Genomic DNA, 113667 nt, shown 5'->3' with positions numbered 1-113667 from the left:
CGAGGTTCCGGGCGCCTGGGTGTTCGTCGCCGAGCACGTGCCGGAGCGGCAGATCGGCTTCGCCTGCGGCACCCTGACTTCGGGCCTGACCGCCGGCATCCTGCTGGGCTCGCTGGTCGCGACCCTGATCAACAGCCTCTACAGCCCGCTGGAAGTGAGCGATTACGCCTGGCGTATCCCGTTCCTGCTGGGCGGCGTGTTCGGCCTGTTCTCGGTGTACCTGCGCCGCTGGCTGCACGAGACCCCGGTGTTCGCCGAGCTGCAGCAGCGCAAGGCATTGTCCGACGGCATTCCCCTCGGCGCGGTGCTGCGTGACCACCGTGGCGCGATCATCATCTCGATGCTGCTGACCTGGCTGCTCTCGGCTGGCGTGGTGGTGGTGATCCTGATGACCCCGACCGTACTGCAGACCGTCTTTCACTTCACTCCGACGGTGTCGCTGCAGGCCAACAGCCTGGCGATCGTGTGCCTGACCCTGGGCTGCATCGCTTCCGGCGCCCTGGCCGACCGCTTCGGTGCGGGGCGGGTGTTCGTCATCGGCAGCCTGGCGCTGATGGCCACTTTCTGGACCTTCTACAGCACCGTGGCGGCCCATCCCGAGTGGCTGTTCCCGCTGTACGCCCTGAGCGGTCTGTTCGTCGGCACCATCGGTGCGGTGCCTTACGTGATGGTCAAGGCGTTCCCGGCGGTGGTGCGTTTCAGCGGCCTGTCGTTCTCCTACAACCTGGCGTACGCGATCTTCGGCGGCCTGACGCCGATGGTGGTGACCCTGCTGCTCAAGGACAGCCCGATGGGGCCTGCGTATTATGTTGCAATCATTTGCAGCGTCGGCGTGCTGGTGGGCGGCTACCTCTGGTCCAAGTCCCGCTGACCCCGAGGGGTGAGGACGGGTCGACCTCCTCGCCACGCACTGATTCGGCTATGGCACTCGCGCTCGGGCAGTCGTGCCCCGCGAGCTGTCATGGTTTCCAGTGAGTTGGCTGCTTGTGCAGGAGGGATGATGGCATGTTCCACCATCAGATCCAGAAGCCAGAGCGCGCCGTGCACCTTTAATCCGTCACGTAGCGCCTGGCGTCTGAGCCGGCCATCCCCGGTAAGGAGTGGGCGTCCTGTTTCCTGTGCCAGCAAGTAACATGAAACGTCGGCCAGAGAGCTGTTGTGGTGCTCGATCTTGAGCGTGAAAAGCCGCTTTACCCCGTCACCGTCGAAGGACTCCACCTTAAGCCCTTGAGACAGCAGTGCCTCACAGGGAAAATCCCTCAGTTCTTCCAGCACGAAATCGGTGCAGCACAAGGAGAACGGCAGCCTGAACAGTTGCTCCAGCAGTCCGGCATTTCTGAAGTCGATCCAGATATTCGTATCGCTGATGTAGATCAGGTTCATGCACTCTCCAGTGCCCCCAGGAAATCTGGATCCAGGGCCGTTACCGGTTTGCGCAGAAACTCGGCGGCTCGGGACTGGGTGATCAATCCTTCCGCATACCCCCGGAATACCAGGGACTCAAAGCGATGTGGCGCCTTGCAGAGAAGGGGTTCTGGCTCCGACTTGCGCCAGCCATTGGTGCTGAATCGAATGGTGAGGGATTTGTAGCCACTTTCGCTGAGCAGATTCAGATCCTTGAGCCGGCGCAGGACTGCTTGCATCGAGAGTCCATATTGACGCTTGGCGATCAGCAACTCACGGGGGTGCACTTTCGACCTGGGATGATGGCCGAAATCGCCAGTCACGCATTTGGCTGGGTAAAGGAAGGCCCCGGCGAAACGATGACAGCAGTTTTCCCGGTCCCGTTCGGACATTTCTTCGGGCAGCCGCATGGTCCAGTGCCCGAGTTCATGAGCGGCGGTGAACCTGATGCGCTCACCGGGGCGTTCTGCGTTCAGAGCAATCAGCACATGGTGCCCATCGCGAGTGGCGGCACAGGCTCCGTCGAAATCATTCGGTCCCTCAAGCATTACCACCTTGATGCCGTGTTCCTCCAGTTGCTCACTCAGGTGGAAAATCGGGTCGCTACCAATGCCCCATAGCTCGCGCAGTTTTTCTGCGGCCCGTTCGGCGTCGTCCGCGCCGCTCACTTCAATTATCTGGGCGGGAGTAGTGGTGGTGAGAATATCCAGTGGGTCGAAACACATTTCCAGGGAAATGTAGCGCTCAAGGTATTCGCGCATCCGTTCTTCAACCTGGAGCTGGCGATACCTGGGCATCTTCGCCAGCTTGCGAAACTCCAGGGGCGCCAGCACGACCGCTTCTGCGCGGAAGAAATATTCGGGACTCACATCCAGGGCTCTGGCGAGTTGCAGCAGCCGCGCAGAGCCTGGGATCACCGCTCCTTTTTCATACTTACTGAGGGCTTGTTTCGTGATATCGCCCATCTGAAGAGCCAAAGCCTCAAGGGTGATGCCTTTCAGTTGGCGGGCCCGGCGGATTCGGTCGTTGATCATGAAACCCCCTTTCAGTTGACAAAATTGTATTTTATCTGTGTTTTGTCAACTGGGTGAAAAGTTTCAAATGTAGCGTGCTATCAGGAGCGTGCCTGGGCCGGGCGGCAAAGTTGAGAGAGTGTTTCTAAATGATGCGGCCGATGATATGGAGATCAGGGTAGGTGAGGCAGACCGTGGCTTTGCGCTTGTGCAGGAGGGTGTCGATCGCTTCGCTCCATGCTGGCCTTTCATCTAATTGTCACATACCAGTCATAGAGTGTTCATGCGGCCTGCCGATACTTGGCCCCGACTTAACATAACCTCTCTGCTAGGAGTAAGGCATGAAACTGAAACGTTTGATGGCGGCAATGACCTTTGTCGCTGCTGGCGTCGCGACTGCCCACGCGGTGGCCGCTGGTGTAGATCCGTCCATTCCCGCCTATACCAAAGTCCAAGGCGTGTCGGGCAACCTGTCCAGCGTCGGTTCCGATACCCTGGCAAACCTCATGACCCTGTGGGCTGAGGGCTACAAGAAAGAATATCCGAACGTGAACATTCAGATTCAGGCCGCCGGTTCCGCTACCGCACCGCCCGCACTGACTGAAGGTACCTCGAACCTCGGCCCCATGAGCCGCAAGATGAAGGACACCGAACTGGCGGCCTTCGAGCAGAAGTACGGCTACAAGCCGACCGCCATCCCGGTCGCTGTCGATGCCCTGGCGGTATTCGTGCACAAGGACAACCCAATCCAGCACCTGACCATGGAACAGGTTGACGCGATCTTCTCCTCGACCCGTCTGTGCGGCGCCAAGGCCGACGTCAAGACCTGGGGCGACCTGGGCGTGACCGGCGACCTGGCCAACAAGCCGGTCCAACTGTTCGGCCGCAACTCGGTATCCGGCACCTACGGCTACTTCAAGGAAGAAGCCCTGTGCAAGGGCGACTACAAGCCTAACGTGAACGAGCAGCCGGGTTCGGCTTCCGTGGTGCAGTCCATCAGCTCCTCGCTGAACGGCATCGGCTACTCGGGTATCGGCTACAAGACCGCCAGCGTGAAGACCGTGGCCCTGGCCAAGAAAGGCAGCACCGACTTCATCGAAGACAGCGAAGAAAACGCCCTGAACGGCAAATACCCGCTGTCGCGCTTCCTGTACGTCTACGTCAACAAGGCTCCGAACAAGCCTCTGGCCCCGCTGGAAGCCGAGTTCGTGAAGCTGGTTCTGTCCAAGCAGGGCCAGGAAGTCGTAGTCAAGGACGGTTACATCCCGCTGCCAGCCAAGGTTGCCGCCAAGGCGCTGGCTGACCTGGGCCTGAGCGAAGGCGCCAAGAAGTAAGCACCGGGCCGGCGTCTGGTGGCCTGTGTGGCTGATCGCACACCCAACTCCAAGTCCCTGAACCTGGATTTGAGTATCCGAATCAACCGTACAGGCCACTGGCCCCGGTATGTGGGAGCGGGCTTGCCCGCGAAAGCGATCCTGGAAGGACGCTTCGCAGGCAACCGGCAACCCGCGCACTAAATTTCCGAATCCGCTGCCAGCCATGCTGGGCGGCGGCTTCCGTGCGTCACTGCACTGTCATCTTTCTGTCATACAGGATCGCTAGGGTGTGCGCATGAACGATCTGGCCAATTCCACCATGACTACGACTTCTCCCCCCAAGCGCATTGACTTCAATACGCCTGAACTCAAGCGCAAGCGCCAAATTCGTGCGCTCAAGGACCGCCTGACCCGCTGGTATGTATTCGTTGGCGGCCTGGCCGTCCTGGCGGCGATCACGTTGATCTTCTTCTTCCTCGGCTATGTGGTCATGCCGCTGTTCCAGGGTGCCTCGCTGACGGCGGAAAAAGCCATCAGTCCGGCCTGGATGCGCGATGCCGGCAACCCGCTGATGATCTCCCTGGAAGAACAGAACCAGGTCGGCATGCGGGTTTCCGACCAGGGGCAGGTGCTGTTCTTCGCTGTCGAAGGCGCTGCCGAGCTGTCGCGGGTGAACCTGCCGATTCCGGCCGGTACCAAAGTCACCGCCATCAGCAAGGACCAGCCGGGCGTCCCGCTGGTTATCGTCGGCCTGTCCAACGGCCAGGCGCTGGTGTTCCGCCACAGCTACAAGGTGACCTACCCGGATGGCAAGAAGACCATCACCCCGACGATCGAATACCCGTACGGGGAGACGCCGATCACCCTGGATGAGCAAGGGCATGCCCTCGAGCACGTGAACCTCAACGCCAGCGACTCGACGCTGATCGCCGTGGGTTCCAATGGTGCGCAACTGCACGTGCTGGCGCTGACCAAGGAAGAAAACATGATGACCGGCGAGGTCACCAGCGAGCAGAAGAGCATCGATCTGCCGCAGATGACCGAGCCGGTGAAGGCGATCTACATCGATCCACGCCAGCAGTGGTTGTATGTGATCAACGGGCGTGCCCAGGCCGACGTGTTCAGCCTGCGCGACAAGAGCCTGAATGGCCGCTACAAGCTGCTTGAGGACGCCAACGCCGAAGTGACCGCCAGTGCACAGCTGGTCGGTGGCATCTCGCTGATCATCGGTGACTCCAAGGGCGGCCTCGGCCAGTGGTTCATGGCCCGTGACACCGATGGCGAACTGCGCCTGAAGCCGATCCGCAGCTTCCAGATGGGCAACGCGCCGATCGTCGAGATCAGCGCCGAAGAGCGTCGCAAGGGCTTCGTCGTCCTGGATGCCGCCGGCAAGCTCGGCGTGTTCCACAGTACTGCGCACCGTACCCTGCTGGTCGAGCAGGTGGTCGACGGTCCGGGCCTGTTCGGCCTGTCGCCGCGGGCCAACCGGGTGATCGTCGAACAGGGTGGCAAGATCCAGCCGCTGCTGCTCGACAACCCGCATCCGGAAGTGTCCTGGAGCGCGCTGTGGAGCAAGGTCTGGTACGAGAACTACGACGCACCCAAGTACGTCTGGCAATCGACCGCCGCCAACACCGACTTCGAGCCCAAGCTGAGCCTGTCGCCGCTGACCTTCGGTACCCTGAAGGCCGCGTTCTACGCCATGCTGCTGGCGGCGCCGCTGGCCGTCGCCGCAGCGATCTACACCGCCTACTTCATGGCCCCGGGCATGCGCCGCAAGGTCAAGCCGGTGATCGAGCTGATGGAGGCGCTGCCAACGGTGATTCTCGGCTTCTTCGCCGGCCTGTTCCTGGCGCCGTATGTCGAAGGCCACCTGCCGGGGATCTTCAGCCTGCTGCTGTTGTTGCCGATCGGCATCCTGGTGGCCGGCTTCGCCTGGAGCCGCCTGCCCGAATCGCTGCGCCTGCGGGTGCCGGACGGCTGGGAAAGCGCGATCCTGATCCCGGTGATCCTGTTCGTCGGCTGGCTCTCGCTGTTCATGAGCCCGCACCTGGAGTCGTGGTTCTTCGGCGGCGACATGCGCCTGTGGATCTCCCACGACCTGGGCATCACCTACGACCAGCGCAACGCCCTGGTGGTCGGCCTGGCCATGGGCTTCGCGGTGATTCCGAACATCTACTCGATCGCCGAAGACGCCGTGTTCAGCGTGCCGCGCAGCCTGACCCTGGGCTCCCTGGCCCTGGGCGCCACGCCCTGGCAGACCATGACGCGGGTGGTGATCCTCACCGCCAGCCCGGGCATCTTCTCGGCGCTGATGATCGGCCTGGGCCGCGCCGTCGGCGAGACCATGATCGTGCTGATGGCCACCGGCAACACCCCGGTCATGGAGATGAACCTGTTCGAGGGCCTGCGCACCCTGGCGGCGAACGTCGCGGTGGAGATGCCGGAGTCGGAGGTGGGTGGTAGCCATTACCGCGTGCTGTTCCTCTCGGCACTGGTGCTGCTGCTGTTCACGTTCATCATGAACACCCTCGCGGAACTGATTCGTCAGCGTCTGCGCAAGAAATACTCGTCGCTTTAATAAAGGTAGAAGTCTGTGAAACAGAACTCCCTGAATGGCTGGTTCAAGAGCGGCGCCCCTGGCGTCTGGATCAGCGGTGGTGCGGTGTCCATCGCGGTCATCATGACCATCGGCTTGCTGGCGGTGATCGCGGTGCGTGGGCTGGGGCATTTCTGGCCGGCGGATGTGATCCACGCCGAGTACAGCATTCCCGGCCAGGCCCCGCAGGTCGTGGTCGGCGAGGTGGTGCAGAAGGAAGAAGTGCCGCGGGCGCGCCTGAAGACGGCGGGCCTGCCGGTGCCGGACAACGGCCCCGAGTTCATGACCCGCGAGCTGGTCAAGGTCGGTAACCGCGACCTGAACGGCAACGATTTCACCTGGGTCGTCGGTGAGTGGCTGACCAACCTGAGTACGCCGGTCGAGTTGATGGCCATCGAGCGTCGCGAGTGGGGCAACTTCTACGGCACCCTGGTCAACGTCAAGGAAAACGGCAAGGTCGTCGCCGAAGGCGAGGCCGCCTGGCCTGAGCTGCAGGCGCGGATCGACCGTGTGAACGGTCTGGCCAGGCAGCTCAAGACCCTGGAAAAGAGCGACATCGGCGCGATCAACGCAGGCCTGGAGCGTATTCGCCTGCATGGCCGCAAGCTGGAACTCGAAGGCAAGCTGGACGCTGCCGCCCAGGCCGACATGGAAGCCGAAAAGGCCGAGCTGCATGCCCGCTACCAGGCGATCGAAGCGCGCCTGAGCGAGCTGCACACCGAGTTCAATCGCGACAGCCTCACGGCCCGCGATGGCAACGGCAAGGAACTGGAAATCGGCATCAGCAAGGTGGTCCACGCCTACCAGCCGAACGCCATGGGCACCTTCACCAAGCTGGGTTTCTACTTCAGCAAGGTCTGGGAGTTCCTCAGCGACGACCCGCGGGAAGCCAACACCGAGGGCGGGATTTTCCCGGCGATCTTCGGCACCGTGATGATGACCCTGATCATGGCGATGATCGTCACTCCGTTCGGCGTGCTGGCGGCGGTCTACCTGCGTGAGTATGCCAAGCAGAACACCCTGACCCGGGTGATCCGCATCGCGGTGAACAACCTGGCCGGCGTCCCGGCGATCGTCTACGGCGTGTTCGGCCTGGGCTTCTTCGTCTATGTGCTGGGCGGCTCGCTCGACCGGCTGTTCTTCCCCGAGGCCCTGCCGGCGCCGACCTTCGGCACCCCGGGCCTGCTCTGGGCCTCGCTGACCCTGGCGCTGCTGGCGGTGCCGGTGGTGATCGTGGCCACCGAGGAAGGCCTGGCGCGTATTCCGCGCACCGTCCGCGAAGGTTCGCTGGCACTGGGGGCGACCAAGGCCGAGACGCTGTGGAAGATCGTCCTGCCGATGGCCAGCCCGGCGATGATGACCGGCATGATCCTCGCCGTGGCCCGTGCCGCCGGTGAAGTGGCGCCGCTGATGCTGGTGGGCGTGGTGAAGCTGGCGCCGTCGCTGCCGGTGGATGGCAACTACCCGTACCTGCACCTGGACCAGAAGATCATGCACCTGGGCTTCCACATCTACGACGTCGGCTTCCAGAGCCCCAACGTCGAGGCGGCGCGCCCGCTGGTGTACGCCACCGCGTTGCTGCTGGTGCTGGTGATCGCCACGCTGAACCTCTCGGCCGTGTGGATCCGTAACCACCTGCGCGAGAAGTACAAGGCGCTGGATAGCTGATGACGCATTACCTGTAGGAGCAAGGCTTGCCCGCGAAGCTTTTGGCGGCCTCCGAGGCCCTTCGCAGGCAAGCCTTGCTCCTGCAAGGTCCCTTATTGCACACGCCGCCCAGCGGCGTACCGAAACGAATTTGTTAGCGCAGGGAGTTTACCCATGCAGCATGAAACCCAACCCCACGGCATCAACATGTCCGCCCTGGGTCGCAGCAAGCAGAGCCTGGACCTGGCCAGCGAGACCGTGGCCATCGAAGTGCCGAAACTGAGCCTGTTCTACGGCGAGAAGCAGGCACTGTTCGACGTCAGCATGAACATCCCCAAGCAACGCGTGACCGCCTTCATCGGCCCGTCCGGTTGCGGCAAGTCGACCCTGCTGCGCACCTTCAACCGGATGAACGATCTGGTCGACGGCTGCCGCGTACAGGGCGAGATCAACCTTTACGGCAACAACATCTACCGCAAGGGCGAGGACGTGGCCGAGCTGCGTCGCAAGGTCGGCATGGTGTTCCAGAAGCCGAACCCGTTCCCCAAGACCATCTACGAGAACGTCGTCTACGGCCTGCGCATCCAGGGCATCAACAAGAAGCGCGTGCTCGACGAGGCCGTGGAATGGGCCCTCAAGGGCGCGGCCCTGTGGGATGAAGTGAAGGACCGCCTGCACGACTCCGCACTCGGCCTCTCCGGCGGCCAGCAGCAGCGTCTGGTGATCGCCCGTACCATCGCCGTGGAACCGGAAGTGCTGTTGCTCGACGAGCCGTGCTCGGCACTCGACCCGATCTCGACCCTCAAGGTCGAGGAACTGATCTATGAACTGAAATCCAAGTTCACCATCGTGATCGTGACCCACAACATGCAGCAGGCGGCCCGGGTTTCCGACTACACCGCGTTCATGTACATGGGCAAGTTGGTGGAATTCGGCGATACCGATACCCTGTTCACCAATCCCGCGAAGAAGCAGACCGAGGACTACATCACCGGTCGTTATGGCTAGGAGCGGCTGTGTGCCGCAGGCCGGAGGCGGCAAGGCAGATGCTGTGCGAACCCCGGATCACCCTATCACTGCTTGAAACGCGCGGCTTGAAGCCTGCAAGTTTCGCGGAGCTAAACCAATGATTGATAAAGAAGGTCTTACCCATCACATCTCCGCGCAGTTCAACGCGGAGCTGGAAGAAGTTCGCAGCCACCTGCTGGCCATGGGCGGGCTGGTGGAGAAGCAGGTCAACGACGCGGTGACCGCACTGATCGAGGCCGATTCCGGCCTGGCCCAGCAGGTGCGCGAGATCGATGAACAGATCAACCAGATGGAGCGCAACATCGACGAGGAGTGCCTGCGCATCCTCGCCCGTCGCCAGCCGGCGGCCTCCGACCTGCGGTTGATCATCAGCATCTCCAAGTCGGTGATCGATCTCGAGCGTATCGGCGATGAAGCCACCAAGATCGCCCGTCGTGCCATCCAGCTGTGCGAAGAAGGCGAAGCGCCGCGCGGTTATGTCGAAGTTCGTCACATCGGCGACCAGGTGCGCAACATGGTCCGCGACGCACTGGATGCCTTCGCCCGTTTCGACGCGGAGCTGGCGCTGTCCGTGGCGCAGTACGACAAGATCATCGATCGCGAGTACAAGACCGCCTTGCGCGAGCTGGCCACCTACATGATGGAAGATCCACGCTCTATCTCGCGGGTGTTGAGCATCATCTGGGTGTTGCGTTCGCTGGAGCGGATCGGTGACCACGCACGCAATATCTCCGAGCTGGTAATCTACCTGGTACGTGGAACCGACGTACGGCACATGGGCCTCAAGCGCATGCGTCAGGAAGTTGAGGGAGTGGCCCCCGAAACTGCTAATGTTCCGGACAAAGCTGACGATAACTAAGATTGCCCGAGAGAAACGCCCGGCCAATGGTCGGGCGTTTTTGTTTGTGGCGTACGAATTTTATGCGCCTTGCGAGCGATAAAATCCCGGCGTGACTGATCAGTTTTGCAAATGGCCATTAGCCAGTATGCTGGCCGGGATTTTTAGAGGAATGGTCAATGAGCAAAGTCAGTGTGTTGGTGGTGGATGACGCATCGTTCATCCGCGACCTGGTGAAAAAGTGCCTGCGCAACTACTTCCCGGGTGTGCGGACCGAAGACGCCGTCAACGGACGCAAGGCCCAGGCGATCCTGGCGCGCGAGGCGTTCGACCTGGTGCTGTGCGACTGGGAAATGCCTGAGATGTCCGGCCTGGAGCTGCTGACGTGGTGCCGTTCGCAGGAGGCTCTCAAGACCATGCCGTTCGTGATGGTCACCAGCCGCGGCGACAAGGAGAACGTGGTGCAGGCGATCCAGGCCGGGGTTTCCGGCTACGTCAGCAAGCCGTTCACCAACGAACAACTGCTGACCAAGGTCAAGCAGGCACTGCACAAGGTCGGCAAGCTCGACGCGCTGATGAGCAGCGCTCCGAAGTCGAACGCGGGGTTTGGCAACGACTCGCTGAGCGCGCTGACCGGCGGCAAGCCGGCGGTGGTGTCGCCTGCGGCTCCAGCAGCCCCCGCAGCGGCGCCCGCTGCGTCCAAGGGCATCCTCAACAGCCCGCCGGTACGTCCGGCGGCTGCGGCTGCGGCCGCGAGCCCGGCGACCGGCGGTCGTGGCCAGGGCCAACTGCGCCTGGCCAGCGGCACCCAGCAATGTGTGATCAAGGCCCTGAGCATCAAGGAGGCCCTGCTGGTGGTGCGTCGCGGCGAGGCCCTGCCACAGATCCTGGAAAGCGCCGTGCTCGACCTGGAGCAGGGTGACAATGCCGAGGTCGCCCGCCTGAACGGCTACCTGCACGCGATCGTCGCCCATGAGCCCAAGCCGGACAGCGACTGGCTGCAACTGACCTTCCGGTTCATCGACCAGGATGCGCAGAAGCTCGACTACATCTCCCGCCTGATCGCCCGCGGCACCGCCCAGAAGCACTTCGTTCCTGGCGCCTGATGCCCGTCTGACAACCCGGTGCGGCTGGCGCCGGGTTGTTTCTCTTCGTTCCTACGTTACGTATCGAAAGACCTTTCGTCCGAATATCCGCTCGTCCGATTTCTTTATATCTGTTTTGATATAGATTGATCAGCAAGGCATGGCTGCCGGCCAAGTCTTGCAACAACCTCGTGCCACGAACGTTTCGCCCGTTGCTTACGCTTTTCCTGGCAAGCACGGGAGGTATCGCGATGGCAAGGCACAAGGACGTGGTATTCGTAGGGAGTTCGCTCAGGGATTTGCGAGCCTTCCCGCTGGAGGCGCGAAGAGCGGCGGGTTTTCAGCTGGATCTCCTGCAGCAGGGTGAAGCACCCTGTGACTGGAAGCCCATGATGACGGTGGGCAGGGGGGTCTACGAAATTCGGATCAATGATGAGAGCGGGGCATTCCGGGTGTTTTATGTGGCTAACAGGGTTGATGCCTTGTATGTGCTTCACGCCTTCAGGAAGACGACGCAGAGGACCCAGGCCCGGGATATCGAGCTGGCCAGGGCTAGATATGAGGAAATAGGAGCAAAACCATGAGCGATCATGTCCATATCGAACGTTTTTCCTCCGTCTGGGATGCCCTGGAGGAGACTCCCCGGGAGGCGGCCAACATGCGTCTGCGCTCCCGGCTCATGCTGGAACTGATCCGTAGGATCAGCGCCTGGGAGTTGTCCCAGAAGGCCGCGGCCAAGCGCCTGGGGATCAGCCAGCCCAGGCTCAACGACCTGCTCAATGGCAAGATCGACAAGTTCTCCCTGGACGCGCTGGTGAACCTCTCGGAGCCGGCGCAACTGGACGTCGACCTGTGCTTCGGCCAGGGTGCGACTCAGCTCGCCTGAGTCACACAAACATCTTGGCGGCCTGCTAATCTGCTCGCCACGTTTGGTTTGGCGGCTTGCCCTATGTTGTTCCTGCGCCTGTTGTTTTCCTGTGGCCTGCTGATGGTTGCCACCTCGGCTGCGGCCATGACGGTCTACAAGTACGTGGACGCCAATGGCGTGGTCACCTACAGCGACCGCCCGGCGCCGGGGGCCCAGGTGTTCGTGTTTCGCGATCGGATGGTCGAGCACCTGGAGCGCCAGGTGCGCCTGGACATTCGCAGGCAGAAGGGTGGCGACGAGGTGTTCGTGCGTAACGACCTGTATGCGCCGGTGGAAATCGAGTTGAGTTTCGCCGCGCTGAAGAACGTCAGCGGAGCGCCCGTGCAGCCGATTCGCAAGGTGTTGCCGGCGCGCAGTCACCAGCGTCTGGCGCTGCTCAGCGCGAGCCAGGCCGGGCAACCGTTCCTGTATACCCCCAAATTCCGCTATTCCCTTGGTGACCCTTCAGGCCAGGCTCAGGGCTATCGTTATCCGTTTCCCTGGCGCGGCGGGCCCTTTCGCCTGACCCAGGGGCCGAACGGCGAATACAGCCATCATGGCGCCAAGAGCCGCTATGCGATGGATATCGCCATGCCGGTCGGTACGCCGATCATCGCCGCGCGGGGTGGGGTCGTGGTCAAGACCGAGAACGACCAGTCCGGGCGTGGCAAGAACCCTGCGGGCAACTTCGTGCGGATCCTGCATGACGACGGCACCATGGGTGTCTACCTGCATCTCAAGCAGGGCTCGGTGACCGTGCGCGAGGGGCAGCGGGTGGCGGTGGGGAGCCCGCTGGGGCTGTCGGGCAACACCGGCAACAGCACGGGGCCGCACCTGCATTTCGTGGTGCAGCGCAATACCGGGCTGGGCCTGGTGTCGATTCCGTATCAGTTCAGCCAGCCGATGGAGGCGTTGCCGAACTTCGCCGTGGGCGGGCAGTGAGACCACGGGTTGGACGCTGACCTGTAGGAGCGTGCCTTGTCGGAACGCCGCACCGCCGCGAACAGGCCGGCAAGCCTGGAGCCTCCCACAGGCCTGGCATCCGTTCGCCCGGGGCGTCAGTCGAGCTTGAGGACCTTGGCCAGGATGATCTTCGGCCCCTTCATCTTCTTGATGATGATGCGCAGGCCTTCGACTTCCATCACCTCTTCCTCCTCGGGCACCCGCTTCAGGCTCTCGTAGACCAGGCCGGCGAGGGTTTCGGCCTCGATATGGTCCAGGTCGATACCCAGCAGGCGCTCGACCTTGAACAGCGGCGTGTCACCGCGCACCAGCAACTTGCCCGGCTGGTAGGCGAGGATGCCGCGTTCGGCCTTGCGGTGTTCGTCCTGGATGTCGCCGACCAGCACTTCGAGCACGTCTTCCATGGTCAGGTAGCCGATCACCTTGCTGTCGGCTTCCTCGACCAGGGCGAAGTGCGAGCCGCCCTGGCGGAACTGCTCGAGCAGGCGCGACAGCGGCATGTGCTTGGACACGCGCTCCAGCGGGCGGGTCAGTTCGGCCAGGTTGAACGACTCGGGGATGTGGTCCAGGGCCGCCAGTTCCAGCAACAGGTCCTTGATGTGCAGCAGGCCGACGAACACATTGCGCTCGGCGTCGTATACCGGGTAGCGGCTGAACTTGTGGCGACGGAACAGCGCCAGGATTTCCTTGAGCGGGGCGTTGCAGTCCAGGGTCACCAGGTCTTCGCGGGAGTTGGCCCAGTCGACCACCTCCAACTCGCCCATTTCCACGGCCGAGGCCAGTACGCGCATGCCCTGGTCGCTGGGGTCCTGGCCGCGGCTGGAGTGCAGGATCAGCTTGAGCTCTTCACGGCTGTAGTGGTGTTCGTGATGCGGGCCGGGCTCGCCCTGGCCGGCGATACGCAGGATGGCGTTGGCGCTGGCGTTGAGCAGGTAGATGGCCGGGTACATCAGCCAGTAGAACAGGTACAGCGGCACCGCCGTCCACAGCGACAGCAGCTCCGGCTTGCGGATGGCCCAGGACTTGGGTGCCAGCTCGCCGACCACGATGTGCAGGTAGGAAATGATGAAGAAGGCGGTGAAGAACGACACGCCCTTGATCACTTCGGGAGAGTTTACGCCGATGGCGCCGAGCACCGGTTCCAGCAGGTGGGCGAAGGCCGGCTCACCGACCCAGCCCAGGCCCAGCGAGGCCAGGGTGATACCCAGCTGGCAGGCGGACAGGTAGGCGTCCAGCTGGCTGTGCACGGTGCGCAGGATCTGCCCGCGCCAGCCGTTCTGCTGGGCGATGGTTTCGACGCGGGTCGAGCGCAGCTTGACCATGGCGAACTCGGCCGCAACGAAGAAACCGTTGAGCAATACCAGCAGCAGAGCAAAGAGAATCATGCCGAAATCGGCGAATATCGAGAAGAGGGTCAAGCTACTAGGGGAAGGGTCCATGATGGGGTTTTACGGGTTCCATATTTCAATTTGAAGTTGTGTTTCGCGGCCTGAAAGGCAGGCCCAAGCCTTCCAATGTAGCGGCACACGGGCCCCTTGCCTAGTGGCCTGTGTGGCTAATTCGCATGCTCCACTCCGAGCCCATGGCTTCGCCAGACAGCGTTGCCATTCCTCGCCGTAGCCCTGCTACGACTCGTCATGGCGCCTTGCCTGGCAAACCCCTGGGCCCGAATTTGAGTATTCGAATTAACCGTACAGGCCACTAGTGGCCCGTGTGCCTGATCCCGATGGGACCGCGCATTCAGACGGAGAGTTCGTTCTTTTGCGAACGCACGACCTGGGCCGGCGCGAAATGACAGGTGAAGGTGCTGCCGTGGCCCGGCACGCTGCTGATCTCCAGGCGCGCCCGATGGCGCAGGAGCACGTGCTTGACGATGGCCAGGCCCAGGCCGGTGCCGCCGGTGTTGGAGTTGCGGCTGGAGTCGACGCGGTAGAAGCGCTCGGTCAGGCGCGGCAGGTGCTTGTTGTCGATGCCGATCCCCGAGTCCTGGACGCTGAGGTGCGCGCCCTGTTCGTCGCCCCACCAGCGTACGCGAATGGTGCCCTCGGCCGGAGTGTACTTGACGGCGTTGAACACCAGGTTGGAGAAGGCACTGCGCAGTTCACCCTCGCTGCCCTTGAGACGGATGCCCGGATCGGCTTCGACGGTGATGGTCTGGTTGAGTTGCCCGGACAGCGCCTGGGCATCGTTGCGGATCGTCTGCAGCAGGCTATCGACCTGCACCGGATGGTTGTCCGATGGGTAGTCGGTGGCCTCCAGCTTGGCCAGCAACAGCAGGTCGTTGAGCAGCGTCTGCATGCGACCGCCTTGCTGCTGCATCTGCTGCAGGGCGCGCAACCAGCGCGGGTTCACGTCCTCGACGTTGTCCAGCAGGGTCTCCAGGTAGCCGCAGATCACCGTCAGCGGGGTGCGCAACTCGTGGGAGACGTTGGCGATGAAGTCCTTGCGCATCTGCTCCAACTGGTGGATGCGGGTGACATCACGGACCAGCATCAGATGCTCGTTGTTGCCGTAGCGGGTGATGTGCAGCTGGATGCGCAGGCGGTCGTTGGTGGGCGAGGGGATTTCCAGCGGTTCGGCGTAGTTGTCCTGCTCGAAGTATTCCTTGAAGCGCGGGTGGCGTACCAGGTTGGTCACCGGCTGGCCGCTGTCCTGCGGGGTCTTGAGGCCGAGCAGGGTTTCGGCGGCGCGGTTCCACCATTCCAGGTTGCCGTCGCTGTCGAGCATGACCACCGCGTCCTTGAGCGCCGCGGTGGACTCCTGGACCCGGTCGATCACCGCCTGCAGGCGGCCGCGCACGCGTTGGTCGCGGCGTTGCAGGTGGTAGATGCTGTCGAACACGTCGCCCCACAGGCCGTAGCCATCGGGCGGTGCCTCGTCGGGTTTGTGCAGACGCAGCCACTCATGCAGGCGCAGCAGTTGCTTGAGGGTCCAGACGAGGTAAATCCCCAGGCCCACGGCAAGGGCCCAGCTGTAATAGCCGCTGATCAGGCCGACCAGCAGGCAGCCGGTCACGAGCAACAACAGATGGCGGATCAGGGTGCCATGCCAGTTCTGATTCACTTCAACATGCGTCCTTGTCAGCGGTCAGTGCGCGTAAGGCGGCTCAGCCCTTGGTGGAAAACCGGTAGCCGGTGCCGCGCACGGTTTGTACCAGATTTTCGTAGGCATCGCCGAGGGCCTTGCGCAGGCGGCGGATATGCACATCGACGGTACGCTCTTCGACATAGACGTTGCCGCCCCAGACCTGGTCCAGCAACTGCCCGCGGGTGTAGGCGCGTTCCTGATGGGTCATGAAGAACTGCAACAGGCGATATTCGGTGGGACCCATCTCGGCCGGCTTGCCGTCGATGGTCACGCGGTGGCTGATGGGGTCGAGCAGCAGGCCACCGACTTCGATCGGCGCTTCGCCGTCGGTCGGGCCGGCGCGACGGAGCACGGCCTTCAGGCGGGCCACCAGTTCCCGGGGGGAAAACGGTTTGGTGATGTAGTCGTCGGCACCGACTTCCAGCCCCTGGATCTTGTTGTCTTCCTCGCCCTTGGCGGTGAGCATGATGATCGGGATGTCGCCGGTCAGCTCGTCGCGCTTGAGGCGGCGGGCCAGTTCGATGCCCGAGGTGCCGGGCAGCATCCAGTCGAGCAGGATCAGGTCAGGCTTGCGGTCGACGATGATCGCATGGGCCTGCTGGGAGTTTTCCGCTTCCATGCAGTCATAGCCGGCCATTTCCAGGGCGACAGCGATCATCTCCCGAATCGGGGCTTCGTCATCGACGATCAGAATGCTCCTGCCAACCATGTCCCTTAATCCTCTTGTCATTGAACTGTCTTGCGCCGCATTAGATAACGAAATTATTGCAGTCATGTGACAGCTTTTCCGCGTTGCCGACGATAGCCAGTTTCATGAACTAAGCTGGGGGTTCGAATCTACAACCACAAAAGGAAGGTTCTGATGACTAACTCTTCGTTTTCGCTCAAGGCCCTGATGGTTGCCGCCGTGCTGGCCCTGCCGGCGCTGGCCTCTGCCGCCGAACCTGCCATGGCCAAGGGTGGAATGCTGGTCGACCATCATGGCATGACGCTCTATACCTTCGACAAGGACGCCGCGGGCAAGTCGATGTGCAACGGCGACCCCTGCGAGACCAACTGGCCGCCGCTGGCCGCCACCGCCACGGACAAGGCCTCGGGCAAGTGGAGCGTGATCAAGCGCGATGACGGCAAGCTGCAGTGGGCCTATGACGGCAAGCCGCTGTACACCTTCAAGGCCGACAAGAAGGACGGCGACATGACCGGCGACGGCAAGGGCGGCGTCTGGCACGTGGCCAAGCCCTGAGGACCCGTGAACCAGGGTTTTCGCGACCCTTGTAGGAGCCGGGCTTGCCGCGAAGCCTTTAGCCAATTCGAGGGCCCATTCGCGGACAAGCCCTGCTCCTACAGTCTGCGGTGTATTGGGTTGCTGTGGATTGGGAATAGGCTCAGCGCAGCGCGTAATCCAGCACCACGCCGATGAAGATCGCCAGCCCCGCCCAATGGTTGTGCAGGAACATCCTGAAGCAGCGCTGCGGATCGCGATCGCGGGTCATCCAGAATTCCCAGGCGAAACACGCCGCCGCCACCAGCAACCCGACATGGAACCAGGCGCCCAGTTCGAAGCGCGAGCCGGCCAGCAGCAGGCAGCCGAGCATCAGTCCCTGCAGGGTGAGGATGATCACCCGGTCGGCATCGCCGAACAGGATCGCGGTGGATTTCACTCCGATCTTCAGGTCGTCCTCGCGGTCGGTCATCGCGTAGTAGGTGTCGAAGGCCACCGTCCACATCAGGTTGGCGATGTACAACAGCCACGCCGTCGCCGGCAGGTTGCCGTCCTGGGCGGTGAAGGCCATCGGAATGCCCCATGAGTAGGCGGCACCCAGCACCACCTGCGGGTAGTAGGTGTAGCGTTTCATGAAGGGATAGCAGGCTGCCAGGGCCAGGGCACCGAAGGACAACCACACGGTGGTGGCGTTGGTGCACAGCACCAGCACGAAACTGATGCCCATCAGCAGGGCGAACACCGCCACCGCCTCCTTGCCGCTGATCCTGCCCGCTGCCAACGGCCGTTGTTCGGTGCGCTTGACGTGGCCGTCGACCTTGCGGTCGGCGAAATCGTTGATCGCGCAGCCGCCGGCGCGGGTCAACACCACGCCGAGGCCGAAGATCAGCAGATGGCTCAGCGAGGGCACGCCCTTGGCGGCGATCCACAGCGCGCTCAGGGTCGGCCACATCAGCAGGTAGATGCCGATCGGCTTGTCCATCCGCGTCAGTTGCAGGAAGTCCCAGGCCCGTGGATGCAGGCGGTTCAGGGATTTGAGCAGGTTGAGGTACATCAGCAGGTCTCCTCGATGGCATCGACGGCCTGCCACAGACTCGGCAGGAAGATCTCCGCCACCAGCAGGCTCAAAGGCCCACGGTTGAAACGCGAGCGGCGACCCCAGAGGTTGTCGGTACGGTGTTCGGCCGGCAACCATTGTGCCGGGTAATGGCAGACCTCGATCGCCTGGCGTTCGAAGGCCTGGTCGCAGAACAGCAGTTCGCCCAGCGAGCGGCTGCCCAGTTCATCCAGGTTCAGCCCGCCCTGTTGCAGCACGCTCTGCGCCGCCACGCTGCGGGCGAACACCCAGGGCTGGCCATGACCGCGCAGATAGACCTCGCGCACCCAACCGAGGCTCCCCGGCGGCAATTCGAGGGCGGTGCACTCGTCGTCGCGCAACGCTTGCCAGCCCTCGAACAGTGGCGTGACGCTGAAGGCATTGTCGCAAAGCCTGGTCAGGCGTCGGGTCAGTGACCCTTCGTCGAACAGCCAGTCGAGGGTCCGAGTGCTGGGTTGGGGCGCCAGTCGACTCTGCGTGAGCCAGGCGGGAGAGGCCGGAATAGGGGCGTTGTGCGACACGATGGGCAGTTGATCGGCAGCCAGTGAGGCCGCGAGCTTACCACAGGGTATCCGGCCAATTAGAGCGCCTGGGCGGTCATGGCTGGCGATCGTGCTTGCATCTGCCGGCTTCGGTCAGTACAAAACGCCCTGAGCCGGACGACAACGCCGTACCCATCGATCGTCCGTGCCGAACATGCCTGGGAATCGAGGAAGTAACGCATGAAGAAGTGGCAGTGTGTGGTCTGTGGCCTGATCTACAACGAAGCCGAGGGCTGGCCGGATGACGGCATCGCCCCGGGTACCCGCTGGGAAGATGTGCCTGAGGATTGGCTGTGCCCGGACTGCGGCGTCGGCAAGTTGGATTTCGAGATGTTCGAAATCGCCTGATCGAGCAAATTTCAAACAATCATGGATGTGGAGAAGGGAATGAACGCACCTGTCGTGATCGTCGGTACCGGGTTGGCCGGTTACAACCTGGCCCGGGAGTTTCGCAAGCTCGACGGCGAAACCCCGCTGTTGCTGATTACCGCCGATGACGGGCGTTCCTACTCCAAGCCCATGTTGTCCACCGGCTTTGCCAAGAACAAGGACGCCGACGGCCTGAGCATGGCCGAACCCGGTGCCATGGCCGAACAGCTCAAGGCCGAAGTGCGCACCCATACCCGCATCAGCGGCATCGACCCGGGCCACAAGCGCCTGTGGATCGGCGAGGAAGCGGTGCCCTATCGCGACCTGATCCTGGCCTGGGGCGCGGAAACCGTGCGGGTACCGGTCGAGGGCGATGCGCCCGAGGCGATCTTCCCGATCAACGATCTGGAGGACTACGCCCGTTTCCGCGCTGCTGTCGCCGGCAAGCAGCGCGTGCTGCTGCTGGGCGCGGGGCTGATCGGCTGCGAGTTCGCCAACGACCTGATCCTGGGCGGCTACGAGGTCGACCTGGTGGCGCCTTGCGAGCAGGTCATGCCGACCCTGCTACATCCGGCCGCCGCCGCCGCGGTACAGGCCGGCCTGGAGAGCCTGGGCGCGCGTTTCCACCTGGGGCCGGTGCTGACCCGTCTGCAACGGGTCGGCGATCACCTGCAGGCGCACCTGTCCGACGGCAAGACCCTGGACTGTGACGTCGTGGTCTCGGCCATCGGCTTGCGCCCGCGCATCGACCTGGCCGCGGCTGCGGGCCTGCAGGTCAACCGCGGGGTGGTGGTCGACCGCCATCTGCGCACGTCCCACGCCAATATCTACGCGCTGGGCGATTGCGCCGAGGTCGATGGCCTGAACCTGCTCTACGTCATGCCGTTGATGAACTGTGCCCGTGCCCTGGCCCAGACCCTGGCCGGCAACCCCACGGCGGTGAGCTATGGCGCCATGCCGGTGACGGTGAAGACGCCGGTCTGCCCGCTGGTGGTATCGCCGCCGCCACGGGGCCTGGAGGGCGCCTGGACGGTCGAGGGGCAGGGGGCCGACATCAAGGCGCTGTGCCGTGATGCCAGTGGTCGCCTGCTCGGTTATGCCCTGACCGGCGGCGCGGTCGCGGAAAAACTGGCCTTGAACAAGGAACTGCCGGCGCTGCTGGCGTAAATAACGCTCCTTCTGTCGTAAACACCCTGCTTTTGCCTCTACAAAGGTCGCAGGCAGACTGGCGCGGGGCTCGACGCCGTGCCATTCTCCTCCCGTCTGTCGCAGCGTAGAGCCTGCGGCGCTTTGGGCGCTGTTCCGGAAGAACAGCACGGACATAACAACAAAAAACCGTCAAAGAGGCTTCACTATGCGTAAACCAGAACTCGCCGCTGCAATCGCTGAAAAAGCGGATCTCACCAAAGAACAAGCCAACCGTGTACTCAACGCGGTTCTCGAAGAAATCACCGGCGCGCTGCACCGCAAAGACAGCGTGACCCTGGTGGGCTTCGGCACCTTCCTGCAGCGTCATCGTGGCGCCCGTACCGGCAAGAACCCGCAAACCGGCGAGCCAGTGAAAATCAAGGCCAGCAACACCGTGGCGTTCAAGCCGGGCAAGTCGCTCAAAGACAGCGTCAACCCGTAAGCCTCATGGCAGTACTCCCGGAGCAAGGGGAGTGTTGGGGAAGAATGGGCACGCCGATCGGATCGGGTGCCCATTTTCATTGCCGGCCCGGTTGGGCGGCGGACAAAAATGAGAGCGGCGTCATGGCTCGGTGAATGGTTGCGCCGGGCGCCTTGATTGTTACCAGTTATTGCCTGAAGATTCGCGGCTCATCGAGTCATCCACCTGCATGGAAAGCGTCTTCGACCATGACTGCATACCGCCTCCAGGAAGCCGAGCTGGACATTCCTGAGACCTGGCAGGACCAGAGCCTCAACATCTTCAAGCTGCCCGCCGTCGGTGGTGCGCGCGAAGCCAGTTTCGTCATCAGCCGCGACCCGAGCCGCGCTGACACGCCGTTTGCCGACTACGTCGAGGCCCAACTGAAAAGCGCCGGGCAGCAGTTGCCCGGTTTCAACCTGATCAAGCGCTGGGACTTCGTGCTGAGCGAGCACGCCGCCGTGCTGCTCGACTACAGCTGGCAGCGCGAAGGGCGCGAGCTGATGCTGCGCCAGGTGTTCATCGATCGCCAGCCGGTGGGCCTGATCGCCACCCTGACCACCACGCCGAACGACCTCGTGCACCACGAGCCGGCCTGGAAGGCGGCTCTGCAGACGCTCAAGCTGCAGCCCCGGACCTGATCGGCGGCAATCGTCAATATGGACATGTTGGCCGCCGCCCGCCTCGGCGATGAGATAGCCCACGGTTTCGGCGTGGCCGCGATGGTCGCCGGTGCCGTGGCCGGTGCCCTGATCGGCGCTGCGGTGGTGGCCGCCACCGTAGCCACCGGCGGCGCGGCGCTGGCGATCATGGCCGGTTCGATCGCTGCTGGCGGGCTGTCGATGTTCCAGATCGTCAAGGGCCTGAACACCATTTTCGATTTACCGGAGCCGACGACCGGAACGTTGATACTCGGCAGCCAGAATGTCTTCATCAACAGTCGCAACGCCATGCGCGCCGGCGTCGATGCGGCGGACTCCTGCTCGGGCCTGCCGCTGAACCATCCGTACTGGCCGTTCAACGTCGAGATAGCCGAAGGCAGTGCCACGGTCTATATCAACGGCCAGCCGGCGGCGCGCCTGAAGAGCAAGATGAGCTGCGGCGCGCACATCAAGACCGGCAGCCCGAATACCTTCATCGGCGGGCCGACGGTGGCCGTGGCGTTCGTCCTGGATATCGAGGGCTGGATGCACACCGGCCTGGAAGCACTGGGCCTGGCGGCGCTGGGTGGTGCGGCGATACTGGCGGCCATGACCGGGCTGGCCGCCCTGGGTGGCTTCGTCGTGATCGGCGGGGCGATGATGGGGGGTATGGAACTGCTGGGCCAACTGGGCGATCGCCTGGGGCCGGGCTACCGCGACCTGCTACAGGGCGTTGCTGGCATGGCCCTGCTGGGCATGGGGCCGAAGATGGCGCGCCTCGCCGAGACGCCGACGCCGCGGGCGGCGGCCTACAAGGCCGGGATGACCGAAGCCGATATCATGGCGATTCCCAAGGGCAGTCGGCCACCGCCGAGCGACTACCTCGAGGGCTCGTACATCGACAGGCACCTGCAGACCTTCAAGGACGAGGGCGGCGGCTTCCTGTTCACCGCCGACGACATTTCCAACCCCAAGTACGGCTCGTTCAACCCGAACAAGTTCGTCATGGCAAAGTCCGACCTGCAAGGCGTGGTGGCCGAGTACCAGAAGGCCGGCGATGTCTCGGTGCTGGAGTCTGCCCTGGGCTACGATCCCGGCTCGCTGGTGGGCAAGGACATCTACATGGTGAGCCTGGACAACCCCAAGGTACTGATGCCCACCGGCAACGAAGGGGGCGTCAACTCGCTCTGGCGCCCGGGCGGCCTGACCTATCCGGGCGGCATGCGCGAGGCGGTGCTGGACAATGTGCCGATTTCCCACGGTAATGACGTCAATGTGCTGATGTCGACCCACGATGTAGTGAAAATCCAATGAGCAACCCGTTCGACAATGTGCTGCAACTGGCCCTGGCCAACGATGAGCTGGACAAGTTCCTGGTGGGCGAGCCGTTCTACTTCCTCGAAGCCAAGGTCGACAACGACGAGCCGCAGAACGTGGTGGCGGCCTTCGACCAACTGATCGTGCCGTACTGGCGTCTAACCCACGATGCGAGCTTCCCGACGCGTTTCGTCGCGGCCCTGCTGACCCTCCTGGCGACCTATCCGGATCGCAACCGGGCGATCTACATCGCCCATGACTGGGTCTGGTATTACCGCTTCTGCCAGGACAAACAACGCAAGCAGCCGCAGGGCCCCTACGGCGACCTGTTCGACGTCGACCTGGGCAGTGTGGCGGTGGCACTCAAGCGCCAGCTGGAAAGCCGCAAGGCCGACCTGCAGGCCGACACCCGCTGGGCGGGCGCGGCCTGGAACAGCCCGGATGGCATGTGGACGCCACTGATGCGTTCGGCGCTGATGGTGCGTGACAAGCTCGGCGGGCCGGACTTCGTTCCGGCCAATGCCTGAGCCGGCGTCAGGCGGTCATTGCCTGTGCGGGGTGGCCGGCGTCCTTGAGCAGGGCGTCGACCTTCTTCAAGTGATTGAGCAGGGCGCCGACGTTGCCGGCATTGATCAGCGTGCCCTGGGCGAAGGCCCTGTTCAACGGGATCATGGCACTGGACACCGCGTGGTTGGCCTGGGCTTCCTGCAGATTCTCCTGAAGTTGCCTGAGCATGTCCCTGAGCAGGGGATCATCCAGGGATAGCGGGGCGCCCAGGTCATGCTTCTTCAGCGTACTGACCAGCAACCCCAGCGCCACGCTGGCCCGCATCAACGCTCTTTCTCGTGCATCCATACGCCATCTCCCATGTTGACGATCCTGGTGACGACTCAAGAATAGACCACGATTGTGACCAACCCGCAAACAGAACATCGGGACGTGAAGTCGCACCCGTCTATCGACGTCAGCGGCCCACGACGGGGTAGTGCCTGATGCGGCACGGATGGCTGTTGCCATCGCCCTTGCACATGCCATCCAGATAGCGATAGTCGACCCGTACCGTCTGTCCCTTGCCGGGCCAGCGCTTGCGTGGAAGGGTGCTCTGGTAGTCGGGCGTTTCCGGGGTGAAGGTGAGGCTCGTGCCTGCCTCCGGACACTCGACCGCCGCCGATTGCGGGCTGGCCTCCAGGACCTGGGCCTGCAACTGCGGATAGGGTTGTTTCACGACCTCGGTGACGCGCAGGTCCAGGCGGCAGACCTGCCAGGTTGCGGCGTGTGCGGGGACGCACACGGTCGATAACGCCAGGGCCAGTAGCGTAGAAAGCGTGGTCTGTTTTTTCATGATCGCGCAGTGCCTGTGTGAGAGGTTCCCCGGCTGTCTCAGCCAGGTTGTTGCAGCAGCGAAATGAGCTGATCGGCGAACTCCTGTCCTTCGACCTCCACCAGGTTTTTCAGATTGAAGATGCCGCCACGCTGCATGGCCAGGTTCTTGAGTCGGCGCTTGAGCAGGTTGTTCTGCGGGCTCTCGGGTTGGCTCGTGACCTGGGCCAGGGCCTTCCTGGCGCGTTCGGCCAGATCCCGGACGTAGAGGTGGCGGCTGTCCGTCGGTGGAGAAATCTGTTCCAGGTTGCAGTTCTTGAAGGTGACGTAGTCCAGGATGCAAGCGCTGAAATCTGCCCGGAGCATGGTGTTCGGTTGCTCTGCAACGAAGTTCACTTCCTGGAGCTTGCCGGAAAAACTGCAGTTTTCCAGCTTTCCGGCGTCGAAGGTGTTGTCGATGATCTTGCAGGTGTCGAACAGGCAATCGACCAGGACGCAATCATTGAAGGGGCTTTGGCGAAAGTCGCATTTGATGAAAGTGCACTGGCGGAACACGCTGTCATTGAGGCCCGCAGCGCGGAAGTCGATGTTCCTGAAGGTGCATCGTACCAGCTCGGTGGCGCTGAAGAAGCGCGCGTTGGAGAAGTCACTCTTCTCGAATGTGCAGTCTTGCAGCAGGCTCTGGTCGAAGATCGGGTAGGCGAGGTTGGTGTTCTTCAGCTCGCATCCCTTGATCAGGGCCTGCTCGAAGCGGGTTTTCTCGGGCAGTGCCCAGTCTTCGCGCTTGACGCCCGAGAGCAGTTGCGATTCGGTTCGGTTGTTCACCACGTTACTCCTTCGTAGCCGTTTCCCCAGTCGCCGTAACGTCGCTGGTGGGTGCCTCTGGCCCAGTCAGCTTTGGTTGTCAGGTCCCACCAGGATTTATTCTTCGAATCATACACGTCGGGTAGTCGTTGACCCGACTTGGATACATTGAGGTGGGCCAACGATGGGTCCGCCTGTACGCGACGCTTGAACTCGGCATCGATCCGCTGGCCTACATACCGTCTATAGCGCGACCTGGCCTGGCCAAGGTCACCCCTGTCATAAGCCCGTTTTATCGCTGCCCGCTGTTTGACGGTAAGTGATCGTTGCGGGTTCTTGTAGACCGCCTTGCGTGCAGCGTTTGCGTGCGCCTGCAACTTTTTCGTCGTAGCGCTGCAAGGCGCCCATCCCCACGGGTCGATCCACTCGAACGGGTTGGGGGCATACTGATAGAGGTTGAAGCCACCCAGTAGCCCAATCGGATCCGGTGTGGTGAAGCGTCCGATATCGGGGTCGTAGAACCGGAACGTGTTGTAGTGCAGGCCGGTCTCACGATCCAGGTACTGGCCCTGGAATCGCAGGTTCTGCTCTTCGATGTAATAGGGCTCACGGACTTCCTCCAGGGTGTTGCCCCAGACCCTGTAGCGTGCCTGCCACAGCGTATGTCCGTCGCTTTCCGTCAGTTGCTCGGGCAGGCCGTTGAGGTCGTTGTGGTAGTAGCGCACCTTTTGCAGTGCGCCCAGCCCGTCGACACGCGCCAGCGGCTCATAACTTCCATCGTCATACAGGTACAGGCTTGTCTGGCTGTGCCGATGCTCCTGCAGCAACCGCAGCCCATCCCAGGTAAAACGTGTCTCACCCAGTGGATAACCGTGGCTGTCCTGCTCGGTCTTCTCGATACGCCGCCCCAGCGGGTCGTAGCGCATGCGCACCACGGTCTGCTTCGCGCCGTCCTGGTTATGCACCTCGATCAGCCGATGTTCGGCGTCGTAGGCAAAGCGTTGCACCCGCCGGCTACCGCTGCGCTTTTCGATCATCCGGCCGAAGGCGTCGTAGCGGTAGCGCTTGTCCTGGTAGGTCAGCAGCTTGTTGTGCACCACCAGGCCGGCGCCAGCCGCCGGGCCGTCGAGCAGGTTGGCGGCGGCGTCGTAGGCGAAGGTTTCGCTCTGGCCCTGGACGTTGTCCTGGCTGGCGAGGATCCGTCCGGTGGCGTCGTAGTGCAGCAGTTGGCGCCGGTCACCAGGGGGTTGCTGGTCCAGGCGGCCGATCAGGTTGTCGGCCGGGTCATAGTCGAAGTGCTTCTGTACCGGTGCCGGCAAGGCCGAGGGTGGGCCAGCGGGGCGGCGCAGGCGTGAGCGCAGTCGGCCGCTGCGGTCGTAGTCGCTGCGGGTGCTGAGCTGGCCTTGGGTGCGCAGAACCTCGCGGTGCAGGCGGTCGCGCTCGAAGTCGCTGATCACCTGGCCGTCGAGATTGAGCTGGTGCAGGTGCCCGCTGCCGTAGTACAGGCGGTTGATCCGGCGACCGTCCGGTAACTGCGTCTGCTGCAGGTTGCCCAGTTCATCGTAGTGGTGCTGAAGGCTGCCCGTCGCGCTCTGTTCTTCCAGCAACTGGCCAAGGGCATCGTAGGCGAAGCCCAGGCTCTGGGTCTGTCCGGCGTTGTCGGTGAAGGTCACGGCGGTCAGTTGGTCGACCGGGTCATAGCTGTATTCGGTGCGGCCATCGTCGGTGACCTTGGCCACCAGCCGGCCGACCGCATCGCGTTCAAGCCGGTGGACGATGGGTTTGACCGGCTCGCTCGGCACGGCGGCCAGCCCAGTGCCGAAGGGGGCCGGTACATACTCCAGGCGGGTGACGTCATCCAGCCCGTCGTAGGCATAACGCCGGGCGCTGCCGTCGAGGTCCTGCTGTTCCACCAGGCGGTCGCCGGCGTCCCATAGGAAGCGGTAGCTTTCACCATTTTCGTTGGTCAGCGCCATCAGGCGGCCGTAGGCGTCGTAGCTGAACTGTACCTGGCGTCCGACGGCATCGATGCGCTGGCGCACCTGGCCGCGGCGGTCGTACTGGTAGGCGGTGGTGTGGCCGGCCGGATCGACATGGCCGGTCAACTGGCCGCTGCTGTCGCGCAGGTACCGTTCGACGCGGCCGTCGGCCAACGTGGTCTGCAGCAGGTTGCCCTGGGCGTCGTGCTGGTAGGTGGTGCGTTCGCCGAGGGCGTCGGTGACCACCTGCAGGTAGCCACGGCGGTCGTAGCCGAAGCGCGTGGGGTAGCCGGAGCAGTCGATGTGCTCGGTCAGTTGCCCGAGGTCGTTCCACTGCAGCGTCTTGCTCTTGCCGCTGGCGTCGATGATCTGCACCACCTGGCCACGGGCATCGTAGCGGTACTGGGTGACCTGGCCCAGCGGGTCGGTCTCGTGGGTGCAGTTGCCGCGCGGGTCGTAGCGGTATTGCCAGCTATGCCCAGCGCTATCGGTCTCCACCAGCGGCAGGGCCCAGTGTTCCAGCCAGACGGTTGAATCACTGCGTCCTAGCGGATCGAGGCTGTCGCTGAGGTTGCCGGCTTCGTCGTAGCTGTAGCGGTACTGCCCGCCCTGGGGATCGATGGCGCCGAGCAACTGGCGCTCGTCGTTCCATTCGAACTGCCAGGTCTGGCCGAGGTTGTCGGTGTATTCGGTGATCTGGTGCTGCGGGTTCCAGCGTCGGATGCTCACGCGCTTCAAACCGTCGGTGATCCGCGTGGTGCCGCTGTCCAGGTCGTAGTCGAAGCGGTACTCGTCGCCGTCATCGGTCCAGTGGCGAATCACTCGCCATTCGCGATTGCCGACCTCGGCCCACTGGTAGAAGCAGCGCAGGCCGGTGGGCAACTGATGCTCGACCATCCGCCTGTGCTCGTCATAGGCGAAACGCCGCTGGACCTGGCCGAGGGCATCGCGGACTTCGGCCAGGTCGCCGCCGTTGTCGTAGGCGTAGCTGACCAGCACCTCGCGTTGCTGGTCGGGATACAGGCGCTCGACCTGCGCGACCCGTTGCGGCCATTGCGGGCTGTAGACCAGTTCCACTTGTACCTGATCGAAGGTGTCGCGCAGGCGGGTCAGCTTTCCCGACTCGTCGTAGTCGAGATAGAGGCGATTGTCGTTGCGATCGCCCAACTGGCTCAGGCGCAGATGAGCAGGGTCGGCCAGGGTCGGTTCGAACAGCCGGTACAAACCGTCATCGCTCTCGATCAGCAACTGGCCGTTGCCATTACGGCGCACGGCCAGGCCTTCGCCGGCGCTGAACACCGCACCGCCGAGGGGGATCGTGCCCATGTCGATGCGCCGCGCCTGTTCGTCGGTGTAGATCAGCCGTTCGCCACCCTCGGGATGCCGCTCGACATGCACGCAGACTTCATAGGGCACGCTCCAGCCGCTGCCGAGCAGGCTGCCCTGGCGTTCGTCGCGGCTGTTGTAGAAGCGCTGCCAGTCGATGGGCAGGATGCCGGGCAGGACGAAATCCAGCTCATCCGCGTCGCCCAGCACCTTGGCGCCGGTGGCGGCATGCACCGGGTTGGGCGAGCCGGCGATGGCCCGGGTCAGGGCGCCGGTGGCCTGGCTGACGACGAACGAGTTGACCCCCGACAGCAGCATGCACGGCAGGTTGCTCAGGAACTTGCCCTTGCCGCCCTTGAGCATCATCAGCACGGTCACCGCCAGGCCGATGCCCGGCGTCTTGCCGCTGCGGATCTCGCGGACCACCACCGAGTTGCCACCGATGGTCACGTTCGGCGAGATGGTGCCGGAGGACACCACCTTGCCGTCGCAGGTGCTGCGGTCGCCGCTGCGCACGGCGGGTTGGCCGTTGATGCTGACCTTTTCCGAGCCTTCGGCGAGATACTGCTGTGGCATCGGCGAGTGCTTGGTGCAGGTCACCAGGTCCAGCGGCTTGGGTTGTGTGCCGGGTGCCGGGCTGGCGACCGTGGGCCGCCACATCTGCGAGAAGAAACCCTTGGCCATGTCGAGGAAGCCGGGGCTTTCCTCCTCTGCCGCGGCTTCCTCGGGAACGTTGGCGGCCTCGCTGCCGGGCACTGCGCCAGCCGGTGCCGGCGGTGGTGCGGTGCCGGCGGCGCGCGCGGCGGGAATCGAGTTGGTCAGGGTATTTTTGGAGCCGGTCTGGATGGTCGCCTGCACCGTGGGCGGAAACAGCGCGTTGCCGATCCCCTCGCACATGTCGCTCAGGCCCTTGTCGGCGCCGGTCTTGCTCATCACCACGCCGACGATCACTCCGACCACCGCGCCCAGCAGGCAGGCGCCGAGACCGCCGGTGGCCACCGTGATGCCGGTGGCGGCCACCACCGCCGCCGTCGCCAGTGCGCCGATGGCGACGTTGGCCGCCACCTCCAGCACGCCGCCGACGATGTCGGCCATCACCGAGGTGTGTTCCAGCCCGTCTCCCAGGCGGGCGGCCCAGAGTGCGTCGGACATGGCTCAGGCCAGTGCCAGGCTGTGCTTGATCGTGGCCCAGTGGGCGGCTTCGGCATCGCCCAGCGGCTGTGCCTTGACGTAGCTGAGCGCAGTCATCTTGCGCGTGCCGGGCAGGACGAAGGCCAGCTGGAACTGGTAGACGTTGTCCGCGCCCTTGCTGTACTGGCTGCGCGATTCGATGGCATCGAGGGATTGGTCCGCACCCAGGCGCACGTCCTGGCGCGGCTGGTAGCGCAGTGCCTGGACCTGCTGTTCGAGGCGCTTGAGCTGGCTGTCGAAGTTGCTGCGCAGGTCCTCGCCGTCGGCCAGCAGGCTGCGGCTGACGATCAGCGACGTGCCCAGTTCCGGAAACTTGAGGATGTTGATCGAGGCATCGAGCAACTCGCTGTCGGGTAGCTGGAACTGGAATTCGTTGAGGCGATAGGTCATGGCGTGAAGTCCTTTTTACTTGGCCTTGGGAAAGGCCGATGCCACCTTGGCGTCGATCGTGCCTTTCACGCCGTCGCCTTCCGGGGCGGCGTCGGGGCCCTTGCCGTTGTTGAGGTGCAGGACGCCGCCGGTGTTGAACTGCGCGTCACCGCTGGCGTGGAAGCTGATCTGCACGCCGCACAGGTTGATCTGGCCGCTGGCGTTGAGCTCCAGCACGCTGGCGCCGCAGACCAGCCGCAGGTTCTCGCCGACCTCGATCAGGTAGCTCTGGCTGACGCTGTCGGTCTTGCTCTGGCCGACGGTGAGCACGTCCTGCTGCTTGACGATGCGCACCCGGTTGTTGCCGATCAGCACGGTCTCGTCGTGGCCGATGCTCTTGTTGCGGTCATTGCCCACCGAGTGGCTTTCATTGACCTCGACCACGATGTCCTGGTTGCGCTCGGCATGGATGTACAACTGCTCGGCCCCCTTCTTGTCCTCCATGCGGATTTCGTTGAAGTTGGCCGGGCTGCCGCCCTTGCTCGAACGGCTCTTCATGCCGCTCTGGGTGGCGTTGGCGGGCAGGTCGTAGGGCACTGTCTGTTCGGCGTTGTAGACCCGGCCTGTGATGATCGGCCGGTCGGGGTCGCCTTCGAGGAAACTGACGATGACTTCCTGGCCGATCCGCGGGATCTGCATCGAGCCCCAGTTCTTGCCGGCCCAGGCCTGCGACACGCGAATCCAGCAGGAGCTGTTTTCGTTGGACTGGTCGTGGCGGTCCCAGTGGAAGTGCACCTTGACCCGGCCGAACTGGTCGGTCCAGATCTCTTCGCCGGCCGGGCCGACCACCACGGCGGTCTGCGGGCCGCGGACGATGGGCCGGGTGGTGTTGGGCAATGGGCGGAAGCTCTGCTGGGCATCGATGCAGGTCAGGCTGCTTTCGAACTGCGAGCCCGCCGTGCCGGTGCCCGACTCCAGGCTCTCCTGGGCGAGGTAGTAGCGCGCGGCGACGATCAGGTATTCGCGGTTCTGGTCCTGGCGGCCGAAGCCGGTCAGGCTGAACAGGTTGCCGGCACCGATGCCGCGGGCATTGCCGTTGAGCTGCACGCGCTCGTGCAGGCTCTGGATCGCTTCGATGCGGGTGCGCGCGTAGTGCTCGCCGTCCTGGCTCTGCACGTAGCTGCCGGGGTAGTCGTACAGCGGATAGTCACCGGCGGTGTGCGGGCGCGGCATGGTCGAGCGCACGTCGATCCGTGCGCTGGGGCGCTGGAAATCGTAGTCGTTGAGTTCCAGGGAGCCGGGCTGGACTTCCTGGGCCAACTGCCAGCCGTTGAGGTGGTCGCGCTCGCGGTGCTGGCCATCCGGCGGGTAGTAGGGGATCGACTCGTAGCCGGGAGCCGGGTGGTGGGCACCGTAGGCGTCGGCCAGCACCAGTACGTGGCGGTCCTTCTCATGGCGGAAGTAGTAATAGATGCCTTCCTGCTCCATCAGCCGGCTGACGAAGTCGAAGCTGCTCTCGCGGTACTGCACGCAGTATTCCCACTCGCGGTAGGGCTGGCTGAGCACGTCTTCGAAGTCGGAGAAACCGAGGTCGCGGAACACCTGCTTGATGATCTGCGGGATGGTCATGTGCTGGAAGATGCGGCAGTCGGAGGTGCGGGTCAGCAGCCAGAGCCAGGGTCGCAGGGTCACCTGGTAGCTGGCGAACTGGCCGCTGTCGACGTTCTGGCTGCAGCGCGCGACGATGCCGTGGAAGTAGCGGCTGGCCCCGCCCTGCAATTGCAGGGAGAGGCTCATGGGTTTGCCCAGCAGCTGGTTCAGGTCGATGGCGCCGTCGTTGGAGGTCAGGTGCAATTCGTATTCGAACGGCCGCCCCAACTCCTCGCCGCCGCCCATGTCCTTGAGCAGCAGCACATCCGGCCCGAGGGGGCTGTGGACCTGGGCCAGGCGGGTGGCTTGTGTGAATAGCATCGGTTATCTCTGGGTGTTGTGGCGTCTGGGCGGGCGCTTTCGCGGGCAAGCCACGCTCCTACACGTGTTGCGTCGTACACGTGCTCTGTGTGCGACGCTGACCTGTAGGAGCCGGGCTTGCCCGCGAAGAGGCCTTCTCAGGCTTCCACGTCGCTGAACTGGTAGTGCAATTCGTTATCCCGCACGCTGATCCTCACACCCGCCAGCGGCTTGCCTTCGAGCATGCGCGTGAGGAACTCGCGGCTCATGTCCGGCAGCAGGCTGTTGGTCAGGATCGCATCGATCATCCGTCCGCCGCTCTCGGTCTCGGTGCAGCGCGAGACGATCAGGTCGACCACCTCGTCGTCGAAGTCGAAGGCGACCTTGTGGGTGCTCTCCACGCGCTTCTTGATGCGCCCCAGCTGCAGGCGGGTGATCGCCTTGAGCATGGTGTCGCTGAGCGGGTAGTACGGAATGGTCACCAGGCGGCCGAGCAGCGCCGGCGGGAAAATCTCCAGCAACGGCTGGCGCAGGGCCTTGGCGATGTCCTCGGGGTCGGGGACGTTGCCGGCGTCCTTGCACAGGTGCGCGATCAGCTCGGTACCGGCGTTGGTGGTGAGCAGGATCAGGGTGTTCTTGAAGTCGATCAGCCGGCCTTCGCCGTCTTCCATCACGCCCTTGTCGAACACCTGGAAGAAGATCTCGTGCACGTCCGGGTGGGCCTTCTCCACCTCGTCCAGCAGCACCACGCTGTAGGGCTTGCGCCGTACCGCTTCGGTCAGCACGCCGCCTTCGCCGTAGCCGACGTAGCCGGGCGGGGCACCCTTGAGGGTGGAGACGGTGTGGGCTTCCTGGAACTCGCTCATGTTGATGGTGATGACATTCTGCTCGCCACCGTACATGGCCTCGGCCAGGGCCAGGGCGGTTTCGGTCTTGCCCACGCCGGAGGTGCCGGCGAGCATGAACACGCCGATCGGCTTGCTCGGGTTGTCGAGGCCGGCGCGGGAGGTCTGGATGCGCTTGGCGATCATGCTCAGGGCATGATCCTGGCCGATGATACGCTTGCTCAGGTGCTGGTCGAGGTTGAGCACGGTTTCCAGCTCGTTGCGGGCCATGCGGCCCACCGGGATACCGGTCCAGTCGGCGACCACCGAGGCCACCGCCTGGTAGTCCACGGTCGGCAGGATCAGCGGGCTCTCGCCCTGCAGGTCGCTGAGGCGCCGTTGCAGGTCGATCAGTTTCTCGCGCAGGGCATGGCCCTGTTCGCCGCCGACATCGCTGTCCACCACGCCGGTGCTTTCACGCAGCTCGGCCCGGGTGGCGAGCAGTTCGTCGACCAGGCTCTTCTCCTCGGCCCAGCGGCTTTCCAGTTCGGCCAGGCGCTCGCGCTCGCTGGCGAGCCGTTCTTCGTTGGCGTTCCGGCGGCTGGCGGTGTCGATGCCGATGGCATGTTCGCGGGCGATGATCTGCAGCTCGGTCTCCAGCGCCTCGATACGCCGCCGGCTGTCGTCGACCTCGGCCGGTACCGCGTGCAGGCTGATGGCGACCCGCGCGCAGGCCGTGTCGAGCAGGCTGACGGACTTGTCCGGCAGTTGCCGCGCCGGGATGTAGCGATGGGACAGCTTGACCGAGGCCTCCAGGGCTTCGTCGAGGATCTGCACCTGGTGATGTTTTTCCATGGTCGAGGCGACGCCGCGCATCATCAGCAGCGCCTTGTCTTCCGACGGTTCCGGTACCTGCACCACCTGGAAGCGGCGGGTCAGGGCCGGGTCTTTCTCGATGTGCTTCTTGTACTCGGCCCAGGTGGTCGCGGCCACGGTGCGCAGGCTGCCGCGGGCCAGCGCCGGCTTGAGCAGGTTGGCCGCGTCACCGGTACCGGCGGCGCCACCGGCACCGACCAGGGTGTGGGCTTCGTCGATGAACAGGATGATCGGCTTGGGCGAGGCCTGGACGTCCTCGATGACCTGGCGCAGGCGCTGTTCGAACTCGCCCTTCATGCTCGCGCCGGCCTGCAGCAGGCCGACGTCGAGGCTGCGCAGTTCGACGTCCTTGAGCGACGGCGGTACGTCGCCGGCGACGATACGCAGGGCGAAACCCTCGACCACCGCGGTCTTGCCGACCCCGGCTTCGCCGGTGAGGATCGGGTTGTTCTGGCGGCGGCGCATGAGGATGTCCACTAACTGGCGGATCTCCTCGTCACGGCCGACGATCGGGTCGAGCTTGCCGCTGCGGGCCTGTTCGGTCAGGTCGACGGTGAAGCGCTTGAGCGCCTCCTGCTTGCCCATGGCGCTCGGCGCGATGGCACCGCTGGCTTCGCCCGGCGTGGCGCCGGCATTGAAGCCGTCGCTGGCGCCCAGGTTGTTCTCCGGCGAATCGCCGACGTACTCGTCGAAACGCTCGCTCAGGGCCTCGGCCTTGATCTTGTCGAACTCCGACGACAGCCCCAGCAGCGCATGGCGCAGGCTCGGGGTCTTGAGGATGCCGAGCACCAGGTAGCCGGTGCGCACCTGGCTTTCGCCGAACATCAGGCTGCCGTAGACCCAGCCGCGTTCCACCGCTTCCTCGACGTGGGAGGACAGGTCGGTGATTGAGGTCGAGCCGCGCGGCAGGCGGTCCAGCGCCTCGGTCAGGTCACGGGCCAGGCGTGCCGGCTCGATGTTGAACTGGCGCACCAGGCGGTGCAGGTCCGAGTCCTGCAACTGCAGCAACTGGTGGAACCAGTGGGCGAGTTCCACATAGGGGTTGCCCCGCAGCTTGCAGAACACCGTGGCGGCTTCGATGGCCTTGTAGGCGACGCTGTTGAGTTTGCCGAACAGCGCGGCGCGACTGATTTCACCCATGCTCTGTGCTCCTTGAGTGGTGGGCTGGTGTGGCGTGTTCGGCGTAATGCCGGGCCAGGATCAGGTCCCTGGCGTCCTCTTCGGGTTGGCCGACCCAGGTGTTGAAACCCAGGCGGAATTGGCCGTTGAGTTGCAGCCGGGGGACTTCGGGCTGTTCCAGGACCAGGTTGAGGTCCCAGTCCAGCTCGTGTCCCAGGTATTCGGCGACCCACGCCACCAGGTGGTGGAAGGATTCGCCATCGGGCAGCAGGCTCATGTATTCGTCGAGCTTCAGCGGGCCGAAGCGGATGCGGAACTTGTGCTGGCGGTCCCACACGTGGCGGCCGAGGCAGAAGTCCACGCCGAGCTGGTTGGCGGTAACGCCGAGACGGCTGCGTTCCGGCAACTCCAGCCACTGGCCGACGTATTCCTCGATCTCCACCGGCAGGCCGAAGTACTCGCCGAGAATGGCCTTGAGGCCGTCCGGGTAGCGGGTCTGGGCGGAGAGGTGGCCGCTGAAGTGCAGCTTGGCGGTCGGCGGAACCAGGCCCTGGTCGAGCAGGCCGGGCATGCCCCGGCCGCTGAGGGCGGCCAGGCGCCCGGACCAGTAGTCGTCGTCCGGGCGGTCATGGCTGACGGTCGGCCGCGCTTCGGCCCAGGCCCGATAGAACAGGCTCAGCAGGCGGTGGTGGAACACGTCGAGGAAGCGCTTGCTGGTGCTGTCGGCGTTGTTGCGCTGGCGCTCGCGCACGTATTCGGTGAGGTGCAGCGGCAACGGGCCGTTGGGGCCGCCGAGGCCGAAGAAGAACTGCTCCAGACGGGCCGGCGCGTTGTCGCTGGCGGGCGTCATCGAGGCCAGGGTCGCCGGGGCGAAGGCGCAGTCCAGCTGTTGACCCAGGCGCAACGGATCATCCGCCAGGCGCAGCGAATGGCCGAAGCGCGGCAGGTGCGGCGATTCGCACTCGATACGCCGCAGCGCCTGGAAGAAGTCGTATTCCCAGGGCTCGGCTTGCATCGCCGTGAGCGTGCTCACAGGGTCGGACGGCGTCCGGGCTTGGCTTTCCATCGCATGATCTCGCCGCGTTCGGTGGTTCGGATCACCGTCTCGGTAAAACTGTTGATCGACACGTAGCGTGCCAGGAAGCGTTCGAACACTGCGCCGAGGAGGAACACCCCGGTGCCGCGGAACGCGTTCTCGTCGAATTCCAGGGTGATCTCCAGGCCACGCCCGAAGACGATCGGCCCGGGCATCGGCAGCCGCCGGGTACAGGCCTTGCTGCTGACTTCGCGCAGGCCCTCGATCTGCAGTTGCAGGGCGGCATCGTTGCTCTCGCCGTACAGCCGCAGCAGCTCGCGCAGGGCCGCGGCGCCCTGGCCCTGTTCGCTCAGCGACAGGTAGTTCAGCGAGAGCTGGCTGATCAGGCGCCAGGCCTTGTTGTCGTGGGCATGGCTGGCCCGTGGCCGGCTCGGCCCGGCCAGGCAGCGCACCGCCGATACCGGGGCGCTGTCGGCCAGGGTGAAGTCGCTCTTGCCGCTGCCCACGCTCATGAACAGCGGCAGGTCGCGGTTGGTGCACAGCGCGCTGACGCCGAGCTGGCGCAGGTCGTGGCGGTAGGGTGCCTGCTGACTGTCGACCAGGCTGACGAAGGTTTCGCTGCCGATGTAGGTCGAGCGGGTACCCTTGCGCCGCTGCTCGCTGGACAGCACCCGCGGCTCGCGGCGCAGGATGTAGTAGGCCTGGTCGCGGCCGTAGCGCGACGGATCGCGCACGGCGTAGAAGGGCAGGAATGGCTGGTCGGGCCCGGTGCCGTGGCCGGTGACGCCGGTCAGCGAGTGGATCTCGAAATCCATCGGCCGGGTGCGGTCGGCGATCACATGGTGTTCGTTGACCCGTTCGGACAGGTGGATGCGGTCCAGGCGGCGCGGGAACAGGTTGATCGCCGGGGTGCAGAAAGGCACGAACTGGGCGGTGTCGACACTGCTTTCCAGGCTCGGGTCGAAGCGCTCGAACAACACGATCAGTTCCAGCTCCTGGCCGCTGCAGCGCTTGACCGCCCGGCCCAGCCCGCTGAAGTCGACGAACAGGTAGCGCTGGGGCAGGGCGAAGTATTCCTGCAGCAGGCGATAGCCCTGGAAGGCCTGGGCCACCACCGGCATTGCCGCTTCGCGGTCGTCGAAGCCGCAGGAGCGCAGGGCGTCCTGGGGCAGGCGCTCGACCCAGTCGCCGCCCGGAGCCCGGGCGAAGACCGCGCAGGCATTGCCCAGCAGTTGTTCGTAGAGGCGGAACGGTTGCTCGTCGGCACCATTGAGGTACAGCGGCAGGTTGTCCAGGTCGAGCTGGTTGAAGGGCAGCTCGGCGCCGGTGCGCAGGGTCAGGCGCAGGCCGGCCTTGGCCTTGGGCTCGCTGGCGGCCAGGCGGCCGAGCACGGTTGCCGGGTTGCCGAAGTACTCGGCCTGGCTGACCTGCAGCGGCCACAGCGTCACCGCATGGGCGGTGCGGTACTCGCAGGAGGTCTGGGTGTCCTTGCCGAGGGTCGCGCGCAGCACGCTGTCCCGTGGCAGGGTGAAACCGCTGGCCAGCGAACCCTCGTCGGGATCGGTCTGCAACTGCACCACGGTCATCGACGGCGTCGGTGCCAGGTAGTGCGGGTAGGCGATTTCCAGCAGGTTGTGGGTGAAGGTCGGGTACTCGGCGTCGAGCTTGAGCTGCACACGCGCGGTGAGGTAGGCGAAACCTTCCAGCAGGCGCTCGACATAGGGGTCGGCGCAGTCGATCCCGGACAGCGTCAGGCGCCCGGCGATCTTCGGGTATTCCTTGGCGAACTCGGCGGCACTTTCGCGGACGTGCTGCAGCTCCTGGTTGTAGAGGTCGAGCAGGCGCGGGTTCATGAACGTCTCCGTTGCTCGGCCGGGACCACGCGGACATGGCCGGACTCCAGGTCGAGGTCGGTGCGCAGCAGCAGCGGCAGGGGCGCCGGCAGGGCCCACAGGTCGCCCTCGATCTCGAAGCTCAGGGCGTTGTGGTTCATCTCGCCGTAGGCAACCTGGGCGCGGACCCGCAGGGTGCTGGCCAGGATGCGTGGCTCGAACGTGGCGATGGCCTTGTGGATCAGGCTTTCCAGCGCCGGGATATCGATGCTCGAGGCACTGTAGCCGGCCAGTGCCGGCAGGCCGTAGTTGACCACCGAGGTGCCGGCCGGGGTATGCAGGGTGGCGTCGGCGTCGAGCAGCGAGGTGGTATTGAGCAGCCAGGTCAGGTCACGCAGCACCGAGGCCTTGAGTTGGCTCAGGGACAGCACGCGCTTGTCCGTGCCTTCCTGCGGGTGGCCGGGGTCGTCGTCGGTCAACCGGTCGAGCAGCGACGGTTGCAGGCGTTCGCGCAGGGCGAAGTCGCTGGGCACGCTGCTCATCGTGCGACGTCACAGGAACTGGACGCTGCGGGGCGGCAGCTCCACGGATCGGGAAGCGCAGGCTTGGCCATGCTTGGACACCGGCAATGAATCGAATTCGGGGGTGTTGCGCCAGGTGCCCCCGACGCCGGGCGTCGGGGGCACGAGGATCACATCTTGGTGTTCGAGCGGATGTTCCAGCCGAACTTGACCGGGCCGCCCTGCTTGGAACCGTCGGCCTTCTGCTCCTGGTACTCGACCTGGACCTGGGCGAAGTTCAGGGTGACGTTTTCGGTCAGGCGATCATCGCTGCCCGAGCCGCCGGTGCTCAGCGAGGTGATCAGCACTTCGCTCAGGTCGATCTTCATGTACTCGACCTGGCTTTCGCCGCCGGCCTTGCGCACCACCAGGGTGACCTTGTCGACGTGCTTGCCGCTGGCGCAGTGCATCATCAGGTTGGGCGAGGACTTGTCGACGTACTTGGTCAGCGACAGGTCCTGGATGTTGACCTTGCCGGCGCCACCGCCACCGCCCATGTGCATGTTGCCGGACTGGGACATGCCCCAGCTCCAGTTCAGGACGTCGATTTCGTCCTTGTGGGCCTTGTCCATGGACTCGCCCTTGATGTCACCGATCTTGATGAAGATATCAACAGCCATGTTTTCTCCAGTGTGGTCTGCACCACGAGGTTGTTAGCCAGGACCTGCCGTCGATGGCGAGGTCGCCGTTATTACGGGTGACGCCTTCCCCGTATGGGAGCCTGCTCCCATCGGGGAAAACAGCGCCTGTGGGGTTACGCCCCCTTCGCCGATGGCAGCTTCGACACCAGGCGCAGCGACACGGTCAGGCCTTCGAGCTGGTAATGCGGACGCAGGAAGAACTTGGAGGTGTAGTAGCCCGGGTTGCCTTCGACGTCCTCGACCACCACTTCCGCCGCCGCCAGCGGATGCTGGGCCTTGGTGGTTTCGGTGGAGTGGGCCGGGTCGCCGTCGACGTAGTTGAGGATCCAGTCCTGCAACCAGCGCTGCATTTCGTCCTTTTCCTTGAACGAACCGATCTTGTCGCGAACGATGCACTTCAGGTAATGGGCGAAGCGGCAGGTGGCGAACAGGTACGGCAGGCGCGCTGCCAGGTTGGCGTTGGCGGTGGCGTCCGGATCGTCGTACTCGGCCGGTTTCTGCAGCGACTGGGCGCCGATGAACGCGGCGAAATCGGTGTTCTTCTTGTGCAGCAGCGGCATGAAACCGTTCTTCGCCAGTTCCGCTTCACGACGGTCGGAGATGGCGATCTCGGTCGGGCACTTCATGTCCACGCCGCCATCGTCGGTCGGGAAGGTGTGCGCCGGCAGGCCTTCGACCTCGCCGCCGGACTCGACGCCGCGAATCCGCGAGCACCAGCCGTAGTGCTTGAACGAGCGGTTGATGTTCACCGCCATGGCGTAGGCCGCGTTGGCCCAGGTGTACTTGTTGCTGTCGGCGCCGTCGGTGTCTTCCTCGAAGGCGAAGGCCTCCACCGGGTCGGTCTTGGCGCCATAGGGCAGGCGGGCCAGGAACCGCGGCATGGTCAGGCCGATGTAGCGCGAGTCTTCCGATTCACGCAGGGAGCGCCAGCCGGCGTATTCCGGCGTGGTGAAGATCTTGGTCAGGTCGCGCGGGTTCGACAGTTCCTGCCACGAGCCCATGCCCATCACGGTCGGCGAGGCGGCGGAAATGAACGGCGCGTGCATCGCCGCGCAGACCTTGGACAGCTCGCCCAGCAGCTCGACATCCGGTGGCGACTGGTCGAAGTAGTAGTCGCCGACCAGGCAGCCGTAGGGCTCGCCGCCGAACTGGCCGTATTCCTCTTCGTACATCTTCTTGAAGATCGGGCTCTGGTCCCAGGCCGTGCCCTTGAATTTCTTCAGGGTCTTGTGCAGCTCCGGCTTGGAGATGTTCAGCACGCGAATCTTCAGCTGTTCATCGCTTTCGGTGTTGTTGACCAGGTAGTGCAGGCCACGCCAGGCGCTTTCCAACTGCTGGAACTCGGGGTGGTGGATCACCTGGTTGACCTGGGCGGTGAGCTTGGCGTCGATGGCGGCGATGATCGACTCGATCGACTTGATGGCGTCGTTGGACACCAGGTCGGTCTGCGCCAGGGCCTGCTCGGCCAGGGTGCGCACGGCGCCCTCGACGGCCTCGCGGGCACGCTCGGTCTTGGGTTTGAACTCCTGCATCAGCAGGCTGGCGAATTCGCTGGGTTCGGTGGTGCCGCTTTGCAGAGGCTGATTGTCTTGCTGCAACTGGGTCATGATCGTTCGTCCTGATTAAGCGCTGGGCTCGGAGTCCTGGGGCTTTGGCGCACTGGCCAGGGCCTGGAGCAGCGCCGGATCCTTGATGGCCTTCATGATGATTTCCTCGGCACCGGTCTTGCCGTCCATGTAGGTCAGCAGGTTGGCCAGCTGGGTGCGCGCCTCGAGCAGCTTGTTCAGCGAGTCGACCTTGCGCGCCACGGCGGCGGGGCTGAAGTCGTCCATGCTTTCGAAGGTGATGTCCAGGCTCAGGTTGCCTTCACCGGTCAGCTCGTTCGGCACGTTGAACGCGACCCGCGGTTTCATGGCCTTGAGACGCGAGTCGAAGTTGTCGACGTCGATCTCCAGGAATTTGCGGTCGGCGACGGCGGCCAGCGGCTCGGCGGGTTTGCCGGCCAGGTCGGCCAGCACGCCCATCACGAAAGGCAACTGGACCTTTTTCTCGGCGCCGTAGAGTTCCACGTCGTACTCGATCTGGACCCGTGGCGCGCGATTGCGCGCGATGAATTTCTGAGAACTTTGCTTCGCCACGTTGCTGCTCCTGGTCGCTGTTGCGACGGTGTAGGCGTCATCGGTATAGGCCGTTAACGTAACTGCGCGGAGGGTTCAGGCTTATTCGCCTTCCGGACCACGCAGGTTTTCAAACTGGGACATGCCGTCGGGGATCAGGTTGCGCACGATCGCCTCGAAGTCGGCGTGGACCAGATGCTTCGCCCGGTTCAACAGCACCGGCAGCGGGCTCGAAGGCTCGTGGCGGGTGTAGTAGGCGAGGATCCGGTCGAGGCTGCGCAACACGTCGTCGCGGTTGCCGATCTCGCCGGTGGCACGTGGCGCCGCGACCGCGGGAGCGTCCGCCGACGGGTATTCGCTGCTGTCGCCGGTGCCGTCGGTAGCCTCCGGGGCCGGGGCGGCACCGCCCGGGGCGTATTCGGCGAGCACCTGCAACGCCAGCTTGAGCGGTTGGCGCAGGGCGCTGAGGTCGACCCCCTGGGCCGAGCCGACCTGTTCGGAAACGAAGCGCTCGATGGCTTCCAGCGTGCTGCGGGCCTCGGTGATGGCGTTGCGCACGGCCTCCAGTTCATCCGGGTCGGTATCGCGCAGGGCGCCGCTCAGTTCGTCGGGGCTCAGGCTCTCGTCGGCGAAGCTCAACAGGCCGCTGGCGTTCAGTGCGGCGCGCAGGGTTACGGTGCCGAAGGCCCGCGAGCGGGTCAGCACGCTTTCGCGCAACAACCGCACGTTGGTGTCGCAGGCCAGGCCGGACAAGGCGTTGACCCGCACCGTGGGGTCATTGTCGTCGTCGGCGTCGAGCAAGGGATAGAGTTCGCCCCAGTATTGCTGGAGCAACTGGTGAATCAGTTCGAGGGCGTCGCGCAGGCCGGCGAAGCCTTCGAGGGCCAGGCTGCTTTGCGCCAGGAAATGGGTGATGCGCAGGTCTTTGCTGCGTTGCAGCAGGGCCGTGCTCGATTGCTCGATGACACGCCAGGCGGGCGGTTCTGCCGGTTGCACGGAGTCGCCCATGATGCGCTCGGGTTTACCCTGGGCATCACGTTCCAATTGCAGGAATTGCGCGTCATATTCCAGGTCCTCGCCGCAGGGCGAGTTCGCGGAAACAGCAGCAAGCAACAACGGCAGGTCCAGCAAGTTCGATCTCCTTATCGCCTGGCAAAGTGCCAGCTATTTCCCGAGAAAGTTCCCTCGGGGAAATTCTCATAATTCTCGTGGATATAGGGACTTTGATATCACACGGCCATCATGTATAAACAGGAAGTTGTGCATTTTTGGTGTAGTACTTGGGGCTTGTCAAGGTAAGCTACTCACCCTTTGTTACAGTTGTGACGGGCTCGGCAAGGCCGTCGACTACCGGGTCAGGGCCTGTACGATTGTAGAAAAATTGTGGGTAGAATCTTCCAGTTTCGCCGAAATGGCTGAAAACAATGGGGTTTTACCCCGGGGCCGGAAGGCCCGGACCGCGCTTGCTGCAGGAACACCGCAGCGGGCCGGCTGTGCGTGGAAGTACTGCAAGGAGGCGCAATGTCGCTGTGCTTGACTATTACTAGTTATCACAAGATCACCCCTGGCCAATGTCCCGAAAAGACCATGGACAAGGGCGTGATGGCAATTGGCCGCAGTCCTGAGAATGACTGGGTGCTGCCCGATCCGGAGCGGCTGGTTTCTTCACGACATTGTGTTATCCAATACAGGGAGGGTCGTTACTATCTGACGGATAACAGTACCAATGGCGTGGAACTGGTCAATTCCGGTATCCGCCTACGCCGGGGCAACAGCGAGCTGTTGCAGGATGGCGAAATCATCCGGATCGGCGAGTATGAAATCCGTGTACGGATCGACTTCAACCTGCAACTGGCCGATTCGCCCCTGTCCGGGGTGGACACCTCCAACAGTTTCGAGGCCCTGATGGGGCGTGCCGCGGCCGCTCCCACGCCGACGCCCCAGCCGGCGAGCATCCCGGCGCATTTCCAGGGCGGCTCGGCGATGGACACCTTCCCCGATCTGTTCGACTTCCTGACGCCCGCGAGCGTGCCGCCGGCGACCGTACCGGATCATGTGCCGGCGCAACAGCATGATTTTCGCCCGCCGACGCCAGTGGCTCCGCCTGCTCCGGTGATTGCGCCGACCCCGCCGATTCCCTCGGCCCCGGTCGCCAGCCCCGGTATGAACATGATTCCGGAAGACTGGGACCTGTTCGGCGATACACCCAAGGCCCCGGTCGGCCAACCGGCGCCGATCCCGGTGGTGATGCCCGATGTCGTTGCTCCGGCACCCCTGGCGGTGGAGCCTGTCCCGGCTCCGGCTCCGGCTCCAGTCGCCGCACCCGAGCCTGCGCCCATCCCCGCACCGCAGCCCGTATCGCAGCCTGCTCCGGTGGCCGCCCCGGTGCCACCGGGAAGCCCGCAGGCCGACCTGCTGCAGGCCTTCCTGCGGGGCGCCGGGCTCGACCAGCTACGCATCGACGGTGCCCAGGTGGAAGCGCAGATGGAGGCGGTCGGCCGCAGCTACCGGCTGATGGTCGAGGGCCTGATCGACGTCCTGCGTGCCCGCAGCAGCCTCAAGGGCGAGTTCCGCATGCAGCAGACGATGATCCGGCCGGTGGAGAACAACCCGCTGAAGTTCGCGCCGAATGCTGATGAGGCGCTGCTGCTTCTGCTGCGCCACGGCAATCAGGCATTCATGGCGCCGGACCAGGCGGTCCGCGACAGCTTCGACGACCTGCGGGCGCACCAACTGGCGGTCATGGCCGGGGTGGAAGCGGCGATCAAGCATTTGCTCAAGCGTTTCGAGCCGGCCGAACTGGAGGCGCGCATGAGCCGCCCGGGCGGCCTGTCGAACCTGTTCGGCGGTTCGCGCCAGGCGCAGTACTGGCAGCAGTTCACCGAGCTGTATTCGCGGATTTCCCGCGAGGCCGAGGACGACTTCCAGGACCTGTTCGGACGCGAGTTCAGTCGGGCGTACGAGGAACACAGCGCGCGGCTGGGCAGGGGATAGGTTGAGGCGGGTGACGGCCTTGAGGGCGCTTTCGCGGGCAAGCCCGCTCCCACAAGGGCCAGTCCCCCGGCAGGTTCTGCAGGCTGAAGGCAACAAACGGATTCAACGGAAAGCCAGACCGTCACTGAGGACGCAGGATGATTCACCGAGTTTTACTGGCAGCGGCCATGACGCTGCTGCTCAATGCGTGCAGCAAGGACGCGGCCGCACCAGCGCCTGCCGATGAGCCGGCGGCCGACAGCGCCACCGCTGTCCTGAACTTTCATGCCATCAGCGGTCTCAACCCCGGCGCCAACGGGGCCCCGGCTCCGGTGCGGGTGCGCATTTTCGAGCTGAAGAACACCGCCAACTTCAATCGAGCCGACTATTTCGCCCTGGCCGAACGGGCCCAGGCGACCCTCGGCGCCGACCTGATCGACCAGGACGAAGTGCTGGTGCAGCCCGGCGAACAGTTGAGCGTCGAGCGGCCGCTCAACCCCGCGACCCGCCATGTCGGGCTGGTGGTGGGTTATCGCGAGATCGACCAGGCGTTGTGGCGCAGCGTACTCAGCGTCCAGCCCCGGCAGGTCACCGACTATCAGATCAGCCTCGATGTGCGTGCCGTGCGCAGCGCCGTCGAAGGCTCCGCCCCTTAGGCAAACGGAGAAGCCATGTCCTGGAACAATCGAGTGGTCTGGTCGGAAGGCATGTTCATCGGAACGCAGCACTTCCAGCAGCATGACCGTTACCTGGAAAACCTGATCGACGCCCGCAGCCGTCCGCTGTCCGCCGGTGCCTGGGGGTTCTCCGAACTGTTGATCGACCAGGGCCTGCTGGCCCAGGGCAAGCTGGCCATCGTTTCCGCCAAGGGCCTGCTGCCGGACGGCACGCCGTTCAACATTCCCCACGATGACCTGGCGCCGAGCCCGCTGAGCATCGAGGACAGCCTGCGTGACGGGGTGATCTACCTGGCGCTGCCGCTCAAGCGCGCCGGTGCCCGCGATACCGTGGACGAGGGCGAGGAGCTGGGCGGGGCGCGTTACCTGAGCCAGGTGCGCGAGGTGCGTGACGACAACGCGCCGTTCGAGAACCGAGCGCCGGTGGCCGTCGGTTCCCGGGCCCTGCGCCTGCTGACCGGGGGCGATGGCCTGAGCGACTACGCCGCCATCGGCCTGGTACGGATCAAGGAAAAACGCGCCGACCGCGCCCTGGTGCTGGACGAAAGCTATATCCCGCCGGTGCTCGACGTGGCCGCGAGCAAGCCGCTGGCGGCGTTTCGCAGCGAGCTGCTGGGCCTGCTGCACCAGCGTGGTGAAGCGCTGGCCGGGCGCGTGGTCGCCTCGGGCGCCGGCGGCGCCTCGGAGATCGCCGATTTCATGCTGCTGCAACTGGTCAACCGCGCCGAGCCGCTGATCAGCCACCTGAGCCAGTTGAGCCCGCTGCACCCGGAACGCTTCTACAGCGAACTGGTGAGCCTGGCCGGCGAGTTCTCCACCTTTTCCCAGACCGGCCGGCGCCCGGCCGAGTATCCGCAGTACCAGCACGACGCCCTGGCGCTGAGCTTCGCCCCGGTCATGCAGGCGCTGCGCGAGGCGCTGTCGATGCTGATCGACAGTAAGGCGACGCCGATCCCGATCGTGGAAAAGGCCTACGGCATCCATGTGGCGATGCTGGCCGACAGGACGCTGATCGACAACGCAAGCTTCATCCTGGTCGTACGTGCCGACATCCCCAGCGAAACCCTGCGCGGGCGTTTCGTCCAGCAGAGCAAGATCGGTTCGGTGGAGCACATCCGCGACCTGGTGAACCTGCAACTGCCGGGCATCGGCCTGCTGCCGTTGCCGGTGGCGCCGCGGCAGATCCCGTTCCACGCCGGCTCCACCTACTACGAGCTCGATCGTGGCAGCGAGCACTGGAAGCAACTGATGCACTCCGGCGGCTTCGCGTTCCATGTCGCCGGGGAGTTCCCGGGGTTGAACCTGGCTTTCTGGGCCATCCGAGGATAAGCGGCGATGCACTCCAATGAAGATCCGCTGGGCCAGCCAGCCCCGGTACCCAACGACCGTACCCAGTTCATGCCGCGGCCCGGTGGCCGCGAGCCCCAGGCCGCGCCACGGGCCGAGCCGAGCGCCCCGCTGTCGATGCCGGCCGCGCCGCTGCCGATTGGCCAGTCCCAGGGCCTGAACCCGCTGGAAAGCGCCGCCGGCCCGTTGCTGGCGCTGCTCACCCGGCTGCGCAACACCATCGCCCATCCGGCCCCGGCCAGCCTGCGGGCGCAGTTGCTGGGTTACCTGCGGCAGTTCGAGGAGCGTGCCGAGGCCGCCGGCGTGGCGCGCAACGAGGTGCTGCTGGCGCGTTATGCGCTGTGCACCGCCCTCGACGAAGCGGTGCTCAGTACCCCATGGGGCAGTACCAGCGAGTGGGGCAAGCAGAGTCTGCTGATCACCGTGCACAACGAGGCCTGGGGCGGCGAGAAGGTGTTCCAGCTGCTCGAACACTGCCTGCAGAGCCCGCGCGAGCGCCTGTACCTGCTGGAGCTCTTGTACCTGTGCATGTGCCTGGGCTTCGAAGGCCGCTACCGGGTCATGAACGACGGCCGCAGCCAGCTGGAGGCGTTGCGTGAGCGCACCGCCGCGACCATCCGCAGTGCCCGTGGCGAATACGAGCGTGAACTGTCGCCGCGCTGGCGCGGCCTGACCGTGGCCCGCGACCGCCTCAGCCAGTTCATGCCGCCCTGGGTCGGCGTGGCGATCGGCCTGGCGCTGCTGCTGGCCCTGCTGTTCGGCCTGCGCATGAAGCTGGCCGCCGACGCCGAGCCGGTGTTCAAGAACATCCATGCCCTGGGCGAGATCCCGGTGCAGACCATCGACCGGCCGGTGGTACAGCCCAAGGTGGTCGAGCGGCCGCGCCTGGCCGGTTTCCTCGCCGAGGAAATCAGGGCTGGCAAGGTCGCGGTGGAGGACAAGGTCGACCGTTCGGTGGTGACCATCCGCGGCGACGAACTGTTCGCCTCGGGCAGCGCCAGCATCGTCGATGACTTCCAGCCGCTGATGCTGCGCATCGCCGATGCGATCCGCAAGGTCAAGGGCCAGGTGCGGGTCACCGGCCACAGCGACAACCGTCCGATCGCCACCCTGCGCTTCCCGTCGAACTGGGCGTTGTCCCAGGCGCGGGCCGAGCAGGTGCTGCAGATCCTCGCGGCGAAGACCGGCCAGCCCGAGCGCTTCAGTGCCGAAGGGCGCAGCGACACCGAGCCGCTGGCATCGAACGCCACGGCCGAAGGCCGGGCGAAGAATCGCCGGGTGGAAATCACAGTCTTTGCGGAGGGAGTCGAGTGAAGGCTTTTTTCGGTTTTGTCATTCGCTGGGTGATCCCGGTGCTGGGGCTGATCGCCCTGAGCCTGATCATCTGGTTCGTCGGCCCGTTGCTGGAAGTGCTGGTGCCGGAAGGGCGGCGCTGGGCGCTGATCATCCTGATCTTCGCGATCTGGATCGCTTATCGCGTGTTCCGCCTGATCCAGGCCCGCCGCCAGGCGGCGAAGGTCATGCAGAGCCTGGCCGCGGATACGCCGCCGGATGCGGCCAGCGTCGCCACCGCCGAAGAGCTGGCGACCCTGCGCCAACGCATGGACGAGGCCCTGGCCCTGCTGAAAAAGGCCCGGCTCGGTGGCGACGAGCGCCGTAACCTGTACGAGCTGCCGTGGTACGTGATCATCGGCCCGCCCGGTTCGGGCAAGACCACCGCGCTGGTCAACTCCGGCCTGCATTTCCCCCTGGCCGCGCAACTGGGCGCCGGGGCGATCCGCGGTGTCGGCGGTACCCGCAACTGCGACTGGTGGTTCACCGACGAGGCCGTGCTGCTCGATACCGCCGGCCGCTACACCACCCAGGACAGCCATGCCCAGGTGGACAAGGCGGCCTGGCTGGGTTTCCTCGACCTGCTCAAGACCCAGCGTTCGCGCCGGCCGATCGATGGTGCGTTCATCGCCATCAGCCTGTCCGACCTGCTGCTCGGCACCGACGCCGAACGGGCGGCCCATGCCGCGGCGATCCGCGCCCGGATCCAGGAGTTGTACACCCAGCTCGGCGTGCGCTTCCCGATCTACCTGATGCTGACCAAGCTCGACCTGGTGCCGGGTTTCATGGAGTTCTTCGACTCCCTGAGCAAGGAAGAGCGGGCACAGGTGTGGGGCACGACCTTCACCCTGGACGACGGCAAGAACGCCGAAAGCCCGCTGGTGCACTTCAAGGGCGAATTCGCGGCTCTGGAGCAGCGGCTCAACGAGCGCCTGGTGGAGCGTCTGCAGCAGGAGCGCGACCCGGCCCGGCGTGACCTGATCTATGGTTTCCCGCAACAGTTCGGCGCGCTGCGCGAGTGCCTGCAGAGCTTCCTCGACGGTGTGTTCAAGCCCAACGCCTATGAAGACCGCGCGCTGCTGCGCGGGGTGTACTTTACCAGCGGCACCCAGGAAGGCAGCCCGATCGACCGTCTGATCGGTGCCATGGCCCAGAGCATGAGCCTGGACCGCCAGCACCTGGCCCGCCAGAGCGGCACCGGGCGCAGTTACTTCATCGAGAAGCTGTTCACCGCGGTGGCCTTCGCCGAGCGCGGCCTGGTCGGGGTCAACCCCAAGGTCGAGCGGCGGCGCAAGTGGCTGGCCCGTGGCGTACTGGCGGCGACGGTGGCGGTGGTGCTGCTGGTCAGCACCCTGTGGCTGATCAGCTACAAGGCCAACCAGGCCTATATCGCCCAGGTCGACCAGAAGGTCGCACCGCTGGGCCAGAGCGTGCAGAACCTCAGCCCGGCGCAACGCGACGTGCTGGCGGTGCTGCCGCTGCTCAATGCGGTCCGGCACCTGGCCGGCGATGCGCCGGGCTGGTCCGAGGGGCTGGGGCTGTACCAGGGCGACATGCTCGAGGCCGAGTCCGCCAGCGTCTATCGCAAGCTGCTGATCGCGGTGTTCGCGCCACGTCTGGTGACCCGTGTCGAGGAACAGTTGCGCAGTGGGGGCAGCTCGGACTTCCTCTACGAGGGCCTGAAGGCCTATCTGATGCTGGCCGATAACGAGCACTACGACCCGGAGTTCATCAAGGCCTGGATCGCCCTCGACTGGGACCGCAATCTGCCGCGCGACCTGCCGCCGGATCAGCGTCTGGCCCTGGGCGAGCACCTCAAGGCGCTGTTCGACCGGCATCCGCCGAATGCGCGACTGGACGAGCGGCTGATCGATGACCTGCGGCGGCAGTTGCAACAACTGCCGGTGGCGCAACGGGTCTATGACCGGGTCAAGCGCCAGAAGCTGCCGGCCGGAGTCAGTGACTTCCGCATCAGCGACGCCGCCGGCCGCGATGCCGCGCTGGTGTTCAGCCGCAAGAGCGGCAAGCCGCTGAGCGAACCCCTCAGCGGGTTCTTCACCGCCAAGGGCTACCGCGAGGCGTTTCTGCTGGCCAGCCTGAACCAGGCCGGGACCCTGGCGGAAGAGCAGTGGGTGCTGGGCCGCGATCAGGGGGAGCAGCAGAACGTCGCCAGCCTGGCGGCGGATGTGCGCCGGCTGTACTTCCAGGATTACCTGCGGCAGTGGGATGCGCTGCTGGCCGATATCGACTTCGTGCCGATCACCAGCGTGGCCCAGGCGGCCGACGTGCTGCGGGTGATTTCCGGGCCGACCTCGCCATTGAAGAAGCTGCTGGTGGCGGTGGCCAAGGAAACCGACTTGCAGCAGGAAGAGCGCCTGCTGGCGGCCCAGGGCAAGAAGGTCGACAGCGGCGTCGACCAGATCAAGCAGCGCCTGGGCTCGATGCTCGGTCAGGAACAGCCGGCCAGCGACGCGCCGGCGGCACCGGCCGAAGACCCGGTCAGCGCGCATTTCGCCGAACTCAATGCGCTGGTCAGCAAGGGCGAGGGCGAGCCGGCAGCCATCGATGGCCTGCTGGCGGACATGAACGCGCTGTATGTGCAGGTCAGCGCCATGGTCGGGGCCAGTGGCGATGCCCTGCTCGGTGAGGCCAAGAACCAGGCCGCGGGTGCCGCCGCCCGGGTCAGCCTGAATGCCGAGCGGCAGCCACCGCTGGTGCAGGGCCTGGTCAAGTCGGTGGTCAGCTCGACCACCAACAGCATGATGGGCGGGGTGCGCAACCAATTGAACGCGGCCTGGGTCAGCGAGGTGGTGAACGTCTACCGGCAGTCCCTCAGCGGGCGTTATCCGTTGTCCCCCGGCAGTTCCAGGGATGCGACCCTCGACGACTTCGGCCAGTTCTTCGGCGTCGGCGGGGTGATGGACAACTACTTCCGCAAGTACCTGCAACCCTATGTCGACACCTCGACGGCGACCTGGCGCTGGCAGCCGGGGGCGGCGCAGAAGCTGGGGATTTCTCCGGGCGTGCTGCAGACCTTCCAGCGCGCCGCGGCGATTCGCGATGCGTTCTTCCGCTCCGGTGGCACCCAGCCGATCGTACGCTTCGAGCTCAAGCCGGTGGCGATGGATGCTTCGATCACCCAGTTCCTGCTCGACCTCGACGGCCAGCAGATCAGCTACGACCACGGCCCGAGCCGCCCGGTGGCGATGCAGTGGCCGAATCCGGGCAGCATCGGCGTGGTGCGCCTGTCGATCTCGCCTCCTTCGGCCACCGGCCGTTCCGGCGTGACCCTGGACGGTCCGTGGGCCTGGTTCCGCCTGCTGGAGCAGTCGGACCTGGTGGCCGGCAACTCGCCGGACCGCTTCAACCTGCGCCTGCGGGTCGATGGTGCGAGCATCTCCTACGAGCTGCGCGCCAACAGTGCCTTCAACCCGTTCAAGAGCCGCGTGCTCAGCGGCTTCAGCCTGCCGGAGCGCCTATGACGACAGTCGGTTACTACGGCAAGCTGGCCAGCCGCGGCGATTTCGTCAGCCGTGGACTGCCTCAGGATTTCGTGCAGCCGTGGGACGCCTGGCTGGCGTCCGGGCTGCATGCCAGCCAGCAGCAGTTGGGCAGCGAATGGTTGAACGTGTACCTGGTCAGCCCGCTCTGGCGCTTCGTGCTGGCAGCGGGGGTCTGCGGCCCGGAGGCGGTGGCCGGTGTGCTGATGCCGAGCATCGATCGGGTCGGACGCTACTTTCCGTTGAGCATCGCCCAGCCGCTGGATGATGGGCATGCCCTGGCGACGGTGGTCGGCGGTGCCGATGACTGGTTCGAGCGGGCCGAAGCGCTGTTGCTGGCGACCCTGGAGGAGGGCGCCAGTTTCGAGGCGTTCGAACACGGTGTGCAGAACCTCGGCCGGCTGGTGTACGCCAACAAGACGCCGGGCAGCGAGTTCGCCGGTCTGCAGCGCTTTGCCGCGCTCGATGCCCAGAGCCGCGCCCAGGCCCTGGCCGAACAGGCCTGTGTCGGTTCGAGCCTGTGGTGGGGGCGGGGGTCGCAGCGGATCGACGCGGGCCTGATGCGTTGCCAGGGGCTGCCGGCCACCGCCGATTTCGGCAGTTTCCTGCTGGGCAAGGGAGTGGCGAGCTAAATGGCCAATACCCCTGAAATCACCTACAAGTCGGCCAGCTACAGCCATGTCGGCATGGTGCGCCAGATCAACGAGGACGCCTGCCTCGACCTGCCCGATGCCGGCCTGTGGGCCGTGGCCGACGGCATGGGCGGGCATGCGGCGGGCGACTATGTCGCCAGCCTGATCGTCGACACCCTGCGGCGTATTCCGCCGTCGGACTCGCTGGCGATCTACAGCAATGCCCTGCGCACGCGCCTGGCCGAGGTCAACGCGGCGGTTCGCGAAGAGGCCGGCAACCGCGGGGTGTCGATGATGGGCAGCACCGTGGTGCTGCTGGCGGTTCGCGGTGACGCCGCGATCTGCCTGTGGGCCGGTGACAGCCGCCTGTATCGCCTGCGCGATGGCCAGCTGGAGAGCATTTCCCGCGATCACAGCTACGTCCAGGACCTGCAGGACAGCGGCCTGCTCAGTGAAGCCGAGGCACGGGTGCACCCGCGGGCCAATATCGTCACCCGGGCGATTGGCGTCGAGGCGCAACTGGAACTGTCGACGAGCAACTTCCAGGTGCTCCCCGGCGACAGCTTTCTGCTGTGCAGCGACGGCCTGAACAAGACCGCCGAGGACGCGGAGATCCGCGACGTGCTCGCTCATCCGGAACCCTATGCCGTGGTGCGCAGCCTGGTCCACCTGGGCCTGACCCGGGGCGCCCCCGACAACATTACGGCGATCGTCGTCAAAGCCACCTGAAGACACTTCCCCACATGGACATACTGATTCCCGGATTCGACATAGACGGCGAGATTGGCGAAGGCGCCATGGCCACCGTCTATCTGGCGACCCAACGGTCGCTGGAGCGCAAGGTGGCGCTGAAAGTCATGGCGGCCGCGCTGGCTGCCGACCCGACCTTCTGCGAGCGCTTCCTGCGCGAAGGTCGGACCCTGGCGCGGCTGTCGCACCCGCATACCGTGACCATCCACGATATCGGCAATGTCGGCGAGCTGTACTACATGGCCATGGAGTACCTGCCCAACGGCACGCTCAAGGAGCGCATCGCCGCCGGCCTGAGCCCGGAGCAGGGCGTGCAGTACATCCGCCAGATCGCCTCGGCACTGGGCTATGCCCATGCCCAGGGGCTGGTGCACCGCGACGTGAAGCCGGCCAACATCCTGTTCCGCGCCGACGGCACCGCGGTGCTCTCGGACTTCGGCATCGCCAAGTCGCTGGACGACCGCACCCAGTTCACCCAGGCCGGCTTCGCCGTCGGTACGCCGAGCTACATGAGCCCGGAACAGGCGCGCGGCCAGGAGATCGACGGCCGTGCCGACCTCTATGCCTTGGGCGTGGTGCTCTACGAAATCCTCGTCGGCAAGCTGCCCTACACCGGCACCGACGCGCTGTCGACGGCGCTGGCGCACCTCACCGAACCGCTGCCGGAACTGCCGATCCAGCACGGTCGCTACCAGCACATCCTGCAGCGGCTGCTGGCCAAGGATCCGGCGGAGCGCTTCGCCGACGCCGCGGCCTTGCAGGCGGCGCTGGACAATCTGCCGGCCGAGGAGGCGCTGGAGTCGACCCTGATCCAGCCCCTGGCCCTGTCCAAGGTGGCCGAGAAACCGGCGACCCCCGACCTGGGCGGGCTGACGCCGGTCTCGATCGAAATTCCCAACCCGCCGCCGGCGCAACCGGCCTCGCGGCCAACGCCCCAGCCCGCGCCGCCACCGAGTCCACAGCCGGTGCTGCGCGACGCTGGCGACTCGCAGCAGCGCCGTGGTCCGGTACTGGCCCTGCTGGCCGTCGCGGTGGCGGCGGCCATCGGCGTCGCCGGTGCCGGCTACTGGTGGCTGGGCAGTGACAAACCGCTGAGGGCGCCAGCGACCACCAGCACCACGCCGCCGGCGTCCGGCACGCCGGTGGCGGGGACGCCTGCCCTGTCGAGCACGCCGCCCGCCTCGGACAGGCCGGCAGACCCGGTGAGCACGACGCCGGTTGCCCAGGCTTCGCCGGGCGAGGCGGACGGTGGCAACCGCCCGTTGCTTATGGTCGGCAAGAAAACCCTGTTCCAGCGCGTGTTGAGCCAGCCCGGAGCGCAGTTGTACAACTCGCCCGGTGGCCAGGCCGACAAGGCGCTGCCGGCGTTCTCGGTGCTGTACGTCTACCAGCGCAAGACCGTCGACGGTGCGCCCTGGCTGCGCGTCGGTGCCGCCAGCGACGGGCGCAGCGAAGGCTGGCTGCCGGGCGCCAAGGTCAGCGAGTGGAAGCAGAGCCTGGTGCTCAAGTTCACCGAGCGCTCCGGGCGTGAGCCGGTGATGTTCCTGCGCGATGCCGCCGATATCGACAAGCTGCTGGCCAATCCGGCCTCGGCGAAGAACCTGTTGCTGAACGCGCAGAAGAACCCGGCCGACAACCAGCGGGTGCTGGCCCTGGAGCCGGCGGCCAGCGCGGTGCCGCAGAACCAGTTCTACCTGCTGCCGATCTTCGGTTCGCGGGAAAGCTTCGACGAAAACGGCCAGCCGGTGCAGTTGCTCAATGTCGCCTCGATCGACCCGGGCAGCGCCGCGCAGAAAACCGGCAACGGTAGCGCGCCTGTGGCGACGGCGGACAAGTTCCGCACCGCGATCGTGCTGGTGGTCGACACCACGGTGTCGATGCAGCCGTACATCGACCAGGTCCGCGACGTGGTCCATGAGCTGCAGAGCAAGATCGCCGAGCGCGGCGAGCTGGACAGCGTCAGCTTCGGCATGGTGGGCTTTCGCAACAGCATCCAGAAAACCCCTGGCCTTGAGTACCTGAGCAAGACCCTGATCACCCTCGACCAGGGCCGCGATCCCGAGCGTTTCCTGGAGCTGGCGCGGCAGGTCAAGGCCTCCACGGTGTCGAGCCATTCGTTCAACGAGGACTCGTTCGCCGGGATCATGCAGGCGGTCGACGGCATGGACTGGTCCGGCTACGGCGGGCGCCTGATCCTGCTGGTCAGCGACGCCGGTTCGCTGCGCAAGAACGACCCCTACAGCAGCACCCGGATGAACGAGGCGGAGATCCGCCAGGCGGCGCTGAGCAAGCAGATCAAGATCTATGCGCTGCACCTGCGCAGCGAGGCCGGCAAGAAGAACCACGCCTTCGCCGAGCAGCAGTACCGTACCCTGACCGCCGACGCCAACCCGAAGATCGGCGACCTCTACATCCCGGTCCAGGGCGGCGATGCGCACAAGCTCGGCGAGCGGGTCGAGGAGATCGGTTCGGTGTTCGCCAACCTGGTGCACCAGGTGCGCAGCAACCAGGCCCAGGCAGCGCCGTTGCTGGCTTCGGCACCGAGCCTGGCGGACAAGTCGGCGGCCATCGGTTATGCCATGCACATGGACTTCCTCGGTCGCAAGGGTGCCAGCCAGGCACCGCAACTGGTCAGCGCCTGGACCGCCGACCGCGACCTGACCAACCCGGCGCTGCCGGCGTTCCAGGTCTGCGTGATGCTGACCAAGCTGCAGCTCAACGACCTGCAGCAGTCGCTGAAGCTGATCGTCGATGCCGCCCGCAAGACCCAGAGCTCGCCGAAGGATTTCTTCCAGGAAATCGCCAGCGCCAGTGCCTACATGAGCCGCGACCCCTCGGCCCTGCGCAAGGGCGGCAACCTGGCCGATGGCGGAGTGCTCGGCGAATACCTCGAAGGCCTGCCGTACCGCAGCAAGTCGTTGAGCATGACCCAGGATCTGTGGCTGTCGCTCAGCGTGGCCGAACAGGAGGATTTCATCGACGAACTGGAGTCGAAGATCCGCCTCTACGAGACGTTCCACAACGATGTGGCCAACTGGGTCCGGTTCGGCGATGCCGAGCCGGGTGACGCGCTGTACCGCGTGCCATTGTCGACGCTGCCGTGATGATCAGCCTGCGCGACGTACGCAAGACGCGGGGTGAGGGTGCCCAGCGCTACAGCCTGGTGATCCCGCGCCTGAGCCTGGCGCCTGGGCAGCAGTGGGCGGTGGTCGGCCCCAGCGGCTGCGGCAAGAGTACCTTGCTCGACCTGCTGGCGCTGGTCTCGGCCCCTGACCGCGCCGGGTTGTTCGCCTTCGAGGGGCCCGCCGGCGCGCAGGATATTGCCGCGCTCTGGCGCGAAGGACGGCAGGACGCGCTGGCGCAACTGCGCAGCCGCTATCTCGGCTATGTGCTGCAGACCGGCGGGCTGCTGGGCTTTCTCGACGTGCGCGGGAATATCGAGCTGTCGCGCAAGTTGCTGGGCATGGCCGACGACGGCAGCGTGCGGCGGCTGGCCGAGCAGTTGGAAATCGCCGATCAGTTGGACAAGAAACCCCAGGCCCTGTCGGTCGGCCAGCGTCAGCGGGTCGGCTGTGCCCGGGCCCTGGCCCATGCGCCGCGGCTGTTGCTGGCCGACGAGCCGACGGCCGCACTCGACCCGCTGAATGCCGGGCGGGTCATGCAATTGCTGCTCGGGCAGGTGGCGGAGCAGGGCGCCTGCTGCGTGATCGCCAGCCATGATGAGGTGCTGGTGCGCGACCTGGGCATGAACGTGCTGCGCATTACCTGCCAGCGCGACGCCGATGGCGGCGTGACCGCGACCCTGGGAGGCCAGCCGTGATGCGCGCTTCGCTGGTGGCGGCCCTGGCCTGGCAGGACTACCGCGCCGATGCGCGGCTGTCGGCCTGCTCGGTGTTGGCCCTGGTGGCGGTGATCGCACCCCTGCTGGTGCTGTTCGGGCTCAAGTTCGGCCTGGTCAGCAGCCTGACCGAGCGGCTGGAGCGTGACCCACTGGTGCGCGAGATCATTCCCCTGGGCGGCGGGCGCTTCGGCGCGGCCTACATCGCCGAGTTGGGGCGCCGCGACGACGTGGCGTTCGCCCTGCCGCGCACCCGGCAGATCGCCGCGACCGCCGACCTGTCGATCAGTCGCCAGGGCCCGGCGTTGAACGTCGAGATGCTGCCGACCGCCGAAGGCGACCCGTTGCTCGGCGGCCTGCCGGCGCCGACCGGGCTGGCGGCGATGCTGTTGAGCCATACCGCGGCGGAAAAGCTCGGGGTCAAGGCCGGTGACTGGCTCGAAGTGTCCTTCGGGCGTCAGGTGGCCGGCCGGGTGGAAAGCCAGCACACGCAGATCCAGGTGCAGGCGGTGCTGCCGCTGGAGGCCTTCGGTCGCGATGCGCTGTTCGCCCCGCTGGCGCTGCTGGAGGCTGCCGAGGATTATCGCGATGGCCGTGGTGTGCCGATGCTCGGCTGGAGCGGCGAGCCGGCCGGTTCCGCCGCGCAGCGGGTGTATCCGGCCTTCCGGCTGTACGCCCGCGAACTTGACGACGTCGAGCCGCTGCGCCGCTATTTCGCCGAACGTGGCCTGCTGGTCTCGACCCAGGCCCAGACCATCGCCCAGGTGCAGTCGCTGAGTCGCAACCTGTCCATCGTATTCTGGATCATCGCCACCCTGGCCCTGGCCGGGGCCTTCGCGGCGATCTTCGCCGGCGCGCTGGCGGCGGTCGAGCGCAAGCGCCGCGAGCTGTCGGTGCTGCGCCTGCTCGGCCTGGGCACCGGCGCCCTGTTGCTGTTCGTGGTGCTGCAGGCGCTCTACAGCGGGTTGTTCGCCGCCGGCTTGAGTGTGCTGTTGTACGTCGTCGCGGAGCAGGGCCTGAATCATCTGTTCGTGCAGGTGGCCGGCGAATACGCCAGCCAGTTGCTAGGGCGCCATTACATGCTGGCACTTTTTTCGGTGTTGGCGGTCTGTGCTCTGGCTGCGGCCCTCGGTGGCTGGCGAGTGGCACAGATAGAAGCTTCGGAAGGAATCAGAGATGTTTAAGCTGCGCAGCGCGGCCTTCATGATGTTGATCGGCTCCCTGGGCCTTGCTTCTCTGGGGGCAGGCGGCCTGGCGTGGGCCGACGACGACACCAACAAACTGGACAACCCCAAGCCGCTGAGCGGCGATATCAGCCTGCCGCTGCCGTGCGATGGCGAGATGGTGTTCCGCTACGTCTACATCCTCGCCCAAGGCACCCTGGACGACCGCGAGATCAGCCTCGGCTACCCGTTCAGCGAAGACGAGCCGGGCTACAAGCAGTCGTTCATTTCCGGTTACCGCCGGGACTTCATCAACGGCCAGTTCACCCTCAAGGACCTGCCTGCCGATTGGCAGAAGGCGATCTCGCCGGCCCTGCCCAAGACCGATGCCGGCTCGCCGTTGAAACCGATGTTCTATTTCATGGGCAAGTACCCGGTGACGGCGCGCCAGTACGCACTGGTCATGTCCCAGGCGCCCTCGCTGGCCAGTGGCGAACCGGCCCCGGCCTGCGAAGCGCCCGAGGGGATTGCCGGGCGCCTGCCCAAGGTCAAGGTGTCGCGCTTCGATGCCGAGCGTTTCTCCGCGGTCTACAGTGCCTGGCTGATGAAGTACCACCGTGACCGGCTGCCGGTCAGCGGTCGTGGTCGCTCGGCCGAGGACGGTGGCGCCGGTTTCGTTCGCCTGCCGACCGAGGTCGAGTGGGAGTACGCCGCCCGCGGTGCCCAGGCGGTCAGCCGCCAGGAACTGGAAGGCCGGTTGTTCCCGCGCCGGCAGCCGGGCAGTGACACGGACGGCCCGCTGTCCGACTATGCGGTGTTCAACCAGGTCGCCGGCGGCACCGGCCAGGCGCCACGGCTGATGCCGGTAGGCACCAAGCTGCCGAACCCGATCGGCCTGTTCGACGTGATCGGCAACGCTGCGCAGATGGTCCAGGAGTCGTTCCAGCTGGTTCATGCCGGGCGCCGCCAGGGCGCCTACGGCGGCTTCGTGGTCAAGGGGGGCAACTACCTGGAAGGCGAGGGCACGCTGTTCACCGGCATGCGCCGCGAGTACCCGCTGTTCGCCGCCGATGGTACCGAGCAGAGCAACGAGACCACCGGTTTCCGGGTCGCCATCGGCGCGCTGTCGGCGCCGCGCTCGCGCTACAAGGAGCTGTTCGAGCAGTGGCAGAAGGAGGGCCGCCTGGCTGCCCTGACCGATGCCATCGACGACGTCCAGGATCCGACCAAGCGCCTGGACAGCATCATTTCCGGCACCACCGACCCGCGGCTGCAGGCCGAACTGGGGCTGGTGAACGAAGAGCTCAAGCGCAACGTCTCGCTGATCGCCCGCCAGCGCGAGGAAGCGGCCGGCAACCTGATCCAGTCGGCGGCGCTGGTGGCCGAAACCGTCAACAACTACAACATCCGCCTGACCAACCTGAAGAAGAGCCGCCAGCAGGCCGTCGACGCCAAGGACGAGGCCAGCGCCGCGCTGTTCGCCACCGCCATCGACAACGGCACCAGCGCGCTGGACGGCGCGGTGGCGATCTACATCGACAACCTGGCAACGGCCACGCGGTACACCGATGCGGTGATCCAGGCGCAGTTCCAGCGGGTCAAGGAAGAACTCAGTCGCAAACCCGTGCTCGGCAACAGCCTGGTGGCACGGGCGACCCTGTTCGTTCGTCATGTCGGCGATTATCGCAAGCAGCAGCGGGCCGACCCGGCGACGATCTTGAAAGCGTTACTCGCATCCAACGCCCAGAAGCCCTGAGTGTTGGGAATCCGGCGAGTGTAGAGGGGATCCGGGCGGTAGGTGCCGCATCGGCCAAGTCAAACCAAGAAAGGAAATATGAACATGATTTTCTCCAGCAAACCCCTTGTTTCAACCTCGCGGTGCCGCGCCGCGCTGTGGGTTGCCGCCGGATTCAGCACCGTGCTGATGGGCGGTTGCGCCACCTCGCCAACCTCCAAGGTCGGCGCCAGCACCAAGGTCGAGTACTACCCGACCTGCTACGAGCCGGTGCAGCACCTGCGTGCCACCGATTCGGACATGACCCGCTCCATCGCCACCGGTGCGGTGCTCGGTGCCCTGGGCGGCGCCGCGCTCGGCGCGCTGACCGGCGACGATTCGAGCAAGCGCGGCCGTAACGCCGCCATCGGCGCCGCGGGCGGCGCGCTGGCCGGTGGTGCGGCGGGCTACTACACCGAGAAGCAGAAGCAGATCGCCGACGACAAGCAGCGCATCAGCTCCTATGCCGGCGACATCCGCAAGAGCGCGGCCGAGATGGATCGCAACACGGCTTATGCCCGTGCTTCGCAGAGCTGCTACCAGCGTGAGTTCGCCAACCTGGTCTCGGCCCGCAAGGCCAAGACCATCGGCGATGCCGAAGGTCGCAAGCGCCTGGCGGAAATCGTCGCCGGCCTGAAGGAGTCCAATGACCTGATCGTCGCGGTCAACGGTCGCAACGCCGAAGACCTGAACAACTACACCCAGGCCTACGAGCAGGACCTGCGCCAGGTGGGTGTGCAGCGTACCGACGTGGTCACCGTGGCGACCGCGGATACCGATCCGGTGGTCGCACCGACCACCGGCAAGACCAAGGGCAAGAAGCCGCCCGTGAAGGTCGCCAAGAAGCAACTGCCGACGGTGCCGAGCGAAGCGGTCGCCACCGAGAAGACCCTGCAGGACGCCAATGCCAAGAAAGCGGCGAGCCAGGAAGTCGCCACCGCCGGCCAGTCGCAGGTCAACAGCATGTGCAAGAACCCGGACCTGGGCGACTGGGCTCCGGTCCCCTGCCCGAACGTCTGAGTGACTGCCTGGTCACGAACGTGCTGATATAAGCGGCAAACGCCAGTCGATCTTCTTGCAAACAAGGAGATCGGTGGCGTTCCTCGAACAAACCGCTACACTGCGCCGGCCCTTTCATTTTTCTGCCGAGGCGTTGTGCATGAAATTCCGTTTTCTTCTCTGGGCGATGGGCCTGCTGATGGCCCGGGCCAGTCGCAATAACCCCGCGTTCCAGCAGCAACTGGCCGACAAGGCGCTGGTGTTCCAGCTGCAGACCCTGGACGGCAGGATCGCCCGTCACTTCATCGTCAGGGACCTGCGTATCAGCAGCAAGTCCGGAACCCATCCGGAGCCGGCGTTCGCCATCGGCTTCAAGGATGCCGCGTACGGCTTCGCCACGCTGCAGGCGAAGAACAAGCAACTGGCGTTCATGACGGGGATTCAGGACAAGTCGATCCAGATCAAGGGCAATCCGGCCCTGGTGATCTGGTTCCAGGGGCTGACCAAGTACCTCAAGCCGAAGAAAAAGAAGGCCTGAAGCGTCACCTCTCTTGATCGTTCCCACGCTCCGCGTGGGAATACAGCCCGTGACGCTGTGCGTCACAAGAGCGGACGCCGAGCGTGGGAACGATCGGTGTCCGGGTCTGCAGTCGTCGGGGGGATTCAGTGCTGGCTGAACTGCGAAGCCAGCTCGCGCAGCAGTACTTCGGCTTCGAGCACCTTGTTCACCACGTCCTCGGCCTTGTCGCGGCTCAGGCCCAGGCGATCGAGCAGGGCGTCGGGGATTTCTTCGTCCGGCCCGGAACCGATGTTGCGGCTGCGCAGCAGGCGCACCGCCAGGCACACCAGGTTCGGATACTCGGCATACACGCCATCGTAGTGCGGGTCGTGCTGGAAGCGCAGGGCGGTGGCCAGTTCGTCCGGCATGTCCCAGTAGCGCATCAGCCAGGCGCCGATCTGCTCGCGGCTGATACCCAGCAGATGCTGCTCGACATAGCTGTGGCACAGGTGCGGGTTGACCTCCAGGTGCCGGCAGATCAGCGAGAAATGCGGCGGGAACACGTGGGCCAGCAGCAGGTAGCCGAAGTTGTGCAGCAGGCCGGCCAGGTAGGTCAGGCCGGCTTCCGGGCGCTGGGTGCGCGGCATGGCGCGGGTCAGGCCCTCGATCACCGCGGCGGTGTAGATCGATTGCTGCCAGTACGGCGTGCTGTGCTGTGGCTGGTCCTTGGGCAGGCTCAGGGTCTTGCCCAGGGCCAGGCCGAGCGCCAGGTTGATCACCAGGTCGAAGCCCAGCACCCGTACGATCGCGTCTTCCACCGAGCGGATCTTGCCCGGCGAGGCGTAGTACGGTGACGCCGCCCAGCTCACCACCTGGGCGGCCAGGGCCGGGTCGGTCTCGACCACGCCGGTGATGTCGTCGATGGTTGCGTCAGGGTCGACCCGCAGCTTGATGATTTTCTGCGCAGTCTCCGCCAGCGGTGGAATCTCGATGGTCGCTTCCAGGCGCTGCTGGATGCGCCGGGCGGTGAACACCTGGACCGCCTGGGTGATTTCCTTGCGATCGTCGTCCGGACGGTCGAGGTTCGGACGAATGTTGCCCAGGGCTTCGCCGAAGCTGGCGGCGCTGGCCTTGGTAAGCATGCTCCTGAAGTCGTCGGTGGCGATTTCCAGCAGCAGGCCGGTTTCGCCGGAGTTGATCAGCAGGCTCGGCTCGCGCAGCAGCTGTTCTTCGTACAGGCAGGGCGAACTGGTCAGCGCTGGCAGGCCGGGCAACAGGTGCAGGCTGTGCTTGCCGAGCATGCGCTCCAGGCGTTCGGTCGACACCGCCGTCAGGCGCCGACCAGTGAGTTCGGCCAGGCGGTTGAGGTCGAGCAGTTGGTTCTGCGGGAACAGCACCATGAGCGCACCGACTGCGTCATCGAGCAGCACCGCCTGAACCTTGCGCGCCGCCGGCAGACTCGGGGAGTCGGTGACTTCACGGTAGTTGATGGCGAGCTTGTCGAGCAGCATTCGAACCACAGACGGGGTGTGCGGGGTTGCATCGATGAGGGCAACTTCAGTCATGGTCTGTATCCGGCTTCCTACAATTTCAGCAGTATAACCAGCTTGTCCCGGTCATTGGTCCACGAAATGTGAGGTCTATCACACTTGGCCGTATTGTTGGCCGTGGCGCAGCCAGCGTTCCAGCAGCGGGCTGACGTGCTGCGGCCAGCGTGCCAGCAGGGCTTGAGCCGCATCGCGCACGGCCGGAAGCAGGTCGGCGTCGCGCATCAGGTCGGCGACCTTGAACTGCAGCAGCCCGGTCTGGCGGGTGCCGAGCATTTCCCCGGGACCGCGCAGCTCCAGGTCCTTTTCGGCGATGACGAAGCCATCGTTGGTCTCGCGCATGATCCCCAGGCGCTGGCGGCCGATCTGCGACAGTGGCGGGTGGTAGAGCATCACGCAGTGGCTGACGGCGCTGCCGCGACCGACCCGGCCGCGCAACTGGTGCAACTGCGCCAGGCCCAGGCGTTCGGGGTTCTCGATGATCATCAGGCTGGCGTTGGGCACGTCGACACCGACTTCGATCACCGTGGTGGCGACCAGGAGTTGCAGGTTGCCGACCTTGAATTCGGCCATCACCGCGGCTTTCTCCGCGGCTTTCATGCGCCCGTGGATCAGCCCGACCCGCAGTTCGCTGAGGGCGGCGGTCAGCTCTTCGAAGGTGGTCTCGGCGGCCTGGCAGGTCAGTTCCTCGGACTCCTCGATCAGCGTGCAGACCCAGTAGGCCTGCCGCCCTTCGGCGCAGGCGGCGCGGACCCGTTCCACCACCTCGAAGCGCCGGCTGTCGGCGACCAGCACGGTGTTCACCGGCGTCCGGCCGGGTGGCAGTTCGTCGAGGATCGAGGTGTCGAGATCGGCGTAGGCGCTCATCGCCAGCGTGCGCGGGATCGGTGTGGCGGTCATGATCAGCTGGTGCGGGCACATCTGCCCGCCAACGCCCTTCTGGCGCAACGCCAGGCGCTGCTGGACGCCGAAGCGGTGCTGTTCGTCGATGATCACCAGGGCCAGGTTCCTGAACTGCACTTCGTCCTGGAACAGGGCGTGGGTGCCGACCACCATCGGTGTGCCGTTGGCGATCTGTTCGAGGGCGTTGGCGCGGGCCTTGCCCTTGAGCTTGCCGGCCAGCCAGGCGGTCTCGATGCCCAGCGGGGCGAGCCAGCGCTGGAAATTGATGAAATGCTGCTCGGCAAGAATCTCGGTCGGCGCCATCAGCGCCACCTGGTAGCCGGCTTCCAGCGCCTGCAGAGCGGCCAGGGCGGCGACCACGGTCTTGCCCGCGCCGACATCGCCCTGGATCAGTCGCAGCATCGGCTCGGGCTGGCTGAGGTCATAGGCGACCTCGTTGCCCACCCGCTGCTGGGCGCCGGTCGGCGGGAAACCGAGGTTGGCGAGAAACTGTGCGGGCAGCCTGCGCGCTTTCGGTAGCGCCGGGGCACGCAGGGCCCGCAGGCTTTCGCGCAGGCGCTGCTGGGACAGTTGGTGAGTGAGCAATTCTTCGAAGGCCAGCCGATGCTGGGCCCAGTGGTGACCGAGGGCGAGTTCCTCGACGTCGGCATCGGCCGGCGGCTGGTGCAGGTAACGGATCGCATCGTCCAGCGGTGCCAGCTGGTAGTCGCTGGCCAACTCCCGCGGCAGCCAGTCCGGCAGGCTGCGCGGGCCGAGCATGGCCAGGCTCTGCTGGCTCAGCAGGCGCAGGCGTTGCTGGGTCAGGCCCTCGGTCAGCGGGTAGATCGGCGTCAGGGTCTGGTCCACCGGCGGTGGCTCGTCGCCGGTCAGCGCGCGGTATTCCGGGTGGTAGATTTCCAGCCCCGAAGCGCCGGGGCGGGCCTCACCGTAGCAGCGCACATGGGTGCCGCGCTTGAGGCCTTCCTTCTGGGCGTTGCTGAAGTGGTAGAAGCGCAGGCTCAGGCTGCCGGTGCCGTCATTGAGGCGCACCAGCAGGCTGCGGCGCTTGCCCATGACCACATCGGCGCCGATGACCACGCCCTCGATCACCGCGTCCTGGCCGGGGCGCAGGGCGCCGATGGGAACCACGCGGGTGCGGTCCTGGTAGCGCAGGGGCAGGTGGAACAGTACATCCTGGATGGTTTCCAGGCCGACCCTGGCCAGTTTCTCGGCCATGGCTTCGCCGACACCCTTGAGTGCCGTGACTGAGACCTGCGACAGCTCGGTCACGGCATTCAGCTCGCAACGGGCGGCTTGGCCACCGAGCACAGGCGGATCGAATCGGCGAGGATCTCGATCGCCTTGGGTCGCGGGAAGCTGGCGCGCCAGGCGATGGCCACGGTGCGGAACGGTGTCGGCGGCGTCAGCGGACGCACCTCGATGACGCCGGGCGCATAGTGATGGCTGTCCACGGCCGACAGCGGCAGTACCGACACGCCCAGGCCCGAGGCCACCATGTGGCGGATGGTTTCCAGCGAACTGGACTCGACCGTGGTGTGCTTGGACGCTTCGGTGCCCTTGCCCAGGGTCGGGCAGGCTTCGAGGACCTGGTCGCGGAAGCAGTGGCCTTCGCCGAGCAGCAGCAGGCTCTTGTCGTTGAGCAGGGTACTGTCGATGGTTTCCTTGCGGGTCCAGGGGTGCGTGGCCGGCATCAGCACGTAGAACGGCTCGTCGTACAGCGGCAGGGTCAGCACATCGGCCTCGTTGAACGGCAGGGCGATGATCACCGCGTCCAGTTCGCCGTTGCGCAGCTTGTCGCGCAGCACGTGGGTGAAGTTTTCCTCGATGTACAACGGCATCTGCGGGGCGACCCGGTGCAGTTGCGGGATCAGGTGCGGGAACAGGTACGGGCCGACGGTGTAGATCGCGCCGACCTTCAGCGGTGCGGTCAGCTGGTTCTTCCCGGCCTGGGCCAGCTCACGGATGCCCTGGGCCTGTTCCAGGACCTTCTGGGCCTGGGCCACGATGCTTTCGCCAACCGGCGTCAGGCGCACGGCACTCTTGCTGCGCTCGAAAATCAGTACGCCCAGCTCGTCTTCCAGCTTCTTCACGCCCACTGACAGCGTCGGCTGGCTGACATGGCAGCGCTCGGCCGCGTGGCCGAAGTGCTGCTCTTGGGCGAGGGTAACGATGTAGCGTAATTCTGTCAGGGTCATAGTGGGCGTCCATGAAGTTGCCAACCAAGCATAACGGCTGCAATCGATAGACGCACGTTATCAGGTGAAGGTTTGGTGAAGATTGTCGTCAATGTCGATCGGAGGGGGCGGCAGGGAGGCGCTGTGGAAGCCCGCTCCCACAAGGGGCGAGCCAAAGCCGCTGTCAGTTTCTATATGAAAAAAGGAAGAATCCCACGGGTTGCGTGGGATTCGGGAAGGGCTAGCGGTTGCGCTTGTCGATCGAGTAGACGAAGGGCGCAACGATCTCGATGCTGCCGTTGGTCAGCATGTCGGCCGGCGGCTTGGGCAGCGGCTGGGCACGACGGATCATTTCCAGGGTGGCCCGGTCCAGGTCGGCGTTGCCCGAACGGCCCACCAGTTCGTACGAGAGCACCTTGCCTTCGGCGTCGACGACGAAGCGCAGACGGTTCAGGCCTTCCTTGCCGCGCGACTGGGCGGCAGGCGGGTACTTCTTGTACTTGCCCAGGTGCGCCAGCAGGGTGCCTTCCCAGCTGGCCTTGGCGGCGAGCTGCTGGGGCGATGGGCCCGGTGCCGGCGCCGCGGATTTCTCCGGCGGACGGGTGGTCGGCGGCTCCTCGGAAGGTTTCTCCTCTTCCTTGGGCTTTTCCTTCTCCGGTTCCTTCTTCACTTCCGGCTTGGGCGGCTGTGGCTTGGGTTTGGGCTTGACCGGCTTGGGGACCGAGATCGTCGGTTTCGGTGCCTCGGCCAGCTTCGGCAGCGGCAGCTCTTCCTCCGGCTCCGGCGGCTTCGGCGGGGTCACCACCTTGGGCGGGGCCGGTGGGGGCGGCGCGGGCGGCAGCGGGGCCAGCTCGACCATCATCGCCTGCGGCGGCAGTTCGATCGGCTTGGACACCGACCAGTTCAGGGCGGCGAGGATCGCCACCGCGTGAACGCCCAGCACCAGGGCCAGGCTACCGCCGTAACGCGTCAGTTTTTGGCGCGTCGTGATCATTTCTTGGCTGCCGTCTCAAGTCCGACCAGGCCGACCTTCAGGTAACCGGCCGCGCGCAGCGCGTCCATGACGTGCATCAGGTCGCCGTAGTCCACACCCTTGTCGGCCTGGAAGAAGATGGTGGTGTCCTTCTTGCCATGGGTCTTGGCGTCCAGGGCCGGGCCCAGGGACTCGGCCTTGACCTCTTCCTCGCCGAGGAACAGCTTCTGGTCGGCCTTGACGCTGAGGAACACCGGTTTCTCGGGCCGTGGCGACGGCTTGGCGGTCGAGGCCGGCAGGTCAACCTTGATGTCCACGGTGGCGAGGGGCGCCGCCACCATGAAGATGATCAGCAGTACCAGCATCACGTCGATGAACGGCGTGACGTTGATTTCGTGGTTCTCGGACAGCTCGTCGTCCGCGCCTTCCTTCAAATGCAGACCCATGGCGGATTAACCTACCTTGACCATGTGCGGCTGGCTGGCGCGCTCGGACGGCAGGTGGTCCAGGTCACGGCTGACCAGCAGCAGAACCTGGGCCGAAGCGTCGGAAACCTGGGCCTTGTAGCCGGCGATGGAGCGGGCGAAGACGTTGTAGATGACCACCGCCGGAATGGCGGCGACCAGGCCGAGGGCGGTCGCCAGCAGGGCTTCGGCGATACCCGGGGCAACCACGGCGAGGTTGGTGGTCTGGGTCTTGGCGATGCCGATGAAGCTGTTCATGATGCCCCATACGGTACCGAACAGACCGACGAACGGTGCGGTGGAGCCGATGGTGGCCAGTACGCCGGTGCCGCTGCTCATGTTGCGGCCGCAGGCGGCCACCAGGCGCTCCAGGCGGAAGCTGACGCGTTCCTTGATACCTTCCTTCTCGCGGCTGTTGGCCGACAGACGCATTTCCTCGAGGGCATCGTGCACCAGCAGGTTGGCCAGGGTACCTTCCTTGGCGGCGGTGGCGCTGGCGTCCTTGAGGGTCACGGCTTTCTTCAGGCTGGCGATTTCACCGCGCAGGCGACGCTTGGCGCCCAGCAGTTCGAAGCCCTTGGCGATCCAGATGGTCCAGGTGATGATCGAGGCGATGGCCAGGCCGATCATGACCAGCTTCACGATGATGTCGGCGTTCTGGTACATGCCCCACGGAGACAGGTCGTGGGACATGCCCAGGCTGTTGCCTTCGGCTGGCAGTGCGTCGGTATCGGAGGCCTCGGCCGGGGCGGCGTTCTCCACGGGGGCCTGGTCGGCCGCGATCGGCGCGGTCGCGGCCGGTGCTGCTGCGGTGGCGGCCGGTGCGGCGTGGTTGGCCGGCTCATCGGCGAATGCGGCGGTCGGGGCCAGCAACAGGCTGAACAGCACCGCTGCCACCGAGCGCCAGACGCGCGACGGGCTGTGGAACTGGGTTGGCGAGGCGGAGGAGTGAATGCGTGTCATGCTGGCCGGACCTGAGCGAAGTAAAAGTGGGTCTTGTCCTTCCAGGCCTCGTTGGGCCGAGAACAAATGGGTGGTCATTATTGCAAGTAATTCTTGTTAACAGAAGTAATAGAGTATCTTTTTTTCTTCGATTGCTGGCCGTTCGTCCATTCCTGACGCTAGGCTGTGGCCCTTTGCGTGGAGGTTTCCGATGTCCGCTCCTTCTGTTCTGATTGCCGGCTGCGGGGATGTCGGTTCTCGCCTGGCCAGCCAACTGCTGGGCCGGGGCTGGCAGGTCTACGGTCTGCGCCGCTCGATTTCCCGTCTGCCGGAGGGCGTGCAGGGGGTGGCGGGCGATCTGTTCAGTGCGCAGCGCCCTGCGGGCTGGCCGACCGGTTCACTGGACTATGTGGTGTATTGCGCGGCGGCGACCGAGCACGACGAGGCCGGCTATCGGGCGGCCTATGTCGACGGTCTGCGGCATGTCCTGGGCTGGCTCGGGGAGTCCGGGCAGCGGCCACGGCGGCTGTTGTTCGTCTCCAGCAGCAGCGTCTACGTGCAGCAGCAGGGCGAGTGGGTGGATGAAACGTCGGCGACCGAAGCCGAGGGTTACTCCGGGCGGTTGATGCTCGAGGCCGAGCAACTGGCACTCGACAGTGGCATTGCGGCGAGCCGGGTGCGCCTGACCGGGATCTACGGGCCGGGCCGCGAGTGGCTGCTGACTCAGGTGCGCCGGGGTTATCGGGTGGCTGTCGAGCCACCGCTCTACGGCAATCGCATTCATGCCGACGATGCGGCCGGGTTGCTGGCATTCCTGCTGGAGGCCGATCGGGCGGGCCGGGTGCTGGAGGATTGCTACATCGGTGTCGATGATGCGCCAGCTCCGTTGGCCGAGGTGGTGGCCTGGTTGCGCGAATACCTGGGGGTCACCGAATGGGATGCCGAGGCCAGCGTGCGTCGTACTGGCAGCAAGCGTTGCAGCAACGCCCGGGCACGGGCGCTGGGCTGGGTTCCGCGTTATCCCAGCTATCGCGAGGGGTATGCGGCGATTCTCGAAGGGCGCTGAAGGCTTCGTCGGCAAGCCCGCTCCCACAGGAGCCTGGCTTGCCAGGCCTTGAGTGCGTCTTCGCCGGCAAGTCGGGCTCCTACAGGAACGGTGTTGTCACTTTTCCAGCAGCCACTGGCGATTGCCGGGATAGAGCTGTGGCTTCTCGTCGGCGGCCGCCGAGTTCAGCGCCTGGAAGATCTCCAGTTGCTTGCCCTTGCGGACGAAGATCCAGGCATTGCCGCGGTCGCCCTGCTGCAGCCAGATGCTGTCGTTGTCGCCGCTCATCGAGGCGCAGTCGCCCGCCAGGCACAAGGCGTAACGATCGGCGCCCGGTAGGCCTTCGAGGCGTCCGTCCGGAAGGAATTTCACCTCGCTGCCTTCACCCGGGCCACTGACGATTTTCCAGTCGCCGCCCATGAACGCCGAATACAGCGCCTGCTCGAAGCTGGCACCGACCGGGGCGTTGGCCGGCAGTTCGGTCGGGGCGCGGACGAACGGCTGCTCGGGCTCGTAATCGCTGGCGCCCTGGATCAGCTCCTTGCCGTCGCGGGCCAGCGAGGTGCCGGCGCTGCCATAGAAGTCGACATGCCACTGCTTGCCATCGGCACGCACTTGCCCTTCAGGGCGCTCGAAACCGTTGCTGTATTTGGCCTGGCCGGTGCGGGTGTCGACACTCCACTCCAGGTTCGGCCCATAAGTGGCCAGGGCTTCGCGCAGGCTGCCCTTTTTCACGGCCGCGTCGATGGCGGCCTGGTTGATCCAGGTGCCGCTGACGTCATATTTGGCGGGATCGCTGGCGCAACCGCCAAGCAGGAGGGCGAACAGCGGGAGGGCTAGCGCTTTGCGCATGGTGAAATCCTTGCAGGCGAGGCTGGCGCGCTGTCGGGGGGGGGCGCGCCAGGCAGTGCGGTGTGGTTCCGGGGGCTTATTCGATGACCAGGACGGCGTCCATCTCGACTTGCGCGCCGCGTGGCAGCGAGGCAACGCCGATGGCGGCTCGCGCCGGGTACGGCTGTTCGAAGTACCTGCCCATGATCTCGTTGACCTTGGCGAAGTGGCTCAGGTCGGTGAGAAAGATGTTCAGCTTGACGATGTCCCGGAACGAGCCGCCGGCGGCTTCGGCCACGGCCTTGAGGTTCTCGAACACCTGCACGGTCTGGGCCTCGAAGCCTTCCACCAGTTCCATGGTCCTGGGGTCCAGGGGAATCTGGCCGGACATGTACACGGTGTTGCCGGCCTTGATCGCCTGGGAGTAGGTGCCGATGGCAGCAGGGGCCTTGTCGGTGCTGATAACGCTCTTGGTCATGAATGACTCCTTGTAATGTCCGGCCGCGGGAGGCTACGCACGCATGCGGGTGATGCGGATCACTCCGGCCAGGGCGCGCAGTTTCTTGATCACCCGGGCCAGGTGCACGCGGTCGTGCACGCTGACCACCAGCTGGACCACGCTGATGCGACCATCGCGTTCGTCCATGCTGATCTTCTCGATATTGCCGTCGGCCGCGTTGACGCTGCTGGCCAGCAGGGCGATCAGGCCGCGCTGGTGTTCCAGTTCGACACGCAGCTCGACGTTGAATTCGCCGGTGACATCCTTGGCCCAGGAGAGCTGGATGCATTTTTCCGGGTTGTGGCGGATTTCGCTGATATTGCGACAGTTTTCCAGGTGCACGACCATGCCCTTGCCCGCCGACAGGTGGCCGACGATCGGGTCGCCCGGAATCGGCGTACAGCACTTGGCATAGCTGAGCACCAGGCCTTCGGTGCCGCGAATCGCCAGCGGGCCCTCGGGGCTCGGCAGCTGTTCGCCCTCGCCCAGCATGCGTCGGGCCACCACGTAGGCCATGCGGTTGCCCAGGCCGATGTCCTCGAGCAGGTCCTCGATCAACTCCAGGCGGTACTCGTGGAGGATCGATTGCACGCGCTCGGCCGGAATCCTGTCCAGGGCACTGTCGAAACCGTTGAGCACCTTGTTCAGCAGGCGCTCGCCGAGGGCGATGGATTCCGAGCGGCGTTGCAGCTTCAGGGCGTGGCGGATATGGGTACGGGCCTTGCCGGTGACCACGAAGTTGAGCCATGCCGGGTTCGGCCGGGCGCCGGGGGCGCTGACGATCTCGACCGTGGAGCCACTTTGCAGCGGTTCGGACAGCGGGGCGAGACGGCGATTGATCCGACAGGCAATACAGCTGTTGCCCACGTCGGTGTGCACCGCGTAGGCGAAGTCGACCGCCGTGGAGCCCTTGGGCAGCTCCATGATCCGGCCCTTGGGCGTGAACACGTAGACCTCGTCCGGGAACAGGTCGATCTTCACGCTCTCGATGAATTCCAGGGAGTTGCCCGCGCGTTGCTGCATCTCCAGCACGCCCTTGACCCACTGGCGGGCGCGGGCATGGGTGCCCTTGGGCTGCTCGTCGCCGCTGGACTTGTACAGCCAGTGGGCGGCGATGCCGTTGTTGGCCATCTCTTCCATTTCGCGGGTGCGGATCTGGATCTCGATCGGTACGCCGTGCATGCCGAACAGCGTGGTATGCAGCGACTGGTAGCCGTTGGCCTTGGGAATCGCGATGTAGTCCTTGAAACGGCCGGGCAGCGGCTTGTACAGGTTGTGCACGGCGCCGAGCACGCGATAGCAGGTGTCGACCTTGTCGACGATGACCCGGAACGCATAGACGTCCATGATCTCGTTGAAGGCCCGGCGCTTGCCGCGCATCTTCTTGTAGATGCCGTAGAGGTGTTTCTGCCGGCCGCTGACTTCGCCCTGGATACCGTCCACCGCCAGGCAGTGGCTCAAGGATTCCTCGATCTTGTTGACGATTTCCTTGCGGTTGCCGCGGGCGCGCTTGACCGCCTGGTAGATGCGCGCCGAGCGCATCGGGTGCATGGCCTTGAAACCCAGGTCCTCGAACTCGATACGCACCGCGTGCATGCCCAGGCGGTTGGCGATGGGCGCGTAGATCTCGAGGGTTTCCTTGGCGATGCGCCGGCGTTTTTCCCCGGACAGCACTTCCAGGGTGCGCATGTTGTGCAGGCGGTCGGCGAGCTTGACCAGGATCACGCGGATATCGCGGGCCATGGCCATGGCCATCTTCTGGAAGTTTTCCGCCTGGGCTTCGGCCTTGGTCTCGAAGTTCATCTGGGTCAGCTTGCTGACCCCGTCGACCAGTTCGGCCACGGTCTCGCCGAACTGCGCCTGCAGCGCTTCCTTGGCGATCCCGGTGTCTTCGATCACGTCATGCAGCATCGCGGCCATCAGGCTCTGATGGTCCATGTGCATGTCGGCAAGAATGCTCGCCACCGCCAGCGGGTGCGTGACGTAGGCTTCGCCGCTGCGACGGCGCTGGCCGTCGTGGGCCTGTTCGGCGTAGAAGTACGCCCGGCGGACCAGGTTGACCTGGTCGGCACCGAGGTAGGTCGATAAGCGATCGGCGAGGGCGTCTATGCTCGGCATGAGGTTTCCCCCGGCCGAAGCCTTGTACCCTGCGCCGTGCTACGTCGACCAGGCATAGGCTTAGACGGCCTCGTTGGACTCGTCCTCGAAAGCCGCGAACAGAGGTTCGTCTTCGACGATCTCCTCGTTGGCGATCATTTCGTAGTTCACCAGGCCTTCGGCGATTTCACGCAGGGCAACGACGGTAGGCTTGTCGTTTTCCCATGCCACTTTCGGCTCTTTGCCGCCGGTCGCCAGTTGACGAGCACGCTTGGTGGAGAGCATGACCAGCTCGAAACGGTTATCCACGTGTTCTAGGCAGTCTTCAACGGTTACGCGGGCCATGGTGTTCCTCGTAGCAAATGCGGTAGGCGGGCTGCCCGGATGGGCGAGCGGACTCAACAGTTTAAAAAATCACCAGCGATTAGGGAAGCGCTGTTTTTTTCAGCAGAGATTCCGTTGCGCCACAAGGTGCAATGTAAAGCCCTTGCGACGCTTTTGGAAAGTCTTTGTTTCAGGCCAGCAACTCGCTCAACAGGGCGGCATGCTGCTGTTGCTGCGGCTGCTGTTGCAGACGGTTGGCGCGGAAGATCGCCTTGAGATCGTCCAGGGCGTGGGCGAAATCGTCGTTGATGATCAGGAAATCGTATTCGACGTAGTGGCTCATTTCGCTGACCGCTTCGCGCATCCGGCCTTCGATGATTTCGTCGCTGTCCTGGCCGCGGTTGTTCAGGCGCTGGCGCAGGGCCTGCTGGCTCGGCGGCAGGATGAAGATCGAGCGGGCCTGGGGCATCTGCCGGCGGACCTGCTGGGCGCCTTGCCAGTCGATCTCCAGGATCAGGTCGTGGCCGGCGTCGAGGGTCTGCTGCAGACTGCTCTGGGAGGTGCCGTAGAGGTTGCCGAAGACTTCGGCCTGTTCGAGGAAGTCGCCCTGTTCGGTCAGGCGCACGAACTCGGCGCGGTCGACGAAGTGGTAGTTCACTCCGTTGGTCTCGCCCGGGCGCATGGCGCGGGTGGTGTGCGAGACCGACACGCGGATCTGCGGCTGGGCGTCGATCAGGGCCTTGACCAGGCTGGTCTTGCCTGCGCCCGACGGTGCGGAAATGATGTAGAGGGTGCCAGTGCTTTGGGTCATGTCGGGGTAGCCTTACTCGATATTCTGTACTTGTTCGCGCATCTGTTCGATCAACACCTTGAGGTTGACCGCGGCGGCGGTGCTGCGCGGGTCGAAGGCCTTGGAGCCCAGGGTGTTGGCTTCGCGGTTGAGCTCCTGCATCAGGAAGTCCAGGCGCCTTCCGGCGGCACCGCCGGACTTGAGCACCCGGCGTACTTCGATGATGTGGGTGCTCAGGCGGTCGAGCTCTTCGGCGACGTCGCTCTTCTGCGCCAGCAGGACCATTTCCTGTTCCAGGCGCAGCGGGTCCAGTTCGGCCTGCATGTCGGCGAAGCGGTCGAGAATCTTCTGGCGCTGGGTGGCGAGCATCTGCGGCACCTGCTCGCGCAGGGTGGCGACATCCTCCTCGATCGCGGCCAGGCGCTCGTTGATCAGGCGGGCCAGTTCCGCACCTTCGCGCTCGCGACCTTTCCTGAGTTCTTTCAAACCATCGGCGAACAGGGCCAGGGCCTGGTTGTTCAGGGCCTGCGGGTCGCTGGCATCGGCCACCAGCACGCCGGGCCAGGCCAGGACTTCCAGCGGGTTCAGGGCAGCCGGCTGCTTGATCAGGCTGGCGACGGTCTCGGCGGCGGCGATCAGTTGCGTGGCGCGCTCGCGGTCGATCTGCAGCGGCTGGCCGCCGGTTTCCTCGGTGTAGCGCAGGGTGCATTCCAGCTTGCCGCGGGACAGGCCCTGGCGCAGGGCTTCGCGCACGGCGCCCTCGAGGTCGCGGAACGATTCCGGCAGGCGCAGGTGCGGTTCCAGGTAGCGGCTGTTGACCGAGCGCAGCTCCCAGCTCAGGGTGCCCCGGGTTCCGGCACTTTCGACACGGGCGAAGGCGGTCATGCTATGGACCATGGAAGTACCTCGCTGTTCGGGCCTGCCGACGTTGTCGGGCGGGCCTGATGGGTAGATTGAAGCCGACTGGCAGCAAAGGCGCAGGATTGTAGCGCAGTGTGGCGGGCAGGACGAAGGTCTCCTGCCCTGTGGTTGGGTTGTAGACGCCGGAAGTATGCTGTTGGATTTTTAGAAGTGCCCAGCGCCGGCCATGACCTCTATAATGCCGGGTAGATTTCCGTCCCTGTACAGGTATTCCCAGATGAAACGTCCAAGTGGTCGCGCCGCCGATCAGCTTCGCTCGATCCGCATCACCCGCAACTACACCAAACACGCCGAGGGATCTGTACTGGTCGAGTTCGGCGACACCAAAGTGATCTGCACGGTCAGTGTCGAGAATGGGGTGCCGCGCTTCCTCAAGGGGCAGGGCCAGGGCTGGCTGACCGCCGAGTACGGCATGTTGCCGCGGGCGACCGGTGAGCGCACCCAGCGCGAAGCCAGCCGTGGCAAGCAAGGTGGCCGGACCCTGGAGATCCAGCGTCTGATCGGGCGTTCGCTGCGCGCAGCGCTGGACATGTCCAAGCTCGGCGACATCACCCTGTATGTCGACTGCGATGTGATCCAGGCCGATGGCGGCACCCGCACGGCGTCGATCACCGGCTCCATGGTGGCGCTGGCCGACGCGCTGAAGGTGATCAAGAAGCGCGGTGGCCTCAAGGCCGGTAACCCGCTCAAGCAGATGATCGCCGCCGTGTCGGTGGGCATGTACCAGGGCGAACCGGTGCTGGACCTGGACTACCTGGAAGACTCCGCTGCCGAAACCGACCTGAACGTGGTGATGACCAGCACGGGCGGTTTCATCGAAGTGCAGGGCACCGCCGAAGGTGCGCCGTTCCAGCCTGAAGAGCTGAATGCGATGCTGGAGCTGGCGAAGAAGGGCATGGGCGAGATTTTCGAATTGCAGAACGCCGCCCTGGCTGACTGACCGGTACGAGCAGATGCAAAAAAGCCGACATGATGTCGGCTTTTTTGTGGGCGCTGTCCAGGTTCCCGCCGGGACCCTGTCTCACTGGCTCAGATGGTCAGCGTCCAGTCGTAGTCCACGATCAGCGGCGCGTGCTGCGAGAAGCGCGGCTGGCGTGGCAGGCGGGCGCTGCGCACGGAGCGACGCAGACCCGGCGTCAGGATCTGGTAGTCGAAACGCCAGCCGAGGTTGAGCATCTCGGCTTGTTCGCTATCCGGCCACCAGCTGTACTGGTCACCTTCACGGCTGACTTCGCGCAGGGCGTCGACATAGCCCATGTTGCCGAGAATTTCATCCATCCAGGCCCGTTCCGGAGCCAGGAAGCCCGGAGACTGCTGGCTGTCGCGCCAGTTCTTGATATCGAGCTTCTGTTGCGCCACGTACAGCGAGCCGCAATAGATGTATTCACGACGTTTGCGCCGCTGCTTGTCCAGATAGCGGGCGAAGTCGTCCATGAGCTTGAACTTCTGGTTCAAGTCTTCATCGCCGTTCTGCCCTGATGGAAGCAGCAAGGTCGCGATGCTGACCTTGTCGAAATCGGCTTGCAGGTAGCGCCCGTAGCGGTCCGCCGTCTCGAAACCGAGACCGCTGATGACGGCCTTCGGTTGCAACCGCGAGTACAGAGCCACGCCACCCTGGGCGGGGACTTCGGCATCGCAGGCATAAAGGAAGTAGCCATCCAGTTGGAAGGCTGGATCATCCAGTTCAAAGGCGGAGGCGCGGGTGTCCTGCAGGCAGATGACGTCGGCATTCTGGGCTTGCAGCCAACTGAGCAAACCGCGCTCGACTGCAGCCTGAATACCATTGACGTTCACACTGATGATCCGCATAAATGGCCCCAAAAATCACGTGCGTGTATGATACCCGAGGTCTACCTAATTAGCTAAATTCGTGGTATTTGGGGTTTTTTCATGCAGGCGTATCAGCGCGATTTCATCCGTTTTGCCATCGATCGCGGGGTTTTGCGCTTCGGTGAGTTCACCCTGAAGTCGGGGCGTACCAGCCCGTACTTCTTCAATGCCGGCCTGTTCAACTCAGGTTCCGCGCTGGCCCAGCTGGGGCGTTTCTATGCCGCGGCGATCGTCGACAGCGGCATTCCCTTCGACGTACTGTTCGGCCCGGCCTACAAGGGTATCCCGCTGGCGGCCGCGACCGCCGTGGCCCTGGCCGAGCATCACCAGCGCGACCTGCCCTGGTGCTTCAACCGCAAGGAAGCCAAGGCCCATGGCGAAGGCGGCAGCCTGGTGGGCGCGCCACTGACCGGCAATGTGCTGATCATCGACGACGTGATCACCGCCGGCACCGCGATCCGTGAGGTGATGCAGATCATCGAGTCCCAGGACGGCGCGAAGGCCGCGGGCGTGCTGATCGCACTGAATCGCCAGGAGCGTGGCAACGGCGAGTTGTCGGCGATCCAGGAAGTCGAGCGCGATTTCGGTATCCCGGTGGTGAGCATCGTCTCGCTGAACCAGGTGCTGGAATTCCTCGCCGGTGACGAGCAGCTCAAGCAGCACCTGCCCGCGGTGGAGGCCTACCGCGCGCAGTACGGGATCTGATTCCCCTTGCGCCCGGTCTGCCTGTTTCTGGCCCTGGCGCTTGGCGCCCCGTTCGCCGTACAGGCGGACGAGGTGCTGTTCTATCGGTATGTTGATGACAAGGGCGTCACCGTGCTGGACCGCCAGGGTGTGCCGCCGGAGTACGTCGGCAAGGGCTACCAGGTGCTGAACCAGCAGGGCCGGGTGGTGCAGACCGTGGCTCCGGCGCTCACGCCCGAACAGCAGCAGCGCAAGCAGGCCGAGAAGGCCCAGGCGGATGCCAATGCCCAGTTGCTGCAGCGCTATTCCAGTGTCGAGGACGTCGACAAGGCCCAGGCCCGCAGGCTGGCCGAGCTGGATGCGCTGATTGCCAACGTGCAGAACAACCTCCAGGCGCTGCTGGCCCAGCAGGCGGGCCTGCAGGGCCAGGCGGCGGAGCAGGAGCGTGCCGGCAAGGAGGTTGCTCCCGAGTTGCTGGCGCAGCTCGGCGGCCTGCGCGACGAGCAGGTGCGGATGAAGGCCGATATCGCCAGGTATCAGGCGGCGCGGGTCCGGGTTCAGCAGGACTTCGCCGCGGATCGGGCGCGGGTCGAGCAGTTGTTGCGCTGAGATCTCGGTCATGAAAAAGCCCCGCCCGGTTTCCCGGAGCGGGGCTTTTTCATCAGGGGTGTCCGGATCAGTGACGCTTGCGGTTGCTGATCAGGGTGCCCATGCCGGTGTCGGTGAAGATCTCCAGCAGCACCGCATTCGGTACCCGGCCGTCGATGATCAGCGAGCTGCCCACGCCGCCCTGGACCGCTTCCAGTGCACACTGGATCTTCGGCAGCATGCCACCGTAGATGGTGCCGTCGGCGATCAGTGCGTTGACCTGGTCGGTGCTCAGGCCGGTCAGGACCTTGCCTTCCTTGTCCAGCAGGCCGGCGATGTTGGTCAGCAGCATCAGCTTCTCGGCCTTCAGCGCCTCGGCGATCTTGCCGGCCACCAGGTCGGCGTTGATGTTGTAGGACTCACCGTTGGCGCCGACGCCGATCGGCGCGATCACCGGAATGAAATCGCCTTTGACCAGCAGGTTCAGCAGGTCGGTGTTGATCCCGACCACTTCACCCACCTGGCCGTAGTCGATGATTTCCGGTGCGGTCATCTCCGGGGTCTGGCGGGTGACGGTGAGTTTCTTCGCCCGGATCAGTTCCGCGTCCTTGCCGGTCAGGCCGATGGCGCTGCCGCCGTGGCGGTTGATCAGGTTGACGATGCTCTTGTTCACCTGGCCGCCGAGGACCATTTCCACCACGTCCATGGTCTGCGCATCGGTGACGCGCATGCCGTCGACGAAATGGCTTTCGATGGACAGGCGCTTGAGCAGGTCGCCGATCTGCGGGCCACCGCCGTGCACGACCACCGGGTTGATGCCCACGGCCTTCATCAGCACGATATCGCGGGCGAAGCCGGTCTTGAGCTCTTCGCTTTCCATAGCGTTGCCGCCGTACTTGATCACCAGCGTCTTGCCGACGTATCGGCGGATGTAGGGCAATGCTTCGGAAAGAACCTTGGCGGTGTTGGCAGCGGCTTCGCGTTCGAGGGTCATTCAGGGCTCCGGTGAAACAAGTGGTCAGGCGGTGTTCTACACCGCCCGGATGTCAGAACGGTAATTGGAGATCGGGTGCAACACGTTTGAGCTGGGCGTGGAACACGTCCTTGATACGCTGCAGCTCGTCCTCGGTATCGGCCTCGAAGCGCAGTACCAGCACCGGTGTGGTGTTGGACGCGCGAACCAGGCCCCAGCCTTTGGGGTAGTCGACCCGGACCCCGTCGATGGTGGTCAGGTTGGCATCGCCCCATTGTGCGTCGTGCAGGGCTTCAATGATGCTGAATTTGCCCTCGTCGGTCACATTAATGTTGATCTCCGGCGTGGAAATATCGTTCGGGAAGGTCGCGAACAGCTCCTCGGCGCTGGATTTCTCCTGGCTGAGGATCTCCAGCAGGCGTGCCGCGCTGTAGATGCCGTCGTCGAAACCGAACCAGCGTTCCTTGAAGAAGATATGGCCGCTCATCTCGCCGGCGAGCAGGGCACCGCTCTGCTTCATTTTCTTCTTGATCAACGAATGACCGGTTTTCCACATGACCGGGCGACCGCCATATTCCTGGATCAGCGGGGTCAGGCGGCGGGTGCATTTGACGTCGAAGATGATATCCGCGCCAGGGTTGCGTGACACCACGTCCTTGGCGAACAGCATCAGCAGGCGGTCGGGAAACACGATGCTGCCGGTGTTGGTCACCACGCCCACGCGGTCGCCGTCGCCATCGAAGGCCAGGCCCACGTCGGCGTTGGTTTCCTTGACCTTGGCGATCAGGTCCTCGAGGTTTTCCGGCTTGCCCGGGTCCGGGTGGTGGTTCGGGAAGTTGCCGTCGACTTCGCAGAACAGCGGGATCACCTCGCAGCCCAGCGCTTCAATCAACCGGGGCGCGATCACGCCGGCGGCGCCGTTGCCGCAGTCGACCACCACCTTGAGTTTTTTCGCCAGGACGATGTCCTCGCGGATCTGGCTGAAATAGCGGTCGAGGATCTCGACCTTCTCGATGCTGCCCTTGCCGCTGCTCAGGTCGTTGGTCTTGAGGCGGGTGTGCAGGGCCTGGATCTGTTCGTTGGCCAGGGTGTCGCCGGCGATGATGATCTTGAAGCCGTTGTAGTTCGACGGGTTGTGGCTGCCGGTCAGCATCACCCCGGACTTGCCCGCCAGCACGTTGGCCGCGTAGTACAGGGCCGGGGTCGGCACCAGGCCGACGTCGCTGACGTGGCAGCCGCTGTCATGCAGGCCCTGGATCAGTTGCTGGACCAGTTCCGGGCCGGACAGGCGTCCGTCGCGGCCGACCGAGACATTCGGTTCGCCCTGGGCCAGGCTCTGGGAGCCGATGGCGCGGCCGATCCAGTAGGCGGTCTCGCCGTTCAGGGTTTCCGGGACGGTGCCGCGGATGTCGTAGGCGCGGAAGATGCTGTCTGGAAAGGTCGGTACGGTGCTGTTCATGGGTTGAGGGTGCTCCGTTCTCAGGAAGTCCTGGTTTTCGTCGAGAATGTCGATATCAAGGATGTCGACACCTTGGAATAGCGGATCGGTCCAGTTGGCACCGTGGGTGACGGGCTGGATCGGCTCCGGGGCACTGCTGGTCGTCTGGCCCGGGTCAATGCCGGTGTGGTCCGTGGTGGCGACAGGCTGGGCGTTGCGCTGGGAGAAGCGCGCCAGTTCCTGCGCCAGTCCATTCAGGGCCGGCAGGCTCAAACTGAAGGCTTTGACGGCTTTTCCGCTGGAGAGTTCGTGAAGCAGTTGTTCCAGCTGTCGGGCATCGTCGTCGAGACGCTGTTGCAGGCGCCGGTGGGTCAGCCGGATCGCCAGTGCGGCGCTGCCGAGCGCCAGCGCGATGGCCAGCAGCAGGAAGCCGTAGACCTGGAGCGGATAGCCGAACTGGAAGGCCGTTCCCGGGACGAACTTCAGTGTCCAGTTGCCATTGCCGGTGCCGAGTGGGTAGCTTTCGGTCGAGGCGCCGATACCGCGCTGATCGAGCACCTGCTCCGGGCTGCCGAGAATGCTCTGGGTCAGGTGTAGCGAGCCGATGTTCTCTTGCCAATAGCTCAGGGGTTGCAGCAGCCGTTGCAGGTCGAAGACCAGCAGCAGGGTGCCGGCCACTGGCGCGTCCGTTGTCTCGTGCAGCGCCGCGACGCTGTAGACCAGCCAGCGCTGGCCGACCTTGTAGGCTTCCGGTGGGGGTTTGACGCCACGCTCGGCGCGCCGGATCAGGTCCAGTGCCGAGAAATTGAGCGGTGCCGCACGATCGGTGAGAGGCTGGGCGGCGTCGCGCAGGTTCAGTTGCGCATCCACCAGGCCGGGCAGGTAGCGCAGGCTGTTTTCCGCCGCTTTCACGGCATTGCCGTCCGGGTTTTGCAGGGCCTTGAGCAGGGCAGGGTTGAGCGCGGCGGCGTCGGTCTCGGCGATCAGGTCGTTGGTGACCTGGCTCAGCCTGGACGCAGCCGTGCTACCGGCCGATTGCGCCATTTGCGAGCGAAAGAACTGATGGGTGGGGGCCAGTACGCCGAACCAGAGCAGTGCGGCCGCCAGAAGCACGCCGCCGAGCGCGATTTTCAGGCCTGGCAGCAGTGGATGGGCGGCCTCGTTCGAAGACGGCTGGTCATGATGTCCGGGTCCGTTGCCGGCCTTTGCACTGCGCTTGAAGCCTTTCAAATACCGCCTCCGCGAAACTCATCCTGAAATGCCGCGCGAATCATCCTGGCCGGTTTCTCGGCACCGGCCAGGATCAGCGTAGGTCAATGGCTGCCCGAATGCCCGAAACCGCCAGCACCGCGCTGGGTTTCGTCGAACTCCTGGACCAGTTCGAAGTGCGCCTGGACCACCGGTACCAGTACCAGTTGGGCGATGCGTTCGCCGACGGCGATGGTGAAGGCGCTCTGGCCGCGATTCCAGCAGGAGACCATCAGTTCGCCCTGGTAGTCCGAATCGATCAGGCCCACCAGGTTGCCGAGGACGATACCGTGTTTGTGGCCCAGGCCCGAGCGCGGCAGGATCAGTGCGGCCAGGCCCGGGTCACCGATGTAGACCGACAGGCCGGTGGGAATCAGCAAGGTCTGGCCCGGTTCCAGTACGGTGTCCTGCTGCAGCATGGCGCGCAGGTCGAGGCCGGCGGAGCCGGGCGTGGCGTACTGCGGCAGGGGGAATTCGCTGCCGATGCGCGGGTCGAGGATCTTGGCTTGCAAAGCGTGCATGGGGATTAAACCTGGTTCAGTCGTGAAGCGATGAAAGAGATCAGCTGGCGGGCGATCTTGCCCTTGCTGGTCTGGGTGAAAACGGTGGCCTGCAGGTCGCGGTCGATCACGCTGCAGGCGTTCTCCTCGCTGTTGAAGCCGATGCTGGGGTTGGCCACGTCATTGGCGACGATCAGGTCGAGGTTCTTGTCCTTGAGCTTGCGCGCGGCGTAGTCGAGCAGGTGCTCGGTCTCGGCGGCGAAGCCGACACTGAAGGGGCGGTCGGGGCGGCCGGCGATGGTTGCCAGGATGTCCGGGTTGCGCACCATCTGCAGCAGCAGGCCGTCGCCGGTCGTAGGGTCTTTCTTGAGTTTTTGCGGGGCAACGACTTCCGGGCGGTAGTCCGCTACCGCGGCGGAGGCGATGAACAGGTCACAGGGAATCGCGGCCTCGCAGGCGGCGAGCATGTCGCGGGCACTGACCACATCGATACGGCTGACCCGATCCGGTGTAGGCAGGTGCACCGGGCCGGTGATCAATGTCACCCGGGCGCCGGCTTCGACCGCGGCCTCGGCCAGGGCGAAGCCCATTTTTCCGGAGCTGTGGTTGGTGATGTAGCGAACCGGGTCGATGTTTTCCTGGGTCGGGCCGGCGGTGATCAGCACATGCCGGCCGGTCAGGGCCAGGTGCTGGAAGCAGTCGGCGGCGCGCTGGGCCAGGTCGGTGGCCTCGAGCATGCGGCCCAGGCCGACGTCGCCACAGGCCTGGCTGCCGGCGGCCGGACCGAAGACCTTGAAGCCGCGGCTTTGCAACAGCTGGGTGTTGGCCTGGGTCGCCGGGTCGCGCCACATGGCCTGGTTCATGGCCGGTGCGATGGCGACGGTGGCATCGGTGGCGAGCACCAGGGTGGTCAGCAGGTCATCGGCGATACCCTGGGCCAGGCGGGCGATCAGGTCGGCGGTGGCCGGTGCGATCAGCACCAGGTCGGCCCATTTCGCCAGTTCGATGTGGCCCATGGCGGCTTCGGCCGCCGGATCGAGCAGGTCCAGGTGCACCGGGTGTCCGGACAGCGCCTGCATGGTCAGCGGGGTGATGAATTCGCTGCCGCCACGGGTCATGACCACGCGTACTTCGGCGCCCTGGTCGAGAAGTCGGCGAACCAGCTCGGCGCTTTTGTAGGCGGCAATGCCGCCGCCGACGCCGAGAACGATGCGTTTCCGATACAGCCGCTGCATAGGCCTGCCTTTTAGTGTCCAGTGATTACTTCCCCCGAGGACGCCTCCCCAGGCCGGTTCGGGGGTGAAAAAGATGGACTACGATAACACAGCGCCCGTCATGGAACAGCGGGCCCCAGGGGCACAGGGAGGTGTGATGAGTATTCGTGATTGGCCGGCGGCGGAGCGGCCGCGGGAGAAATTGCTGGAGTTGGGAGCGGCCAGTCTGTCCGATGCCGAGTTGCTGGCGATCTTCCTGCGCACCGGTGTGTGCGGCAAGAGCGCGGTGGATCTGGCGCGGCATCTGTTAGGGCAATTCGGTAGTTTGCGTAGTCTGTTGGAGGCAGGCCAGCGGGAATTCAGCCTGGAGCTGGGCCTGGGGCCGGCGAAGTTCGCCCAGTTGCAGGCGGTGCTGGAAATGGCCCGCCGGCATCTGGCCGAGCGTCTGCGGCGCGAGTCGGTACTGGAGAGTCCGCGGGCGGTACGCGATTACCTGAAGGCGATGTTGCGCCATGAGGCCCACGAAGTGTTCGGCTGCCTGTTCCTGGATGCCAAGCACCGGGTGTTGGCCTTCGAGGCGCTGTTTCGCGGCACCATCGACAATGCCAGCGTGTATCCACGGCAGGTGGTCAAGCGGGCGCTGGCGCACAATGCGGCGGCCTTGATCCTCTGTCACAACCACCCGTCGGGGGTGGCCGAGCCCAGTCACTCCGATCGGCTGCTGACCGGCCGCCTGCGCGATGCACTGGAACTGGTGGACGTGCGGGTGCTCGATCATTTCGTGATCGGCGATGGCGAGCCGTTCTCGATGATGGAGCATGGGATGATGTAGCGCACGGCCCCGTTTCCGGGGCCGCTAGTGGCCTGTGTGGCTAATTCGCACACTCGACTCCGGGTCCAGGGCTTCGCCAGACTGCGTTGCTGGACCCGAAATTGAGTATTCGAATTAACCGTACAGGCCACTAGGCGGATCAGGGCTTGACGCTGACCTTGGCGAAGTCCTGGCGCCCGAACGGGCTTACCTGGTAGCCGTGGACGTCCTTGCGCACCAGGGCGAAGGCGGTCGGATGGGCCAGCGGCAGCCAGAGTGCCTGCTGCTGGATCTGGGCCTGGGCCTGCTGGTAGAGCTTGCTGCGCACGCCCTGCTCGCTGGTGGTTTTCCCGGCGCTGATCAGCTTGTCCAGGTTGGCGTCGCAGTAGCGGGCGAAGTTGGTCCCGGACTTCACGGCGGCGCAGGAGAATTGCGGGGTCAGGAAGTTGTCCGGGTCGCCGTTGTCGCCGGCCCAGCCCATGAACAGCAGGTCATGTTCGCCAGCCTTGGCGCGACGGATCAGTTCGCCCCACTCGATCACGCGGATTTCCGCCTGGATGCCCACTTCGGCGAGGTCGGCCTGCAGCAGTTGCGCACCGAGGCTCGGGTTCGGGTTGAGCAGGCTGCCGGATGGCCGGGTCCAGAGGGTGGTCTGGAAGCCGTTCTTCAGCCCGGCCTTGGCCAGCAGCGCCTTGGCCTTCTCCGGGTCGTGGGCATAGCCGGGCAGCTCCCCGGCGTAGCTCCAGGTGTTGGGCGGATACGGGCCGTTGGCGGCTTCGGCGGTATCTTCGAAGACGGCCTTGAGGTAGCTGGTCTTGTCGAAGGCCAGGTTGATCGCCTGGCGCACCTCAGGCTTGTCCAATGGCGGGTGCTGGCTGTTGATGGCGACGAACGCGGTCATGAAGGCAGCGGTCTTCTCCACCTTGAGTGCCGGGTCCTTGCTCGCCGAGCCGACATCCAGGGGCTTGGGCGAGAGGGCGATCTGGCATTCGTTGCGCTTGAGTTTCTGCAGGCGCACGTTGGCGTCCGGGGTGATCGCGAACACCAGGGTGTCGACCGCCGGCTTGCCGGCGAAGTAGTCCGGGTTGGCGCTGTAGCGGATCGAGGCGTCCTTCTGGAAGCGGCCGAACACGAACGGGCCGGTGCCGATCGGCTGGCTGTTGAGTTTTTCCGGGGTGTTGGCGGCCATCAGCTTGTCGGCGTACTCCGCCGAGTAGATGGAGGCGAAGCCCATGCTCAGGGCGGCGAGGAAGGTCGAGTCCGGGTGATCGAGGGTGAAGCGCACGGTCAGCGGATCGGTGGCCTCGACACGCTTGATCAGCGCCGGCAGTTGCAGTGACTGGGCGTGGGGGAAGCCGCTCTGGGCAATCTTGTGCCAGGGGTTGGCCGGGTCGAGCATGCGCTCGAAGCTGAAGCGCACGTCGGCCGCGCTCAGGTCGCGGGTCGGCTTGAAGTAGTCGGTGTGATGGAACTTCACGCCCGGATGCAGCTTGAAATCGTAGGTCAGGCCGTCATCGGAGACGGTCCAGCTGTCTGCCAGGCTCGGTACCAGCTTGCCGCTGGCGGCATCGAAGTCCACCAGGCGGTTCATCAGCACGTCCGCCGAGGCGTTGGTGGTGGTCAGCGAGTTGTACTGCACGACGTCGAAGCCTTCGGGGCTGGCCTCGGTGCAGACGCTCAACGAGGTCGCGGCATGGGCCAGCGGGCCGAAAAACGGGACGAGCAATAGCGGCAGGGCAGCGAAGCGCATGTTCAGTTTCCTTTGCAGGTCGTTGTCCCATCTGCGAGTGCAGTCTGGAAAAACCTCTACCCTAGTACCCCGGACGGCAATTGACTATCCCATTTTTACTCGGCCGGCCTGGGTTGCTGTAGAATCCGGCGCTCTTGTCCGTAAGAGATTTGCGGACTCCTGCCGTGTGTGGCGAATTTTGTGCGACGAGCGGCATTTTTCGTCCCGAGCCCCGGCATTGGGGTCTCGTACCCAGGTTTTCGGGCACTCGACACGGTTTTAATCGCACTTGATGTTGTTGCACCGTAGTCTTTCTGGTATAAAGCAGCGCTCTTTTCTAGGGGCCCGGTTCCTTCGCTTGTAGGTGTAGCCGGTAAGACCCTTAAAGAAACGCGGCGCCTGGCGCCAAATGACTGAGAGATTAAGCGGCCAACCCATGCCGGGTTGGGCATGTGGTTTTAGAGGGCTGAGGCATGTCTAGAGTCTGTCAAGTTACCGGTAAGGGTCCGGTGACTGGGAATAACATTTCCCACGCAAACAACAAAACCCGTCGTCGTTTCCTGCCGAACCTGCAGCATCACCGCTTCTGGGTCGAGTCGGAGAAGCGTTTCGTGCGCCTGCGCGTTTCCGCCAAGGGCATGCGTATCATCGACAAGCGCGGCATCGACGTCGTGCTGGCCGAACTGCGCCGTGATGGCAAGGTATAAGGAGCTAAATCATGCGTGAATTGATTCGTCTGATCTCGAGCGCCGGTACTGGTCATTTCTACACGACTGACAAGAACAAGCGCACTACTCCGGACAAGATCGAGATCAAGAAATATGATCCGGTTGTTCGCAAGCACGTGATCTACAAGGAAGGCAAAATCAAGTAATTGATTTTGTTTTTCGAAAAAAACCCCGACTGGTTCGGGGTTTTTTTTCGCCTTTTTTCCGGCCTTTTCCTGCGCAGCGCTCCGCCATTTCCTGCGTTTTTTCCGTTTTGCCTTTCCTAGACTGCCTGGGCAACCAGAAAACGCAGTCAGGGAGGACGTTCATGGTTATCGCAAGGATGTTTTTATTGTTGCTGCTGGTGTTCCTGGCGGCAGCCAGTGTCGCGGTCTCGGCGGCCCCCCTGGCCGCTGTCGAAATCACCACCGAAGCCTATGTGCAACGGCTGATCCGGGCGACGCGGACGGCCTGGCCGGCGCTGGCCGGGTTCAACCACGCTACCCGGATATTCGCCGACATCCGGTTGGTGGTCAGCGATGGGCGGCGGGCCTTTGTGATGGGGATGCGCGAAGGGCAGGAGGTGGAAATGGCGAAGGTCAGGGCGCTGGGTGTCAGCCATGAGTACCAGCGCTATCGGCGGATTGCCTGGGAAGGGCGCCCGGCGATCTTCGTCGGCCTGGGTGAGACGGTGCCGGAGCATGAGCGACAACGGCTGCAGGACCCGAAGGCGTTGCCCGAGCTGTTCGCTCTGGCGACCCACGAGGCCTTTCACTTCCATGTCGAAGCCGCCTGGCTACGCCTGCCGGGGGCGCAGCGCAGCATCGCCTATCCCGCCAGCGCCGAGCCAAGGCTGCTGCGCAATCGGATCATTCGCCAGTTGCTGGCGGCGGCCCGGGGGCAGCCCGAGGGGCTGGCTCGGGCCAGCTACTGGTATCGCCGCTGGCTGGACGAACATGCCGAGGAGGCGGTACGTCTTCGCCAGGTCGACCGCTCCGAGGGCAGTGCGCGCCACGTGGAGACGGTTGCCGGCCTGCTGGCCCGGGGAGTGCGCCCCGGCTCGGCCGAATGGTCGGAGTCGATGCTGGAGGCATTGACCCGCCAGGCACAGGAGGACTACCTGGCTCCTGACCTGGAGAGCTATGTGCTGGGGGATCTCGCTGGCTACCTGCTCGAACGCCAGGGCGTGGACTGGTTGCCCCGTGTGGCTCGGGGCGAAACACCGCTGGCGATCCTGCTGGAACCGGTGGCGCCGGTTGTCGCGCCCGCCGATGAACGCATGGAGCGGCGCATCCGCAAGGCTGTCGCCGCTGCCAACCACCAGGCGGCGCAAGCCCTGGAGCCTTTCGTGCAGCGTTTCCACGACCCGGCGGGCGGGCGCCTGCTGGTGCCGAACCGGGCCCTGCCGGACAGTTTCGAGGTGGGCGATTCCTACCACCTGGCCATGCAGCCGGGGACCATCGAAGTCGGGGTGCGGGCCGGCTTCGTCCTGGGCGACGGCCGAATCGATCTCCACGCGGCCACGGTTGCCACCCAGCTGACATCCGCCTGCGGTCGCGAGGATCTCTACTGGATCCTCGCGCTGGCCCCGACCGAGCTGGAGAAAACCGCCGATGGCCGGTTGCGTGTCGAGCGCACCGACCTCAGCCTCGACATCCCCTATCCGCAGCGCGCCGCCGGGGAGTCGCGTAGCTGGTGCGTGGCCGCCTGATCAGGCTTTCTGTTCGAACACCACATAGATCTTGCGGCAGTGCTCCAGCACCTCCCAGGTACCCTTGAAGCCGGCCGGGATCACGAAGCGGTCGCCAGCGCGCAAGGTTTTGGCGTTGCCATCGTTGTCGCGCAACACCGACACCCCCTGGACGATTTCGCAGTATTCGTGTTCGGTGTAGTTCACGGTCCACTGGCCGACCGCGCCTTCCCAGACGCCGGCATTCATCTGCCCGCAGGGGCTGTCGTAGTGATTGAAGATCGTCTGCTCCGGATCGCCCTTGAGCACCTTCTCCGGCGCCGGGCGGAAGCGTTCGGGGGCGGTGGTGGCTTCGCTGAAATCGACGATGTCCTGGATGTTCATGCTGCTTTTCCTCGGCAGTGACAGGGCGGGTACTCGAATGTCTGGAGTCTATGTTTATTAAAATGAACATGGCAACGGCGTTTGCCCAGCTGCTGTCAAATATATTGAAAGTTCAGGGGCCGCTGGTTTAGGGTGGTGGGTGTCGTGGGCCGAAAAAATGGGCCATCGAACAGGATTCTCGACGGTGCTTGCGCGCGAGCGCGTGGCGCTTCTATTTCAATAAGAGGAGGACACTCGCATGACCACCCTGACTCGTGCCGACTGGGAACAACGCGCCCGTGAGCTGAAGATTGAAGGCCGCGCCTACATCAATGGCCAATACACCGCCGCCGTTTCGAACGAAACCTTCGAGTGCATCAGCCCGGTCGATGGCCGGCTGCTGGCCCAGGTTGCCAGTTGCGACAGCGCCGACGCCCAGCGTGCGGTGGAAAATGCCCGTGCCACCTTCGATTCCGGGATCTGGTCGCGCCTGGCCCCGGCCAAGCGCAAGGCGACCATGATCCGTTTCGCCGCGTTGCTGAAAACCAATGCCGAAGAGCTGGCCCTGCTCGAAACCCTCGACATGGGCAAGCCGATCACCGACTCGCTGTTCATCGACGTACCCGGCGCCGCCCAGGCACTGAGCTGGAGCGGCGAGGCCATCGACAAGCTCTACGACGAAGTCGCCGCGACGCCCCATGACCAGCTGGGCCTGGTGACTCGCGAGCCGGTCGGCGTGGTGGGCGCCATCGTGCCGTGGAACTTCCCGCTGCTGATGGCCTGCTGGAAGCTCGGCCCGGCCCTGGCCACCGGTAACTCGGTGATCCTCAAGCCTTCGGAAAAATCCCCGCTGACCGCCATCCGCATCGCCGCCCTGGCCGTCGAGGCCGGTATCCCGGCCGGTGTGCTGAACGTGCTGCCCGGCTACGGTCACACCGTCGGCAAGGCCCTGGCCCTGCACATGGATGTCGACACCCTGGTGTTCACGGGTTCGACCAGGATCGCCAAGCAACTGCTGGTCTACTCCGGCGAGTCGAACATGAAGCGCGTCTGGCTCGAGGCCGGTGGCAAGAGCCCGAACATCGTCTTTGCCGATGCCCCGGACCTGCAGGCCGCCGCCGAGGCCGCGGCCAGTGCGATCGCCTTCAACCAGGGCGAGGTGTGCACCGCCGGTTCGCGCCTGCTGGTCGAGCGTTCGATCAAGGACACGTTCCTGCCGCTGGTGGTCGAGGCCCTCAAGGCCTGGAAGCCGGGCAACCCGCTGGACCCGCAGACCAACGTCGGGGCGCTGGTGGACACCCAGCAGATGAATACCGTGCTGTCCTACATCGACGCCGGGCATGCCGACGGCGCCAAGCTGGTGGTCGGTGGCAAGCGTACCCTGCAGGAAACCGGCGGGACCTACGTCGAACCGACGATTTTCGACGGCGTGACCAACGCGATGAAGATCGCCCAGGAAGAGATCTTCGGCCCGGTGCTGTCGGTGCTCACCTTCGATACCGTCGAGCAGGCCATCCAGATCGCCAACGACACGCCGTATGGCCTGGCCGCTGCCGTCTGGACCGCGAACATCTCCAAGGCGCACCTGACCGCCAAGGCCCTGCGGGCCGGCAGCGTATGGGTCAACCAGTACGATGGCGGCGACATGACCGCGCCGTTCGGTGGCTTCAAGCAGTCGGGCAATGGCCGCGACAAGTCGCTGCATGCGTTCGACAAGTACACCGAACTGAAGGCGACCTGGATCAAGCTGTAACCTCTTCAGGGCGCCTTGGCCTGTAGGAGCCGGCCTGCCGGCGATTGCCATCTGTCTCCTACCGATCGTTCCCACGCTCGGCGTGGGAATGCCTCCCCGGACGCTCGGCGTCCGCTCTTGGGACGCGTCGTGTCACGGGCTGCTTTTCCACACGGAGCGTGGGAGCGATCCAAGGATGCGGTGCATCCATGATGCAGCCGGGCTTTGCGCGAGGAGGCCCGGCTGCGTCGTCTTTGACAAGAACTTGTCCACAGGAGCGTGGAAATGCGTTGGGCGACTTATTTCGCCGTCCTGGCCTCGGTGCTCAGCGTCGGCCTGGCGCTGGGGGTGAGCATGCCGCTGGTGTCGTTGCGCCTGGAAAGCTGGGGTTATGGCGCGTTCGCCATTGGCGTCATGGCGGCGATGCCGGCCATCGGCGTGCTGGTCGGTGCCAGCCTGTCCAGTCGGCTGGCGGCGCGGCTGGGCACTGCCCGGCTGATGGCCTCGTGTCTGTGGGCCGGGGCCTTTTCCATCGGGCTGCTGGCGCTGTTGCCCAGCTATCCGGTATGGCTGGTGCTGCGCCTGATGATCGGGGTGATTCTGACCATCGTGTTCATTCTCGGCGAAAGCTGGATCAACCAGCTGGTGGTCGAGCAATGGCGCGGACGCCTGGTGGCGCTCTACGGCAGCAGCTACGCCTTGAGCCAACTGGCCGGGCCGCTGCTGCTGGCGGCGGTGGGCACCGAGCGTGACTATGGCTTCTGGGTCGGCGTGGCGCTGCTGGTGACCTCGCCGTTCCTGTTACTGGGGCGTACCGGAGCGCCGAGCGCGGAGTCCGGGCGCGTGACCCTGGCCGACCTGCTGGGTTTCTGTCGCGGCCTGCCGGCGATCGCCTGGGCCATTTCGCTGTTCGCCGCCTTCGAGGCGATGATCCTGACGCTGCTGCCGGTTTACTGCCTGCGCCAGGGTTTCACGGCGGACATCGCCCTGGCGATGGTCAGCACCGTGGTGGTCGGCGATGCGCTGCTGCAGTTGCCCATCGGGGCCTTGGCCGACCGTATTTCGCGGCGGGCGATGTTCGTCGGTTGCGCGGTGGTGCTGATGCTGTCGAGCCTGGCGGTGCCCCTGCTGATCGACACCCTGCTGATCTGGCCGTTGTGGGTGCTGTTCGGGGCGAGCGCGGGAGGCTTGTTCACGCTGTCGCTGATTCTGATCGGCGAACGTTATCGTGATGACGCGCTGGTTCGTGCCAACGCCCACGTGGCCCAGTTGTGGGGTATCGGTTGCCTGCTCGGGCCGCTGGCGGCAGGGGCGGGCAGCCAGTGGATCAGCGGGCATGCCTTGCCGCTGTTCATGGCGGCGGGGGCGCTTGGCCTGGTGATGCTGGTGTTGCGCCAGGGGGCATTCGGTCGGGTCGAGCCCGTGTCGGTCTAGAGCATGCGCTCCAGGCCGACGCGGTTGGTCAGCCAGGCGTTGATCCGGCGCCACCAACTGCCAGGTTCGCGGTGCAGGACATGGATCTGGCCGTTGTCTTCGGTGACCCACACCAGTTGCCCGGCCTCCAGGCGCGGCTCGTAGCTCAGCGCCGGGGCCATGCCCTGCAGGGCCAGGGTGCGCACGTGCTCGGCCAGTTGCGGGCTGTCCACCAGCACCCCGACCTCGGTGTTCCACAGCACCGAGCGCGGATCGAAATTGAACGAGCCGATAAAGGCCTTCTGCCGGTCGAAGATCATCGCCTTGCTGTGCAGGCTGGAGTCCGAGCCCTTGGACGAACCGCTGTGGAACAGGCGCGGACCGCTGCCGCCAGGGGCGCCGGGCTGGCGTCGCAGTTCGAAGAGTTTCACCCCGTGTTCCAGCAACGCCTTGCGATAGGGTGCGTAGCCGCCGTGCACGGCCGGCACGTCGGTGGCCTCCAGTGAGTTGGTCAGCAGGCTCACCGAAACCCCGGCGTCGGCCCGCCCCGTCAGGTACACCAGCCCCGGCTGGCCGGGGACGAAGTAGGCGGAAATCATCATCAGCTCGCTGTGCACGCTGCTCAGCACGGGTGACAGCTGGGTGGTCAGCAGCAGGCGCGGGTCGGGTTCGTCCCGGGCCAGTACCTTGCTCGGCGCATCCCACAGCGCCTGGTTCCAGGCCCAGATCAGTTCGCGGCGCCAGGTGTCCAGCCGGGGGTGGTACTGGTAGTCGGCCAGGCGCTGGTACAGCGCGGCATTGCGCTGGCGCCAGTCGGCCAGGGAACGCTGCAGGCGCTCGCGGGTGTCGGCCAGGTCGCTGGCGGTGGGCTGGCGCGAGAGGAATTCGCCGATGGGTTTGCTCAGGGCGCTGTTCCAGTACTGGTCGAAGCTGTGGCCGAGCTGCTCGGCCACCGGCCCGATGCTGAGCATGTCGATGTCGGTGAAGTTCAGGTCCTGTTGTGCGCCGAAATACTCGTCGCCCAGGTTGCGTCCGCCGACGATGGCCGCGCTGTTGTCGGCCAGCCACAGCTTGTTGTGCATGCGCCGGTGCTGCAGGTTGAGGTTGAACAGCCGGCCGAGGGTGCGCGTGGCCAGGGTGCTGCGGCCCAGGTCCAGCGGGTTGAACAGGCGGATCTGGATATGCGGGTGGGCGGCCAGGGTGGCGATGAGGTCGTCGAGGCCGTCGCTGGTGGTGTCGTCCAGCAGGATACGCACCCGTACGCCGCGGTCGGCGGCCTTGAGCAGTTCGTCCACCAGCAGCCGGGTGCTCAGGCCGTCATGGACGATGTAGTACTGCAGATCGAGGCTGCTCCGGGCGTTGCGGATCAGCTCGGCGCGGGCCCTGAAGGCCTCGCCGCCGTTGGGCAGCAGACGGAAGCCCGAGCGCCCCTGGTAGGGCGCGGCCTGGGCCTGGAGGTCGCGACCGAAGGCCGAGTCCGCGGCCGGCAGTGCCTGGCTGGGAACTCGGGGCGCGTCCAACGAGGCACATCCGCCCAGCAGCAGGGCGAGCAACAGGAAGCAGGATTTCAAGCGCGGTCGCCCCAGGTCGAGTCTGGCCAGTGTCGGGATATGGACGCTGGCCGGCGGATAAAGGTCAATCGTCGCTGCACGAATCTTCGTTCAACAGGCGGATCGCTGTCGCGCCAACCTTGCGGACCGCCTCCTCGATCTGCGCCGTTGGCTTGGCAGCGTAGTTCATCCGCAGGCAATTGCGGTACTTGCCCGAGGCCGAGAAGATGCTGCCCACCGCGACCTGGACCCCCTGGTCGGCCAGGGCGCGATTGAGCCGCAGGGTGTCGAAGCCCTCCGGCAGCTCGACCCACAGCATGAAGCTGCCCTGGGGCCGGCTGGCACGGGTACCGGCGGGGAAGTAGCGGCTGACCCAATCGAGCATCAGGTCGCGATTGCGCTGGTATTGCGTGCGCATCCGCCGCAAATGCGGCTCGAAATGGCCGTTGCGCAGGAAGTCGGCGACCGCCAGTTGCGGTTGTGGGGCGCTGGCGCCGGTACTGATGTACTTCATGTGCAGCACGCGTTCCAGGTAGCGGCCGGGCGCGACCCAGCCGACCCGCAGGCCCGGAGCCAGGGTCTTGGAGAACGAACTGCAGAGCAGCACCCGGCCATCGTCGTCGAACGACTTGATGGTCCGCGGTCGCGGGTAGGTGTAGGACAGTTCGCCATACACATCGTCCTCGATGATCGCCACGTCGAAGCGCTGCGCCAGCTGCAACAGTGCCCGCTTGCGCGACTCCGGCATGATGTAGCCCAGCGGGTTGTTGCAGTTGGGGGTCAACTGTATGGCCTTGATCGGCCACTGTTCCAGGGCCAGTTCGAGGGCGTCGAGGCTGATGCCGGTGAGCGGGTCGGTGGGAATCTCCAGGGCTTTCATGCCCAGGCCCTTGAGGGTTTGCATGGCGCCATGGAAGCTGGGCGAGTCCACCGCGACGATGTCGCCATGGTTGCAGGTGGCACGGATACTGGCCGACAGCGCCTCGTGGCAGCCGGTGGTGACCACCAGGTCCTGGGCGCCTAGGTGGCAGCCGGAATCGAGCAGCAGCCGGGCGATCTGCTCGCGCAGGCCGAGGTTGCCGTAAATGTTGTCGTAGGCCAGCCCTGGCAGGTCCTGGCGACGGCTGATCTGCGCCAGGCTGCGCAGCAGCGGCTTCATGGTCGGGCTGCCGATGTCGGGGATGCCGCGGCCCAACTGTACGGTGTCCTTGCGTGGCACCGCGCGGATCAGGTCCAGCACCTGGTCCCACTGGGAGATTTCCACCGGCCGCTGTGCCGGGCGACCGGCGACCGGCAACGCCGGCAATTCCCGGCTGGCCGGCACGAAATAACCGGACTTGGGCTTGGGCAGGGCCAGTCCGTTGTCTTCCAGCAGCCGATAGGCCTGCTGCACCGTACTCAGGCTGACACCATGTTCCACGCTCAATGCCCGTACAGACGGCAGGCGGTCGCCCGGACGGTAGAAGCCTTGTTCTATGCGGGTTCCCAGCAATTCGGCGAGGTTGACGTAAAGGCTCATGGCGGCTGCTCGATCAGGGTGCGAACGGGATACCGGTACAGATTGCCAGAAAATACAGGATTCAGTCACGATTTCGCCAAATCTGTATGGAAATAATACAGGTTGTTTGAATCTGTAATGGTTTTGCGCCAAAGGCCATCCTTGCTACTCAGGGCAACCGAGTAACGAAGGAGCAATGGCAATGAACGGCTTGAGCGATGTGCGTCTGGTTTTGCGTGACCAGGAACTGATGACCGGGCAGGAGCGGGCGGGGGCGGTTTCCTGCGTTGCCCCGCGCGCTCCCGAGTTGAGTCGGATGGGCCTGTTCTGGCATCGCCTGCGTACCCGCAAGGTGCTGCTCGAACTCACGGCCGACGAGTTGCGTGATATCGGCCTGACCCGCAGCGAGGCCCTGGCCGAAGGGCTGAAACCCTTCTGGCGTGACTAGGCTATGTACGAAATCGCTTGAAACTTGGTTATGCGGCGTTAAAAACCGGCTCGGAATGCTCATTGACAACCAGTCAACTGCGCTTCCTCGCCGGTTTTTGCCTTGCCTAACCTGCGTTTCAAACAATTTCGTACACAGCCTAATGGCCGATTAGCGCAATTCCTTGAGGCGATGCCAGAGCATCCCCAGCGCCAGCAGCGGCGAACGCAGGTATCTGCCGCCCGGGAAGGTGATATGCGGGACCCGGGCAAACAGGTCGAAATCATCGTGTTGCTGGCCGCTGATGGCCTCGGCCAGCAAGCGACCGGCCAGATGGGTGGCGTTGAGGCCATGTCCGGCATAGGCCTGGGCGTAATAGACGTTGGGCTGCGCCTGCAAGCGGCCGATCTGCGGCAGGCGGTTGGCACCGATGCCGATCATCCCGCCCCAGTGGTAGTCGATCTTCACCCCGGCCAGTTGCGGGAATACCTTGAGCATCTTGGGCCGCATGTAGCCGGCGATATCCTGCGGGTCGCGACCGGAGTAGTGACAGGCGCCGCCGAACAGCAGGCGGCGGTCGGCCGATAGCCGGTAGTAGTCCAGCGCGACCCGCTGGTCGCAGACCGCCATGTTCTGCGGCAACACCGAGCGGGCCTGCTCCTCGCTCAACGGCTCGGTGGCGATGATGTAGCTGCCGGCGGGCAGCACCTTGCCGCCCAGTTCCTCGTTGAGCCCGTTGATGTAGGCGTTGCAGGCCAGCACCAGGGTCGTGGCGCGCACCACTCCCTGTGCCGTATGGACCCGCACCTGCGGGTCGTAGTCGATGCGGGTGACGGCGGACTGTTCGAACAGCTTCACGCCCAGTTGTTCGGCCGCCGCCGCTTCGCCGAGGGCCAGGTTCAGCGGGTGCAGGTGCCCCGAGCCCATGTCGACCAGGCCACCGACGTAGCGGTCGGAGCCGACCACGCTGTGCATTTCGTGGGCCTGCAGCAGGCGGGTTTCGTGGCGGTAGCCCAGTTGCCGGAGTTCTTCGGCGTCCTCGGCGAAACCTTCCAGTTCACGGGGCTTGTTCGCCAGGTCGCAGTAGCCCCAGGTCAGGTCGCAGTCGATCCGGAACCGCTCGATGCGCTGGCGGACGATTTCCACCGCTTCCAGTCCCAGCAGTTTCAGGCGGTGCACACCGTCCTGGCCGATGACCGGGGCGAACTGCTCCAGGCCATGGCCGACGCCGCGGATCAGTTGCCCGCCGTTGCGCCCGCTGGCGCCCCAGCCGATCCTGCGGGCTTCCAGCAGGACCACGGCGAGGCCGCGTTCGGCCAGTTCGATGGCGGTATTGAGCCCGGAGAAACCGCCGCCCACCACGCAGACGTCGGCCTGCACCTCGCCCTGCAACGGAGGATATTCCGGTTGCGGGTGGCTGCTGGCGGCGTAGTAGGAAGCGGTATGCCGGGCAGGGGCGTTCATGTGCGTGGTCCTGATGATCGTGTTTGGAAAATTTGACGGAGGATAAGCCGCAGCCCCTCGCACGGGCAACTTGATGGCCTGCATGGCTAGAGGAGGTGCTGTCTGGGATGGGCCTTTTCAGGCAGAATCCAGGTCTTTCCCGGTATTTGGTAAGGCCTCGATGAGCTGCAACAGCCAGAAAATCCGCTTTCTGCGGCAGCAGATCCCGTCCTTCGAATGTGTGCCGGGCTGTCATGACTGCTGTGGGCCGGTGACCACCTCCTCGGAGGAAATGGCCCGCCTGCCCCGCAAGACCGCTGCCGAGCAGGAAGCGGCACTGAACGAACTCAATTGCGTACACCTGGGGCCGAATGGCTGCACGGTGTATGACGAGCGGCCGTTGATCTGCCGGCTGTTCGGCACCACGCCGAGCCTGCCATGCCCCAATGGCCGGCGACCGGTGGAGATGATTCACCCGCGGATCGAGAAACAGGTTCATGAGTACATCGCCAGCACCCGGCAGGTGCTGGTCTAGGCTATGTACGAAATCGCTTGAAACTTGGTTATGCGGCGTTAAAAACCGGCTCGGAATGCTCATTGACAACCAGTCAACTGCGCTTCCTCGCCGGTTTTTGCCTTGCCTAACCTGCGTTTCAAACAATTTCGTACACAGTCTAGTCTCGCCAGGCGATCGGTGTGTCGCCAGATTCAGTCCGGGATCGGCAGGTTCAGGCTCTCCTTCACTTCCTCCATCACGATATAGCTCTTCGATTCGCGTACGTGGGGCAGCTTGAGCAGGATGTCGCCCAGCAGCTTGCGGTAGGACGCCATCTCGGAAATCCGCGCCTTGACCAGGTAATCGAAGTCGCCCGACACCAGGTGGCATTCCAGCACATGCGGCAGCTTGAGCACCGCACGGCGGAACTCCTCGAAGGTATCGCCGGACTTGTAGTCGAGGCTGATCTCGACGAACACCAGCAGGCTGCCCTTCAGGTGCTGCGGATTGAGCCGGGCGTTGTAGCTCATGATGATCCCTTCGCGCTCCAGCCGGCGTACCCGCTCCGTGCAGGGGGTGGTCGACAGGCCGACCTTCTCGCCCAGTTCGGTGAATGAAATACGTGCGTCTGTCTGAAGGATCCGCAGGATGTTGCGGTCGATCTTGTCCAGCTCGCGTTTGCTCTGGTGATTGGTCCGCATAGGGGATGCGCCTCCGTAAAAAGCCATATTGCCGAGAATTCTCGCCAAATATAGGCACTTATATAGTGAAAAGCACTGGCTGTTGTTTTTTACACTGCGCGCATCTCTGCTTTGAACAATAAACATCGGCGGCTGGCCGCCATTGAGGGGCATAAACATGCGAGTTCTGGTCTTGGGTAGTGGCGTCATCGGAACCGCCAGCGCTTATTATCTGGCCCGGGCCGGCTTCGAGGTGGTGGTGGTCGACCGCCAGCCGGCCGTCGCGATGGAGACCAGTTTCGCCAACGCCGGCCAGGTCTCGCCCGGTTATGCCTCGCCGTGGGCTGCCCCGGGCGTGCCGCTGAAAGCCATCAAGTGGCTGCTGCAGCGTCACGCGCCGCTGGCGATCAAGGCCACTGCCGATATCGACCAGTACCTGTGGATGGCACAGATGCTGCGCAACTGCACCGCCAGCCGCTATGCGGTGAACAAGGAGCGCATGGTTCGCCTGTCCGAGTACAGCCGCGACTGCCTCGACGAACTGCGCGCCGAAACCGGCATCGCCTACGAAGGCCGCAGCCTGGGGACTACCCAATTGTTCCGCACCCAGGCGCAACTGGATGGCGCGGCGAAGGACATCGCCGTGCTCAAGGAGTCCGGCGTGCCGTTCGAACTGCTCGACCGTGCCGGCATTGCCCGCGTCGAGCCGGCCCTGGCGAGTGTCACCGATATCCTCGCCGGTGCCCTGCGCCTGCCGAACGACCAGACCGGTGACTGCCAGATGTTCACTACCCGCCTGGCCGAAATGGCCGTCAAGCTGGGGGTGGAATTCCGCTTCGGCCAGGACATCCAGCGCCTGGACCACGCCGGCGACCGCGTCAACGGCGTGTGGATCGATGGCAAGCTGGAAACCGCCGACCGCTACGTGCTGGCCCTGGGCAGCTACTCGCCGCAACTGCTCAAGCCGCTGGGGATCAAGGCGCCGGTCTACCCGCTCAAGGGTTACTCGCTGACCGTGCCGATCACCAACCCGGCGATGGCGCCGACCTCGACCATTCTCGACGAGACCTACAAGGTCGCGATCACCCGTTTCGACAACCGCATCCGCGTCGGCGGCATGGCGGAAATCGCCGGTTTCGACCTGTCGCTGAACCCGCGTCGGCGCGAAACACTGGAGATGATCGTCAACGATCTTTATCCTCAGGGCGGTGACCTGCAGGCGGCCAGTTTCTGGACCGGCCTGCGTCCGACCACCCCCGACGGCACCCCGATCGTGGGCGCCACGCCGCTGCGCAACCTGTTCCTGAACACCGGCCACGGTACGCTCGGCTGGACCATGGCCTGCGGTTCAGGTCGCCTGCTGGCTGACCTGATGGCGAAGAAAAAGCCGCAGATCAGTGCCGAAGGCCTCGATATTTCCCGTTATGGCAATCACCAGGAGACTGCAAGACATGGCAATCCAGCGCCAGCTCACCAATGAGCGCATGAGCCAGATCGTCGTTCACGGCGGTACCGTGTATCTGGCCGGGCAGGTGGGTGACGACCTGAGTGGCGACATCGAAAAACAGACCCGCGAGACCCTCGCCAACATCGAGCGTCTGCTGGATCTGGCCGGTACCGACAAGACCCGTCTGCTGTCGGTGACCATTTACCTGAAGGACATCGATGCCGACTTCGCCGGCATGAACGCGGTCTGGGACAAGTGGCTGCCCAAGGGCGTCGCCCCGGCCCGCGCCACGGTCGAGGCCAAGCTCTGCGAACCGGAAATCCTCGTGGAACTGTTGGTCGTCGCCGCCCTGCCTTAAGCAAGATCCCTCTCCCGGCATGACCTGTGGCCCTCCATTTGTCATGCCGGTTTTTTATTACCCATCGACTGTCTAGAAGTTTGCCACCATGCGTCCTGCCCGTGCCCTGATCGACCTCCAAGCCCTGCGCCACAACTACCGGCTGGCCCGCGAAGTAGCGGGGGCCCGTGCCCTCGCGGTGATCAAGGCCGACGCCTATGGGCATGGCGCGGTACAGTGCGCCCAGGCCCTGGAAGCCGAGGCCGACGGTTTTGCCGTGGCCTGCATCGAAGAAGCGCTGGAGCTGCGGGCCGCAGGCATCCGCGGGCCGATCCTGTTGCTCGAAGGCTTCTTCGAGGCCGACGAACTGGCGTTGATCGTCGCGCACGATCTCTGGTGCGTGGTGCATTCGCTGTGGCAGTTGGAAGCGATCGAGCAGGCGGCCATCGCCGCGCCGATCACCGTCTGGCTGAAGCTGGACACCGGGATGCACCGGGTCGGCCTGCACCCGGACGACTACCAGCCGGCCTACCGGCGCCTGCTGGCGACCGGCAAGGTGGCGAAGATCGTGCTGATGAGCCACTTCGCCCGGGCCGACGAGCTGGACAGCCCGCGCAGCGAGGAGCAGGTCGCGGTGTTCGAGGCGGCACGCCAGGGCCTGGCCGCCGAAGTCAGCCTGCGCAACTCGCCGGCGGTGCTCGGCTGGCCGCGGATTCCCAGCGACTGGGTGCGCCCCGGCATCCTGCTGTACGGTGCCAGCCCGTTCGACGCCGAGCACCCGGTCGCCTCGTGGATGCAGCCGGTCATGACCCTCGAGTCGAAAATCATCAGCGTGCGCGAACTGCCGGCCGGCGAGCCGGTGGGCTATGGCGGCCGGTTCGTCACGCCCGGGCCGATGCGCCTCGGGGTGGTCGCCATGGGCTATGCCGACGGTTATCCACGCCATGCCCCGACCGGTACGCCGGTGCTGGTGGCCGGCCAGCGCAGCCAGTTGCTCGGCCGGGTGTCGATGGACATGCTCTGCGTCGACCTCACGGATATCCCCCAGGCTGGCCTGGGTTCGACCGTCGAGCTGTGGGGCAGGAACATCCTGGCCAGCGAGGTGGCGGCCCGGGCCGAAACCATTCCGTACCAGATCTTCTGCAACCTGCGCCGGGTCCCGAGGCTCTACACCGGGCAATAGCGGGAAGCCGGCACGACCGTTGGGGCGTTTGCCCAGGCGGATTCGGGTCCAAGTGTTGTAAATACTGAACGCTATGCCATGATATCGCTCAATTACAACATCGCCTGAATGCCTGGGGGGCTGCCGCATTGGACGTCGGTGAACGACTGCAATCCATCCGCAAAATGAAAGGTCTGTCTCAGCGTGAACTCGCCAAGCGTGCGGGCGTCACCAATAGCACCATTTCGATGATCGAGAAGAACAGCGTCAGTCCCTCGATCAGTTCGTTGCGCAAGGTGCTTGGCGGCATTCCCATGTCGATGGTCGAGTTCTTTTCCGAAGAGATCCTCCAGGAAACGCCGACGCAGATCGTCTACAAGGCCCATGAGCTGATCGATATCTCCGACGGCGCCGTGACCATGAAGCTGGTCGGCCGCGCCCATCCGAGTCGCGCCATCGCCTTTCTCAACGAAATCTACCCGCCCGGCGCCGACACCGGCGAGGAAATGCTGACCCACGAAGGCGAAGAGACCGGCATCCTGCTCGAAGGTCGGCTGGAACTGGTGGTCGGTCTGGAAACATTCGTCCTCGAAGCGGGCGACAGCTACTATTTTGAAAGTACCAAGCCGCATCGCTTCCGTAACCCGTTCGACACCCCGGCGCGACTAATCAGCGCAGCGACACCGGCCAACTTCTGACGGCCCGGGGCGCCAGCTCAGGGATTCAGGGCGCCCGGCAGTACGGACCCGCGTTGTGGGCAATACCCTTGCAACTACAGGGGTTGTTTCGCAGCAGCGGTCTTACCGCTATACTCACGCCCGCCCGCGAAACCGTGGTCGCGGCGTGATTAGCCACCATTGAGGGTGAACGCGTGAACCTAATTATGAAAATGCTGGCTGCACCAGCAACCGTATTGGCCCTATGGGCTGTCAGCGCTCAAGCTACGACGAACGACGAGATCGCCAAGCGCCTGGAGCCGGTCGGCCAGGTCTGTGTTCAAGGTCAGGAATGCAAGGGGATGGAGGTCGCGGCATCGGCGGGCGGTGGTGGCGGCGCCAAGACCCCTGACGAAGTGATCGCCAAGCATTGCAACGCTTGCCACGGCTCCGGCCTGCTGGGCGCGCCGAAAATCGGCGACACCGCAGCCTGGAAGGAACGTGCCGATCACCAGGGCGGCCTCGACGGCATCCTCGCCAAGGCCATCACCGGCATCAACTCGATGCCGCCAAAAGGCACCTGTGCCGATTGCTCGGACGACGAACTCAAGGGTGCGATCAAGAAGATGTCCGGCCTGTAAGCCAACGGATCTTCCCGGGAAAAGCCGCTTTCGAGCGGCTTTTTCGTACCTGCCTTTCAGAATTTTCGATTGGCCTGTGCAGCAAAGCCCCGGCAAGCCCGGTCCAACCTCCATCCAGGTACAAGCGAGGAAGGTCGGATGACGCTGACGTGTTCCATCGAGCGGGCGGTCGACGAAGTGCTGGCGCGGTTGCCCGCGCATATCCACATGGGCCTGCCGCTGGGGCTGGGCAAACCCAATCGTTTCGTCAATGCGTTGTACCGGCGGGTCAGCCGGTTGCCGCAGCGGCAACTGACGATCTACACCGCGCTGAGCCTGGGCCGGCCACCCCTCGGTGAGGGTTTGCAGCGGCGTTTTCTCGAACCCTTCGTCGAGAGGGTCTTCGGCGACTACCCGGAACTGGACTTTCTCGAAGACCTGCGGCGTGACCGCCTGCCGGCCAATATCCGTATCGAACAGTTCTTCCTCCAGCCCGGCAGCCTGCTCCACAGTACCGCCGCCCAGCAGGACTACGTCAGTAGCAACTACAGCCATGCCGCCCGGGACATCAACGCCGCCGGCCTCAACCTGGTGGCCCAGCTGGTCGCCGCTGACGAGCAGCAGCCGGGCCGCCTGAGCCTCAGTTGCAACCCGGACATCACCCTCGACCTGCTGCCGATGATCGCCAGGCGCCGCGCCGCCGGCGAGACCATCCTGTTACTGGGCCAGGTACATGCCCAATTGCCCTACATGCCGGGCGACTCGGAGATCGACCGTGCGGCTTTCGACCTGCTGATCGACGAACCTGAGCGCAGCACGCTGTTTTCCACGCCGAACATGCCGGTCGGCTGCCAGGACCACTTCATCGGCCTGCATGCCAGCACCCTGGTGCGCGATGGCGGAACCCTGCAGATCGGCATCGGCTCGATGGGCGATGCGCTGACCGCCGCGTTGTTGTCCCGGCATGCCGACAACGCTGGCTATCGTGCCCTGTTGGACGACCTCGACATACGGCCGTGGCAGGCGCTGATCGACCGTGAAGGGGGTATCGAACCCTTTGCCAGCGGCCTTTACGGTTGCAGCGAGATGTTCGTCAATGGCCTGCTGGTGCTGGCCGATGCGGGCATCGTGCGGCGTCGCGTCCATGCCGATATCGACGCGCAGCGCCGGGCCATCGCCGGGCAGCCCGACGCCACGGCAGGCGTGGTGGTGCACGGTGGCTTCTTCCTCGGGCCACACAGTTTCTACCAGCGGCTGCGGGCGTTGCCGCGGGAACGGCTCGCCGAGTTCAACATGACCGCCATCAGCTACATCAACGAGTTGTATGGCAACGAGGAGCTCAAGCGTCTGCAGCGCCAGGAGGCGCGGTTCATCAACAGTGCCTTCACCATGACCCTGCTCGGTGCCGGGGTGGCCGACCAGCTCGAGGACGGGCGGGTGCTCAGCGGCGTGGGCGGGCAGTACAACTTCGTCGCCCAGGGCCATGCGCTGCAAGGTGCGCGTTCGGTGCTGATCCTGCGCAGCTGGCGCGAGGCCGGTGGCGAGGCCAGTTCCAATATCGTCTGGGAGTATGGCCACTGCACCATTCCCCGGCACCTGCGCGATATCGTGGTGACCGAGTACGGGATCGCCGACCTGCGCGGCAAGAGCGATGCCGTGGTGATCGAGGCACTGCTCAACATCAGCGATTCACGGTTCCAGGCCGGGCTGATCGAGCAGGCGCAGAAGGCCGGCAAGCTGCCGCAGAACTTCCGTCTCGACCCGCGCTTTGCCGACAACACGCCACAGCGCCTGGAAGCGCTGCGTGAGCGCCATCCGCAGCTGTTCGTGGAGTATCCGCTGGGCAGTGATTTCACCGTCGAGGAGCGTGACCTGTTGCGGGCGCTGAACTGGCTCAAGCGCCACTTCAAGCTCAGCGAAGTGCTGGAGCTGGGCAAGGCGACCCTGGAGGCCCCCGAGCCGTCGGCGTTCCCCGCGCACCTGCAACGCATGGGCCTGGACCAGCCCCAGGGACTGCGCGAAGAGTTGTATCAGCGTCTGCTGTTGGCGGGCTTGCAGGCGACCGCCCGGCGCCTTCAGTTGTAGGTGATTTCCACGGTGGCCTGGCTGACCAGCGTGCCTTCGCGCACGCTGCCGGTCTTCCAGTAGGCCGCGCCCAGCGGCAGCAACGCCTGGCCGCCGCTGGGCGACAGGGTGCGGGCGCTGTCGCCGCCGTCGGCACGGATGGTCCGTTGCACACCGCCCAGCCGCGAGTACAGCCACAGCCCGACGCCTTGGGCATCGCCGGTATTGGCGAAGCGGGCGCCGTCTGTCGGCACCTGGGTGCCGGCGAAGGTGAAGGTCACGCTGGTGATATCCGAATCGCAGAGGGCACTGATTTCGAAGTCGCGGTGGCCCGTCGATTCGCTGCCGCTGAAATCGCTGACCTTGGCCGGTGGCAGGACCACCGGCCGATCGTATTCCCCGGGGACCAGGTTGCAGGTCCCGCCCTCGACCAGGCCCTCGATCTGCAGATTGCCCGGATTGAGGGTTTCCGCCGAGGCGTTCTCGAGGGTGGCGGCAACCATCAGCACCAGGGGTAACAGGTAGGTTTTCATGAGATGTTGTCCGTTCTGGCGGGGTGCTGGCTACCGCTATCGCGGCGCAGCGGGGCCGGTGTTTCAGTTGTAGGTGATGCTCACCGTCGCCGTGGTCAGCAGGGTGCCCTTGGAGACGGTGCCGGTTTTTATGTAATGCGCCGCCATGGGCAGCGTGGCCTTGCCGGCGCTGGTCGCGACGGTGCGCTGGCGTTGGGCGGCGGTACCGTTGGCCGGGATGTTGTAGTTCGCCCCGTTGCGGGCCTGGAGCACGGTGGAGATACCAGCGGCTGTGCCGGTATTGGCCCAGCGGGTGGGGTCGGCGGAAGCCGGGGTGCCGGAGAAGGTGAAGATGACGTTCCTGATGTCCGAGTCGCAGGTGGCGCCCAGGCTGAACTCCTTGAGCCCGGTCCAGGTGCTGGAGTCGAAGTCGCTGACCTTGACGGTCGGCAGTGTCGGATTGCTGATGGTGTCGAGGTTGCAGGTACCGCCGTCGATCTGGCCGCGCACGGTCAGGGTACCGGTGGTGGCGGCCTGGGCGGCGGTGAGGTTGCCGGCGATCAAAAGGGCGAGTGCCAGGAGAGGGGTTTTCATTCCGGTGGTCCTTCTGGTGGGTTTAGTTGTAGGTGATGTTGACGGTCACGGCGCTGACGAGGGTGCCTTTGCCCGGTGTGCCGATCTTCCAGTAGGCGGCGCCCAGCGGCAGGACCGCCCGGTTGGCGCTGACACTCACGGTGCGGGTGTTTTCGGTGCCGTTGGCGCGGATGGTGGACTCGACACCGCCGATGCGTGAGTACAGCCATGTGCCAACGCCGGGGGCGGTACCGGTGTTGGCGAAGCGATAGCTGTCACCGTTGGCCGGGGTGCCGGTGAAGCGGAAGGTCACGCTGGAGGCATTGTTGCAATTGGCGCTGATCTCGAAGTTGTATTTGCCGGCCGAGTTGTCGGTGAAGTTCGAGAGCTGGATCTTGTCCAGGTTGATCGTGCGGTTGACGTCGCCGACCGCCAGGTCGCAGGTCGGGGATTGAACGACGAACTGCACCGAGTTGTTGAGCGCTATGGTCTTGATCAGCCGGCCGCTCCAGTACTGTTGCCGCAGGTTCCCGGCGGGGACCGTGCCTGTCGAGATGTTGCCGATCTTGTAGAAATGCGCCTCCATGTCCGTCAGGTTGTGCACGATGATCCATGGCAACCCGGTCTCCGTGCCTGCGGAGCTGTGCAGTTCGACCGAACGAAACAAGTCAAAATTGGGCGCCCTGGTACGAATCAGTACCGCGACTCCTGGCACGTTGGTGCGATAGCCCATGAGCCTGGGCCCACCGAGGTCGACCTGGTCGGAAGCCGCATAGCGCCCGACGATCTGGTAGGGGAACGAGCGTGAGCAGCGGCTTTCGCCGCTGGGGAACGGTCGACTGAGCGATACCTGGGCGATCAGCCGGCCCACCGGCAGGTCGGCCGGTACGGTGATGGTGCTCGGAAAGGTCGCGCTGTTGCGGATGTTGGGATAGTAGTCACAGACGGCCTGGGCCTGCGTGGACAGGGTCAGGCTGGCGGCCAATACGGCCAGTGAGCGGATCGGAGCTTTCATTGTGGATCTCGCGAAGTCGGGGTTTGCGGGCTGTCGATGGCCTGGCAGAGGCCGTCGATCTGGCGCAGGTTCTGGGAATTGCCGCTGTTGTCCTGCGGGCCGAGGTCATAGTCGATCCGGCACTGGCTCGCGCTGCTGGCGCCCCACTTGACGAGGAGTTGGCCGCGATCGCGGGCGACCCGCACGAAGACCTTGCCACCCTGGCCGACCACGCCGACATGGGCGTGGTCCTCATCGAATACATCGGCACCGAACGGCAGCGCGGAGTGGTCGTCCCGGGCAGCATCGATCATCACGGCGCGGCCGCTGCTGGTTTCGTACTTCATCACCACCACCGAGCCGGCACGGGGCGCGATGTTGTGGGAGGCGGCCTTGAGTTCGACGTCGTGGGACATGTCGCGCGGGTCGAGTTCGACCACGTTCTGCCGGTAGGGGGTCAGGTGCGGCACCACGGCGTAGCCCTTCCCATCTACCTGGGTGTTGCCGCCGACCCAGGCGCCCTGCGCGCCGGGAGCGTTGACCAGGCCGATGGTGTCGCCCAGTTCCGGGGTCAGGGTCACGCCGTCGGCATGGGCCACCAGGCCGCCGGACAGGCTCAGCGACTGCGCGTGGTAGTCCTTGCCCTGGCTGTGGCTGGTGGAGGCCAGGGCGTAGCGGCTGCGGTATTGCAGGTCGGCGTTGAAGCTGTTGCCGACACCGTTGTCGGCATGGCTGAGCGAGGCGCCGTAGTTGTACTCGTTGCGCTCGCCGAGGGTGCCGCTCAGACCCGCTCGCGCGCTGTTCTGGCGATCGCCGTGGATCAGCGTGCTCGACAGATTGGGTGCGCGGTCGGAATGGCCCAGGGGCAGGTGGAAGGTGAGGTCGATCTGGTTGCTGCTGCGATTGCTCAGCAGGTCGCGGCTGCGCTGGGCGCTGACGGTGTAGTTCATGCGCTGCCAGTTGCCGTTGTAGCCGGCGGTGAAGCTCAGTTCGCCGCCCTTGCGGTTCCAGTAGTGCTGCGACGAGCCGGTGAGGAACAGCGAGCCGCGCTCCAGGTTCTGGTTGAGGCTGATGTCCAGGCGCTCGCGCAGGCGACCGACGCGCTCCAGGTCGCCGCCGGTGCGTGCCAGCTCGCGCAGTTGCGCGGTGTCGCGGGCGGTGAGGAAGCCGTCGGTGGAGTAACGGAAGGCACCCAGGGCGAAGTCGGTACCGGTGCTGGCGAAGATCTTGTTGTAGCGCGCCTGCAGGCTCTGCCCGCGGCGCCGGCCCAGGCCGGGGATCTCGGCCTGGGAAGTGGTCAGGTCGAAGGAGATCGCCCCCGCCGGCGTATTCAGTGCCGAACCGAACACCTGGGCGTTGTAGCCCTCGGAGGCCAGCGCGCCGGTGTAGCCGGTGAGCAGGTTGTTCAGGCCGTACTGGAACGTGCCCTGGGCCAGCCAGGGCTTGCTGTCGATGCCCAGTTCGTCCATCTCGCCCAGGCTCAGGGAGTAGCGGCTGTAGCCGGGGCGCAGCAGGTTGATGTTGGAGGCGAACGGCACGATGAACTGGCGTTGCCGGCCATCGGCTTCGGTGACGGTGACCTCCAGGTCGCCGCCGTAGCCGGTGGGGAACAGGTCGTTGAGTACGAACGGCCCGGGTGCCACGCTGACTTCGTCGAGCAGGATGCCGCGCTGGCGGACGCTGACCCGTGCGTTGGTCTCGGCCACTCCGCGGACGATCGGCGCGTAGCCGGTCAGCGAGTCGGGCAGCATGCGGTCGTCGGTGGACAGGGTGGCGCCGCGCATGCGCAGGCTGTCGAACAGTTCGCCGGTGGTGTAGATCTCGCCGGCCATCAGTTGCGATTGCAGCCCGGGCAACTCCCGTTGCACGTAGGTGGCGCTGCTCTGGTACTGGCTGCCGGCTTCGTTGCTGCTGTAGGCGCCGTTGTGGCGCAGGTGCCAGCCTTCCAGATTGAGGCCGGTGTGCAGCCCCAGGTAGCTGGAGAACGATGAGCGGCCCTGGTTGCTGTTGCGGAAACCGTTGGCATTGTAGCGGGCGAAGGCGGCATTGACGCCCGAATCCCAGTACTCCGGGCTGACGTAGCCGCGGACCGAGCGTGACAGGTAGATTTGCGGCACCAGCAGGTCGAGCCGGCTCTCGCCGGCATCGAAGCTGACGCTGGCACCCGGTACGTAGGTGCCGAGGCTGCCGCAGTAGACAGCCGTCGGCAGCGCGGGCGGGACCGGCTCGCCGGCTTCGGCAGCCTTGGCCGGCACACGGTCGATGTCGATGCCCAGGCGCAGCAGCAACGGGCGCTCCAGGCACAGTTGGGCATTGCTCTGGCCTTCGACGCTGGCGAAGGTCAGGTCCTGGCGCCCGATCCAGTCGCCGTTCACCGTGACGTCGGCCCGGTACTGGCCCGGCAGGACCACGTTGCCTTCGTTGAAGCGCGAGATGTCGATCTGTCCGCCGCCGGGAAAGAATGCCGGGTTGAACTCCACCCGTTCGACCTCGTCCGCGGCCAGGGCGCTGCCGCTGCCCAGCAGCAACAGGCCATGAAGGACGCGGGCCAGGCGGCATGGCCGGGTACGTGGCCCGATGGACTCGGGCGAGCTTTGGGATCTCATGGTCAAGGTTCCAAACGGTTTGTGTTGCCAAATTCGGGCAAGCCGGGCCCGGCCAGCGCGCGTCAGGGATCGCGGAGGGGGCGGGCGTCTCGTGTTCGGGTGTCCTGGCGCTGCCAGGTGGGGATTCAGTGGCTCATGGACTGAGCCGGACCTTGTGCAGATGCCGGGCTCCGTAGTCATCGATGGTCTGGAACTCGACCTGCGCATCGCCAGCCGGCACGGCGCTCAGGCCGGGCAGGGGAAAGCGGTTGCTGGCGTGCGGGTTGACCATGTTTTCGGCCGCATCCTGGCCGGTCGGCTTGGCGTGGCGCTGGCCGGCGGCGAGCAGTTCGACCGAATCGAAGCTCAGGTGGTAAGGGGTCGGGTTGGTCACTTCCAGGGCCTGGCCCTGCTCGTCCCGGACCAGGCGCCAGCGCAGCTTGTCGACGGCCTGGGTGGCTTCCAGGGGCAGGTCCGCCGGGCGGAAGAACACCTTGATGCGGGTGCGAAAGGCCAACTGCAACTGGTTTTCCTGTTCGCTGGCCTGGACCTTGGGCGGCACTTCCAGCATGTTCAGCCAGAACAGGCTCTCCTGATTCGTCGGCAGGGGGTCGCCGGTATAGGACAGGCGCAACACCTGCTGCCGGCCCGGTTCCATGCGGAAGATCGGCGGCGTGGCGACAAAGGGCACGCGGGCCTGTTCCGGAGTCACTTCTTCATCGCCGTTGTCGAGCCAGACCTGCACCAGGGCCGGTTTCGGGTTCTTGTTCTCGAAGCGGATCGTCACTTCCTTCTGGGCCGCCGGGTACACCACCCGGGTGCCGGTGATGACCACGCTGGCCTGGGCCGCGAGGCTGCCGGCGAGCATCAGGATGAGCAGGCCGAGCTGGAGTCTGAGGGTATTCATGAACGGTTCCTGGCTCCGCTTCAGGAGGTGATGTCGGCGCTGTGGCTGATGCGTGCGCCGTGGTCGCTGACGGCCGTGAACTCGACCTTCAGGGCGCCGGCGGGCCGTGTGCGCAGGGTCGGCAGGACGAAGCGCTTGATGTCGCCGGAGGGCAGCAGCAGGCTGTCGTCGACCTGCTGGTTCGGCGCCTTCGGATAACGCCCGCCCTGGCCGACCAGTTCGACCGAGCCCAAAGACACGTGATAGGGCGTGGGGTTGAGCACTTCCAGGGCATGCCCGCCGGCGTGGCGTACCAGCTTCCAGCTCAGCTTCGGCGCCGCGGCCCCCTTCGGATAGGGCAGCCCCTGCGGCCGGAAGAACACCCGCAGGCGTGAACGGAACGACAGCTCCAGCAGGTTCCTGTCGCCGGTATCGACGGTGTTCGGCTGCACTTCCAGCACGTTCAGCCAGAACAGGCTTTCACGGTCCCGGGGCAGGGGTTCGCCGGTGTAGCGCAGGCGCGGTGCCTGTTGCCGGCCGGGTTCGATGCGCATCACCGGAGGCAGTGCGGTGAACGGCGCCTGGGCGGTGGCCGGGGTGGCGTACTTGTCGCCATTGTCGAGCCAGAGCTGGACCAGCGAAGGTCGGTCGCCCTTGTTCTCCAGGCGCACGACCACTTCCTGCTGGTCGGCGGGGTAGATCACGCGGGCACCGTGGATGACCACGGCGGCCTGTGCGGTAACGGCGGTCAGCGCTGTCATCAGCAAGGCACAGAGGAACCTGCCCGGATGAGCCATGTTGTTCATTGAAGGAAAACTCTCTGGAGGTGGAGCGGACCCGCCTGGTGGCTGCGGGTCCCCTGGGACTCGTCAGTCGGCGTACTCGACCATGAAGCCGACGCGGGTCGCGACCAGACCTTCGCCGGCCGTGCCGGTGGCGTAGTACTGGGCGGCCAGTGGAATGACCGCCTGGTTGTCGGCGATCACCACGCCCTCGGACTTTTCGTTGTAGACGTGGATCGGCGTGCCGTCGCGCTGGGTCACCTCGACCTGCACATTGCTGGCGGCGTCGGCACCGTCATCGATGTTCAGGCGGCCGGTGGCGATGTCGATGGCCGGGCTGGTCGGGTCGAATGCGACCATCGCCGTGCGGCCGTTGGTGCAGGTCGTCTCGCCCGGGGCGCCGACGCGGATGGTGAAGCCGGTGAGGTTGGCGCGGTCGCCGGCGTTGGTCAGGCGGGCTGCGGAGACACCGCCCAGGTCGACGTTCTTGACCACGGTGCCACCCCCTGGCGCCTCGCCTTCGATGGTGCAGGTGATGTCCCGCACCAGGCCGTTGAAGTTGATGATGCCGTCATTGGCCGCCGAGGCCGGCAAGGCGATCAGGGCGGCGAGGGCCAGGGAGACGGCGGCGGAGACTTGAGAGATTTTCATGGCGTTACCTTGAATGGTTTCAGTTGTTTTCCCGCTTGCAGGCCGCAAGGGAAGGCGTTTGGCCTGCCGGATGCGGGACGCCACTGTCGCGCAAGCCCCAACCGTGGAACATAGAGATAACTCGAAACAGAGCAGTTTCGAGATTTCTCGAAACGCGCTTCTGAGATCGAGTGCTATAAGCCTGAAAGTTCTGTAGGCATTCACCATGGCTCAGGCTTTGGCTGCGGTTTCTCTTTCAGGAGGTCGATAAAAGATGACAAGTGCACTCCCTGGTCCCTACACCGTCATGCTGCTGGACGATCACGAACTGATTCGGGTCGGTACGGTCCTGTGGTTGTCCAAAGAGCCCGATCTGCAGGTGATCGGTTCCTATTCCACGAGCAGGGAACTGTTGGCGGCGCTGGCCGTTCGCCAGCCCGACATCCTGGTCATCGATTTCATGCTCGGGCCCAGGGAGATCGACGGCATCAACCTGATCCGTACGCTGCGGCTGCGTCATCCCGAATGCCGGCCGCTGGTGCTGTCGGCCCACTACACACCGGCCACCGTCTCGCTGGCGCTACGGGCGGGCAGTTGGGGGTTCTTCGGCAAGAGCGAGCGTCTGGAAGGGCTGGCGTCGGCGATCCGCACGGTGGCTCGCGGCAGGATCTACCTGCACCCGGTGATGGCGGCGGAGGTGGCGGCGGTTTCGGAAACCGAGGTGCATCGGGTGGCGAGCGTGGCCGAGCCGGTCTGCGCGGGCGCGCATGGCGAGGTGCTGTCGCCGAGGGAGCGCGAGGTGTTGCGCTGCTTTCTCGACGGCATGTCGGTCAATGGTATCGCCGCCAAATTCTCGCGCAGCGCCAATACCATCAGCACGCAGAAACAGTCGGCCTATCGCAAGCTGGGGATCAAGAACGACAGCGAACTGTTCAAGTTGTCCAGTTCGCTGCACGGTTCGCGGGCGATGGGCTTCTGAGGCCGGGTGGCCTACTCGATGAAGGTCACGACGCCGCCGGCCAGCGACTTGACCCGGGCGAGGGACTCGACCCGGTAGCCTTGGGCGTCCAGTTCGGCACGGCCGCCCTGGAAGGATTTCTCGATGACGATACCCAGGCCCGCCACGGTGGCGCCGGCCTGCTTGATGATCGAGATCAGTGCCTGGGACGCCTTGCCGTTGGCCAGGAAGTCGTCGATGACCAGAACCCGGTCGCTGCTGGTCAGGTGACGCGGCGAGATCGCCACGGTGTTCTCCACCTGCTTGGTGAAGGAGTACACGGTGGCCGACAGCAGGTTTTCGGTCAGGGTCAGGGACTGGTGCTTGCGCGCGAAGATCACCGGTACGCCCAGGTTCAGGCCGGTCATCACCGCTGGGGCGATGCCCGAGGCCTCGATGGTGACGATCTTGGTGATGCCCGAGTCGGCGAACCGCCGGGCAAATTCGTCGCCGATCTGCTTCATCAGTTGCGGATCGATCTGGTGGTTGAGGAAGGCGTCGACCTTCAGGACCTGATCGGAAAGCACGATGCCTTCTTCACGAATTTTCTTATGCAGTGCTTCCACGTAACGTCCTCGAATAGCGCGTTCTGGCGCTGGAAAATAATAGGGGTTGTCCCATCACCCGATCCACCTGTAGGAGCGTGGCTTGCCCGCGAAAGGGCCCTTGAGGAGAAAAGCTTCGCGGGCAAGCCCTGCTCCTACAGGAAGGGTGGGGCGGGGGTAAAAGGGTCAATTCTAGCGCTTTAGCATCGCCCGTATATCCGCCAGCGCCGAGTTGCCGCGCACGGCCTTCACTTCGGTCGGCGTGTCGTCGTTGCCTTCCCAGGCCAGGTCGTCCGGCGGCAGCTCGTCGAGGAAACGACTCGGCGCACACTCGACCACCTCGCCGTATTGCTTGCGCTTGGCGGCGAAGGTGAAGGCCAGGGTCTGGCGCGCGCGGGTGATCCCGACGTAGGCCAGACGCCGCTCTTCCTCGATGGTGTCGGCCTCGATGCTGGAGCGGTGGGGGAGAATCTCTTCCTCCATGCCCATGATGAACACGTAGGGGAATTCCAGCCCCTTGGACGCGTGCAGGGTCATCATCTGCACGCCCTCGGCACCTTCTTCCTCTTCCTGCTGGCGTTCGAGCATGTCGCGCAGCACCAGCTTGCCGATGGCGTCCTCGACGGTCATCTCGCCGTCTTCGTCCTTCTCCAGGGTGTTTTTCAACGCCTCGATCAGGAACCAGACGTTGCTCATCCGGTAGTCGGCGGCCTTGTCGCTGGAGCTGTTGGTGCGCAGCCAGTTCTCGTAGTCGATGTCCATGACCATGCTGCGCAGCGCGGAGATCGGGTCTTCGCCGGCGCACTGCTCGCGCACCCGGTCCATGAAGCGCTTGAAGCGCGACAGGCGCTCGGTGAAGCGGCTGTCCAGGTGCTCGCCCAGACCGATCTCGTCGGTGGCGGCGTACATCGAGATCTTGCGCTCGGTGGCGTAGTTGCCGAGTTTTTCCAGGGTGGTCGAGCCGATTTCCCGGCGCGGCACGTTGATCACCCGCAGGAAGGCGTTGTCGTCGTCGGGGTTCACGATCAGGCGGAAGTAGGCCATCAGGTCCTTCACTTCCTGGCGACCGAAGAAGCTGTTGCCGCCCGACAGCCGATAGGGAACCTGGTGGTGCTGCAGCTTCAGCTCGATCAGCTTGGCCTGGTAGTTGCCCCGGTAGAGGATGGCGAAGTCGCTGTAGGGGCGGTTGGTGCGCAGGTGCAGGGTGAGGATTTCCATGGCCACCCGCTCGGCCTCGGCGTCCTCGTTGCGGCAGCGGATCACACGGATCTCGTCGCCGTGGCCCATCTCACTCCACAGCTGTTTCTCGAACTCGTGGGGGTTGTTCGAGATCAGTACGTTGGCGCAGCGCAGGATGCGGCTGGTGGAGCGGTAGTTCTGCTCAAGCATGACCACCTTCAGGGACGGGTAGTCTTCCTTGAGCAGCATCAGGTTTTCCGGGCGCGCGCCGCGCCAGGCGTAGATCGACTGGTCGTCGTCGCCGACCACGGTGAACTGGTTGCGCTTGCCGATCAGCATCTTCACCAGCAGGTACTGGCTGGCGTTGGTGTCCTGGTATTCGTCCACCAGCAGGTAGCGCACGCGGTTCTGCCACTTCTCCAGGATGTCGGCGTTGTCCTCGAACAGCTTCACCGGCAGCAGGATCAGGTCGTCGAAGTCCACCGCGTTGAACGCCTTGAGCGTGCGCTGGTAGTGGGTGTAGACGATGGCGGCGGTCTGTTCCTTGGGGTTGCGTGCGTTTTCCAGGGCCTGGGCCGGCAGGATCAGGTCGTTCTTCCAGCCGCCGATCATGTTCTTGATCTCGTCGACGCCGTCGTCGCCCGAGTATTCCTTCTGCATGATGTCGGTCATCAGGGCCTTGACGTCGGTCTCGTCGAAAATCGAGAAGCCCGGCTTGTAGCCCAGCCGCACATGCTCCTTGCGGATGATGTTCAGGCCCAGGTTGTGGAACGTCGAAACCGTCAGGCCACGGCCCTCGCCCGGACGCAACAGGGTGCCGACCCGCTCCTTCATCTCGCGCGCGGCCTTGTTGGTGAAGGTCATGGCGACGATGTACTGGGCCCGGATGCCGCAATTCTGGATCAGGTGCGCGATCTTGCGGGTGATCACGCTGGTCTTGCCGGAGCCGGCACCGGCGAGCACCAAAAGCGGGCCGCCGACGTAGTTCACGGCTTCTTGCTGCCGGGGATTGAGTCGGGACAT

The 113667-nt window shown here is 64.9% G+C and carries 102 protein-coding genes (1 of these 102 only partly in view); 49 read left to right on the top strand and 53 right to left on the bottom strand.

The window, feature by feature from the left end; translation table 11 throughout:
• Positions 1-871, top strand: partial view of an MFS transporter gene (locus ACMGT0_RS00510; protein ID WP_054058589.1) — the 3' portion only. The gene continues 419 nt to the left of window position 1, outside the view; the window shows 871 of its 1290 coding nt (coding positions 420-1290); its start codon lies off the left edge, out of view; its stop codon occupies positions 869-871.
• Here the strand turns inward: ACMGT0_RS00510 and ACMGT0_RS00505 are convergent.
• Positions 847-1383, bottom strand: coding sequence for a type II toxin-antitoxin system VapC family toxin (locus tag ACMGT0_RS00505; protein WP_416771059.1), 537 nt, complete (start codon positions 1381-1383; stop codon positions 847-849). The two genes, ACMGT0_RS00510 and ACMGT0_RS00505, sit on opposite strands and share 25 nt — an antisense overlap.
• Positions 1380-2438, bottom strand: a complete 1059-nt coding sequence (locus ACMGT0_RS00500; protein WP_054063467.1) for a helix-turn-helix domain-containing protein — start codon at positions 2436-2438, stop codon at positions 1380-1382. Before ACMGT0_RS00500 ends, ACMGT0_RS00505 begins: the two co-directional genes overlap by 4 nt.
• A 320-nt stretch (positions 2439-2758) precedes the next feature.
• On the opposite strand from ACMGT0_RS00500, the gene ACMGT0_RS00495 reads away from it, so the two are divergent.
• The 9 genes from ACMGT0_RS00495 (at position 2759) to ACMGT0_RS00455 (ending at position 12780) form a co-directional block, all read left to right on the top strand.
• Positions 2759-3751 carry a phosphate ABC transporter substrate-binding protein PstS gene (locus ACMGT0_RS00495; protein ID WP_054058592.1) on the top strand — a complete coding sequence of 331 codons (993 nt, stop codon included), beginning with the start codon at positions 2759-2761 and terminating at the stop codon, positions 3749-3751.
• 529 nt (positions 3752-4280) lie between these two features.
• The gene (locus ACMGT0_RS00490; RefSeq protein WP_192842713.1) at positions 4281-6314 is read left to right on the top strand and encodes an ABC transporter permease subunit; all 2034 of its coding nucleotides are present in this window, start codon (positions 4281-4283) and stop codon (positions 6312-6314) included.
• Positions 6315-6329: 15 nt separating this feature from the next.
• Positions 6330-8000: a phosphate ABC transporter permease PstA gene (gene pstA, locus ACMGT0_RS00485; protein ID WP_416771057.1), complete on the top strand. Its 1671-nt coding sequence runs from the start codon at positions 6330-6332 to the stop codon at positions 7998-8000.
• A gap of 153 nt (positions 8001-8153) precedes the next feature.
• Positions 8154-8987 (top strand): phosphate ABC transporter ATP-binding protein PstB, encoded by an 834-nt coding sequence (pstB, locus tag ACMGT0_RS00480; RefSeq protein ID WP_017901744.1) that lies wholly within the window; start codon positions 8154-8156, stop codon positions 8985-8987.
• 118 nt (positions 8988-9105) lie between these two features.
• Positions 9106-9867, top strand: a complete 762-nt coding sequence (gene phoU / locus ACMGT0_RS00475; protein ID WP_273819792.1) for a phosphate signaling complex protein PhoU — start codon at positions 9106-9108, stop codon at positions 9865-9867.
• Positions 9868-10025: 158 nt separating this feature from the next.
• The gene (locus ACMGT0_RS00470) at positions 10026-10952 is read left to right on the top strand and encodes a response regulator (RefSeq protein WP_416771054.1); all 927 of its coding nucleotides are present in this window, start codon (positions 10026-10028) and stop codon (positions 10950-10952) included.
• A gap of 230 nt (positions 10953-11182) precedes the next feature.
• Positions 11183-11515, top strand: coding sequence for a type II toxin-antitoxin system RelE/ParE family toxin (locus ACMGT0_RS00465; protein ID WP_416771053.1), 333 nt, complete (start codon positions 11183-11185; stop codon positions 11513-11515).
• The gene (locus ACMGT0_RS00460) at positions 11512-11817 is read left to right on the top strand and encodes a helix-turn-helix domain-containing protein (protein ID WP_273819795.1); all 306 of its coding nucleotides are present in this window, start codon (positions 11512-11514) and stop codon (positions 11815-11817) included. The genes ACMGT0_RS00465 and ACMGT0_RS00460 overlap by 4 nt, the downstream gene beginning before the upstream one ends.
• Before the next feature lie 66 nt (positions 11818-11883).
• Positions 11884-12780 carry a peptidoglycan DD-metalloendopeptidase family protein gene (locus tag ACMGT0_RS00455; protein ID WP_192842687.1) on the top strand — a complete coding sequence of 299 codons (897 nt, stop codon included), beginning with the start codon at positions 11884-11886 and terminating at the stop codon, positions 12778-12780.
• Between the two features lie 116 nt (positions 12781-12896).
• Here the strand turns inward: ACMGT0_RS00455 and ACMGT0_RS00450 are convergent, their stop codons facing one another.
• The 3 genes from ACMGT0_RS00450 to phoB all read right to left on the bottom strand — a co-directional run bounded on the left by ACMGT0_RS00450 (position 12897) and on the right by phoB (position 16597).
• Entirely contained in the window at positions 12897-14240 is a 1344-nt protein-coding gene (locus ACMGT0_RS00450) for a hemolysin family protein (protein ID WP_054057814.1), read from the bottom strand.
• A gap of 301 nt (positions 14241-14541) precedes the next feature.
• Complete coding sequence (phoR, locus tag ACMGT0_RS00445; RefSeq protein ID WP_054057813.1) at positions 14542-15864, bottom strand: phosphate regulon sensor histidine kinase PhoR; 1323 nt, start codon at positions 15862-15864, stop codon at positions 14542-14544.
• 43 nt (positions 15865-15907) lie between these two features.
• Positions 15908-16597, bottom strand: a complete 690-nt coding sequence (phoB, locus tag ACMGT0_RS00440) for a phosphate regulon transcriptional regulator PhoB (protein WP_010447794.1) — start codon at positions 16595-16597, stop codon at positions 15908-15910.
• A gap of 153 nt (positions 16598-16750) precedes the next feature.
• Between phoB and ACMGT0_RS00435 the strand changes: the two genes are divergently transcribed.
• Positions 16751-17131 carry a hypothetical protein gene (locus ACMGT0_RS00435; protein WP_054057812.1) on the top strand — a complete coding sequence of 127 codons (381 nt, stop codon included), beginning with the start codon at positions 16751-16753 and terminating at the stop codon, positions 17129-17131.
• Between the two features lie 142 nt (positions 17132-17273).
• On the opposite strand, the gene ubiA is transcribed toward ACMGT0_RS00435, so the two are convergent.
• The gene (ubiA, locus tag ACMGT0_RS00430; protein ID WP_416771051.1) at positions 17274-18164 is read right to left on the bottom strand and encodes a 4-hydroxybenzoate octaprenyltransferase; all 891 of its coding nucleotides are present in this window, start codon (positions 18162-18164) and stop codon (positions 17274-17276) included.
• Positions 18164-18727 carry a chorismate--pyruvate lyase family protein gene (locus ACMGT0_RS00425; protein ID WP_416771049.1) on the bottom strand — a complete coding sequence of 188 codons (564 nt, stop codon included), beginning with the start codon at positions 18725-18727 and terminating at the stop codon, positions 18164-18166. The genes ubiA and ACMGT0_RS00425 overlap by 1 nt, the downstream gene beginning before the upstream one ends.
• A gap of 201 nt (positions 18728-18928) precedes the next feature.
• Between ACMGT0_RS00425 and ACMGT0_RS00420 the strand changes: the two genes are divergently transcribed.
• The 6 genes from ACMGT0_RS00420 to ACMGT0_RS00395 all read left to right on the top strand — a co-directional run bounded on the left by ACMGT0_RS00420 (position 18929) and on the right by ACMGT0_RS00395 (position 23250).
• The gene (locus ACMGT0_RS00420; RefSeq protein WP_054063473.1) at positions 18929-19096 is read left to right on the top strand and encodes a rubredoxin; all 168 of its coding nucleotides are present in this window, start codon (positions 18929-18931) and stop codon (positions 19094-19096) included.
• Positions 19097-19135: 39 nt separating this feature from the next.
• Complete coding sequence (locus tag ACMGT0_RS00415; RefSeq protein WP_416771046.1) at positions 19136-20284, top strand: NAD(P)/FAD-dependent oxidoreductase; 1149 nt, start codon at positions 19136-19138, stop codon at positions 20282-20284.
• A gap of 187 nt (positions 20285-20471) precedes the next feature.
• Positions 20472-20747, top strand: coding sequence for an HU family DNA-binding protein (locus tag ACMGT0_RS00410; RefSeq protein WP_003213368.1), 276 nt, complete (start codon positions 20472-20474; stop codon positions 20745-20747).
• Between the two features lie 227 nt (positions 20748-20974).
• Positions 20975-21406, top strand: coding sequence for a DcrB-related protein (locus ACMGT0_RS00405; protein ID WP_054057806.1), 432 nt, complete (start codon positions 20975-20977; stop codon positions 21404-21406).
• Between the two features lie 18 nt (positions 21407-21424).
• Positions 21425-22720 carry a PAAR domain-containing protein gene (locus ACMGT0_RS00400; RefSeq protein WP_273819916.1) on the top strand — a complete coding sequence of 432 codons (1296 nt, stop codon included), beginning with the start codon at positions 21425-21427 and terminating at the stop codon, positions 22718-22720.
• Positions 22717-23250: a hypothetical protein gene (locus tag ACMGT0_RS00395; protein WP_054057805.1), complete on the top strand. Its 534-nt coding sequence runs from the start codon at positions 22717-22719 to the stop codon at positions 23248-23250. Before ACMGT0_RS00400 ends, ACMGT0_RS00395 begins: the two co-directional genes overlap by 4 nt.
• Positions 23251-23257: 7 nt before the next feature.
• Here the strand turns inward: ACMGT0_RS00395 and ACMGT0_RS00390 are convergent, their stop codons facing one another.
• The 14 genes from ACMGT0_RS00390 to tssA form a co-directional block, all read right to left on the bottom strand.
• The gene (locus tag ACMGT0_RS00390) at positions 23258-23578 is read right to left on the bottom strand and encodes a hypothetical protein (protein WP_239687951.1); all 321 of its coding nucleotides are present in this window, start codon (positions 23576-23578) and stop codon (positions 23258-23260) included.
• A 109-nt stretch (positions 23579-23687) separates the two neighbouring features.
• Complete coding sequence (locus ACMGT0_RS00385; protein WP_054057803.1) at positions 23688-24065, bottom strand: hypothetical protein; 378 nt, start codon at positions 24063-24065, stop codon at positions 23688-23690.
• Positions 24066-24103: 38 nt separating this feature from the next.
• A complete protein-coding gene (locus tag ACMGT0_RS00380) occupies positions 24104-24868 on the bottom strand; it encodes a pentapeptide repeat-containing protein (protein WP_192842686.1) in 765 nt (254 codons plus the stop codon).
• Positions 24865-29304 (bottom strand): RHS repeat-associated core domain-containing protein, encoded by a 4440-nt coding sequence (locus ACMGT0_RS00375; protein WP_416771042.1) that lies wholly within the window; start codon positions 29302-29304, stop codon positions 24865-24867. The genes ACMGT0_RS00380 and ACMGT0_RS00375 overlap by 4 nt, the downstream gene beginning before the upstream one ends.
• 3 nt (positions 29305-29307) lie before the next feature.
• Positions 29308-29733, bottom strand: coding sequence for a DcrB-related protein (locus ACMGT0_RS00370; RefSeq protein ID WP_054059470.1), 426 nt, complete (start codon positions 29731-29733; stop codon positions 29308-29310).
• A 15-nt stretch (positions 29734-29748) separates the two neighbouring features.
• Positions 29749-31683 (bottom strand): type VI secretion system Vgr family protein, encoded by a 1935-nt coding sequence (locus tag ACMGT0_RS00365; protein ID WP_054059471.1) that lies wholly within the window; start codon positions 31681-31683, stop codon positions 29749-29751.
• A 137-nt stretch (positions 31684-31820) separates the two neighbouring features.
• Complete coding sequence (gene tssH / locus ACMGT0_RS00360; RefSeq protein WP_416771040.1) at positions 31821-34502, bottom strand: type VI secretion system ATPase TssH; 2682 nt, start codon at positions 34500-34502, stop codon at positions 31821-31823.
• Positions 34495-35547 carry a type VI secretion system baseplate subunit TssG gene (gene tssG, locus ACMGT0_RS00355; RefSeq protein ID WP_416771038.1) on the bottom strand — a complete coding sequence of 351 codons (1053 nt, stop codon included), beginning with the start codon at positions 35545-35547 and terminating at the stop codon, positions 34495-34497. Before tssG ends, tssH begins: the two co-directional genes overlap by 8 nt.
• Positions 35511-37370, bottom strand: coding sequence for a type VI secretion system baseplate subunit TssF (gene tssF / locus ACMGT0_RS00350; RefSeq protein WP_054063478.1), 1860 nt, complete (start codon positions 37368-37370; stop codon positions 35511-35513). Before tssF ends, tssG begins: the two co-directional genes overlap by 37 nt.
• Entirely contained in the window at positions 37367-37891 is a 525-nt protein-coding gene (gene tssE / locus ACMGT0_RS00345; protein WP_301600297.1) for a type VI secretion system baseplate subunit TssE, read from the bottom strand. The genes tssF and tssE overlap by 4 nt, the downstream gene beginning before the upstream one ends.
• Positions 37892-38040: 149 nt before the next feature.
• A complete protein-coding gene (locus ACMGT0_RS00340; protein WP_054058362.1) occupies positions 38041-38529 on the bottom strand; it encodes an Hcp family type VI secretion system effector in 489 nt (162 codons plus the stop codon).
• 134 nt (positions 38530-38663) lie between these two features.
• Complete coding sequence (tssC, locus tag ACMGT0_RS00335) at positions 38664-40157, bottom strand: type VI secretion system contractile sheath large subunit (protein WP_054058363.1); 1494 nt, start codon at positions 40155-40157, stop codon at positions 38664-38666.
• Positions 40158-40172: 15 nt separating this feature from the next.
• On the bottom strand, positions 40173-40688 hold the full coding sequence (tssB, locus tag ACMGT0_RS00330; RefSeq protein ID WP_054058364.1) for a type VI secretion system contractile sheath small subunit: 516 nt from the start codon (positions 40686-40688) through the stop codon (positions 40173-40175).
• Positions 40689-40769: 81 nt separating this feature from the next.
• A complete protein-coding gene (gene tssA, locus ACMGT0_RS00325; RefSeq protein WP_054063503.1) occupies positions 40770-41795 on the bottom strand; it encodes a type VI secretion system protein TssA in 1026 nt (341 codons plus the stop codon).
• Between the two features lie 393 nt (positions 41796-42188).
• On the opposite strand from tssA, the gene tagH reads away from it, so the two are divergent.
• From tagH to ACMGT0_RS00260, 13 genes are all read left to right on the top strand, one after another.
• A complete protein-coding gene (tagH, locus tag ACMGT0_RS00320) occupies positions 42189-43661 on the top strand; it encodes a type VI secretion system-associated FHA domain protein TagH (protein ID WP_416771034.1) in 1473 nt (490 codons plus the stop codon).
• Positions 43662-43798: 137 nt separating this feature from the next.
• Positions 43799-44296, top strand: a complete 498-nt coding sequence (tssJ, locus tag ACMGT0_RS00315; RefSeq protein ID WP_054061550.1) for a type VI secretion system lipoprotein TssJ — start codon at positions 43799-43801, stop codon at positions 44294-44296.
• Positions 44297-44311: 15 nt separating this feature from the next.
• A complete protein-coding gene (tssK, locus tag ACMGT0_RS00310; protein ID WP_054063480.1) occupies positions 44312-45646 on the top strand; it encodes a type VI secretion system baseplate subunit TssK in 1335 nt (444 codons plus the stop codon).
• Between the two features lie 6 nt (positions 45647-45652).
• Positions 45653-46978, top strand: coding sequence for a DotU family type VI secretion system protein (locus ACMGT0_RS00305; RefSeq protein WP_054063481.1), 1326 nt, complete (start codon positions 45653-45655; stop codon positions 46976-46978).
• Positions 46975-50478 (top strand): type VI secretion system membrane subunit TssM, encoded by a 3504-nt coding sequence (gene tssM, locus ACMGT0_RS00300; RefSeq protein ID WP_273819926.1) that lies wholly within the window; start codon positions 46975-46977, stop codon positions 50476-50478. The genes ACMGT0_RS00305 and tssM overlap by 4 nt, the downstream gene beginning before the upstream one ends.
• A complete protein-coding gene (gene tagF, locus ACMGT0_RS00295; RefSeq protein WP_416771031.1) occupies positions 50475-51128 on the top strand; it encodes a type VI secretion system-associated protein TagF in 654 nt (217 codons plus the stop codon). Before tssM ends, tagF begins: the two co-directional genes overlap by 4 nt.
• Positions 51129-51857 carry a PP2C family protein-serine/threonine phosphatase gene (locus ACMGT0_RS00290; RefSeq protein ID WP_054063484.1) on the top strand — a complete coding sequence of 243 codons (729 nt, stop codon included), beginning with the start codon at positions 51129-51131 and terminating at the stop codon, positions 51855-51857.
• Positions 51858-51871: 14 nt separating this feature from the next.
• A complete protein-coding gene (locus tag ACMGT0_RS00285) occupies positions 51872-54982 on the top strand; it encodes a serine/threonine-protein kinase (RefSeq protein WP_416771029.1) in 3111 nt (1036 codons plus the stop codon).
• Positions 54982-55698 carry an ABC transporter ATP-binding protein gene (locus tag ACMGT0_RS00280; protein WP_054063486.1) on the top strand — a complete coding sequence of 239 codons (717 nt, stop codon included), beginning with the start codon at positions 54982-54984 and terminating at the stop codon, positions 55696-55698. Before ACMGT0_RS00285 ends, ACMGT0_RS00280 begins: the two co-directional genes overlap by 1 nt.
• The gene (locus ACMGT0_RS00275; protein WP_054063487.1) at positions 55698-56900 is read left to right on the top strand and encodes an FtsX-like permease family protein; all 1203 of its coding nucleotides are present in this window, start codon (positions 55698-55700) and stop codon (positions 56898-56900) included. Before ACMGT0_RS00280 ends, ACMGT0_RS00275 begins: the two co-directional genes overlap by 1 nt.
• The gene (locus tag ACMGT0_RS00270; protein WP_054061160.1) at positions 56893-58635 is read left to right on the top strand and encodes a formylglycine-generating enzyme family protein; all 1743 of its coding nucleotides are present in this window, start codon (positions 56893-56895) and stop codon (positions 58633-58635) included. The genes ACMGT0_RS00275 and ACMGT0_RS00270 overlap by 8 nt, the downstream gene beginning before the upstream one ends.
• 84 nt (positions 58636-58719) lie before the next feature.
• Positions 58720-59673 carry a type VI secretion system-associated lipoprotein TagQ gene (gene tagQ / locus ACMGT0_RS00265; RefSeq protein ID WP_416771026.1) on the top strand — a complete coding sequence of 318 codons (954 nt, stop codon included), beginning with the start codon at positions 58720-58722 and terminating at the stop codon, positions 59671-59673.
• A gap of 139 nt (positions 59674-59812) precedes the next feature.
• Positions 59813-60190 carry a hypothetical protein gene (locus ACMGT0_RS00260; protein ID WP_054061280.1) on the top strand — a complete coding sequence of 126 codons (378 nt, stop codon included), beginning with the start codon at positions 59813-59815 and terminating at the stop codon, positions 60188-60190.
• Positions 60191-60315: 125 nt separating this feature from the next.
• On the opposite strand, the gene ACMGT0_RS00255 is transcribed toward ACMGT0_RS00260, so the two are convergent.
• The 6 genes from ACMGT0_RS00255 to exbB all read right to left on the bottom strand — a co-directional run bounded on the left by ACMGT0_RS00255 (position 60316) and on the right by exbB (position 67175).
• Positions 60316-61716 (bottom strand): aminoacyl-tRNA deacylase and HDOD domain-containing protein, encoded by a 1401-nt coding sequence (locus tag ACMGT0_RS00255; protein ID WP_054061279.1) that lies wholly within the window; start codon positions 61714-61716, stop codon positions 60316-60318.
• Positions 61717-61794: 78 nt separating this feature from the next.
• Positions 61795-63870 (bottom strand): ATP-dependent DNA helicase RecG, encoded by a 2076-nt coding sequence (gene recG / locus ACMGT0_RS00250; RefSeq protein ID WP_416773587.1) that lies wholly within the window; start codon positions 63868-63870, stop codon positions 61795-61797.
• Positions 63871-63875: 5 nt separating this feature from the next.
• Positions 63876-64796: a hydrogen peroxide-inducible genes activator gene (locus ACMGT0_RS00245; protein WP_054061278.1), complete on the bottom strand. Its 921-nt coding sequence runs from the start codon at positions 64794-64796 to the stop codon at positions 63876-63878.
• A 220-nt stretch (positions 64797-65016) separates the two neighbouring features.
• A complete protein-coding gene (locus ACMGT0_RS00240) occupies positions 65017-65769 on the bottom strand; it encodes an energy transducer TonB family protein (protein ID WP_054061277.1) in 753 nt (250 codons plus the stop codon).
• On the bottom strand, positions 65766-66194 hold the full coding sequence (exbD, locus tag ACMGT0_RS00235) for a TonB system transport protein ExbD (RefSeq protein ID WP_054061276.1): 429 nt from the start codon (positions 66192-66194) through the stop codon (positions 65766-65768). Before exbD ends, ACMGT0_RS00240 begins: the two co-directional genes overlap by 4 nt.
• A 6-nt stretch (positions 66195-66200) precedes the next feature.
• Positions 66201-67175, bottom strand: coding sequence for a tonB-system energizer ExbB (gene exbB, locus ACMGT0_RS00230; protein ID WP_054063489.1), 975 nt, complete (start codon positions 67173-67175; stop codon positions 66201-66203).
• Between the two features lie 190 nt (positions 67176-67365).
• On the opposite strand from exbB, the gene ACMGT0_RS00225 reads away from it, so the two are divergent.
• Entirely contained in the window at positions 67366-68220 is an 855-nt protein-coding gene (locus tag ACMGT0_RS00225; protein WP_054056354.1) for an SDR family oxidoreductase, read from the top strand.
• Positions 68221-68316: 96 nt separating this feature from the next.
• Here the strand turns inward: ACMGT0_RS00225 and ACMGT0_RS00220 are convergent, their stop codons facing one another.
• From ACMGT0_RS00220 to ACMGT0_RS00195, 6 genes are all read right to left on the bottom strand, one after another.
• Entirely contained in the window at positions 68317-69051 is a 735-nt protein-coding gene (locus ACMGT0_RS00220) for a hypothetical protein (RefSeq protein WP_054056355.1), read from the bottom strand.
• A gap of 76 nt (positions 69052-69127) precedes the next feature.
• Positions 69128-69508, bottom strand: coding sequence for a RidA family protein (locus ACMGT0_RS00215; RefSeq protein WP_054056356.1), 381 nt, complete (start codon positions 69506-69508; stop codon positions 69128-69130).
• Positions 69509-69541: 33 nt separating this feature from the next.
• Entirely contained in the window at positions 69542-71647 is a 2106-nt protein-coding gene (gene spoT / locus ACMGT0_RS00210; protein WP_054056357.1) for a bifunctional GTP diphosphokinase/guanosine-3',5'-bis pyrophosphate 3'-pyrophosphohydrolase, read from the bottom strand.
• 60 nt (positions 71648-71707) lie between these two features.
• Positions 71708-71971, bottom strand: coding sequence for a DNA-directed RNA polymerase subunit omega (gene rpoZ / locus ACMGT0_RS00205; protein WP_026144814.1), 264 nt, complete (start codon positions 71969-71971; stop codon positions 71708-71710).
• A gap of 169 nt (positions 71972-72140) precedes the next feature.
• A complete protein-coding gene (gene gmk / locus ACMGT0_RS00200; RefSeq protein WP_054056358.1) occupies positions 72141-72761 on the bottom strand; it encodes a guanylate kinase in 621 nt (206 codons plus the stop codon).
• Positions 72762-72773: 12 nt separating this feature from the next.
• Positions 72774-73637 (bottom strand): YicC/YloC family endoribonuclease, encoded by an 864-nt coding sequence (locus ACMGT0_RS00195; protein ID WP_054056359.1) that lies wholly within the window; start codon positions 73635-73637, stop codon positions 72774-72776.
• Positions 73638-73878: 241 nt separating this feature from the next.
• Here ACMGT0_RS00195 and rph point away from each other — a divergent pair, with 241 nt between their 5' ends.
• Complete coding sequence (gene rph / locus ACMGT0_RS00190) at positions 73879-74601, top strand: ribonuclease PH (RefSeq protein WP_054056360.1); 723 nt, start codon at positions 73879-73881, stop codon at positions 74599-74601.
• A gap of 89 nt (positions 74602-74690) precedes the next feature.
• Here rph and ACMGT0_RS00185 read toward each other — a convergent pair whose 3' ends face one another.
• The gene (locus ACMGT0_RS00185; protein ID WP_416771020.1) at positions 74691-75470 is read right to left on the bottom strand and encodes an exodeoxyribonuclease III; all 780 of its coding nucleotides are present in this window, start codon (positions 75468-75470) and stop codon (positions 74691-74693) included.
• A gap of 81 nt (positions 75471-75551) precedes the next feature.
• On the opposite strand from ACMGT0_RS00185, the gene pyrE reads away from it, so the two are divergent.
• Together pyrE and ACMGT0_RS00175 are read left to right on the top strand one after the other, a co-directional pair.
• Entirely contained in the window at positions 75552-76196 is a 645-nt protein-coding gene (gene pyrE / locus ACMGT0_RS00180) for an orotate phosphoribosyltransferase (protein WP_054056361.1), read from the top strand.
• A 6-nt stretch (positions 76197-76202) separates the two neighbouring features.
• The gene (locus ACMGT0_RS00175) at positions 76203-76784 is read left to right on the top strand and encodes a hypothetical protein (RefSeq protein ID WP_054056362.1); all 582 of its coding nucleotides are present in this window, start codon (positions 76203-76205) and stop codon (positions 76782-76784) included.
• 67 nt (positions 76785-76851) lie between these two features.
• On the opposite strand, the gene argB is transcribed toward ACMGT0_RS00175, so the two are convergent.
• From argB to coaBC, 4 genes are all read right to left on the bottom strand, one after another.
• The gene (gene argB, locus ACMGT0_RS00170; RefSeq protein ID WP_017901683.1) at positions 76852-77757 is read right to left on the bottom strand and encodes an acetylglutamate kinase; all 906 of its coding nucleotides are present in this window, start codon (positions 77755-77757) and stop codon (positions 76852-76854) included.
• Between the two features lie 52 nt (positions 77758-77809).
• A complete protein-coding gene (gene algC, locus ACMGT0_RS00165) occupies positions 77810-79195 on the bottom strand; it encodes a phosphomannomutase/phosphoglucomutase (RefSeq protein ID WP_204375717.1) in 1386 nt (461 codons plus the stop codon).
• Between the two features lie 1292 nt (positions 79196-80487).
• On the bottom strand, positions 80488-80943 hold the full coding sequence (gene dut, locus ACMGT0_RS00160) for a dUTP diphosphatase (protein ID WP_054056364.1): 456 nt from the start codon (positions 80941-80943) through the stop codon (positions 80488-80490).
• 5 nt (positions 80944-80948) lie between these two features.
• Entirely contained in the window at positions 80949-82157 is a 1209-nt protein-coding gene (gene coaBC, locus ACMGT0_RS00155) for a bifunctional phosphopantothenoylcysteine decarboxylase/phosphopantothenate--cysteine ligase CoaBC (protein ID WP_054056365.1), read from the bottom strand.
• Positions 82158-82293: 136 nt separating this feature from the next.
• On the opposite strand from coaBC, the gene radC reads away from it, so the two are divergent.
• A complete protein-coding gene (gene radC / locus ACMGT0_RS00150; protein WP_054056366.1) occupies positions 82294-82968 on the top strand; it encodes a RadC family protein in 675 nt (224 codons plus the stop codon).
• A gap of 139 nt (positions 82969-83107) precedes the next feature.
• Here radC and ACMGT0_RS00145 read toward each other — a convergent pair whose 3' ends face one another.
• On the bottom strand, positions 83108-84697 hold the full coding sequence (locus ACMGT0_RS00145) for an ABC transporter substrate-binding protein (RefSeq protein WP_273819937.1): 1590 nt from the start codon (positions 84695-84697) through the stop codon (positions 83108-83110).
• A 452-nt stretch (positions 84698-85149) separates the two neighbouring features.
• Between ACMGT0_RS00145 and rpmB the strand changes: the two genes are divergently transcribed.
• The 3 genes from rpmB to ACMGT0_RS00130 all read left to right on the top strand — a co-directional run bounded on the left by rpmB (position 85150) and on the right by ACMGT0_RS00130 (position 87094).
• Positions 85150-85383 (top strand): 50S ribosomal protein L28, encoded by a 234-nt coding sequence (gene rpmB, locus ACMGT0_RS00140; protein WP_007921114.1) that lies wholly within the window; start codon positions 85150-85152, stop codon positions 85381-85383.
• An 11-nt stretch (positions 85384-85394) separates the two neighbouring features.
• On the top strand, positions 85395-85550 hold the full coding sequence (rpmG, locus tag ACMGT0_RS00135; protein ID WP_003177274.1) for a 50S ribosomal protein L33: 156 nt from the start codon (positions 85395-85397) through the stop codon (positions 85548-85550).
• A gap of 161 nt (positions 85551-85711) precedes the next feature.
• Positions 85712-87094: a hypothetical protein gene (locus ACMGT0_RS00130; RefSeq protein WP_416771015.1), complete on the top strand. Its 1383-nt coding sequence runs from the start codon at positions 85712-85714 to the stop codon at positions 87092-87094.
• Here ACMGT0_RS00130 and ACMGT0_RS00125 read toward each other — a convergent pair whose 3' ends face one another.
• Positions 87095-87457: a cupin domain-containing protein gene (locus ACMGT0_RS00125; RefSeq protein ID WP_054056369.1), complete on the bottom strand. Its 363-nt coding sequence runs from the start codon at positions 87455-87457 to the stop codon at positions 87095-87097.
• A 238-nt stretch (positions 87458-87695) separates the two neighbouring features.
• On the opposite strand from ACMGT0_RS00125, the gene ACMGT0_RS00120 reads away from it, so the two are divergent.
• Together ACMGT0_RS00120 and ACMGT0_RS00115 are read left to right on the top strand one after the other, a co-directional pair.
• Complete coding sequence (locus tag ACMGT0_RS00120; protein ID WP_054056370.1) at positions 87696-89189, top strand: aldehyde dehydrogenase; 1494 nt, start codon at positions 87696-87698, stop codon at positions 89187-89189.
• A 264-nt stretch (positions 89190-89453) separates the two neighbouring features.
• Positions 89454-90602, top strand: a complete 1149-nt coding sequence (locus ACMGT0_RS00115; protein ID WP_416771013.1) for an MFS transporter — start codon at positions 89454-89456, stop codon at positions 90600-90602.
• Here the strand turns inward: ACMGT0_RS00115 and ACMGT0_RS00110 are convergent.
• Both ACMGT0_RS00110 and ACMGT0_RS00105 read right to left on the bottom strand, forming a co-directional pair.
• On the bottom strand, positions 90599-92152 hold the full coding sequence (locus tag ACMGT0_RS00110; protein ID WP_193394215.1) for a phospholipase D family protein: 1554 nt from the start codon (positions 92150-92152) through the stop codon (positions 90599-90601). The two genes, ACMGT0_RS00115 and ACMGT0_RS00110, sit on opposite strands and share 4 nt — an antisense overlap.
• A 64-nt stretch (positions 92153-92216) precedes the next feature.
• Positions 92217-93650, bottom strand: coding sequence for a PLP-dependent aminotransferase family protein (locus tag ACMGT0_RS00105; RefSeq protein WP_054056373.1), 1434 nt, complete (start codon positions 93648-93650; stop codon positions 92217-92219).
• Positions 93651-93831: 181 nt separating this feature from the next.
• On the opposite strand from ACMGT0_RS00105, the gene ACMGT0_RS00100 reads away from it, so the two are divergent.
• Positions 93832-94077: a DUF1127 domain-containing protein gene (locus ACMGT0_RS00100; protein ID WP_054056374.1), complete on the top strand. Its 246-nt coding sequence runs from the start codon at positions 93832-93834 to the stop codon at positions 94075-94077.
• 150 nt (positions 94078-94227) lie between these two features.
• Here the strand turns inward: ACMGT0_RS00100 and ACMGT0_RS00095 are convergent, their stop codons facing one another.
• The gene (locus ACMGT0_RS00095) at positions 94228-95520 is read right to left on the bottom strand and encodes an NAD(P)/FAD-dependent oxidoreductase (protein ID WP_416771011.1); all 1293 of its coding nucleotides are present in this window, start codon (positions 95518-95520) and stop codon (positions 94228-94230) included.
• A 160-nt stretch (positions 95521-95680) separates the two neighbouring features.
• On the opposite strand from ACMGT0_RS00095, the gene ACMGT0_RS00090 reads away from it, so the two are divergent.
• Positions 95681-96034: a YkgJ family cysteine cluster protein gene (locus ACMGT0_RS00090; RefSeq protein WP_054056376.1), complete on the top strand. Its 354-nt coding sequence runs from the start codon at positions 95681-95683 to the stop codon at positions 96032-96034.
• A 173-nt stretch (positions 96035-96207) separates the two neighbouring features.
• Here the strand turns inward: ACMGT0_RS00090 and ACMGT0_RS00085 are convergent, their stop codons facing one another.
• On the bottom strand, positions 96208-96696 hold the full coding sequence (locus ACMGT0_RS00085) for an Lrp/AsnC ligand binding domain-containing protein (protein WP_054058367.1): 489 nt from the start codon (positions 96694-96696) through the stop codon (positions 96208-96210).
• A gap of 157 nt (positions 96697-96853) precedes the next feature.
• Between ACMGT0_RS00085 and dadA the strand changes: the two genes are divergently transcribed.
• The 6 genes from dadA (at position 96854) to ACMGT0_RS00055 (ending at position 102982) form a co-directional block, all read left to right on the top strand.
• Positions 96854-98155 (top strand): D-amino acid dehydrogenase, encoded by a 1302-nt coding sequence (gene dadA, locus ACMGT0_RS00080; protein WP_054063497.1) that lies wholly within the window; start codon positions 96854-96856, stop codon positions 98153-98155.
• Positions 98127-98480 (top strand): RidA family protein, encoded by a 354-nt coding sequence (locus ACMGT0_RS00075; RefSeq protein ID WP_416771008.1) that lies wholly within the window; start codon positions 98127-98129, stop codon positions 98478-98480. Before dadA ends, ACMGT0_RS00075 begins: the two co-directional genes overlap by 29 nt.
• Before the next feature lie 88 nt (positions 98481-98568).
• Complete coding sequence (gene alr / locus ACMGT0_RS00070) at positions 98569-99642, top strand: alanine racemase (RefSeq protein ID WP_416771006.1); 1074 nt, start codon at positions 98569-98571, stop codon at positions 99640-99642.
• A 128-nt stretch (positions 99643-99770) separates the two neighbouring features.
• Complete coding sequence (locus tag ACMGT0_RS00065) at positions 99771-100319, top strand: cupin domain-containing protein (protein WP_017901663.1); 549 nt, start codon at positions 99771-99773, stop codon at positions 100317-100319.
• A gap of 185 nt (positions 100320-100504) precedes the next feature.
• Positions 100505-100918 carry a c-type cytochrome gene (locus ACMGT0_RS00060; RefSeq protein ID WP_081005863.1) on the top strand — a complete coding sequence of 138 codons (414 nt, stop codon included), beginning with the start codon at positions 100505-100507 and terminating at the stop codon, positions 100916-100918.
• A gap of 138 nt (positions 100919-101056) precedes the next feature.
• A complete protein-coding gene (locus ACMGT0_RS00055) occupies positions 101057-102982 on the top strand; it encodes an acetyl-CoA hydrolase/transferase C-terminal domain-containing protein (protein WP_416771003.1) in 1926 nt (641 codons plus the stop codon).
• Here ACMGT0_RS00055 and ACMGT0_RS00050 read toward each other — a convergent pair.
• From ACMGT0_RS00050 to ACMGT0_RS00020, 7 genes are all read right to left on the bottom strand, one after another.
• Complete coding sequence (locus ACMGT0_RS00050) at positions 102973-103494, bottom strand: fimbrial protein (RefSeq protein ID WP_416771001.1); 522 nt, start codon at positions 103492-103494, stop codon at positions 102973-102975. The genes ACMGT0_RS00055 and ACMGT0_RS00050 overlap by 10 nt on opposite strands.
• A 63-nt stretch (positions 103495-103557) precedes the next feature.
• Complete coding sequence (locus tag ACMGT0_RS00045) at positions 103558-104067, bottom strand: fimbrial protein (protein ID WP_416770999.1); 510 nt, start codon at positions 104065-104067, stop codon at positions 103558-103560.
• A gap of 22 nt (positions 104068-104089) precedes the next feature.
• The gene (locus ACMGT0_RS00040; RefSeq protein WP_416770998.1) at positions 104090-105061 is read right to left on the bottom strand and encodes a fimbrial protein; all 972 of its coding nucleotides are present in this window, start codon (positions 105059-105061) and stop codon (positions 104090-104092) included.
• Positions 105058-107646, bottom strand: coding sequence for a fimbria/pilus outer membrane usher protein (locus tag ACMGT0_RS00035; RefSeq protein WP_416770996.1), 2589 nt, complete (start codon positions 107644-107646; stop codon positions 105058-105060). The genes ACMGT0_RS00040 and ACMGT0_RS00035 overlap by 4 nt, the downstream gene beginning before the upstream one ends.
• Positions 107647-107779: 133 nt before the next feature.
• Positions 107780-108532 carry a molecular chaperone gene (locus ACMGT0_RS00030; RefSeq protein WP_054064601.1) on the bottom strand — a complete coding sequence of 251 codons (753 nt, stop codon included), beginning with the start codon at positions 108530-108532 and terminating at the stop codon, positions 107780-107782.
• Positions 108533-108552: 20 nt separating this feature from the next.
• Positions 108553-109317 (bottom strand): fimbria/pilus periplasmic chaperone, encoded by a 765-nt coding sequence (locus ACMGT0_RS00025; protein WP_054064600.1) that lies wholly within the window; start codon positions 109315-109317, stop codon positions 108553-108555.
• Positions 109318-109380: 63 nt separating this feature from the next.
• Positions 109381-109944 carry a fimbrial protein gene (locus ACMGT0_RS00020; RefSeq protein WP_054056654.1) on the bottom strand — a complete coding sequence of 188 codons (564 nt, stop codon included), beginning with the start codon at positions 109942-109944 and terminating at the stop codon, positions 109381-109383.
• A gap of 286 nt (positions 109945-110230) precedes the next feature.
• Here ACMGT0_RS00020 and ACMGT0_RS00015 point away from each other — a divergent pair, with 286 nt between their 5' ends.
• Positions 110231-110902 (top strand): response regulator, encoded by a 672-nt coding sequence (locus tag ACMGT0_RS00015; protein WP_054056653.1) that lies wholly within the window; start codon positions 110231-110233, stop codon positions 110900-110902.
• A gap of 11 nt (positions 110903-110913) precedes the next feature.
• Here the strand turns inward: ACMGT0_RS00015 and ACMGT0_RS00010 are convergent, their stop codons facing one another.
• A complete protein-coding gene (locus tag ACMGT0_RS00010) occupies positions 110914-111486 on the bottom strand; it encodes a xanthine phosphoribosyltransferase (protein ID WP_054056652.1) in 573 nt (190 codons plus the stop codon).
• Positions 111487-111657: 171 nt separating this feature from the next.
• Complete coding sequence (gene rep / locus ACMGT0_RS00005; RefSeq protein ID WP_026144807.1) at positions 111658-113667, bottom strand: DNA helicase Rep; 2010 nt, start codon at positions 113665-113667, stop codon at positions 111658-111660.

The organism is Pseudomonas sp. RHF3.3-3, from assembly GCF_048069595.1.
Lineage (GTDB): Bacteria > Pseudomonadota > Gammaproteobacteria > Pseudomonadales > Pseudomonadaceae > Aquipseudomonas > Aquipseudomonas fuscovaginae_B.
The sequence above is the reverse complement of the archived record's forward strand: the minus strand, read 5'-3'. Positions and strand labels throughout refer to the sequence as shown.

Coding starts and splice junctions, on each gene's coding strand:
- ACMGT0_RS00410 (WP_003213368.1), top strand. CDS start 20,472: ATGCGTAAACCAGAACTCGCCGCTGCAATCGCTGAAAAAGCGGATCTC.
- ACMGT0_RS00075 (WP_416771008.1), top strand. CDS start 98,127: ATGGCAATCCAGCGCCAGCTCACCAATGAGCGCATGAGCCAGATCGTC.
- tssJ (WP_054061550.1), top strand. CDS start 43,799: ATGATTCACCGAGTTTTACTGGCAGCGGCCATGACGCTGCTGCTCAAT.
- tssC (WP_054058363.1), bottom strand. CDS start 40,157: ATGACCCAGTTGCAGCAAGACAATCAGCCTCTGCAAAGCGGCACCACC.
- ACMGT0_RS00225 (WP_054056354.1), top strand. CDS start 67,366: ATGTCCGCTCCTTCTGTTCTGATTGCCGGCTGCGGGGATGTCGGTTCT.
- ACMGT0_RS00405 (WP_054057806.1), top strand. CDS start 20,975: ATGACTGCATACCGCCTCCAGGAAGCCGAGCTGGACATTCCTGAGACC.
- ACMGT0_RS00240 (WP_054061277.1), bottom strand. CDS start 65,769: ATGATCACGACGCGCCAAAAACTGACGCGTTACGGCGGTAGCCTGGCC.
- ACMGT0_RS00090 (WP_054056376.1), top strand. CDS start 95,681: ATGAGCTGCAACAGCCAGAAAATCCGCTTTCTGCGGCAGCAGATCCCG.
- ACMGT0_RS00420 (WP_054063473.1), top strand. CDS start 18,929: ATGAAGAAGTGGCAGTGTGTGGTCTGTGGCCTGATCTACAACGAAGCC.
- ACMGT0_RS00095 (WP_416771011.1), bottom strand. CDS start 95,520: ATGAACGCCCCTGCCCGGCATACCGCTTCCTACTACGCCGCCAGCAGC.
- ACMGT0_RS00020 (WP_054056654.1), bottom strand. CDS start 109,944: ATGAAAATCTCTCAAGTCTCCGCCGCCGTCTCCCTGGCCCTCGCCGCC.
- ACMGT0_RS00505 (WP_416771059.1), bottom strand. CDS start 1,383: ATGAACCTGATCTACATCAGCGATACGAATATCTGGATCGACTTCAGA.
- phoB (WP_010447794.1), bottom strand. CDS start 16,597: ATGGTTGGCAGGAGCATTCTGATCGTCGATGACGAAGCCCCGATTCGG.
- dut (WP_054056364.1), bottom strand. CDS start 80,943: ATGCACGCTTTGCAAGCCAAGATCCTCGACCCGCGCATCGGCAGCGAA.
- ACMGT0_RS00280 (WP_054063486.1), top strand. CDS start 54,982: ATGATCAGCCTGCGCGACGTACGCAAGACGCGGGGTGAGGGTGCCCAG.
- ACMGT0_RS00340 (WP_054058362.1), bottom strand. CDS start 38,529: ATGGCTGTTGATATCTTCATCAAGATCGGTGACATCAAGGGCGAGTCC.
- ACMGT0_RS00130 (WP_416771015.1), top strand. CDS start 85,712: ATGGTTATCGCAAGGATGTTTTTATTGTTGCTGCTGGTGTTCCTGGCG.
- pyrE (WP_054056361.1), top strand. CDS start 75,552: ATGCAGGCGTATCAGCGCGATTTCATCCGTTTTGCCATCGATCGCGGG.
- ACMGT0_RS00415 (WP_416771046.1), top strand. CDS start 19,136: ATGAACGCACCTGTCGTGATCGTCGGTACCGGGTTGGCCGGTTACAAC.
- ACMGT0_RS00060 (WP_081005863.1), top strand. CDS start 100,505: ATGAAAATGCTGGCTGCACCAGCAACCGTATTGGCCCTATGGGCTGTC.
- ACMGT0_RS00390 (WP_239687951.1), bottom strand. CDS start 23,578: ATGGATGCACGAGAAAGAGCGTTGATGCGGGCCAGCGTGGCGCTGGGG.
- rph (WP_054056360.1), top strand. CDS start 73,879: ATGAAACGTCCAAGTGGTCGCGCCGCCGATCAGCTTCGCTCGATCCGC.
- ACMGT0_RS00460 (WP_273819795.1), top strand. CDS start 11,512: ATGAGCGATCATGTCCATATCGAACGTTTTTCCTCCGTCTGGGATGCC.
- algC (WP_204375717.1), bottom strand. CDS start 79,195: ATGAACAGCACCGTACCGACCTTTCCAGACAGCATCTTCCGCGCCTAC.
- ACMGT0_RS00255 (WP_054061279.1), bottom strand. CDS start 61,716: ATGACTGAAGTTGCCCTCATCGATGCAACCCCGCACACCCCGTCTGTG.
- ACMGT0_RS00490 (WP_192842713.1), top strand. CDS start 4,281: ATGCGCGATGCCGGCAACCCGCTGATGATCTCCCTGGAAGAACAGAAC.
- ACMGT0_RS00365 (WP_054059471.1), bottom strand. CDS start 31,683: ATGCTATTCACACAAGCCACCCGCCTGGCCCAGGTCCACAGCCCCCTC.
- ACMGT0_RS00030 (WP_054064601.1), bottom strand. CDS start 108,532: ATGAATACCCTCAGACTCCAGCTCGGCCTGCTCATCCTGATGCTCGCC.
- ACMGT0_RS00500 (WP_054063467.1), bottom strand. CDS start 2,438: ATGATCAACGACCGAATCCGCCGGGCCCGCCAACTGAAAGGCATCACC.
- ACMGT0_RS00120 (WP_054056370.1), top strand. CDS start 87,696: ATGACCACCCTGACTCGTGCCGACTGGGAACAACGCGCCCGTGAGCTG.
- exbD (WP_054061276.1), bottom strand. CDS start 66,194: ATGGGTCTGCATTTGAAGGAAGGCGCGGACGACGAGCTGTCCGAGAAC.
- radC (WP_054056366.1), top strand. CDS start 82,294: ATGAGTATTCGTGATTGGCCGGCGGCGGAGCGGCCGCGGGAGAAATTG.
- ACMGT0_RS00450 (WP_054057814.1), bottom strand. CDS start 14,240: ATGGACCCTTCCCCTAGTAGCTTGACCCTCTTCTCGATATTCGCCGAT.
- tssF (WP_054063478.1), bottom strand. CDS start 37,370: ATGAACCCGCGCCTGCTCGACCTCTACAACCAGGAGCTGCAGCACGTC.
- rpoZ (WP_026144814.1), bottom strand. CDS start 71,971: ATGGCCCGCGTAACCGTTGAAGACTGCCTAGAACACGTGGATAACCGT.
- ACMGT0_RS00285 (WP_416771029.1), top strand. CDS start 51,872: ATGGACATACTGATTCCCGGATTCGACATAGACGGCGAGATTGGCGAA.
- ACMGT0_RS00025 (WP_054064600.1), bottom strand. CDS start 109,317: ATGAACAACATGGCTCATCCGGGCAGGTTCCTCTGTGCCTTGCTGATG.
- ACMGT0_RS00495 (WP_054058592.1), top strand. CDS start 2,759: ATGAAACTGAAACGTTTGATGGCGGCAATGACCTTTGTCGCTGCTGGC.
- tssG (WP_416771038.1), bottom strand. CDS start 35,547: ATGGAAAGCCAAGCCCGGACGCCGTCCGACCCTGTGAGCACGCTCACG.
- ACMGT0_RS00145 (WP_273819937.1), bottom strand. CDS start 84,697: ATGCGCTTCGCTGCCCTGCCGCTATTGCTCGTCCCGTTTTTCGGCCCG.
- dadA (WP_054063497.1), top strand. CDS start 96,854: ATGCGAGTTCTGGTCTTGGGTAGTGGCGTCATCGGAACCGCCAGCGCT.
- gmk (WP_054056358.1), bottom strand. CDS start 72,761: ATGACCCAAAGCACTGGCACCCTCTACATCATTTCCGCACCGTCGGGC.
- ACMGT0_RS00305 (WP_054063481.1), top strand. CDS start 45,653: ATGCACTCCAATGAAGATCCGCTGGGCCAGCCAGCCCCGGTACCCAAC.
- ACMGT0_RS00465 (WP_416771053.1), top strand. CDS start 11,183: ATGGCAAGGCACAAGGACGTGGTATTCGTAGGGAGTTCGCTCAGGGAT.
- ACMGT0_RS00220 (WP_054056355.1), bottom strand. CDS start 69,051: ATGCGCAAAGCGCTAGCCCTCCCGCTGTTCGCCCTCCTGCTTGGCGGT.
- ACMGT0_RS00100 (WP_054056374.1), top strand. CDS start 93,832: ATGAACGGCTTGAGCGATGTGCGTCTGGTTTTGCGTGACCAGGAACTG.
- spoT (WP_054056357.1), bottom strand. CDS start 71,647: ATGCCGAGCATAGACGCCCTCGCCGATCGCTTATCGACCTACCTCGGT.
- ACMGT0_RS00125 (WP_054056369.1), bottom strand. CDS start 87,457: ATGAACATCCAGGACATCGTCGATTTCAGCGAAGCCACCACCGCCCCC.
- rpmB (WP_007921114.1), top strand. CDS start 85,150: ATGTCTAGAGTCTGTCAAGTTACCGGTAAGGGTCCGGTGACTGGGAAT.
- ACMGT0_RS00195 (WP_054056359.1), bottom strand. CDS start 73,637: ATGGTCCATAGCATGACCGCCTTCGCCCGTGTCGAAAGTGCCGGAACC.
- ACMGT0_RS00275 (WP_054063487.1), top strand. CDS start 55,698: ATGCGCGCTTCGCTGGTGGCGGCCCTGGCCTGGCAGGACTACCGCGCC.
- ACMGT0_RS00385 (WP_054057803.1), bottom strand. CDS start 24,065: ATGAAAAAACAGACCACGCTTTCTACGCTACTGGCCCTGGCGTTATCG.
- ACMGT0_RS00370 (WP_054059470.1), bottom strand. CDS start 29,733: ATGACCTATCGCCTCAACGAATTCCAGTTCCAGCTACCCGACAGCGAG.
- ACMGT0_RS00260 (WP_054061280.1), top strand. CDS start 59,813: ATGAAATTCCGTTTTCTTCTCTGGGCGATGGGCCTGCTGATGGCCCGG.
- ACMGT0_RS00470 (WP_416771054.1), top strand. CDS start 10,026: ATGAGCAAAGTCAGTGTGTTGGTGGTGGATGACGCATCGTTCATCCGC.
- ACMGT0_RS00400 (WP_273819916.1), top strand. CDS start 21,425: ATGGACATGTTGGCCGCCGCCCGCCTCGGCGATGAGATAGCCCACGGT.
- ACMGT0_RS00185 (WP_416771020.1), bottom strand. CDS start 75,470: ATGCGGATCATCAGTGTGAACGTCAATGGTATTCAGGCTGCAGTCGAG.
- coaBC (WP_054056365.1), bottom strand. CDS start 82,157: ATGCAGCGGCTGTATCGGAAACGCATCGTTCTCGGCGTCGGCGGCGGC.
- ACMGT0_RS00375 (WP_416771042.1), bottom strand. CDS start 29,304: ATGTCCGACGCACTCTGGGCCGCCCGCCTGGGAGACGGGCTGGAACAC.
- tssH (WP_416771040.1), bottom strand. CDS start 34,502: ATGGGTGAAATCAGTCGCGCCGCGCTGTTCGGCAAACTCAACAGCGTC.
- rep (WP_026144807.1), bottom strand. CDS start 113,667: ATGTCCCGACTCAATCCCCGGCAGCAAGAAGCCGTGAACTACGTCGGC.
- phoU (WP_273819792.1), top strand. CDS start 9,106: ATGATTGATAAAGAAGGTCTTACCCATCACATCTCCGCGCAGTTCAAC.
- ACMGT0_RS00245 (WP_054061278.1), bottom strand. CDS start 64,796: ATGACCCTGACAGAATTACGCTACATCGTTACCCTCGCCCAAGAGCAG.
- ACMGT0_RS00085 (WP_054058367.1), bottom strand. CDS start 96,696: ATGCGGACCAATCACCAGAGCAAACGCGAGCTGGACAAGATCGACCGC.
- ACMGT0_RS00035 (WP_416770996.1), bottom strand. CDS start 107,646: ATGAGATCCCAAAGCTCGCCCGAGTCCATCGGGCCACGTACCCGGCCA.
- ACMGT0_RS00215 (WP_054056356.1), bottom strand. CDS start 69,508: ATGACCAAGAGCGTTATCAGCACCGACAAGGCCCCTGCTGCCATCGGC.
- ACMGT0_RS00270 (WP_054061160.1), top strand. CDS start 56,893: ATGTTTAAGCTGCGCAGCGCGGCCTTCATGATGTTGATCGGCTCCCTG.
- exbB (WP_054063489.1), bottom strand. CDS start 67,175: ATGACACGCATTCACTCCTCCGCCTCGCCAACCCAGTTCCACAGCCCG.
- ubiA (WP_416771051.1), bottom strand. CDS start 18,164: ATGTACCTCAACCTGCTCAAATCCCTGAACCGCCTGCATCCACGGGCC.
- ACMGT0_RS00040 (WP_416770998.1), bottom strand. CDS start 105,061: ATGAAAGCTCCGATCCGCTCACTGGCCGTATTGGCCGCCAGCCTGACC.
- ACMGT0_RS00015 (WP_054056653.1), top strand. CDS start 110,231: ATGCTGCTGGACGATCACGAACTGATTCGGGTCGGTACGGTCCTGTGG.
- tagQ (WP_416771026.1), top strand. CDS start 58,720: ATGATTTTCTCCAGCAAACCCCTTGTTTCAACCTCGCGGTGCCGCGCC.
- tssK (WP_054063480.1), top strand. CDS start 44,312: ATGTCCTGGAACAATCGAGTGGTCTGGTCGGAAGGCATGTTCATCGGA.
- ACMGT0_RS00050 (WP_416771001.1), bottom strand. CDS start 103,494: ATGAAAACCTACCTGTTACCCCTGGTGCTGATGGTTGCCGCCACCCTC.
- ACMGT0_RS00395 (WP_054057805.1), top strand. CDS start 22,717: ATGAGCAACCCGTTCGACAATGTGCTGCAACTGGCCCTGGCCAACGAT.
- argB (WP_017901683.1), bottom strand. CDS start 77,757: ATGACCCTCGAACGCGAAGCCGCTGCCAACACCGCCAAGGTTCTTTCC.
- tagF (WP_416771031.1), top strand. CDS start 50,475: ATGACGACAGTCGGTTACTACGGCAAGCTGGCCAGCCGCGGCGATTTC.
- ACMGT0_RS00055 (WP_416771003.1), top strand. CDS start 101,057: ATGACGCTGACGTGTTCCATCGAGCGGGCGGTCGACGAAGTGCTGGCG.
- ACMGT0_RS00290 (WP_054063484.1), top strand. CDS start 51,129: ATGGCCAATACCCCTGAAATCACCTACAAGTCGGCCAGCTACAGCCAT.
- tagH (WP_416771034.1), top strand. CDS start 42,189: ATGTCGCTGTGCTTGACTATTACTAGTTATCACAAGATCACCCCTGGC.
- ACMGT0_RS00435 (WP_054057812.1), top strand. CDS start 16,751: ATGACTAACTCTTCGTTTTCGCTCAAGGCCCTGATGGTTGCCGCCGTG.
- ACMGT0_RS00115 (WP_416771013.1), top strand. CDS start 89,454: ATGCGTTGGGCGACTTATTTCGCCGTCCTGGCCTCGGTGCTCAGCGTC.
- tssE (WP_301600297.1), bottom strand. CDS start 37,891: ATGAGCAGCGTGCCCAGCGACTTCGCCCTGCGCGAACGCCTGCAACCG.
- pstB (WP_017901744.1), top strand. CDS start 8,154: ATGCAGCATGAAACCCAACCCCACGGCATCAACATGTCCGCCCTGGGT.
- ACMGT0_RS00045 (WP_416770999.1), bottom strand. CDS start 104,067: ATGAAAACCCCTCTCCTGGCACTCGCCCTTTTGATCGCCGGCAACCTC.
- rpmG (WP_003177274.1), top strand. CDS start 85,395: ATGCGTGAATTGATTCGTCTGATCTCGAGCGCCGGTACTGGTCATTTC.
- ACMGT0_RS00105 (WP_054056373.1), bottom strand. CDS start 93,650: ATGAGCCTTTACGTCAACCTCGCCGAATTGCTGGGAACCCGCATAGAA.
- alr (WP_416771006.1), top strand. CDS start 98,569: ATGCGTCCTGCCCGTGCCCTGATCGACCTCCAAGCCCTGCGCCACAAC.